The 114206-nt window shown below is 64.3% G+C and carries 103 protein-coding genes and 2 pseudogenes (1 of these 105 running past the window's edge); 45 read left to right on the top strand and 60 right to left on the bottom strand.

The window, feature by feature from the left end; translation table 11 throughout:
• The 3 genes from GGD61_RS33850 to GGD61_RS33840 all read left to right on the top strand — a co-directional run.
• Nucleotides 1-486 carry the end of a Zn-dependent hydrolase gene (locus GGD61_RS33850; RefSeq protein ID WP_018315614.1) on the top strand. 765 nt of this gene lie to the left of the window's left edge, so 486 of the gene's 1251 nt are visible here — the last part of the coding sequence; its start codon lies off the left edge, out of view; the stop codon is at nucleotides 484-486.
• 12 nt (nucleotides 487-498) lie between these two features.
• Complete coding sequence (locus GGD61_RS33845) at nucleotides 499-1410, top strand: NAD(P)-dependent oxidoreductase (RefSeq protein ID WP_092259509.1); 912 nt, start codon at nucleotides 499-501, stop codon at nucleotides 1408-1410.
• A 148-nt stretch (nucleotides 1411-1558) separates the two neighbouring features.
• Nucleotides 1559-2632 carry a malate/lactate/ureidoglycolate dehydrogenase gene (locus GGD61_RS33840; RefSeq protein ID WP_092259512.1) on the top strand — a complete coding sequence of 358 codons (1074 nt, stop codon included), beginning with the start codon at nucleotides 1559-1561 and terminating at the stop codon, nucleotides 2630-2632.
• Between the two features lie 186 nt (nucleotides 2633-2818).
• Here GGD61_RS33840 and GGD61_RS33835 read toward each other — a convergent pair whose 3' ends face one another.
• Nucleotides 2819-3892 carry a tartrate dehydrogenase gene (locus GGD61_RS33835; RefSeq protein ID WP_092259516.1) on the bottom strand — a complete coding sequence of 358 codons (1074 nt, stop codon included), beginning with the start codon at nucleotides 3890-3892 and terminating at the stop codon, nucleotides 2819-2821.
• 154 nt (nucleotides 3893-4046) lie between these two features.
• On the opposite strand from GGD61_RS33835, the gene GGD61_RS33830 reads away from it, so the two are divergent.
• Complete coding sequence (locus GGD61_RS33830) at nucleotides 4047-4823, top strand: SDR family oxidoreductase (protein ID WP_038972756.1); 777 nt, start codon at nucleotides 4047-4049, stop codon at nucleotides 4821-4823.
• 122 nt (nucleotides 4824-4945) lie between these two features.
• Nucleotides 4946-6364, top strand: coding sequence for an amidase (locus GGD61_RS33825; protein ID WP_183231918.1), 1419 nt, complete (start codon nucleotides 4946-4948; stop codon nucleotides 6362-6364).
• Nucleotides 6365-6547: 183 nt separating this feature from the next.
• On the opposite strand, the gene GGD61_RS33820 is transcribed toward GGD61_RS33825, so the two are convergent.
• Nucleotides 6548-7654: an amino acid ABC transporter permease gene (locus GGD61_RS33820; RefSeq protein WP_092259522.1), complete on the bottom strand. Its 1107-nt coding sequence runs from the start codon at nucleotides 7652-7654 to the stop codon at nucleotides 6548-6550.
• 2 nt (nucleotides 7655-7656) lie between these two features.
• The gene (locus tag GGD61_RS33815; protein ID WP_092259957.1) at nucleotides 7657-8844 is read right to left on the bottom strand and encodes an amino acid ABC transporter permease; all 1188 of its coding nucleotides are present in this window, start codon (nucleotides 8842-8844) and stop codon (nucleotides 7657-7659) included.
• Between the two features lie 88 nt (nucleotides 8845-8932).
• Here GGD61_RS33815 and GGD61_RS33810 point away from each other — a divergent pair, with 88 nt between their 5' ends.
• The 4 genes from GGD61_RS33810 to GGD61_RS33795 all read left to right on the top strand — a co-directional run bounded on the left by GGD61_RS33810 (nucleotide 8933) and on the right by GGD61_RS33795 (nucleotide 12981).
• Entirely contained in the window at nucleotides 8933-9805 is an 873-nt protein-coding gene (locus GGD61_RS33810; RefSeq protein WP_092259525.1) for a MurR/RpiR family transcriptional regulator, read from the top strand.
• A gap of 3 nt (nucleotides 9806-9808) precedes the next feature.
• Complete coding sequence (locus GGD61_RS33805) at nucleotides 9809-11158, top strand: aspartate aminotransferase family protein (protein ID WP_092259528.1); 1350 nt, start codon at nucleotides 9809-9811, stop codon at nucleotides 11156-11158.
• Between the two features lie 10 nt (nucleotides 11159-11168).
• The gene (locus GGD61_RS33800) at nucleotides 11169-12182 is read left to right on the top strand and encodes an amino acid ABC transporter substrate-binding protein (protein WP_018315604.1); all 1014 of its coding nucleotides are present in this window, start codon (nucleotides 11169-11171) and stop codon (nucleotides 12180-12182) included.
• Nucleotides 12183-12330: 148 nt separating this feature from the next.
• On the top strand, nucleotides 12331-12981 hold the full coding sequence (locus GGD61_RS33795) for an aspartate/glutamate racemase family protein (RefSeq protein ID WP_092259532.1): 651 nt from the start codon (nucleotides 12331-12333) through the stop codon (nucleotides 12979-12981).
• On the opposite strand, the gene GGD61_RS33790 is transcribed toward GGD61_RS33795, so the two are convergent.
• The gene (locus GGD61_RS33790) at nucleotides 12978-13625 is read right to left on the bottom strand and encodes a TetR/AcrR family transcriptional regulator (protein WP_092259535.1); all 648 of its coding nucleotides are present in this window, start codon (nucleotides 13623-13625) and stop codon (nucleotides 12978-12980) included. The two genes, GGD61_RS33795 and GGD61_RS33790, sit on opposite strands and share 4 nt — an antisense overlap.
• Before the next feature lie 155 nt (nucleotides 13626-13780).
• Between GGD61_RS33790 and GGD61_RS33785 the strand changes: the two genes are divergently transcribed.
• Genes GGD61_RS33785 through GGD61_RS33765 form a run of 5 tightly spaced genes read left to right on the top strand, consistent with a single transcriptional unit; the run spans nucleotide 13781 to nucleotide 18528 of the window.
• On the top strand, nucleotides 13781-13990 hold the full coding sequence (locus tag GGD61_RS33785; RefSeq protein WP_007607931.1) for a ferredoxin: 210 nt from the start codon (nucleotides 13781-13783) through the stop codon (nucleotides 13988-13990).
• 52 nt (nucleotides 13991-14042) lie between these two features.
• Nucleotides 14043-15263: a cytochrome P450 gene (locus tag GGD61_RS33780; protein WP_018315601.1), complete on the top strand. Its 1221-nt coding sequence runs from the start codon at nucleotides 14043-14045 to the stop codon at nucleotides 15261-15263.
• A gap of 28 nt (nucleotides 15264-15291) precedes the next feature.
• Complete coding sequence (locus GGD61_RS33775) at nucleotides 15292-16614, top strand: MFS transporter (protein ID WP_092259538.1); 1323 nt, start codon at nucleotides 15292-15294, stop codon at nucleotides 16612-16614.
• A 3-nt stretch (nucleotides 16615-16617) separates the two neighbouring features.
• Nucleotides 16618-17277: a sulfite oxidase-like oxidoreductase gene (locus GGD61_RS33770; RefSeq protein ID WP_018315599.1), complete on the top strand. Its 660-nt coding sequence runs from the start codon at nucleotides 16618-16620 to the stop codon at nucleotides 17275-17277.
• 27 nt (nucleotides 17278-17304) lie between these two features.
• The gene (locus GGD61_RS33765) at nucleotides 17305-18528 is read left to right on the top strand and encodes a bifunctional alpha/beta hydrolase/OsmC family protein (protein ID WP_092259540.1); all 1224 of its coding nucleotides are present in this window, start codon (nucleotides 17305-17307) and stop codon (nucleotides 18526-18528) included.
• Between the two features lie 10 nt (nucleotides 18529-18538).
• On the opposite strand, the gene GGD61_RS33760 is transcribed toward GGD61_RS33765, so the two are convergent.
• Nucleotides 18539-19969, bottom strand: a complete 1431-nt coding sequence (locus GGD61_RS33760; RefSeq protein ID WP_177237245.1) for a PLP-dependent aminotransferase family protein — start codon at nucleotides 19967-19969, stop codon at nucleotides 18539-18541.
• 97 nt (nucleotides 19970-20066) lie between these two features.
• On the opposite strand from GGD61_RS33760, the pseudogene GGD61_RS41515 reads away from it, so the two are divergent.
• Nucleotides 20067-20980: pseudogene (locus tag GGD61_RS41515) on the top strand (DMT family transporter).
• On the opposite strand, the gene GGD61_RS33750 reads toward GGD61_RS41515, so the two are convergent.
• The 16 genes from GGD61_RS33750 to GGD61_RS33675 form a co-directional block, all read right to left on the bottom strand.
• On the bottom strand, nucleotides 20959-22017 hold the full coding sequence (locus GGD61_RS33750; RefSeq protein WP_092259544.1) for a YeeE/YedE family protein: 1059 nt from the start codon (nucleotides 22015-22017) through the stop codon (nucleotides 20959-20961). The pseudogene GGD61_RS41515 and the gene GGD61_RS33750 sit on opposite strands and share 22 nt — an antisense overlap.
• A 2-nt stretch (nucleotides 22018-22019) precedes the next feature.
• The gene (locus GGD61_RS33745) at nucleotides 22020-23024 is read right to left on the bottom strand and encodes a zinc-binding alcohol dehydrogenase family protein (protein ID WP_092259546.1); all 1005 of its coding nucleotides are present in this window, start codon (nucleotides 23022-23024) and stop codon (nucleotides 22020-22022) included.
• A 76-nt stretch (nucleotides 23025-23100) separates the two neighbouring features.
• Entirely contained in the window at nucleotides 23101-24432 is a 1332-nt protein-coding gene (gene paaK / locus GGD61_RS33740; RefSeq protein ID WP_092259547.1) for a phenylacetate--CoA ligase PaaK, read from the bottom strand.
• Nucleotides 24433-24460: 28 nt separating this feature from the next.
• A complete protein-coding gene (paaI, locus tag GGD61_RS33735; RefSeq protein WP_092259549.1) occupies nucleotides 24461-24910 on the bottom strand; it encodes a hydroxyphenylacetyl-CoA thioesterase PaaI in 450 nt (149 codons plus the stop codon).
• A 101-nt stretch (nucleotides 24911-25011) separates the two neighbouring features.
• On the bottom strand, nucleotides 25012-26094 hold the full coding sequence (gene paaE / locus GGD61_RS33730) for a 1,2-phenylacetyl-CoA epoxidase subunit PaaE (RefSeq protein ID WP_092259551.1): 1083 nt from the start codon (nucleotides 26092-26094) through the stop codon (nucleotides 25012-25014).
• A gap of 2 nt (nucleotides 26095-26096) precedes the next feature.
• Nucleotides 26097-26600 (bottom strand): 1,2-phenylacetyl-CoA epoxidase subunit PaaD, encoded by a 504-nt coding sequence (gene paaD / locus GGD61_RS33725; protein ID WP_092259553.1) that lies wholly within the window; start codon nucleotides 26598-26600, stop codon nucleotides 26097-26099.
• On the bottom strand, nucleotides 26594-27370 hold the full coding sequence (gene paaC, locus GGD61_RS33720; RefSeq protein ID WP_177237246.1) for a 1,2-phenylacetyl-CoA epoxidase subunit PaaC: 777 nt from the start codon (nucleotides 27368-27370) through the stop codon (nucleotides 26594-26596). The genes paaD and paaC overlap by 7 nt, the downstream gene beginning before the upstream one ends.
• Nucleotides 27370-27657, bottom strand: a complete 288-nt coding sequence (gene paaB / locus GGD61_RS33715) for a 1,2-phenylacetyl-CoA epoxidase subunit PaaB (RefSeq protein ID WP_092259557.1) — start codon at nucleotides 27655-27657, stop codon at nucleotides 27370-27372. Before paaB ends, paaC begins: the two co-directional genes overlap by 1 nt.
• A 10-nt stretch (nucleotides 27658-27667) precedes the next feature.
• Entirely contained in the window at nucleotides 27668-28660 is a 993-nt protein-coding gene (gene paaA / locus GGD61_RS33710) for a 1,2-phenylacetyl-CoA epoxidase subunit PaaA (protein ID WP_177237247.1), read from the bottom strand.
• A 76-nt stretch (nucleotides 28661-28736) separates the two neighbouring features.
• A complete protein-coding gene (gene paaX, locus GGD61_RS33705) occupies nucleotides 28737-29603 on the bottom strand; it encodes a phenylacetic acid degradation operon negative regulatory protein PaaX (RefSeq protein ID WP_018315586.1) in 867 nt (288 codons plus the stop codon).
• A gap of 211 nt (nucleotides 29604-29814) precedes the next feature.
• Complete coding sequence (locus tag GGD61_RS33700; protein ID WP_177237248.1) at nucleotides 29815-30585, bottom strand: triacylglycerol lipase; 771 nt, start codon at nucleotides 30583-30585, stop codon at nucleotides 29815-29817.
• Between the two features lie 188 nt (nucleotides 30586-30773).
• Nucleotides 30774-32060, bottom strand: coding sequence for a DUF445 domain-containing protein (locus GGD61_RS33695; protein WP_092259562.1), 1287 nt, complete (start codon nucleotides 32058-32060; stop codon nucleotides 30774-30776).
• A gap of 220 nt (nucleotides 32061-32280) precedes the next feature.
• Nucleotides 32281-32736 (bottom strand): phasin, encoded by a 456-nt coding sequence (locus GGD61_RS33690; protein WP_092259565.1) that lies wholly within the window; start codon nucleotides 32734-32736, stop codon nucleotides 32281-32283.
• Nucleotides 32737-32954: 218 nt separating this feature from the next.
• The gene (locus GGD61_RS33685; protein ID WP_177237249.1) at nucleotides 32955-33548 is read right to left on the bottom strand and encodes a GNAT family N-acetyltransferase; all 594 of its coding nucleotides are present in this window, start codon (nucleotides 33546-33548) and stop codon (nucleotides 32955-32957) included.
• Nucleotides 33545-34627 carry an alpha/beta hydrolase gene (locus GGD61_RS33680; protein WP_183231917.1) on the bottom strand — a complete coding sequence of 361 codons (1083 nt, stop codon included), beginning with the start codon at nucleotides 34625-34627 and terminating at the stop codon, nucleotides 33545-33547. The genes GGD61_RS33685 and GGD61_RS33680 overlap by 4 nt, the downstream gene beginning before the upstream one ends.
• Nucleotides 34624-35007 carry a hypothetical protein gene (locus GGD61_RS33675; RefSeq protein WP_026201523.1) on the bottom strand — a complete coding sequence of 128 codons (384 nt, stop codon included), beginning with the start codon at nucleotides 35005-35007 and terminating at the stop codon, nucleotides 34624-34626. The genes GGD61_RS33680 and GGD61_RS33675 overlap by 4 nt, the downstream gene beginning before the upstream one ends.
• Before the next feature lie 167 nt (nucleotides 35008-35174).
• Between GGD61_RS33675 and GGD61_RS33670 the strand changes: the two genes are divergently transcribed.
• Nucleotides 35175-36089: an alpha/beta fold hydrolase gene (locus tag GGD61_RS33670; protein WP_183231916.1), complete on the top strand. Its 915-nt coding sequence runs from the start codon at nucleotides 35175-35177 to the stop codon at nucleotides 36087-36089.
• On the opposite strand, the gene GGD61_RS33665 is transcribed toward GGD61_RS33670, so the two are convergent.
• The 6 genes from GGD61_RS33665 to GGD61_RS33640 all read right to left on the bottom strand — a co-directional run bounded on the left by GGD61_RS33665 (nucleotide 36086) and on the right by GGD61_RS33640 (nucleotide 43804).
• Complete coding sequence (locus tag GGD61_RS33665; RefSeq protein ID WP_092259571.1) at nucleotides 36086-36760, bottom strand: spermidine synthase; 675 nt, start codon at nucleotides 36758-36760, stop codon at nucleotides 36086-36088. The two genes, GGD61_RS33670 and GGD61_RS33665, sit on opposite strands and share 4 nt — an antisense overlap.
• A gap of 30 nt (nucleotides 36761-36790) precedes the next feature.
• Nucleotides 36791-40027, bottom strand: coding sequence for a bifunctional cytochrome P450/NADPH--P450 reductase (locus GGD61_RS33660; RefSeq protein ID WP_092259573.1), 3237 nt, complete (start codon nucleotides 40025-40027; stop codon nucleotides 36791-36793).
• 115 nt (nucleotides 40028-40142) lie between these two features.
• On the bottom strand, nucleotides 40143-41138 hold the full coding sequence (locus tag GGD61_RS33655; RefSeq protein WP_092259575.1) for an alpha/beta fold hydrolase: 996 nt from the start codon (nucleotides 41136-41138) through the stop codon (nucleotides 40143-40145).
• A 10-nt stretch (nucleotides 41139-41148) separates the two neighbouring features.
• Nucleotides 41149-42699, bottom strand: a complete 1551-nt coding sequence (locus GGD61_RS33650; protein WP_092259577.1) for a wax ester/triacylglycerol synthase family O-acyltransferase — start codon at nucleotides 42697-42699, stop codon at nucleotides 41149-41151.
• A 47-nt stretch (nucleotides 42700-42746) separates the two neighbouring features.
• Entirely contained in the window at nucleotides 42747-43547 is an 801-nt protein-coding gene (locus GGD61_RS33645; RefSeq protein WP_092259579.1) for a triacylglycerol lipase, read from the bottom strand.
• Entirely contained in the window at nucleotides 43547-43804 is a 258-nt protein-coding gene (locus GGD61_RS33640; RefSeq protein WP_028135213.1) for a DUF6489 family protein, read from the bottom strand. Before GGD61_RS33640 ends, GGD61_RS33645 begins: the two co-directional genes overlap by 1 nt.
• Before the next feature lie 305 nt (nucleotides 43805-44109).
• Between GGD61_RS33640 and GGD61_RS33635 the strand changes: the two genes are divergently transcribed.
• The 12 genes and pseudogenes from GGD61_RS33635 (at nucleotide 44110) to GGD61_RS33580 (ending at nucleotide 57845) form a co-directional block, all read left to right on the top strand.
• The gene (locus tag GGD61_RS33635) at nucleotides 44110-45705 is read left to right on the top strand and encodes an ABC transporter substrate-binding protein (RefSeq protein WP_018315572.1); all 1596 of its coding nucleotides are present in this window, start codon (nucleotides 44110-44112) and stop codon (nucleotides 45703-45705) included.
• A gap of 104 nt (nucleotides 45706-45809) precedes the next feature.
• Nucleotides 45810-46790 (top strand): ABC transporter permease, encoded by a 981-nt coding sequence (locus GGD61_RS33630; RefSeq protein WP_092259581.1) that lies wholly within the window; start codon nucleotides 45810-45812, stop codon nucleotides 46788-46790.
• A 9-nt stretch (nucleotides 46791-46799) separates the two neighbouring features.
• On the top strand, nucleotides 46800-47771 hold the full coding sequence (locus GGD61_RS33625; protein WP_028143436.1) for an ABC transporter permease: 972 nt from the start codon (nucleotides 46800-46802) through the stop codon (nucleotides 47769-47771).
• Nucleotides 47772-47799: 28 nt separating this feature from the next.
• On the top strand, nucleotides 47800-48786 hold the full coding sequence (locus GGD61_RS33620) for an ABC transporter ATP-binding protein (protein WP_092259959.1): 987 nt from the start codon (nucleotides 47800-47802) through the stop codon (nucleotides 48784-48786).
• Complete coding sequence (locus tag GGD61_RS33615) at nucleotides 48783-49772, top strand: ABC transporter ATP-binding protein (RefSeq protein ID WP_091953652.1); 990 nt, start codon at nucleotides 48783-48785, stop codon at nucleotides 49770-49772. Before GGD61_RS33620 ends, GGD61_RS33615 begins: the two co-directional genes overlap by 4 nt.
• A gap of 81 nt (nucleotides 49773-49853) precedes the next feature.
• Nucleotides 49854-51664 (top strand): annotated as a pseudogene (locus GGD61_RS33610) (gamma-glutamyltransferase family protein).
• Nucleotides 51665-51673: 9 nt separating this feature from the next.
• Nucleotides 51674-52384, top strand: a complete 711-nt coding sequence (locus GGD61_RS33605) for a DUF1028 domain-containing protein (protein ID WP_092259587.1) — start codon at nucleotides 51674-51676, stop codon at nucleotides 52382-52384.
• The gene (locus tag GGD61_RS33600) at nucleotides 52381-53370 is read left to right on the top strand and encodes an ABC transporter ATP-binding protein (RefSeq protein WP_018315565.1); all 990 of its coding nucleotides are present in this window, start codon (nucleotides 52381-52383) and stop codon (nucleotides 53368-53370) included. Before GGD61_RS33605 ends, GGD61_RS33600 begins: the two co-directional genes overlap by 4 nt.
• Nucleotides 53370-54476: an ABC transporter ATP-binding protein gene (locus GGD61_RS33595; RefSeq protein WP_092259589.1), complete on the top strand. Its 1107-nt coding sequence runs from the start codon at nucleotides 53370-53372 to the stop codon at nucleotides 54474-54476. The genes GGD61_RS33600 and GGD61_RS33595 overlap by 1 nt, the downstream gene beginning before the upstream one ends.
• A 22-nt stretch (nucleotides 54477-54498) precedes the next feature.
• Nucleotides 54499-56007 (top strand): ABC transporter substrate-binding protein, encoded by a 1509-nt coding sequence (locus GGD61_RS33590; RefSeq protein WP_092259591.1) that lies wholly within the window; start codon nucleotides 54499-54501, stop codon nucleotides 56005-56007.
• 10 nt (nucleotides 56008-56017) lie between these two features.
• On the top strand, nucleotides 56018-56959 hold the full coding sequence (locus GGD61_RS33585; RefSeq protein ID WP_092259593.1) for an ABC transporter permease: 942 nt from the start codon (nucleotides 56018-56020) through the stop codon (nucleotides 56957-56959).
• A gap of 1 nt (nucleotide 56960) precedes the next feature.
• On the top strand, nucleotides 56961-57845 hold the full coding sequence (locus tag GGD61_RS33580) for an ABC transporter permease (protein ID WP_092259595.1): 885 nt from the start codon (nucleotides 56961-56963) through the stop codon (nucleotides 57843-57845).
• Between the two features lie 216 nt (nucleotides 57846-58061).
• On the opposite strand, the gene GGD61_RS33575 is transcribed toward GGD61_RS33580, so the two are convergent.
• The 9 genes from GGD61_RS33575 to GGD61_RS33535 form a co-directional block, all read right to left on the bottom strand.
• The gene (locus GGD61_RS33575) at nucleotides 58062-58808 is read right to left on the bottom strand and encodes a hypothetical protein (protein WP_092259597.1); all 747 of its coding nucleotides are present in this window, start codon (nucleotides 58806-58808) and stop codon (nucleotides 58062-58064) included.
• A 9-nt stretch (nucleotides 58809-58817) separates the two neighbouring features.
• Nucleotides 58818-60068, bottom strand: a complete 1251-nt coding sequence (locus GGD61_RS33570) for an adenylate/guanylate cyclase domain-containing protein (protein WP_092259598.1) — start codon at nucleotides 60066-60068, stop codon at nucleotides 58818-58820.
• Nucleotides 60065-60454, bottom strand: a complete 390-nt coding sequence (locus GGD61_RS33565) for a response regulator (protein ID WP_018315558.1) — start codon at nucleotides 60452-60454, stop codon at nucleotides 60065-60067. The genes GGD61_RS33570 and GGD61_RS33565 overlap by 4 nt, the downstream gene beginning before the upstream one ends.
• Nucleotides 60451-63048 carry an ATP-binding protein gene (locus GGD61_RS33560; RefSeq protein ID WP_092259600.1) on the bottom strand — a complete coding sequence of 866 codons (2598 nt, stop codon included), beginning with the start codon at nucleotides 63046-63048 and terminating at the stop codon, nucleotides 60451-60453. The genes GGD61_RS33565 and GGD61_RS33560 overlap by 4 nt, the downstream gene beginning before the upstream one ends.
• Before the next feature lie 146 nt (nucleotides 63049-63194).
• On the bottom strand, nucleotides 63195-66290 hold the full coding sequence (locus GGD61_RS33555) for a MexW/MexI family multidrug efflux RND transporter permease subunit (RefSeq protein ID WP_038972774.1): 3096 nt from the start codon (nucleotides 66288-66290) through the stop codon (nucleotides 63195-63197).
• 70 nt (nucleotides 66291-66360) lie between these two features.
• The gene (locus GGD61_RS33550) at nucleotides 66361-67554 is read right to left on the bottom strand and encodes an efflux RND transporter periplasmic adaptor subunit (RefSeq protein ID WP_177237250.1); all 1194 of its coding nucleotides are present in this window, start codon (nucleotides 67552-67554) and stop codon (nucleotides 66361-66363) included.
• 1 nt (nucleotide 67555) lies between these two features.
• Complete coding sequence (locus GGD61_RS33545) at nucleotides 67556-68242, bottom strand: TetR/AcrR family transcriptional regulator (RefSeq protein ID WP_177237251.1); 687 nt, start codon at nucleotides 68240-68242, stop codon at nucleotides 67556-67558.
• Between the two features lie 161 nt (nucleotides 68243-68403).
• Nucleotides 68404-68994, bottom strand: coding sequence for a thiamine pyrophosphate-dependent enzyme (locus GGD61_RS33540; protein WP_092259606.1), 591 nt, complete (start codon nucleotides 68992-68994; stop codon nucleotides 68404-68406).
• Nucleotides 68991-69533: a phosphonopyruvate decarboxylase gene (locus tag GGD61_RS33535; RefSeq protein ID WP_026201519.1), complete on the bottom strand. Its 543-nt coding sequence runs from the start codon at nucleotides 69531-69533 to the stop codon at nucleotides 68991-68993. The genes GGD61_RS33540 and GGD61_RS33535 overlap by 4 nt, the downstream gene beginning before the upstream one ends.
• 105 nt (nucleotides 69534-69638) lie before the next feature.
• Between GGD61_RS33535 and GGD61_RS33530 the strand changes: the two genes are divergently transcribed.
• The 3 genes from GGD61_RS33530 to GGD61_RS33520 all read left to right on the top strand — a co-directional run bounded on the left by GGD61_RS33530 (nucleotide 69639) and on the right by GGD61_RS33520 (nucleotide 74264).
• The gene (locus GGD61_RS33530) at nucleotides 69639-70859 is read left to right on the top strand and encodes a cytochrome P450 (protein WP_092259608.1); all 1221 of its coding nucleotides are present in this window, start codon (nucleotides 69639-69641) and stop codon (nucleotides 70857-70859) included.
• A gap of 194 nt (nucleotides 70860-71053) precedes the next feature.
• A complete protein-coding gene (gene rocD, locus GGD61_RS33525) occupies nucleotides 71054-72268 on the top strand; it encodes an ornithine--oxo-acid transaminase (RefSeq protein WP_092259610.1) in 1215 nt (404 codons plus the stop codon).
• Nucleotides 72269-72890: 622 nt separating this feature from the next.
• Entirely contained in the window at nucleotides 72891-74264 is a 1374-nt protein-coding gene (locus GGD61_RS33520) for a Spy/CpxP family protein refolding chaperone (RefSeq protein ID WP_244550716.1), read from the top strand.
• Nucleotides 74265-74428: 164 nt separating this feature from the next.
• Here GGD61_RS33520 and GGD61_RS33515 read toward each other — a convergent pair whose 3' ends face one another.
• The 10 genes from GGD61_RS33515 to GGD61_RS33470 form a co-directional block, all read right to left on the bottom strand.
• Nucleotides 74429-74620, bottom strand: a complete 192-nt coding sequence (locus tag GGD61_RS33515) for a hypothetical protein (protein WP_092259961.1) — start codon at nucleotides 74618-74620, stop codon at nucleotides 74429-74431.
• 604 nt (nucleotides 74621-75224) lie between these two features.
• The gene (locus GGD61_RS33510; RefSeq protein WP_092259613.1) at nucleotides 75225-76088 is read right to left on the bottom strand and encodes a sugar phosphate isomerase/epimerase; all 864 of its coding nucleotides are present in this window, start codon (nucleotides 76086-76088) and stop codon (nucleotides 75225-75227) included.
• Nucleotides 76088-77278: a dihydrodipicolinate synthase family protein gene (locus GGD61_RS33505; protein WP_092259615.1), complete on the bottom strand. Its 1191-nt coding sequence runs from the start codon at nucleotides 77276-77278 to the stop codon at nucleotides 76088-76090. Before GGD61_RS33505 ends, GGD61_RS33510 begins: the two co-directional genes overlap by 1 nt.
• 136 nt (nucleotides 77279-77414) lie before the next feature.
• Entirely contained in the window at nucleotides 77415-78566 is a 1152-nt protein-coding gene (locus GGD61_RS33500) for a Gfo/Idh/MocA family protein (protein ID WP_092259617.1), read from the bottom strand.
• Nucleotides 78563-79960 carry a hypothetical protein gene (locus GGD61_RS33495; RefSeq protein WP_092259619.1) on the bottom strand — a complete coding sequence of 466 codons (1398 nt, stop codon included), beginning with the start codon at nucleotides 79958-79960 and terminating at the stop codon, nucleotides 78563-78565. The genes GGD61_RS33500 and GGD61_RS33495 overlap by 4 nt, the downstream gene beginning before the upstream one ends.
• A 203-nt stretch (nucleotides 79961-80163) precedes the next feature.
• A complete protein-coding gene (locus tag GGD61_RS33490; protein ID WP_018322821.1) occupies nucleotides 80164-81009 on the bottom strand; it encodes an ABC transporter ATP-binding protein in 846 nt (281 codons plus the stop codon).
• A 151-nt stretch (nucleotides 81010-81160) separates the two neighbouring features.
• Nucleotides 81161-82153, bottom strand: coding sequence for an ABC transporter substrate-binding protein (locus GGD61_RS33485; protein ID WP_183231915.1), 993 nt, complete (start codon nucleotides 82151-82153; stop codon nucleotides 81161-81163).
• A gap of 55 nt (nucleotides 82154-82208) precedes the next feature.
• The gene (locus GGD61_RS33480) at nucleotides 82209-83018 is read right to left on the bottom strand and encodes an ABC transporter permease (protein ID WP_018322819.1); all 810 of its coding nucleotides are present in this window, start codon (nucleotides 83016-83018) and stop codon (nucleotides 82209-82211) included.
• A 308-nt stretch (nucleotides 83019-83326) separates the two neighbouring features.
• The gene (locus GGD61_RS33475) at nucleotides 83327-84034 is read right to left on the bottom strand and encodes a TetR/AcrR family transcriptional regulator (RefSeq protein ID WP_177237255.1); all 708 of its coding nucleotides are present in this window, start codon (nucleotides 84032-84034) and stop codon (nucleotides 83327-83329) included.
• 210 nt (nucleotides 84035-84244) lie between these two features.
• Nucleotides 84245-85093, bottom strand: a complete 849-nt coding sequence (locus tag GGD61_RS33470) for a VOC family protein (protein WP_018322817.1) — start codon at nucleotides 85091-85093, stop codon at nucleotides 84245-84247.
• Between the two features lie 224 nt (nucleotides 85094-85317).
• On the opposite strand from GGD61_RS33470, the gene GGD61_RS33465 reads away from it, so the two are divergent.
• Complete coding sequence (locus tag GGD61_RS33465) at nucleotides 85318-86211, top strand: sugar kinase (protein WP_018322816.1); 894 nt, start codon at nucleotides 85318-85320, stop codon at nucleotides 86209-86211.
• A gap of 6 nt (nucleotides 86212-86217) precedes the next feature.
• Complete coding sequence (locus GGD61_RS33460; protein ID WP_183231914.1) at nucleotides 86218-87132, top strand: ribokinase; 915 nt, start codon at nucleotides 86218-86220, stop codon at nucleotides 87130-87132.
• Here GGD61_RS33460 and GGD61_RS33455 read toward each other — a convergent pair whose 3' ends face one another.
• Nucleotides 87133-88353, bottom strand: coding sequence for an NAD(P)/FAD-dependent oxidoreductase (locus GGD61_RS33455; protein WP_092259627.1), 1221 nt, complete (start codon nucleotides 88351-88353; stop codon nucleotides 87133-87135).
• Nucleotides 88354-88581: 228 nt separating this feature from the next.
• Between GGD61_RS33455 and GGD61_RS33450 the strand changes: the two genes are divergently transcribed.
• Together GGD61_RS33450 and GGD61_RS33445 are read left to right on the top strand one after the other, a co-directional pair.
• Nucleotides 88582-89376, top strand: a complete 795-nt coding sequence (locus GGD61_RS33450) for an enoyl-CoA hydratase/isomerase family protein (protein ID WP_092259629.1) — start codon at nucleotides 88582-88584, stop codon at nucleotides 89374-89376.
• Nucleotides 89373-89981: a histidine phosphatase family protein gene (locus GGD61_RS33445; protein ID WP_092259631.1), complete on the top strand. Its 609-nt coding sequence runs from the start codon at nucleotides 89373-89375 to the stop codon at nucleotides 89979-89981. The genes GGD61_RS33450 and GGD61_RS33445 overlap by 4 nt, the downstream gene beginning before the upstream one ends.
• Here GGD61_RS33445 and GGD61_RS33440 read toward each other — a convergent pair.
• The 4 genes from GGD61_RS33440 to GGD61_RS33425 all read right to left on the bottom strand — a co-directional run bounded on the left by GGD61_RS33440 (nucleotide 89941) and on the right by GGD61_RS33425 (nucleotide 94821).
• Nucleotides 89941-91281, bottom strand: coding sequence for a TRAP transporter large permease (locus GGD61_RS33440; protein ID WP_092259633.1), 1341 nt, complete (start codon nucleotides 91279-91281; stop codon nucleotides 89941-89943). The two genes, GGD61_RS33445 and GGD61_RS33440, sit on opposite strands and share 41 nt — an antisense overlap.
• Nucleotides 91278-91856: a TRAP transporter small permease gene (locus GGD61_RS33435; RefSeq protein WP_018322810.1), complete on the bottom strand. Its 579-nt coding sequence runs from the start codon at nucleotides 91854-91856 to the stop codon at nucleotides 91278-91280. Before GGD61_RS33435 ends, GGD61_RS33440 begins: the two co-directional genes overlap by 4 nt.
• A gap of 186 nt (nucleotides 91857-92042) precedes the next feature.
• Nucleotides 92043-93050, bottom strand: a complete 1008-nt coding sequence (locus GGD61_RS33430; RefSeq protein ID WP_018322809.1) for a TRAP transporter substrate-binding protein — start codon at nucleotides 93048-93050, stop codon at nucleotides 92043-92045.
• A gap of 55 nt (nucleotides 93051-93105) precedes the next feature.
• The gene (locus GGD61_RS33425) at nucleotides 93106-94821 is read right to left on the bottom strand and encodes an IlvD/Edd family dehydratase (protein ID WP_177237256.1); all 1716 of its coding nucleotides are present in this window, start codon (nucleotides 94819-94821) and stop codon (nucleotides 93106-93108) included.
• Nucleotides 94822-94995: 174 nt separating this feature from the next.
• Here GGD61_RS33425 and GGD61_RS33420 point away from each other — a divergent pair, with 174 nt between their 5' ends.
• From GGD61_RS33420 to GGD61_RS33410, 3 genes are all read left to right on the top strand, one after another.
• Entirely contained in the window at nucleotides 94996-95679 is a 684-nt protein-coding gene (locus tag GGD61_RS33420) for a GntR family transcriptional regulator (RefSeq protein ID WP_092259637.1), read from the top strand.
• A gap of 175 nt (nucleotides 95680-95854) precedes the next feature.
• A complete protein-coding gene (locus tag GGD61_RS33415; protein ID WP_092259639.1) occupies nucleotides 95855-97030 on the top strand; it encodes a TAXI family TRAP transporter solute-binding subunit in 1176 nt (391 codons plus the stop codon).
• A gap of 34 nt (nucleotides 97031-97064) precedes the next feature.
• A complete protein-coding gene (locus GGD61_RS33410; RefSeq protein WP_092259641.1) occupies nucleotides 97065-97622 on the top strand; it encodes a hypothetical protein in 558 nt (185 codons plus the stop codon).
• Nucleotides 97623-97658: 36 nt separating this feature from the next.
• Here GGD61_RS33410 and GGD61_RS33405 read toward each other — a convergent pair whose 3' ends face one another.
• Nucleotides 97659-98069 carry a hypothetical protein gene (locus GGD61_RS33405; protein WP_092259643.1) on the bottom strand — a complete coding sequence of 137 codons (411 nt, stop codon included), beginning with the start codon at nucleotides 98067-98069 and terminating at the stop codon, nucleotides 97659-97661.
• Between the two features lie 203 nt (nucleotides 98070-98272).
• A complete protein-coding gene (locus GGD61_RS33400) occupies nucleotides 98273-100066 on the bottom strand; it encodes a transcriptional regulator (RefSeq protein ID WP_183231913.1) in 1794 nt (597 codons plus the stop codon).
• A 162-nt stretch (nucleotides 100067-100228) separates the two neighbouring features.
• On the opposite strand from GGD61_RS33400, the gene GGD61_RS33395 reads away from it, so the two are divergent.
• Genes GGD61_RS33395 through mddA form a run of 4 tightly spaced genes read left to right on the top strand, consistent with a single transcriptional unit; the run spans nucleotide 100229 to nucleotide 101927 of the window.
• Nucleotides 100229-100534, top strand: a complete 306-nt coding sequence (locus GGD61_RS33395) for a nickel-binding protein (protein WP_092259646.1) — start codon at nucleotides 100229-100231, stop codon at nucleotides 100532-100534.
• Nucleotides 100535-100587: 53 nt separating this feature from the next.
• Nucleotides 100588-100842 (top strand): hypothetical protein, encoded by a 255-nt coding sequence (locus GGD61_RS33390; protein ID WP_092259648.1) that lies wholly within the window; start codon nucleotides 100588-100590, stop codon nucleotides 100840-100842.
• Nucleotides 100800-101111, top strand: a complete 312-nt coding sequence (locus tag GGD61_RS33385; RefSeq protein ID WP_143109072.1) for a hypothetical protein — start codon at nucleotides 100800-100802, stop codon at nucleotides 101109-101111. Before GGD61_RS33390 ends, GGD61_RS33385 begins: the two co-directional genes overlap by 43 nt.
• Before the next feature lie 42 nt (nucleotides 101112-101153).
• Nucleotides 101154-101927: a methanethiol S-methyltransferase gene (mddA, locus tag GGD61_RS33380; RefSeq protein WP_246786107.1), complete on the top strand. Its 774-nt coding sequence runs from the start codon at nucleotides 101154-101156 to the stop codon at nucleotides 101925-101927.
• Nucleotides 101928-101994: 67 nt separating this feature from the next.
• On the opposite strand, the gene GGD61_RS33375 is transcribed toward mddA, so the two are convergent.
• On the bottom strand, nucleotides 101995-102819 hold the full coding sequence (locus GGD61_RS33375) for an NAD(P)-dependent oxidoreductase (RefSeq protein WP_092259654.1): 825 nt from the start codon (nucleotides 102817-102819) through the stop codon (nucleotides 101995-101997).
• An 89-nt stretch (nucleotides 102820-102908) separates the two neighbouring features.
• Between GGD61_RS33375 and GGD61_RS33370 the strand changes: the two genes are divergently transcribed.
• Nucleotides 102909-103886 carry an SMP-30/gluconolactonase/LRE family protein gene (locus tag GGD61_RS33370; protein WP_092259656.1) on the top strand — a complete coding sequence of 326 codons (978 nt, stop codon included), beginning with the start codon at nucleotides 102909-102911 and terminating at the stop codon, nucleotides 103884-103886.
• A 199-nt stretch (nucleotides 103887-104085) separates the two neighbouring features.
• On the opposite strand, the gene GGD61_RS33365 is transcribed toward GGD61_RS33370, so the two are convergent.
• Nucleotides 104086-105516: an aldehyde dehydrogenase family protein gene (locus GGD61_RS33365; protein ID WP_092259658.1), complete on the bottom strand. Its 1431-nt coding sequence runs from the start codon at nucleotides 105514-105516 to the stop codon at nucleotides 104086-104088.
• Between the two features lie 249 nt (nucleotides 105517-105765).
• On the bottom strand, nucleotides 105766-108129 hold the full coding sequence (locus GGD61_RS33360; RefSeq protein WP_092259660.1) for a transketolase: 2364 nt from the start codon (nucleotides 108127-108129) through the stop codon (nucleotides 105766-105768).
• A 134-nt stretch (nucleotides 108130-108263) separates the two neighbouring features.
• Here GGD61_RS33360 and GGD61_RS33355 point away from each other — a divergent pair, with 134 nt between their 5' ends.
• Nucleotides 108264-108725, top strand: coding sequence for an Lrp/AsnC family transcriptional regulator (locus GGD61_RS33355; protein ID WP_028144303.1), 462 nt, complete (start codon nucleotides 108264-108266; stop codon nucleotides 108723-108725).
• Between the two features lie 96 nt (nucleotides 108726-108821).
• Nucleotides 108822-109742 (top strand): polyphosphate kinase 2, encoded by a 921-nt coding sequence (ppk2, locus tag GGD61_RS33350; protein ID WP_092259662.1) that lies wholly within the window; start codon nucleotides 108822-108824, stop codon nucleotides 109740-109742.
• A 142-nt stretch (nucleotides 109743-109884) separates the two neighbouring features.
• Here the strand turns inward: ppk2 and GGD61_RS33345 are convergent, their stop codons facing one another.
• From GGD61_RS33345 to GGD61_RS33330, 4 genes are all read right to left on the bottom strand, one after another.
• Nucleotides 109885-110964: a zinc-binding dehydrogenase gene (locus GGD61_RS33345; RefSeq protein WP_092259664.1), complete on the bottom strand. Its 1080-nt coding sequence runs from the start codon at nucleotides 110962-110964 to the stop codon at nucleotides 109885-109887.
• A 60-nt stretch (nucleotides 110965-111024) separates the two neighbouring features.
• Entirely contained in the window at nucleotides 111025-111966 is a 942-nt protein-coding gene (locus GGD61_RS33340) for a DMT family transporter (RefSeq protein WP_183231925.1), read from the bottom strand.
• 187 nt (nucleotides 111967-112153) lie between these two features.
• Nucleotides 112154-112993 carry an aldo/keto reductase gene (locus GGD61_RS33335; RefSeq protein ID WP_092259668.1) on the bottom strand — a complete coding sequence of 280 codons (840 nt, stop codon included), beginning with the start codon at nucleotides 112991-112993 and terminating at the stop codon, nucleotides 112154-112156.
• A 46-nt stretch (nucleotides 112994-113039) separates the two neighbouring features.
• Nucleotides 113040-113942 carry an SMP-30/gluconolactonase/LRE family protein gene (locus GGD61_RS33330; protein WP_092259670.1) on the bottom strand — a complete coding sequence of 301 codons (903 nt, stop codon included), beginning with the start codon at nucleotides 113940-113942 and terminating at the stop codon, nucleotides 113040-113042.
• Nucleotides 113943-114206: the final 264 nt, after the last annotated feature.

The raw sequence follows: 114206 nt of genomic DNA, 5'->3' as shown, positions 1-114206 counted from the left end.
ATCGCGAAGAAGCACGGCCCGAACGCGGTCGGCACCATCGGCGAAGCCGTGATCGCAAATCCCTCGCGCAACGTCATTCCCGGCGAGATCGCCTTCACCATGGATTGCCGCAGCGCGGACGGCGCCATCATGGACGCGCTCGATCGCGATCTGCGCGCCGCGATTGCGGAGATCGCCGCGCGCCGCAAGGTCGAGGTCAAGATCGACCTGGTCTGGCGCAAGCCGCCGACGCATTTCGATCCCAAGCTGATCTCGGCAGTCGAGAACGCGGCAAAGACGCTCGGTTATTCCTCGCGCCGCATCACCTCCGGCGCCGGCCACGACGCCTGCAACCTCAACACGATCATGCCGGCGGCGATGGTGTTCGTGCCCTGCAAGGACGGCATCAGCCACAACGAGCTGGAGGATGCCACGCAGGGCGACTGCACTGCCGGCACCAACGTTCTCATGCATACCGTGCTGGCGATCGCCGGCGTCGCGTCCTGACCGGAGAGAGCCATGCGCGGAGTTTTCATCGACGCCAATGAAGCGCTTGCCGTGATCATGGAACGGCTGGAGAAGCCCGGGGATCCCAAGGTGCGGATCCACAGGGATCCAGATATCAAGCCCGAGCAATACCCTGAAATCCTCGACGGCGCCGAGATCGCCATCGTCGATCACACCGCACTGCCGACCGAGGTGGCGAAGAAATGTGCGGGGCTGAAGCACGTCGTGTTCCTCGGCACCGGCGCGCGCAGCTACATGAATCCGGAGGAGCTGGCAGAACTCGGCATCTCCGTGCACCTGATCAAGGGCTATGGCGACACCGCGGTCGCTGAATCCGCAATCGCGCTGATGTGGGCCTCGGCCCGCGTCATCGCGATGATGGATCGCGAGATGCGCGGCGGCAACTGGCTGCGCGAAGACGGTATGCAGCTCACCGGCAAGACGCTCGGCCTAATCGGCTTCGGCGGCATCGCCGCCGAGGTCGCGCGCATTGCGTCCGGCAGCGGCATGAAGGTGATCGCCTGGAATCGCTCTCCGAAGAGCCATCCGGGCGTGGAATTCACCGATCTCGACAGCCTGCTGGCAAGGAGCGACGTCGTGTCGCTGCACCTGCTGCTCAACGACGAGACGCGCGGCATGATCACGCGCGAGAAGATCGCAAAGATGAAGCCGGGCGTCATCTTCGTGAACACCGCCCGCGCCGCGATCGTCGACGAGCAGGCGATGATCGACGCGCTGAAATCGGGCCACATGCGCCATGCCGGCCTCGACGTCTTCAACACCGAGCCTCTGCCCGGCGATCATCCGCTGACAAAAATTCCGAACGTGACGCTGTCGGCGCATTCCGCCTTCCGCACGCCGGAGGCGAGCGAGAACCTAATTGAAGCCGCATTGGTTCATTGCCGCCGCATCGTGAATTCGTAAGGTGGGTTAGCCTTGCAGGTGCGTGAAGCGCATCTGCGAGGCGTAACCCACCTCTTTAGTTTCCGCGGAGACAGAAGTGGTGGGTTACGCCTTCGGCTAACCCACCCTACGCTCCCCGCCAAATTGTGAAAGGATAAGAGCAATAACAATGGCCGACTATCGCACCATCAAGGCAGAGCCGCTCACCAACGCCATTCGTGCCATCGTCAAGGCCGGCGGGTCTTCGGACCGCGAAGCCGAGCTCGTGGCCACCAATCTGGTCGAGGCCAACCTCAAGGGCCATGACTCCCACGGCGTCGGCATGATCCCGCGCTATGTCCAGAGCGTCACCAATGGTGGCCTCGCCGTGAACGCGCACGTCAAGATCGTGCTAGACACGGGGCCGCTCCTCACCCTCGACGGCCTCACCGGCTACGGCCAGGTGATCGGTCATGAAGCCATGGAGCTGGCAGCCGAACGCGCCAAGCGAAACGGCGTGTGCCTCGTCGGCCTCTCCAATTCGCATCACATCGGTCGCATCGGCCACTGGGCTGAGCAGTGCATCGACCACGGATTGGTCTCGATCCACTTCGTCAACGTCATTTCCCGCCCGATCGTGGCGCCCTGGGGCGGCAGCGATGCGCGCCACGGCACCAACCCGTTCTGCGTCGGCATCCCGCGCGCCGGCAAGGACCCGATCGTGCTCGACTTCGCCACCAGCCGGATCGCGCAGGGCAAAACCCGCGTCGCCCACAACAAGGGCGTCGCGCTGGAGCCAGGCACCATCATCGACAATGAAGGCAAGCCCACCACCAACCCGCGCTACACCGTGATCCCGCCGCATGGCGCGATCCTGCCGTTCGGCGAGCACAAGGGCTCGGGGCTCGCGCTCGTGTGCGAAATCCTCGGCGGCGCGCTCTCCGGCGGGCAGGTGGTCAAGGGCCCCTCCGACGGCAAGTACAACGTCCTCAACGGCATGCTCTCGATCGTCATCGATCCCGGCAAGCTCGGCACCGGCGAAAACCTCGCGCGCGAAGTCGAGAGTTTTGTTGCCTGGCAAACCGGCTCGCCGCCTGCCCCCGGCGTCGACAAGGTCAGAATCGCCGGCGAGCCCGAGCGCGAGACCAAGGAGAAGCGCCTTGCCGAAGGCATTCCGGTCGATCCGACCACCTGGCAGGAGATCATCGAGGCCGGGAAGAAGTTCGGGCTGGATCAGGCCGCGATCGAGAACATCGCTGGCTGAAAGGCGCGGGGCACGCCTCTCTTCCCTTCTCCCCTTGTTGTGGGAGAAGGTGGCGCGAAGCGCCGGATGAGGGGTTCGTGCCGCGAAAAATTTTTGAGAGGTTTAACTCCGCGGAGAGATACCCCTCACCCGTCTCGCCGCTACGCGGCGAGCCACCCTCTCCCACAAGGGAGAGGGTAGAGAGCCTCAATCCACCATATCCGCGACAGCCTTGCCGCAGGCCGTGGTGTCGGCGTTGCCGCCGAGGTCCTTGGTGCGGAGCGTGCGTTCGGCCAGCGTGCGCTCGATCGCCTCGACGATCGATTGGCCGGCTTCCTTCTCGCCGAGATGCTCGAGCATCATGGCGCCCGACCAGATCGCGCCGATCGGGTTGGCGACGCCTTGGCCGGCGATATCAGGCGCCGAGCCGTGCACCGGCTCGAACACCGAGGGGAAATCGCCCTCGGGGTTGATATTGCCTGACGGCGCGATGCCGATCGTCCCGGTGCAGGCCGGGCCGAGGTCGGAGAGGATGTCGCCGAACAAATTGGAGCCGACCACGACGTCGAACCAATCCGGATGCAGCACGAAGTTCGCGGTGAGAATGTCGATGTGGTACTTGTCCCACTTCACGCCCGGAAACTTCTTCGCCATCGCCTCCACGCGCTCGTCCCAATAGGGCATGGTGATGGAGATGCCGTTGGACTTGGTCGCCGAGGTCAAATGCTTCTTCGGCCGCGACTGCGCGAGCTCGAAGGCGAACTTCAGGATGCGGTCGACGCCGGTGCGGGTCATCACCGTCTGCTGGGTGACGAACTCGCGGTCGGTGTCGGGGAACATGCGGCCACCAACGGAGGAATATTCACCTTCGGTGTTCTCGCGCACCACCCAGAAATCGATGTCGCCGGGCTTGCGGCCCGCCAGCGGCGACGGCACGCCGGGCATCAGCCGCACCGGGCGCAAATTCACATACTGGTCGAACTCCCTGCGGAACTTGATCAGCGAGCCCCACAGCGAGACGTGGTCCGGAATCTTGGCCGGCCAGCCGACCGCACCGAAATAGATCGCATCGTGCTTGCCGATCTTCTCCTTCCAGTCATCGGGCATCATCTGGCCGTGCTTCTCGTAATAGTCCCAGGACGAGAAGTCGAAATGGTCGAAATGCAGGGAGACCCCATGCTTCTTCGCCGCGGCCTCCACGACGCGCAGGCCCTCGGGCATCACTTCCTTGCCGATGCCGTCGCCGGGAATGACCGCGATCCGGTATTGTTTCTTGCTCATCGAGAACGTCCTTGGTTGGTCCGGCAGTCGCCGCCTTTTGACCGCATTGCAATGGACCAAACGCAGCGGCAGTGCAACGCTGCACTGCAATGTTGACCATGGCGCGGCCAAGCGCCTACTGATTTCATCCTGTTCCTATCCTGCGAGTACCCTCATGGATCTGCATCTGCGCGGCAAGCGCGTCCTGATCACCGGCGCGTCCAAGGGCATTGGCGCCGCCGCCGCCGAAGCGTTTGCCGAGGAAGGCGCGCACCTCCTGCTCGCCGCCCGCAACGGCGACCAGCTCAAGGCGCTGGCCGAGCGCCTGCGTTCCGCCCACCAGATCGATGCCGCAACGAGCATCGTCGATCTTCGCAAGGCCGAGGATCTGGCGCGGCTTGCGAAGGAAGCCGCCGACATCGACGTGCTCGTGAACAATGCGGGCGACATCCCCGGCGGCTCGATCGACAAGATCGACGAAGCGACCTGGCGTCACGCCTGGGAATTGAAAGTGTTCGGCTATATCAACCTGACGCGGCAGATCTACGCGCAGATGAAGGCGAAGGGTGGCGGCGTCATCGTCAACGATATCGGCGCAGCCGGCGAAAAGTTCGACGCCAATTACATCTGCGGCAGCGCCGGCAATGCCGCGTTGATGGCCTTCACCCGCGCGCTCGGCGGAAAAAGTCTCGCCGACAACATCCGCGTGGTCGGCATCAATCCCGGCCCCGTCGGCACCGATCGCCACGTCACCCTGCTCAAGACGCGGGCCAAGCACCAGTTCGGCGACGAGAACCGCTACAAGGAATTCCAGAAGAGCCTGCCGCTCGGCCGTCCCGCGCATGCGCGCGAGATCGGCGATCTCATGGCGTTCCTGGCGTCGGACCGCGCCGGCTATACGTCGGGCGTGATCTACACGGTGGACGGCGGCATCAGCGCTGGCTGGGGCTAACTCTATCCGCATCATTGCGAGCGAAGCGAAGCAATCCAGATTGTTGCCGCGGACGGACTCTGGATTGCATCGTCGCTTCGCTCCTCGCAATGACGAACAGAATAAGCACAGGAGTAAAGTAATTGTCTCAAGACCTGATCCGTGAAACCGCCTGCGCCGTCGTCGACAAGCTGCGGTCCGGCGATGTCTCGCCGCTCGAGCTGCTCGATGTCGTGGAGAAGCGCATCAGTGAGGTCGACGGCAAGGTGAACGCGCTGCCGATCCTGTGTTTCGAGCGCGCGCGGGACAGCGCCAAGGCCCTGATGCGGAAACCCGCCGGCGCGCGGGGGCTGCTCGCGGGCCTGCCGGTGCCGATCAAGGACCTGACCGACGTTGCGGGCGTGTTGAACACGCAGGGCTCGCCGATCTTCAAGGACAATATCCCCGCCAAGTCCGACCTCATGGTCGAGAACCTCGAGGCCAACGGCGCGGTGGTCTACGCCAAATCCAACACGCCGGAATTCGGCGCCGGCGCCAACACTTTCAATGAAGTGTTCGGCGCAACCCTCAATCCCTGGGATACTTCAAAATCCGCGGCGGGCTCTTCCGGCGGCGCGGCCGTGGCGCTGGCCACCGGCATGGCCTGGCTGGCGCAAGGCTCCGACATGGGCGGCAGCTTGCGCAGCCCCGCGGCTTTCTGCGGCGTCGTCGGCATGCGCCCGAGCATCGGCCGCGTCGCACATACTCCCAAATCCGGCATCGATCGCAATCTCGGCGTGGTCGGCCCGATGGCGCGCAGCGTCGAGGATCTCGCGCTGCTGCTGGATGCGATGAGCGGCGATTACGCGGACGATCCGCTGTCACTGCCGGCGCCCACGACCTCGTTCCAGTCGGCGGCTCAGTCCGGCAAGAAGCCGAAGCGCATCGCCTATTCGCCCGATCTCGGCATCACGCCTGTCGATCCCGAGGTGAAGGCGATCACGCGCAAGGCGGCGGAACGCTTTGCCGAGGCTGGCGCCATCGTCGAGGAGGCGCATCCGGACTGGCGCGAGGCGCATGAATGCTTCCACGTTCTGCGCGCCTTCGATTTCGCGATCACCAAAGCCAATCTGCTGCGCACCAAGCGCGACCTGCTCAAGCCCGAGGTGATCTGGAACATCGAGGAAGGCCTCAAGCTGACGGTCGAGCAGCTCGAACGCGCCGAGGCCCAGCGCGTCGGCATGACGGCGCGGGCGGTCGAGTTCTTCAAGACCTATAATTTGCTGCTGACGCCGACCACGATCGTGCCGCCCTTCCCGATCGAACACCGCTATGTCGCCGAATGCGCCGGCAAAAGGTTCGACAATTACGTCGAGTGGCTCGGCATCGTCTACGCCATCACGCTCGCCTGCTGCCCCTCGCTGTCGCTGCCATGCGGCTTCACGGCGTCGGGCCTGCCGGTCGGGGTGCAGGTGGTCGGTGCACCAAGGGGCGATGCGCAGGTGCTCGCGGGCGCGAAGGTGCTGGAGGATATTTTGGGTCTGCGCGGCACCACGCCAATCGATCCGAAGGTGAGGAAGTAATTCCACTCTACACCGCGCGCTCCGTAGCACCCTCTCCCTTGTGGGAGAGGGTGGCTCGCCGCATAGCGGCGAGACCGGTGAGGGGTATCTCTCCACAAGGGACTCCCTCGCCGTCTGAATTCGACGATAGAACCCCTCATCCGGCGCTTCGCGCCACCTTCTCCCACAAGGGGAGAAGGAAGATCACCTCCCGCCCGTCGCTTCCAGGCTACGGCTGTACCGCGACATGGCGAAGCAGAACACAAAGTAGATCGCAGCGACGAAGATATAGACCTCGACCGAAAACTGTTGCCACGCAGGATCGATGATCGCCGTCTTCGCCGTCGTGAGCAGATCGAAAATGCCGATGATGAGGACGAGGCTGGTGTCCTTGAAGAAAGCGATGAAGGTGTTGACTAGCGGCGGGATGACATGGCGGATCGCCTGCGGCAGGACGATCAGCCGGTTCTTGCGCCAGTAGGACAGCCCGAGCGCATCGGCAGCCTCGTATTGCCCGCGCGGCACGGCCTGAAGGCCGCCGCGGATGACTTCGGCGAGATAGGCGCCCGCGAACAGGATGATCGCGATTTGCGCGCGGAGCAGCTTGTCGATGTTGAATCCGCTGGGCATGAACAGCGGAAACATCACGCTCGCCATGAACAATAGGCTCACCAGCGGCACGCCACGGATCAGCTCGACATAGAGCACGCTGAGCGAGCGGATCGCCGGCAGCTTCGAACGCCGGCCGAGCGCGACGAGAATGCCGAGCGGGAAGCCGAAGGCCAATCCAAACGTCGCCAGTATCAGCGTCACCGGCAGACCACCCCAGCGATCCTGCGAGACGAAGGAAAGGCCGAGCACGCCGCCCCACATCAGCACGCTGATAAGCGCGAGCGCGCCGATCCAGAGATAGATGAGTTCGCGCCGCCACAAAACGCGACGGGTCGAGAGAAAGTACAGTGCGATGAACAGTACGACCGACAGCGCCGGCCGCCACTGCTCGTCGAACGGATAGGTGCCGAACAGGATGAAGCGGTACTTTTCGGGAATGATCGCCCAGCAGGCGCCGAGGCCGCGCACCGCGCGGCAGCCGCTGGAATCGTTTGCCGGGGTCAGCCACACGGCATTGGCGATGCCCCACTGGACGAAACTGAAGATGCCCTTGGCGAGGATCGCCAGCAGCACGACGGTGAGGATGCCGTTCGGGATCGACGAGAACAGATTGGTGCGCAGCCAGCGCAACGCCGGATTCCCCATCTGCGGGCGGCGGGCGGCGCGCGGCACTTCCGGCATGTCGGTGATCGCGGTCATGCTCAGCGCTCCACCAGCGCAATGCGCGCATTGTACCAGTTCATGAAGAAGCTGATGGAAAGGCTGATGGTCAGGAACACCGCCATGATCAGCGCGATCGCCTCGATCGCCTGCCCGGTCTGGTTCAACGTGGTGTTGGCGATCGAGACCACGTCCTGGTAGCCGATCGCGACCGCCAGCGAGGAATTCTTGGTCAAATTGAGATACTGGCTCGTCATCGGCGGCACGATGACGCGCAGCGCCTGGGGCAGGATGATCTGCCGCAGCATGAAGCTGCGGCGCAGGCCAAGCGCGTTGGCGGCATCCCACTGCCCGCGCGGCACCGACTGGATGCCGCTGCGCACGATCTCGGCAATGAAGGCCGACGTGTAGGTGACGAGCGCGATCAGCAGCGCGAAATATTCTGGGGCGAGCGTCAGCCCACCGACGAAATTGAAGCCGCGCAGCTCCGGCCATTCGATCTTCCAGGACACGCGAAGCAGTACGGACACCAGCACGGGCAAAGCGATGATGAAGCTCACCGCAAAGGGCCATACCGGCCGCGGCTTGCCGTCGCGCATCTGCTGCGCGATCAGCCATCGCCGGATGAGATAGACCACGGCAAGGCCGAACACCGCCGTGCCGAGCACCCAAAGCTGGGGCGGGCCAAGCGGAATGGCCGGCAGGATCAAGCCGCGATTGGACAGGAACACGCCCTCGACCGGCCGCCATGCCGCGCGCGCGGCCGGCAGCGCCTGCATCAGCACATACCAGAACAGGAGTTGAAGCAGCAGCGGGATGTCGCGGAGCGTTTCGACATAGACGGCGGCAAGTCGTGACAGCAGCCAGTTGGCCGACAGTCGCGAGATGCCGATCAGGGTGCCCAGGATGGTCGCGAGCACGATGCCGATCACGGCGACGCGCAAGGTGTTGCCGATGCCGACGACGAAGGCCCAGAGATACGTGTCTCTCGGATTATAGGCGAGCAAGCTGTCGGCGATGGGCATGCCGGCCTCGCGTCCGAGGAAGGCAAAACCGGTCGTGATGCGGCGCGCCGAAAGGTTGGTGACGGTGTTGGACCAGAGAAAGCCGATGACCGCGAGCGCGATCCCGACCACCAGCACCTGCCAGAACAGGCCCTGCAGCTCGCGGCGTCCCCATGCGCCGAACAGGCGGCGGCGCGGTGGCGGTCTCGGCGTGTCCGATGTCACGGCACAAAAACCCTTCTCGAGAGGCAGCGATTTCCGGCGGCGCACGTCAACTGTTGCACCAATCTATATTTCGTGCAACAAATGTTTCATGGCCGAGCCCGCGAAATCCTCGCCGCTGAGCGAACTGCGCATTGCATTGCCATCGCTGCCGATGCGGCTGCAGGAAGTCGGGCGCTTCGTCGCCGCCAACGATTATGACGCCACCACCCGTTCGATGCGCGACCTCGCGGCGGAAGCAGGCGCCGATCCCGCCGCGTTCACGCGGCTCGCCAAGGCGATCGGCTATTCGGGCTGGGACGAATTGCGCGCGGCGCTGACCGAGGCGCGGCGGCCATCGCAGACCTCGCCCTTCTCCGGCCGCGCCAGAAGCCGCCGGCCCGGCCCGAATGCCGATGTCGCGCTCGTCACCGACAAGCTCGAGGCCGAGGCCGCCGGCCTTCCGCGCATTCCCGCGCAACCGATCGCGGAGGCCGCGCGCTCCCTGCATGAGGCCAAGCGGATCTGGATTGCCGGCTATCGCAGCTGCCGCAGCGTTGCCGAGCTCCTGAACTACGAGCTTCGGCTGTTCCGCCCCGAGCAGGTGCAACTCGTCGGCGTGTCCGGCCCCGACGATCTCGACCTCGGCGCCTTCCGGCCGGGCGAAGCCGTCATCGTCATCGGCTTCCTGCCGTACACCCATGCGAGCGTCCGCGTCGCGCAAGCCGCTCATCACAGCGGCGCGACGCTGATTGCCATCGCGGACAGCCTCTCGGCACCGATGGCCGAGGGCGCCGACCACGTGCTGCTGTTCGAGGCGGCCTCCTCTCCCGGCTTCTTCCCGAGTCTCACCGGCGCGATCGCGATCGCGCAGTCGCTGGCTGCCGTGACGTTCTCGCTCGGCGGCGCCGCCGCGAAGAAGCGCCTGGAGACTACCGAGGCGCGGCTCACCGCTGCCTCCATCTACGTCTCAGAGAAAGGTTGACCCATGGCCGCTCGCACCAGCCGTGTGCTGCACCGCTCACTCCGCGAGACGCCGCCCAAGGCGATCGGCGGCGAAGGCATCTATCTCTTTGCCGAGGACGGGCGGCGCATCATCGACGCCTCCGGCGGTGCGGCAGTCTCCTGCCTCGGCCATCAGCATCCACGCGTGATCGCGGCGATGGCAAAGCAGGCCTCGACGCTGGCCTACGCGCATACCGCTTTCTTCTCCTCCGAGCCCGCCGAGGCTCTCGCCGAGACGCTGGTCGGCCATGAGCCGGGCGGTCTTGCCTACGCCTATTTCGTCAGCGGCGGGTCCGAGGCGATCGAAGCGAGCATCAAGCTCGCGCGGCAATATTTCATCGAGCGCGGCGAGCCGCAGCGGCAACATTTCATCGCGCGGCGACAGAGCTACCACGGCAACACGCTGGGCGCCCTCGCCGCCGGCGGCAACGCCTGGCGGCGCGCGCCCTATGCGCCGCTGCTCTCGGCCGCCTTCAGCCACGTGACGCCGGCCTTCAACTATCACGAGAAGCGCGACGGCGAATCCGATGCGCAGTTCGTGGCGCGGCTGGCGGCGGAGCTCGAAGCGGAATTTCAGCGGCTCGGTCCCAACACGGTCGCGGCGTTCCTCGCCGAGCCGGTCGTCGGCGCCACCGCCGGCGCGGTGACGGCACCGGACGGCTACTTCAGGGCGGTGCGTGAGATCTGCGACCGGCACGGTGCACTGCTCATCCTCGACGAGGTCATGTGCGGCATGGGCCGCACCGGCACCACGCATGCCTGGGAGCAGGAAGGCGTCGCGCCGGACATCCAGGCGATCGCAAAAGGGCTCGGCGGCGGCTACCAGCCGATTGGGGCGATGCTCGCGAGCGGCAAGATCATCGACACCATCCGCGCCGGCTCGGGCGCCTTTCAGCACGGCCACACTTATCTGGCACATCCCCTCGCCTGCGCCGCCGCACTGGCGGTGCAGGAGGTGATCCGCGAGGACGGCCTGCTCGACCGCGTCAAGGAGCGCGGCAAGCAGCTCGAACAGCGCCTGACCGAGCGCTTCGGCAATCACCGCCATGTCGGCGACATCAGGGGCCGTGGCCTGTTCTGGGCGATCGAGCTGGTCGCTGATCGCGCCAGCCGCACCTCGTTCGATCCTGCGCTCAAGCTCAATCAGAAGATCAAGGCGGAGGCCTTCGCCAATGGGCTCGGCTGCTATCCCGGCGGCGGCACCGTGGATGGCGTTCGCGGCGACCACGTGTTGCTGGCGCCGCCCTATATCGCCTCCGCAGAGGAGATCGACCTGATCGTCGACAAGCTCGGCACGGCCGTCGACAACGTGTTGCGTAGTGTCAATCACTGAGGGGAGTAGCATGATGAGGAAAGTGGTTATCGCAGCGAGCGTGCTCGCTGCATCGACAATTGTCGCATCCGCCGCGACGCTCGACACGGTGAAGAGCCGCGGCACGCTGGTGTGCGGCGTCAGCGCCGGCTTTGCCGGTTTCTCCGCGCCCGACTCGCAGGGCAATTACAAAGGTCTCGACGTCGATTATTGCCGCGCGCTCGCGGCCGGCGTGCTGGGCGATGCCAGCAAGGTGCGCTACGTCTCTCTGACCGCGCAGAACCGCTTCACCGCCCTGCAGTCGGGCGAGATCGACGTGCTCTACCGCAACTCGACGCAGACCTATCTGCGCGGCGTGACGCTGGGCTTGCGGCAAGGCCCGATCAACTTCTACGACGGCCAGGGCTTTGTCGTGAAGAAGGATCTGGGCGTCAAGGACATCAAGGACCTCAAGGGCGCCACCGTCTGCGTCGCGCAGGGCACCACGCATGAGGTGACGCTCGGCGATTACGGCCGCGCCAACGGCATCGACTGGAAGCCGCTGGTGTTCGACCGCGTCGACACCATGTACCAGACATTCTTCGGCGGCCGCTGCGATGCCATGACCCAGGACGCCTCCGCACTCGCCGGCGCCGTGACCACCGCCGCGCCGAACCCGGCCGATTACGTCGTGCTGCCGCAGACCATCAGCAAGGAGCCGCTCGGGCCCTTCACCCGCAACGGCGACGAGGTCTGGAGCGACATCATCACCTGGCTGCATTACGGCCTGATCGAGGCCGAGGAGCTCGGCGTCACACAAGGCAATGTCGAGGAGATGGCGAAGTCGCAGACGCCCGCGATCCAGCGGCTGCTCGGCGCATCCGGCGATCTCGGCTCCCGGCTTGGGCTCGACAACAAATGGCTGGTCACCGCGATCAAGGCCACCGGCAATTACGGCGAGATCTACGAGCGCAATGTCGGCAAGGCGAGCCCGCTCAAGCTCGATCGCGGCCTCAACGGCCTCTGGAGCAAGGGCGGCTTGATGTACGCGGTGCCGTTCAAGTAAACCGTGATCGTGTCCCGGACGCGCTGCGGCGTGCAACGCCGCTGCGCAGAGCCGGGACCCAGCGGCCACAATGGGCCCCGGCTCTGCAGCGCAATACTGCGCATTGCGCTGCGTCCGAGGCACGAGACCCATGGATAAGCCACTTTAGATGACGACGTCCCCTCGCATCGCCCTGATCCACGCCCTCAAGCATTCCATCGCCCCGATCGAGGCGGCGTTCGCCAAGGCTTGGCCAGAGGCGCGGCTGATGAACCTTCTCGACGACAGCCTGTCGGCGGATCTGGCCCGCGACGGCGCGCTCAACGATGCCATGACCGAGCGCTTCCTCGCGCTCGGCGACTATGCGGCGGCGACCGGAGCGAACGGGATCCTGTTCACCTGCTCGGCCTTCGGCCCCTGTATCGAGGCGGTCGCGCGCGCGCATGCGCCGATGCCGGTGCTCAAGCCCAACGAAGCCATGATCGAACGGGCGGTGACGATGGGCAAGCGGATCGGCCTGCTGTCCACCTTCCCGCCGACCCTGGCCTCGATGCCGCCGGAGTTTCCGGCCTCCGTCCAAATCGTGCCGAAGCTTGCCGAGGGCGCGCTGGCGGCGCTCGACCGCGGCGACCGCGCCACCCACGACCGGCTGATCGTCGAAGCGTCAAAGGATCTGCGCGATTGCGACGTCATCGCGCTGGCGCAGTTCAGCATCGCCGCGACGGCGCCTCTGGTGACGGAAGCCACCGGCCATCCCGTCGTGACCACGCCTGAGAGCGCGGTCGACAAGCTGATGAAGCTGCTGAAAGCGAAGGCTTAGGTACCTGTCGCTTTTCGACGCCGCGCGCCCTTGATGGCAGCGGCGAGCGCGGCCTTCGTTTCGCTGACGAAATCCTCGACCAGCTCCTCGCGCGTGGCGTGCGCGGCCTCGCCGGTGAACAGGCCCTGCTCGGCCAGCATCACCACGCCGTGCAACGCCGCCCAGATCTTGAGCGCCTGACGTTCGCGCAAATAGCCGACGGCGGGCGCTTCCAGGGCTTCGATCACGAGCGAGAAGGTCTCGCGCGTGGCCTCGTGCAGCTCGCTGCCCTTGTCGGCGCATGCCACGGTGCGGGACGCGAACATCAAGCGGTAGATGCCGTTGCGCCGCAGGCCGAACTCGAGCGTCGCCTGCGCCAGCCGCGACAGCTTTGATTGCTTCGACGTCCCAGCCATGGCCTCTCGCAAGATCGCGCTGAGCTGCCTGAACGCCTCCGCCGTCACCGCTGCAAGCAGCGCCTCGCGGTCGGCGAAATGCCGGTACGGCGCCGGCTGCGACACGCCGAGCTGCTTTGCCAGCGCCTTGATGCTGATGGCCTCGGCACCGCCCTGCTCCGCCTCGCGCAAAGCGGCCTTGACCAAGGCATCGCGAAGATCGCCATGATGGTAGGTGTTCGCGGGCTTGCGGGCGAGTTGTGAGCGCATGGTGTGGCGAACCTATAAGTTTGCGCTTGACAGGGAAAGCCTGTCGCGAATGTAATAGCATATAACTTAAAGCCGGCGGCGAATGCCGCGGATAAAATTGACATGAGGAACGCGCCGCCATCGGGCCACGCGCGGATACGACCGAGGATGCCGCCATGACAGAGCGACTGAGGGTTCACGTCGATCCCGACAAATGCCAGGGCCACGCGCGCTGCAAGGCCCTCGCGCCGGAACTTTTCGAGCTGGACGAATACGGCAACGCCCACGAAGCCGGCGACGGCACGGTCCCGCCGGGGCTCGAGGACAAGGCGTGGCTTGCCAAATCCAACTGCCCGGAAATCGCGATCGATGTGATCGAGGAGTAGCGCGGCCGCCCCCGCGTCCTTCCAGCGAACACGAGCCAAGGGATTCCCTGCCATGTCCGACGCCAGTCCGCCTGCCGCCCATCCGCCCGTCACCGACTGGGTCCATGATTTCGACCATACCGATCCGCAATGGACGGAGGATCCTTTCCCGATCTGGGACGAGCTGCGCGCAGCGAGCCCGGTCGTGCACACCGAGCGTTTCCTCGGCTGCTACATGCCGACGACCTATGAAGCGGTGCGCGAGATCGCCAACGACACCGAGCATTTTTCCTCGCGCCGCATCATCGTGCGCGACGTCCGTCCCGAGATCGCGAGGAACGCCGCACCGCCGATCACCTCAGATCCGCCCGTGCACAAGCCGGCCAAGCAGCTGTTGCTGCCGCCCTTCACGCCGGACGCGATGAAGAAGCTGGAACCGCGGATGCGCGCGATCTGCAACGAGCTGATCGACGGCTTCATCGCCGATGGCAAGGTCGACGCCGCCGCACGCTACGCCAAATATATCCCGGTTCGGGCCATCGCCCACATGCTCGGCATCCCCGAGAGCGACAGCGATCTCTTCATTAACTGGATCCACATGATCCTCGAGCTCGGCATCAAGGACGAGAGCAAGCTGCTGCAGGCCGTGCAGGAGATGAGCGCCTATTTCAGCGCGCATATCGAGGCGCGCAAGGACAAGCCGACCGACGATCTCATCTCCTACCTGATGAACGCCAAGGACAAGGAGGGCAACCCGCTCGAAGACTCGCACGTTCTTGGCTCGCTGCGCCTGCTCCTGATCGCCGGCATCGACACCACCTGGAGCGCGATCGGCTCCTCGCTCTGGCACCTCGCGAAGACGCCGGGGGACCGCGAGCGACTGATCGCCGAGCCAGGACTGATCCCGACCGCAGTTGAGGAACTGCTGCGCGCCTATTCTCCGGTAACGATGGCCCGCGAGGTGGTCAAGGAGACCACGATCTCGGGCTGCCCGGTCAAGGCGGGCAACATGGTGCTGCTGTCGTTCCCGGCCGCCAACCGCGATCCAAAGATGTTTCCGGACGCTGACAAAGTCGTGATCGACCGCCGCGAAAACCGGCACGCCGCCTTCGGCCTCGGCATTCACCGGTGTGTCGGTTCCAACCTGGCACGCATGGAGATGCAGGTTGCGCTGGAGGAATGGCTGAAACGCATTCCAGATTTCCGGCTCGATCCGGCAGGCGCGGTGACCTGGTCACAGGGCACGGTGCGCGGCCCCCGCCAGTTGCCATTCTTGCTCGGAAAGGCGATGTAGGCCTTTCCAGACAAGGGAGAGGCCGGACGTGACTGAACAAGCAATCAAGCCGGCCTCCGACCACATCGATATCGCCGACGCCAAGCGGCGGATCAAGGCGATCTTCATCGGCTCCATCGGCAATCTGGTCGAGTGGTACGATTTCTACGCCTACACCGCGTTCGCACTCTATTTCGCTCCCGCCTTCTTCCCGGGCAACGACCCCGTCGTGCAGCAATTGAACGTCGCCGTCGTCTTCGCGGCGACGTTCCTGATGCGGCCCCTGGGCGGCTGGTTCTTCGGCTATCTCGCCGACCATTTCGGACGGCGCATCTCGCTCACGCTCTCGGTGGTCTTCATGTGCTTTGGTTCGCTGATCATCGCGCTGACGCCGACCTATGCCACGATCGGGTTCGCCGCGCCGGTGATCCTGGCGCTCGCACGCGTCATCGAGGGCCTGAGCCTCGGCGGCGAATATGGCGCCAGTGCCACCTATCTCAGCGAGGTCGCCGACCCCAAGCACCGCGGCTTCTATTCGAGCTTTCAATACGTCACCCTGATCGGTGGCCAGCTCACCGCGATCATCGTGCTGCTGCTCCTGCAAAAGGTCTTCCTCACCCCACAGGAGCTGAAGGACTGGGGGTGGCGTATCCCCTTCGCGATCGGTGCAGCGCTCGCGGTCTTCGCCGCGGTGATGCGGCGCGGCCTGCACGAGACGGAGGCGTTCGAGGAAGCCAAGAAGGTGGTGAAGCCGACCGGCTCGATCACAAATTTGCTGCGTTATCCGCGCGAGCTGTTGCTGGTGGTCGGCCTCACCGCCGGCGGCACCGCGGCGTTCTACACCTTCACCACCTACATGCAGACCTTCGTCAAGCTTTCGGTCGGGCTGACCGAGGACCAGACCACTTTCGTGATCTTCGGCACGTTGGTTTTCGCGACCATCCTCCAGCCGATCTACGGCGCAATCTCCGACAAGATCGGACGCAAGCCGCTCTTGATCTTCTTCGGTGTCGCCGGCACGCTCGCGACCGTGCCGCTGTTGATGACGCTGAAGGAGACCAAGTCGCCCTTCGTCGCGTTCGTCCTGATCTGCTGTGCCTGGCTGTTCGTCGCCGGTTACACCTCGATCAACGCGGTGGTGAAGGCCGAACTGTTCCCGACCAATGTCCGCGCGCTCGGCGTCGGCCTGCCCTATGCCATCACGGTGTCGGTCTTCGGTGGCACCGCGCCGGCGATCGCGCTCTATTTCAAGAGCATCGGGCACGAGGAATGGTTCTACTTCTACCTCAGCGGCATCATCTGCCTGTCCCTGGTGATCTATGCTACCATGCGCGACACCAAGCACACTTCGGCAATGCATCGGCACGAGTAGACCATGGCTGACGAGACGCCATCCGACAGCAAGCTGACGCGCACCAAGGAGAAATGGGCGCGCGAGGGCCGCTTTCTCACGGGGAAGATCACGCGGCCGGAAGACCAACGGCTGCCGCCCGGCCAGCACCTCACCAAGGACTGGCCTGTGCTCGATCTCGGAGTCGTGCCGCCGGTGTCACGCGAGCGCTGGCGGCTCGACGTCTATGGCGCGATCGAGAGCCCCGTGTTCTGGACATTCGCCGAATTCATCGCGCAGAAGCAGGCCCGGTTCACCTCCGACATCCATTGCGTCACCACCTGGTCGCGCTACGACAATGAGTGGGAAGGGCTTGCCACGCGCGAGCTGCTCGCGGCCTGCCAGCCGCGCGAGGACGCACGCTTTGTGACGCTGCATTCCCATGACGGCTACACCACCAACCTCGCGCTGGAGGACTTTGCCGCCGAGGATGCGCTGCTCGCCCATAGCTGGTCCGGCCAGCCGCTGACGGAGGAGCATGGTGGCCCGGTACGGTTGGTCGTGCCGCATCTCTATTTCTGGAAGAGCGCGAAATGGCTCCAGGCCATCGAATTCCTGACCGAGGACGCACCGGGCTTCTGGGAAGTCCGCGGCTATCATAACCGCGGCGACCCCTGGGCCGAGCAACGCTATTCCGACGATTAGAATTCAAGCAGGAACGAGGGGAAGCCCATGCCGACGGAACGCTTTCAATTCACGGGCGAAGGCGGACATCAGCTTGCGGCCGCACTGGAGTTGCCGGACGGCGAGCCCGCGGCCTACGCGCTGTTTGCGCACTGCTTCACTTGCGACAAGGACACGCTCGCCGCCAAGCGCATCTCGGTCGCGCTGGCAGCCAAGGGCATCGCGGTCCTGCGCTTCGACTTCACCGGGCTCGGTTCGAGCGAAGGCGATTTCGCCAATTCGACGTTTTCTTCCAACGTCGCCGATCTGGTCCGCGCGGCCGACCATCTGCGCAGTGCCCGCAAGGCGCCGTCGATCCTGATTGGCCACAGCCTCGGCGGCGCGGCGATCCTCGCGGCAGCCGGACGTATCCCAGAAGCCAGGGCAGTTGTGACCATCGCGGCGCCATCCGATCCGGCGCACGTGACCGGCCTCTTCAGGGAGCATCTCGACAACATCCGCGCGCAGGGCGAGGTCGAGGTCTCGCTCGCAGGACGCCCGTTCCGGATCAAGCGCGAGTTCCTCGAGGACATCGCCGAGCACGAGCTGATGAAGGACATCACAGGGCTGCACAAGGCGCTGCTGGTGATGCACTCGCCGGTCGACGACACCGTCGGCATCGACAATGCGACCAAGATCTTCGTTGCGGCCAGGCACCCCAAGAGCTTCGTCTCGCTCGACCATGCCGACCATCTGCTTGCCAAGCCCGCCGACGCCCTCTACGCAGCCGACGTGATTACGGCCTGGGCCAGCCGCTACATCGACAGCGCAAAGCCCGCGAAGGCGATGGATCTTCCCGAGGCGCCGCGTCAGGTCGTGGTGCAGGAGACGCGCAAGAGCAAGTTCAACCAGCTCGTCACGGTCGGACCACATCGTCTGGTGGCGGACGAACCCGTCGCCGCCGGCGGCGAGGATGCCGGTCCTGGGCCCTATGATTTCCTACTCGCTGGCTTAGGGGCCTGCACCTCCATGACCATGCGTCTTTATGCCGACCGCAAATCGCTGCCGCTCGACCGCGTCACCGTCAGATTGAAGCATTCCAAGATCTACGCCAAAGACTGCGCGGAGTGCGAGACACGCGAAGGCATGCTCGACCAGATCGAACGAGACATTGCGATGGATGGCGCGCTCGATGCCGAGCAGCGCAAGAAATTGATGGAGATCGCCGACAAGTGCCCGGTACACCGGACATTGACGTCGGAGATCCGCATCGTGACGAAGGCCGTGGACTAGCTCGACTGCACTAGAAGCACGATGCCATCGTCCGCAATGCCGCACTGATCTCGTTCTCGCGCCAGGCCGCAAAGCCGAGCAGCAGGCCGTGATCCCGCGGCCGGTCCAGCGCCAGGCTGGACAGCGCCCGCGTTTCAACGCCCGCGGCAGCCAGTCGCTTGACCGCCGCCCGATCGGCGCTACCGTGTTTGAGGCGAGCGACGAGCTGGATGCCGCCCGCCGGCACTTCGACCGAGAGCATCTCGCCCAGATGGCGCTCCAGTCCTGCAACGATGTGGTCGCGGCGCGCGTGATAGAGCCGGCGCATCCGGCGCAGATGCGCAAGGAAATGCCCGTCGGCAATGAACTCGGCCAGCGCTTCCTGGATGTGGCTGGATGCGATCAGCCCGATGTGCCGCTGTGCGATCTCGAAGGTGCTGACCAGCGCCGGCGGCACAACGAGATAGCCGAGCCGGATGTCCGACGTCATCACCTTCGAGAAGGTACCGACATAGAACACGCGGCCATGGGCATCGAGCCCTTGCAAGGCCGGCACCGGCCGGCTGTCATAGTGGAATTCGCCGTCGTAATCGTCCTCCACGATCCAGCTCTTGCCGGGCCTGCACACACCAAGAAATTCGGTGCGACGCGTCAGCGACATCAGCCGTCCGGTGGGATGCTGGTGCGATGGCGTCATGAAGATCAATTTCGGGGCCGCGAGACCCGGCATCCGCTGCATGCCCTGCGTGTCAAGCCTCATGCCGGTCACGCGCGCGCCGGAGGCACAGAAAGCGGCGGCCGCGCCGGGATAGCCGGGGTCCTCGACCCAGACCTCGTCGCCGGGGGAGATGAGAACAGCCGCGATCAAGGTCAGCGCGGCCTGCGCGCTCGGCAGGATCATGATCTGCTCTGGCGTGGCGCGAACGCCTCTGCTCGCGGCCAGGTAATGCGCGAGCGCCTCGCGCAGGCGCGCTCGGTTGACCGGTCCGAGCTCGCGTTTGGCCGCATGCACGGCGCTACGGCGCAGGCAGCGAGCCCAGATCTCGTTCGGAAACTCCCGCGCATCTCCAAGCCCTGGCCGCAACGGTCTGAGCGGCACCTGATAGGACATCGGCCAGTCGGTCTGCTTGAGCTGCGAGGCCCAGGGTGAAAGCCGCGGCTTGCCGGAGCGCACGCGCGCCGCAACTGCATCTGCTCCTTGACGTCGTTCGCCGCCGTCGACGGTGACCACCGGACGGCGGCCGTGCGAGGCCTTGAGGTATCCTTTCGCGGCGAGCTGCTCGAACGCATAGGTGACGGTGTTGCGGGAAACGCCGAGATCGCTCGCGAGCCGGCGGCTCGACGGCAGCGCGCGACCTTTGCCGAGGCGGCCGGTCGCGATCAAGCCACGGAGCTGACTCGTCAGTTGAGCCACCAGCCCGTCGTCGCCGGCCCGCTTCAGGTCGATCATAGACGAGATCATATCCGAAACTGGCACCTTGTTCCTTTCTGATCTGGCGCTTTTGTGGGTACCAGAGCGGATGCTATCTGTCGGGCCGGACTGGTTCAAGGATCTTGCGATGAACTCCCTGTCACCCCGCGCGGCCGTCGGCCTGTTCCTCATCGTCGTGCTGGCCTGGGGCGTGAACTGATCGGTGACGAAGCAATTGGTGCAGCTCGTCCCGCCGCTGTGGAGCTCGGCGATCCGGAGCTGGATCGCGCTGGCAGGATTGTTTGTGATCCTCGGGCTGAGCAACAATCTCGTGATTCCGGAGCGGCGCGACGTGCCGGTGGTCCTCAGCGTCGCGCTGCTGCACATGACGCTCTTCTCCATTCTGGTCGCGGCCGGCCTGCGCTTCCTGCCCGCGAGCAAGGGCATCGTGCTCGGCTACACCACGCCGCTCTGGGTCGCGATTGCGGCACCCCTGCTCGGAAAGGACACCCTGACCGCACCCAAGCTTGCCGGCGCCCTGCTCGGACTGATCGGCCTTGCCGTGATCCTGAATCCGTCATCAATCGACTGGGGCAATGCAAACGTCGTGCTCGGCGCCGGCATGGTCATCCTGGCCGCGATCTCCTGGGCTGCGAACATCATCTATATCCGCGCGCATCGCTGGATCGCCTCTCCGCTCCAGCTCCTGTTCTGACAGCTGCTCGTGGCCACGGGCGTGCTCTCGACCCTTGCGATGGTCATCGACGGGCTGCCGCACGTGGAATGGTCGTGGCGGCTGGCTATGCTGTTCCTGTACTCTGGCCTGATCGGAAGCGCGCTGGCCTATTGGGCGATGTCGATGGTCAACAAAAGCATCTCGGCGCTGACGACGTCGCTTGGCACCACGGAACACCGCTCGTCGGTATCGCCAGTGCTGCGATCCTGCTGGACGAGCCCCTCGACTTGAGCCTCGCTGTCGCCGCCGGATTGATCGTCACCGGCATCGGACTTGCGACGCTCGGCGACCGGCTGTTGCGCGGTCAGGCCACCGCGAGCGGTTGAACCCGCAGCACGCCACGCAAACCTGCGGTCGTGCCGAGCAGGATGCCGGCGAGTGCAACGAACGAGCCCAGCGCCAGTGTCGACACGCCCGTGAGCCCCTGCCCGATCGAGCAGCCGAACGCCATCACGCCGCCGATGCCCATCAGCGCGGCGCCGCTGCCCGATCGCAGCATGTGGCGCGGCGAGGAATAGCCTTCGAGCTTGAAGCGGCCTGTGGCGAGTGCGGTGATCAGGCTGCCGGCGAAGACGCCAGCGACCGTCGCAATACCGAAATTGAGCGTCAGGCCGGTCGAGAGCATGGCGTATTGCAGCGCGTCCGCGATCGGCGCGATGAAGGTGAGCGAGGTCACCGGCACCGGATTGAAGTCGTCGGCACCGAGATAGCCGGTGACAAGCCAGCCGGCGGCGACGAGCAGGCCGACGACGACGCCCGCCGCGATCTGGCCCGGTGAGCGCCGGAACATCGGATGCGCGAAGGCAAACAGGATCAGCGCGACGACGATCACGGCCGCCGCCAGCGCACGCGAGAGCACTTCACCGGGGCCAAGCGATGCCAGCAACGAAGGCAGCGAATTGACATTGACGGTGGTTTGCGAGGCCTGAACCAGCGCGATGCGAGCCGGCGCTACCAGCCCCTTGAGCGTCATCTGCGCAGCGATGGCGAGCACGATCACGACGACGAAGGAGCGGAGATTGCCGCGGCCGAGCAGCACCAGGGCGCGCGAGCCGCAGCCGTTCGACAGCACCATGCCGTAACCAAACAGCACTCCGCCGAGGAACAGCACCGGCACCGAGAACGTCTGCTGCAGGTAGATCGACTTGCTCAAATCAGCAATGCCGTTGCCGGCAAGGAACTGGCTGGCGGCGATCGCGACGGCGATCGCCAGCGCATAGGTCCGCACCAGCCGTCCGTCTCCCTCCGCAAGCCAGCCGCGCATGCTGCTCATCAGGCAGAAGCCGCTGAGCAGACCGACGGCGCCGTAGACAAGGCCGATGGCGAGGCCGGCGAAGATGACGATTGCTGCGGACGAGTCCATGATTACGGTTTCAGGACCACGCGATCCCGCGAGGAGCCGGCAACCGCGACATACGCCTCCTTGGCGCGCTCCAGCGGATAGACGGCATTCGCCTTGATCGAGAACGGCTTCAGCTGGCCGCTCGCAAAGCCCGGGCCGAGATCGCGCAGCACTGCGCCTGTCGCGGCCGACGACAGGCCGAGTGTATCGATGCCGACATAGGTGTGCTGGCCCCGGTAGAATTCGAGGATGTTGAACTGCACGATGCGGTCGATCGCGGCGATCAGGATCTGACGGCCACGCAATGCGAGCGACTTGTGCGCGGCCTGGAAATAGGGATCGCCGACCGTGTTGAAGACGACATCGACCCCCTTGCCGCCGGTCAATTCGCGCGCGCGCGTGGCAACGTCGGTCGCGGAGGCGTCGACCACCTCGATGGGGGCGTTGGTGTGGCCTTCGTAAGCTTCCGCTTTGCGCACCACGCCGATGACGCGCGCGCCCTGCCATGTCGCGATCTGCACCGCGGCCTGGCCGACCTTGCCATTGACGCCGAACACCAAAACGGTCTCCCCGCTCTTCGGCACGCCGGCGCGGCGAAAGCCTTCCATCGCGGTGACGAAGGGCACGCCGATGCCCGCTGCCTCCTCCCACGACACCGTGCTCGGCTTCTCCACCACCGCATCAGCCTCGACGACGAGATGGGTTGCGTGGGTACCGTCGCGGCGGATGCCGAGATCGCCGGAGGATCCGAACACCTCGCGGCCGACCGTGCCGGCCGGCCCGTCGGTCACCACGCCGGAATAGTCGCGGCCCGGCGTGCGCGGGAACACAGCATAGGGCATCAAGCCGGTCGCGGCCTTGACGTCGGAGGGATTGACGGCGGCGGCCTTGACCTCGATCAGGAGATCGTTCGGACCGCGCGCCAGCTTGTGATGCTCGACCACGGGCGCAACCGCGGCAGCATTCTCGGCCTTGGCATTGAGGCGCACGCAGCGCGCTTCGACGGTTTTGGTATCGGCTGGCAACATGAAAGACCCGCGATTTCTCGCGGGCCTTGTCGCCTCTGGGGCCGGTCAAGTCAATCCGTCAAGTCAATCCGTAAAGTCAAGCCTTGGGCCGCTTGTCGTAGAGCCGCTTGGCCTTGCCGAGCGAGCGCTCCAGCGTGGCGGGCGCGACCACCTGAACCCTGGAGCTAATGCCGATGGTGTTCTTGATGTGGGTCGCAATCCGGTCGGCATGGTCGAGGAGACCGCGGCCGTCCCAGCTTTCGGACCGCGCCTCCGCGATGATTGTCAGCTCGTCCATACGGCCTTCGCGGGTCAGTTCCAGGATGAAGTGGCCGCCGCACCAGTCGGTCGCGAGCAGCACCTCCTCGATCTGGGTCGGGAACAGGTTGACACCGCGCAGGATGATCATGTCGTCCGAGCGGCCCGTCACTTTCTCCATCCGCCGCATGCCCGGCCGCGCCGTGCCCGGCAACAGCCGCGTCAGGTCGCGGGTGCGATAGCGGATCACGGGAAAAGCTTCCTTGGTGAGCGAGGTGAAGACCAGTTCGCCCTTCTCACCGTCCGGCAGCACCGCACCCGTTTCAGGATCGATCACTTCGGGATAAAAATGATCCTCCCAGATGTGCAGGCCATCCTTGGTCTCGATGCATTCCTGGGCGACGCCGGGGCCGATCACCTCGGACAGACCATAGATGTCGGTCGCATCCATATCGAAGGCGTCCTCGATCTCGCCGCGCATCGCATTGGTCCAGGGCTCGGCGCCGAAGATGCCGACCTTGAGCGAGCACTGGCGCGGGTCGAGCTTCTGACGCTTGAACTCGTCGAGGATTGCCAGCATGTAGCTCGGCGTCACCGTGATGATGTCGGGCCGGAAGTCGTTGATCAGCTGCACCTGCCGCTCGGTCATGCCGCCCGAGATCGGCACCACGGTGCAGCCGAGCTTTTCGGCGCCGTAGTGCACGCCGAGGCCGCCGGTGAAGAGGCCATAGCCATAGGCATTGTGGATGATCATGCCCGTACGCCCGCCGGCGGCGCGGATCGAGCGCGCCATCACGTCCGACCAGGTGTCGATGTCTCCTTGCGTATACCCCACCACGATCGGCTTGCCGGTCGTGCCGGAGGACGCATGCACGCGCACCAGCTTTTCGCGCGGCACGGCGAACATGTTGAAGGGATAATTGTCGCGCAGATCCGTTTTCACCGTGAACGGGAATTTCGCGAGATCGGAGAGCTCGCGAAAATCGGACGGATGCACGCCGGCCCCGTCGAAGGCCTTGCGATAATGCGCGACGTTGTCATAGGCGTGCTTCAGCGACCAGGCCAGCCGCTGCTTCTGCAGCGCCATGATCTCGTCGCGCGAGGCACGCTCATGCGCGTCCATCTCGGCGCTATAGGCGCTGCCGCCTTCCTTCAGCTTCGTCGAAGCCATCCTCGTTTCCCCACATTGATTGGTTCTTTTATTTGTCTTGCGTCGGCAGCCACGTGCCGGGAATGACGCGCGAATGCCCGCGGAATTCGGCGACGACGACGTCACCGGCGGTAACTCGCACGTCATAGATGCCGGAGCGGCCGCCGCGGGTGATCTCGCGCGCCTTTGCAACGAGGCGGTCGCCGAGCCTGCCCGGCTTGATGAAGGTGATCTGCCCCTGCGCTGCGACCACGCGTTCGTTGTGCGAGTTGCAGGCAAAGGCGAAGGCGGAATCGGCGAGCGTGAAGATGAAGCCGCCATGGGCAATGCGCTGGCCATTGACCATGTCCGGCCGCACCGTCATTGCGAGCGTCGCGAAGCCGGGGCCAATCTCGACGATCTCCATGCCGAGCCCTTTGGAGGCATCGTCCTCCGTCCACATCGCCTCAGCGCAGGCGCGGGCAATATCCTCAGGCGACAGGGCGGCTTTGACGTTCACGCGCTTCTCCCGGCCAGATGTTTGCCCATGATGTTCTGCTGGTTGGCCAAAACTGTCAAATAATGCGACGCATTTGCATCGTCAGCGTCTGAAGCACCGGCTCAGACATGGTCATAATCGACCACGACCCGCTCTGACGACGGCTTGGCCTGGCAGGTCAGGACGAACCCAGCCTTCAGCTCCCAGGGCTCCAGCGAATAGTTGATGTCCATCGGCGCGTCGCCCTCGACCAGCTTGGCGCGGCAGGTCGAGCACATGCCGCCCTTGCAGGCGAAGGGTAGATCGACGCCGGCGCGCAGCGCGGCATCGAGGATCGCCTCGTCCTCCGCGACCGGCACGTCGCGGCGCTTGCCGTCGATGATCAGCGAGGCGATCGCCTTCGGCGGCGCGTCGGGCGCGACCACCTTCTTCGGCCGCGGCTTGCCGCCGAACTCGGAGACGAAGCGCTCGACGTGGATACGCTCTTCGGCGATGCCGAGCTCGCGGCAGGTCGCCTCGATATCCTCGCTCATGCCAAGGGGCCCGCAAATGTAGACGTGATCGACGCTGGCCGCAGGCACCAGCGAGCGCAGCAGCACCCTCACCTTGTCGCCGTCGAGCCGGCCGTGCAGGATCGGGATGTCCTGCTCCTCGCCGGAGATGACGTGGAAGATGGACAGGCGATCGATGAAGCGGTCCTTCAGTTCCTCGAGCGCTTCAAGGAACATGATGTTGTCGGTGGTGCGGTTGCCGTAGAACAGGAAGAAGCGGCTGTCCGGCTCACGCGCGAGCGTGCCCTTGACGATCGACAGGATCGGCGTGATGCCGGAGCCTGCGGCGAACCCGACATGGATGCGCCCGGCATCCGCTTGAGGAATCGCACCGAAGCGGCCCGTCGGCGTCATCACATCGAGTTCGTCGCCGCATTTGAGATCTTCGGCTGCCCAGTTCGAAAACGCACCGCCGTCGACCTTCTTCACGGCGATACGAATCTCGCCATCATCAGGGCCGGAACAGATCGAATAGGAGCGCCGTACCTCCTCTCCGTCCAGCGTGGTGCGGAGCGTGAGGTATTGGCCAGGCGTGAAAGCGTAATCGCCGGCGAGTTCGCCGGGGATGGTGAAGGTCATCGAGATGGCGTCGGACGCCTCGCGGCGGAGATCGTTGACGGCCAGGCGATGGAAGCGCGGTGCGGTGGCTGACATGGTCAATGACACTTGAAGTAATCGAACGGTTCGCGGCAGGACTTGCAGCGCCACAGCGCTTTGCAGGAGGTCGAGCCGAATTCAGACAGCACCTCGGTGTTTTCCGAGCCACATTGCGGGCAGGCCACCGCCTGTTCACCGAACAGTGCCCGGCGCGAGCTTGAAGCCTGCGGCGGCGCGATGCCGTAGGCGCGCAGCTTGTGGCGACCCTCCTCGCTCATCCAGTCGGTGGTCCAGGCCGGCGACAGCACGGTGCGGACTTTCGACCGGCGAAAACCGGCGCGCTCCAGCGCGACCTCGATTTCCAGCGCGATCATGTTCATCGCCGGACAGCCGGAATAGGTCGGGGTGATCGCCACCTCGACGTGATCGCCGTCGAGCGCAACCTCGCGCAGCACGCCGAGGTCGGCGATGGTCAGCACTGGAATTTCGGGATCGACCACGCTCGCCGCAGCGTCCCAGGCGCGCCGGCGCAGTTCGCTGTCACGGTCGAGCACGCTCACCATGTCAGCCCCGGAAAGGTGCGCTGCATCGATTGCAGCTCGGACAGGAGATGGCCGAGATGTTCGCTGTGCCGGCCCACGCGGCCGCCCTGCTGCATCCAGTCGTTCTGCGGCAAGACCAGCGTGGCTTCACTGGCGACATCGGAAAGCGTTTGCAACCAGCGACCACGCAACGTGCCGGGATCAATCGCGATACCGGCGTGGATCAGCGCGCGCTCGCCATCATCGACGGCAAACATCTCGCCGGTGAAGGCCCAGAGCTGGTCGATCGCGGCCTGCGCGCGGGCGTGGCTCTCATCGGTGCCGTCGCCGAGCCGGATGAGCCACTCCGAGGCGTGGCGCAAATGATAGGCGCTCTCCTTCTCAGATTTGGCGGCAATCGCGGCCAGCGTCGTGTCGCGCGAATTCATCATCGCGCGCCAGTAGAGGTCGGCGAACGCGGAATAGAAGAACTGTCGCACCAGCGTCTGGGCAAAATCGCCGTTCGGCTGCTCGACCAGCAGCAGGTTGCGATACTGCCTGACGTCGCGCAGATAAGCGAGCTTGTCCTCGTCGTTGTCCTTGCCTTCGGCCTTGGCTGCGTAGCTGTAGAGCTCGCGCGCCTGACCGATGAGATCGAGCGCGATGTTGGAGAGCGCCATGTCCTCTTCCAGCATCGGTGCGTGCCCGCACCATTCCGACAGCCGATGGCCGAGGATCAGCGCATCGTCGGCGCGGCGCAGCGCGTAGAGCACCAGCGGCGTTTCGGAGACCTCGATGTTGGCGACGGACATCACATATGCCCTACTTCTTCCGGAACCTCGTAGAACGTCGGATGCCGGTAGATCTTCGATTCCGCCGGCTCGAACATCATGCCTTTTTTGGCGGGATCGCTCGCGGTGATCGCGGTCGACGGCACGACCCAGATCGACAGGCCTTCACCGCGGCGGGTGTAGATGTCGCGGGCGGCCTGCAGAGCCATCGTCGCGTCGCTCGCATGCAGCGATCCCACATGCTTGTGCGCGAGCCCGTTGCGGCTGCGAATGAAGACTTCCCACAGCGGTGTGTTCGGCGTGGCCATATTGGTCTCCCTATTCCGCGGCTTGCGCGGTCTGGCGATGCGCACGTTTGGCCGCATAGGCGGCGGCGGCTTCGCGCACCCAGGCGCCGTCTTCGTGCGCCTTGCGGCGCGCAGCCATGCGATCGCGATTGCACGGGCCGTTGCCGGCAAGGACCTGCTTGAACTCGGTCCAGTCGATCTCGCTGTAACGCCAGTGCCCGTCGGCATCCTGAATCATGCCGGGATCGGGAATGGTGAGGCCGAGATATTGCGCCTGCGGCACGGTGGCATCGACGAACTTCTGGCGCAGCTCGTCGTTGGAGAAACGCTTGATCTTCCACTTCGTCGAAGTGTCGCTGTGCTGGCTCGTGCTATCTGGCGGGCCGAACATCATCAGCACCGGCCACCACCAGCGGTTCAGCGCATCCTGCGCCATCGCTTTCTGCTCGTCCGAGCCGCGGCACAGCGTCAGCATGATCTCGTAGCCCTGGCGCTGATGGAAGGATTCTTCCTTGCAGACGCGGATCATCGCGCGCGCATAGGGTCCATAGGAGCAGCGGCACAGAGGGATCTGGTTCATGATCGCGGCGCCGTCGACCAGCCAACCAATGGTGCCGATGTCGGCCCAGGTCAGCGTCGGATAGTTGAAGATCGAGGAATACTTGGCTTTGCCCGCGAGCATGGCGTCGACCAGCTCTTCGCGCGAGGTGCCGAGCGTCTCGGCCGCGGCGTAGAGATAGAGGCCGTGGCCGCACTCGTCCTGCACCTTGGCGAGGAGCGCGGCCTTGCGGCGCAGGGTCGGCGCGCGGGTGATCCAGTTGCCTTCGGGCAGCATGCCGACGATTTCGGAATGGGCGTGCTGGGAAATCTGGCGTGTGAGCGTCTTGCGATAGGCCGCTGGCATCCAGTCGTTCGGCTCGATGCGCTCCTCGGCATCGATGCGGGCCTGGAACTGCGCAGCTTGGCCTGCGTCCTCAAGACTGCGGTCGTTGGTCTCGGCCGTATTCAGCGCCTGGGTATACATGCGCATCCTCCCGATTTATTGGGAGGGAATATATAACAATAATTACGTCATGCAAGATATTTCTGTAACATAAAACTCAGGCCTCGAACCTCCTTTCCAGCAGCTTCCGCGCTGGCGGCAATGGTCCCTTTTCGTTGGTTCCATGTCCATCAAGCCATTGTTCGGAGGGGGCAAGCAGCGCACGATAGATTTCGCCGCACAGGTCCCGTGCGGCCCTGCCCGGCCAGTTCGTCGGCAGCAGGCTTTCGGGCAACAGCGGATCGCGCAGCACGACGCGGCGGTAGTGGTGGATCAAGAGGATGCGCGCGGTGAAGGCGTCGGCCTCGGACAGATCCGTGCCGCGGCCGATCGCGGCGCGCAGCGGCTCGAACGTCTTCATGAATTTCAGATAGGCATCCGCGGTGCGATCCAGCGGCCAACTTGCGCTGAGCAGTCGACGCCCGCTGTCGTCCTCCGCCGAGACCTCGAGACGGATCGCGCCCGAAGCTTCATCCGGGACTGGCACCCCCGACGGCGCGACCCAGACGCCCGGCAGCGGACTGCCGAAGCCGGCATTGCGCAGCGCGTCGCGCGAGGCGTCGCGGTCCTCACCATTGCCGATCAGCAGCAGCTCGAAGCGTCCGGTCCAGTCGGATGGCGGCGGATCGTAGATGTGGCGCGTCGCGGCCTCGAACGTCTGGCGCCCCTTGTCGGCCAGCCGATAGAAGCTGTTGCGGCCAACCTTCTCGCGCGTCAGCCAGCCGTCAGCGGCGAGCCGCGACATCGCGGTGCGCACCACGCCGCTGTCGATGTCGAGCCCTTGAAAGAATTCCAGCAGCGTGCCGAGCCACACTGAGCTGCCGCGCGGCACGATGGCATCGCCGAACACGGTGATGACGATGGAGCCGGTGCGCGACGGTTCACGCTTGAGCTGGTCGATGATGCGGGACAACGGATGCGCCATGCCCGAGGCATAGCGCGTTTGATGCGGGCGCGACAATGGAGGGGAGCGACGCCACTTCTCCTTCTCCCCGCTTGCGGGGAGAAGGTCGGGATGAGGGGGAGCCTCCGCCCATTCGGTGAGAGTGGGAGTCGCGGAGACTCCCCCTCACCCGGATCGCATCTCCGATGCGATCCGACCTCTCCCCGCAAGCGGGGCGAGGTGAAGAAGCGCACTACCGATGCGGATCGGGATAGGCCAGGCTACGCCAGCCGCTACGATCGAACGGCCGCCACTGGCCTTCCTTCTGCGCGAGCCGGTCGGCCACCGCATAGACCACGGCGGGATGATGGCCCATGCCGCAATGGCTGCTCTCGACCTCGATGCTCTCGGTCTGGGTGCCCGTCTTTTCCATGCAGCCCTGCCAGGCGCAGACGCCGTCGGTGCGGCTGAAGATGGCGGTGGTCGGCACCGGCGGCGGAGCGGCAAGCTCGCCGCCGAACCGCGGATCGACCTCGTCGGACTTCCGACCGCTCGCCCATTCATAGACGCGCCAGGCATTGGTCGAACGGGGATTGCCGGCGAAGGGACTGCCGAGCGTGATCACCTGGCGCACGCGGTCGGGCATCATCTTGGCGAGCTGGCGGGCATAGAGGCCGCCGAGGCTCCAGCCGACCAGGCTGATCTTGCGGCCATGGGTGTCGCTGAGCTCCTCGACCAGATCTACCATGGCATGCTGCACGCCCTCGCGCAGACCATAGTTGCGGCCCTGGCGCCAACCGCTCACCGCATAACCCTTGCTGGTCAGAAACGTCCGCAACGCACGCGTGGATGCATCCGAGGCCACGAGGCCCGGCAGCACCAGCACCGGATGCCCATCGCCGCGCGGCGCAAGGCTCAGCAGCGGCAGCGCGCCGAGGAACGCGCCGAACTCGTGGATCGCGCGCCCTTCCAGAAACATCAGTGTTCTCGACGGCGGACGCAGCGTCTGGGCAGTAGCGGTCATCAATGTTTCCCCTGAGAAGACGCCGGGCGCGATGCCGGCAAATGGGCATGAATTCCAATACGCCGGCTTCTTGATCGTTCCGCAGTGCAGCATGAATCAGCTAGGCGGCCGGTTCCCGACATTCAAGCGGGAGAGTCGCGGGGCGACAATAGGCCCGCGCGTTAATGCTAACGTCCGTGACGCAAAAGTCACAGCAATCGGAGCAGGTATTCTACGGAGTAGAGCACCAGCCCGGCGAGCCCACCGATCAGCGAACCGTTGAAGCGGATGTATTGCAGGTCGCGCCCGATGTTGATTTCGATCAGCGAAATCAACTGCGCCATGTCCCACGCCTTGACCTGGTCGGAGATGAAGATGGAGACGCCGCTTTTCTGGTCGGCGACGAAGCTGCGCAGCACCGTTACCAGCCCCTTGTTGATCTCGCCGCGCAGCTCGGCATCGCCCGCGAGCGCTTCTCCTGCGGCGACGAACATGCCGGCGAGATGATGCTGCAGCACCTGCGTCTCGCCGCTCGCGCTGCGCTCGATGAAAGAGCGCGTGTTGGCCCAGACGGTGCGGGCGAGATCGGCAAGCTCGGGCCGCGCAAGCAGATCGCGCTTCAGCCCGTCGATCCGGTCGATATAGGCCTGATCGGTGCCGAGCCGGTCGACGAAGCTCAGCACCATGCGATCGAACTCGCCGCGGAACGGATGTTTGGGATCGCTGCGCACTTCATTGAAGAAGGCGGTGGCGGACGCCACGATCTTGTTCACCAGAAACTTGTCCGCGCGATAGAGCCGCAGCAGGGTTGGCAATTCCGCGCGCACTTTCTCCCGGATCATCCCCATCGTCTCTTTCTGGTTCAGCGTCTCGTGCATCACGCGCAGGAGATCGTCGAACAGGATCTGATGGCGTCCCTCCGCCACGAAGCCGCGCAACGTGCCGGCCGCGAGCGGGGCGAGGTCGATGGCCTGGAGCTGCGAAGACATGCGGCGGATGATGAAGGTCATCAGGCCCGAGCTCTCCGTCGCCGAGACGGCTTCCGGCAACAGGCGGAGCGCGAAGCGCGCGAGATCGTCGCTGCGCTTGCGGTCGCGCAGCCAGTCGGCGACGAAGGAGCCGAAATCGATCTCCTTCAGCTTGGCCTCGACCGGACCGGCCTCGAGGAAATGCACCTGGATGAATTCGCCGAGCTTGTCGGCGATCCGGGCCTGGTTGCTCTGGATGATCGCGGTATGCGGGATCGGCAGGCCGAGCGGCCGCTTGAACAGCGCGACCACGGCATACCAGTCGGCAAGCCCGCCGATGGTCGCGGCTTCCGCGAAGGCGGCGATGAAGCCGAACACGGGATGCACCGGCAGCAGCCATTTCGCGACGATGAAGAGCAGAAGCGTCGCGGCCAAGACCAGCGTCGCCAGCGCCTTCACGCGGCGCAGCTCGGCCGCGCGTTCGGCATCGCCGGGAGTGTCGAAGGAGAAGGTGGCGGGTGCATTCATGACGGATGGGAGATTACGTCATTCCGGGGCGATGCGAAGCATCGAACTATGGTGCGCTCTTGCGCACCTGAGAAGCTCGAGATTCTCTGGTGCGCAATTGCGCACCAGAGTTCGCCCTTCGGGCGCCCCGGAATGACGGTCAGTCACAATGACGACAGCGCAGAAACAAAAGGCCCGCCGAAGCGGGCCTCAAATTTCAGTTTTCACTCAGGGCGCCGGATCAGGCGGTCTTGTTGTAGACCTTGGCAAAATTGTCCTGAGCGGACTTCGCACCGTTGGCGGCGAGCTGGCCGAAATAGTCGGCGGTCGCCTTGGCACGCGAGACGAACACTTCGCCGCGGGCGCGGAGCAGGCTCGACTGGATCTCGACGGCTTCGCTGACCGACTTGGCGGAAGCAAGCTTGTCGATGCCGGCGAAGAACGCCTGGGCGTCGTCATAGATCGCCTGCTGGATGTTGCGGCTGATCTTGCCGGCCTCAGCGACGGATTCGGTCACCGCGTTCTCGACGGCGGCGGTCACGCGCTCGGAGCCTGCGAAGGCCTCGGCAGCACGATCCTTGGCGGTGTTGGCGGTCTTCTTGACGAACTCGCGGGCGGCCTCGGGAACTTCCAGATTCTGGATGTTCTTGAAAGCGTCCTTGAAGCCCTCGAAAGCGGTGTTGGTTTCAGTGGTCATGGGGTTCTCTCCATCCTCATTGGTTTGAGCTATGGGCTCACCCCGTCCGCATTGGCCCGGGGCACGGCTTATATGGCATAGTTAATTGTGCGATGCAATATTCATATTGCACTGCGATATCACGAAACTGTGAACAGCCTTAACGGGCGGCAATCTGATGCCTCCCTGGCCAAGCGGGTTCCCTAGAGTGGTCGGACCGCGGTGGCTGGACGGCGGTCCTAGTGCTGGACGGCGCCTGGCAGCCCGTAGGCCTCCATCTGGGCCTGGACCTGCGCGATGTTGTGGCCGAGCACGACGATGTCGTGGGTCTTGCCGTTGACGTCCCGGACATGGTCGCGCAGCAGCGCTTCGGCCTTGAAACCGAGGCTCTCGAACACGGCGATCGCAGCCTGCTGGTCGACCGTCATCTGAACCGAAAGTTTCTCCAGGCCCGCGCCGAGCGCGAGCGCGAAGGTCTCCTGCGACAGCGCCCGCCCTACCCCCTTCCCGCGAACGTCGAGCGAGACGACCATGCGGATCTCGCCGACATGGGGTGACCAGGAGTGCGGATCGCGCACCAGCGTGCCGCAGCCGACGACCTTACCGTCCCTAACCGCAAGCAGGCTCGTAATCGCGCCACGCTCGATCTCCTTGACCCAGGCCGACAGCACCTTCGGTTCGCTGATATTGCGCGGCAAAAACAGCAAATCGTGGGTCGGCAGGCCTTTGCCGAAGGCGAGCACCGCGGCTTCATCCGCGGGCGACATCAGGCGAATCTCGATATCGCCGGCGTCGGTCTTGACGTGGCGCGGATACGAACGCTGCTCGCTCATGTCGATCTCTTCCCTAGCCAGGAATCCAGTTTCGGCCATAGCCGCTTGACGGCGTTGGCTCCTGCGACGAGCGAGACGTGACCGCCCTTCAGCATCACCTCTTCCTTGTCCGCAGAACCAATCTTCGCGATCAGGTGCTTGGCGGCCTCATACGGCATGATGTGATCGTGCTCGGCCACCGCATGCAGGATCGGCACCTTGATATTGTCGAGCTTCGCAGGCCGGCCGCCGACCGACATGGTGTCGTTGAACAGCTTGTTGTCCCACATCAGGTCCTTGGTGATGGCGCGGAAATACTCGCCAGCCAGCGGCAGTGTGTCGGTCGCCCAGCGGTCGAACATGCGGTACGACTTGACGAATTCGTCGTTCCAGATGTTTTCCCAGAGCTGGATCTGGCTGACCGTGCGCGAGGCCGGACGCAACATCTCGAACGAGGACAGGATCATCTCCGGCGGCACGTTGCCGACACTGTCGACGAGATGGTCGACGTCGAAATAGCGACGGTCGGAGAAGTTCGAGAACAGCTTCATCTCTCGGAAGTCGATCGGCGTGGTGAAGCAGATCAAATTCTTCATCGGCCCGTCCTTGTGGATCGCGCCGTAGAGCAGCGACAGCACGCCGCCGAAGCAATAGCCGATGACCGAGACGTCCTGCTCGCCGGAATCGGCTTGCACCCGGCGGACGCAATCCGGGATGAAGTCGAGGACATAGTCCTCCATCCGCAGGCTCTTCTCCTCCGGCCGTGGCGCGCTCCAGTCGAGCATATAGACGTCGTAACCGCGCTTGAGCAGGAATTCGATAAAGCTCTGGCCGGGCACGAGGTCGAGGATGTAGCCGCGGTTGGTGGTCGCCATCACGATCAGCACCGGCACACGGTAGATCTCGTCCGACATCGGCCGATAGTGATAGAGGCTCATCGTGCCGCGCGAATGCAGCACATCCTTAGGCGTCGATCCAAGTGACGGCCCCGAGGTCGAGAAATATTCGACGCCCTTGATGCTGCGCTGGATGGCGCGCTGCACCTCGGATTGGATGCGTTCCGGGATAGATGCGAAATCAAGTCCGGGAGCTGCATTCATGCCTGCTCTCCGCCCTCAGACGGCGGACGCTTGGTGCGTGGCGGCCGCAATGCGGAATCGGCCCCCTGAGACACGCCGGCACTTGCAGCCATCTGACTCAGCAGCGACTTGATCTCACCGATCTGGCCTTCGATAGCTTGCAGCCTTTCGGCAAGGCCTGTGACCTGCTCCCGGCTCGGCAGGTTCATGGAGACCAGATACTTCTCCATGAGTTCGCCGAGTTGCTTCTGAGCACCTGCAGCAACTCCCCCCGCACGGTTCATCGCCTGCGAAAACTCGGGTGACGACATGGCCTGGTTGGCGAAGGAGTTGAACCCCTTCTCCATCTCACCGACCATCTTTTGCCACATGGCGACCGGGTCATTGGTCTTGTCGGTCATCGGCGTCCTCCAGATGTCGAGAGCTTCGATGCCCTTCTTTTTCCGCCATACCACACCGTTGCGCCGTGCCGGTCAACCGGCAAGCAGCGGCTCGGTGCCGCGTGCGGCTTTCATTGCAACGGGAAACCGTGCGATACAGCATCAGTCAAACGCTTGAGGGAACGCCTGTGACGACCCATCAGCCGCCCCAGACCGTCCGCGCCAACAGCATCGACATCTGCTACGAGATTTTTGGCAACGACAATGCCGAGCCGCTGCTGCTGATCATGGGATTAGGCGCCCAGATGATCCATTGGGACGATGCGTTCTGCGAGCAGCTTGCCGCACGCGGCTTCCGCGTGATCCGCTTCGACAATCGCGACATCGGCAAGTCGAGCCATCTGACGGGCGGCAAGCGGTTGACGCCACTCGAGCTGCTCAAGCTACGCTTCTTCAGGATTCCCGTCGCCGCGACTTACAAGCTGATCGACATGGCGAAAGACACGGTCGGGCTGATGGACGCGCTCGGCATCAAGTCGGCGCATCTTGTCGGTGCGTCCATGGGCGGAATGATCGCGCAGGAGGTGACGCTGTCGTTCCCGCAGCGCGTGCGCTCGCTGACCTCGATCATGTCGACGACAGGCAATCCGCGCGTGCCGCCGCCGACGCGCGAGGCCGCCGCAATGCTGATGGCTCCGCCGCCGCGCAGCAAGGAAGAGTTCATCGTCCGCTACGGCCAAACCTGGAAGGTGCTGCGCGCCGGACATTTTCCGGAGGAGGAAGCGCTCGATCCTGAACGCGCCGAGCGCGTGTTCGCGCGCGGGCTCAATCCAGCCGGCGTCGGCCGCCAGCTCCGCGCCGTGCTGGCGTCCGGCAGTCGCAAGGAAAGGCTGCACGCCGTGCAGGCGCCGACGCTGGTCATTCACGGCACCGTCGACCCGCTGGTGCGGCCCGAGGGCGGCAAGGACACGGCGGCGTCAATCCCGAACGCAAAACTGTTGATGATCGAGGGCATGGGCCACGCGCTGCCGATGCGGTTCTGGCCCGAGATCATTGGCGCCATCGACAAGCACGCGCATGGCGCGGCCGCGCAGGCGGCTTAACTCTTCCTCGCCATCCAGATTACGTGGCGCGCGCCGCCGCCTCTGCCGGTGGCGCGGACGGCGACTTCATTGACGTCGAAGCCCGCGCGCTTAAGGCGCTTGGTGAAGGCGGGATTGGGTCCCGACGACCAGACGGCGAGCACGCCGCCCGGCCGCAGTGCTGTCTTCGCCGCCGCCAGCCCGCTTGCGCTGTAGAGCGCATCATTGCCTTTGCGGGTCAGCCCCTCGGGGCCGTTGTCGACGTCAAGCAGGATAGCGTCGAAGGCCGCGCTCTTGGCACGGATGACTTCGCCGACATCGGTTTCCCGGATGCTGACCCTGGCATCATCGAGGCTATCGCCGAAGACCTCCGCCATCGGTCCACGTGCCCAGGTGACCACCGCAGGCACGAGCTCGGAGACCACGATTTTCGCCTTGGCGCCAAGCACCGCCAGCGCTGCACGCAGCGTAAAGCCCATGCCGAGGCCGCCGATCAGGACGACGGGTTTTGCGACCGTCTCGATCTGCTTCGCCGCGAGCGTTGCGAGCGCGGCCTCCGAGCCCGACAGGCGGTTGTTCATCAGCTCGTTGGTGCCGAGCTTGATGGAAAACTCCTTGCCCCGCCGCATCAAGCGGAGCTCCTCGTCGGAGCCGGGGATCTTGGCGGTATCGATTTTTTCCCAAGGAATCATGAGGGACGTTTAGCATGATCGGGCGAACAATCACCCACCCGCCCAGACGTCCAGCACATACCGGTTCTTCGTCCCCATCTCCTCGATCCAGCGCGCAGCTGCGGCCGCGTCGCTGCCGCTGTTCTCGCGATGGATCGCGACCAGTGCCGCCTTCACGTCCGGCTCCATCTTGCCGCCGTCGCCGCAGACATAGATGATCGCGCCCTGCCCGATCAGCGGCCAGACCTTGTCCTTCTGCGCGGCGAGCAGGTGCTGCACATAGGTCTTCGGTCCGTCCGCGCGCGAGAACGCCGTGAAGAGTTCCGTGATGCCGCTCGCCGCCAGCGCCTTCAGCTCGTCCGCGTAGAGAAAATCCTGATCGGGATGGCGGCAGCCGAAAAACAGCATCGCGGGTCCGAGGGTGGCGCCTTTCGCCTTGCGCGCCGCCCGCTCCTGAAGGAAGCCGCGGAACGGCGCGAGGCCCGTGCCGGGGCCGATCATGATGATGGGCACCGAGGGATCGTCGGGAAGCCGGAAGCCGGCCTTGGTCTCGCGTACGGTGGCGTAGATCGCATCGCCCGCGCGACGGTTGGCGAGGTAGTTCGAGCAGATGCCCTTGTAGGTGCCGCGGCCGGAGGCGGCCGGCCCTTCGACGACGCCGACCGTGACGCTGCAGCGCGCCGGGTCGACCGACGGCGAGGACGAGATCGAGTAATAACGCGGCGCCAGCAGCGAAAGCATTTCCAGATAGACATGGAACGGCAATTCGCAGGCGGGATATTCGAGCAGCAGATCGAACACCGATTTGCGACTGGTTAGAATCTCGCTGCGGTAACGCTCGAGCGGCTCAGGCTCCTCGCCGACGAAGGCGAGCAGCTTCGGCTTGGTGACCGGGCACCGGGTGTGCTCGGCCATGATCTGGATCTGCTTGCGCGTCGCGACCTGCTGCAGCTCGACGAACTCGCTGAGCAGGCGGCCGACCGACACGGCATCCCCTACCGGCAATTGCGCACGGCGGCCCTCGGCGACCTGAAGCCTGATCTGGTCGGCGGGCAGAAAGCCGAAGCGGCGGGCGACCGAATCCACCAGGGTCGGATCGTTGCGTGGCACGACACTCAAATGATCGCCGACGCGGTAGGCGACGTTGGACGGCAGCTGCACCTCGATGTGGCGCGTCGAACGCTCGGATGGATTGGATCCGCCCTTGTTCTGAAGCTCGTCGTTGGCGAGCACCTTCATTGCGACAGCACCGCCCTGGGCGACGATGGTGTTGACGGCTGTGACCGCTACCGGCTCGATCGCATAGAGCGGATCATCTTCGGCAGTGCGGGTGAAATTCCAGTCGATGCCGAACTCCTTCGTCGCGACCTGGGCCGCCGCCGGGAACCATTTCTGGAACTGGCCGTCGAGATCGCTGCGCGCATCGCCCTCGCCGCGCGGATAAACCGCGCGCGCACCATGCGACGACAATTGCTCGTCAATCAGGCGCGGCACCGATTGATAGGTCGCAGCCCAGTCGCTGTTGCCGCAGCCGAACACGGCGTAGCGCACGCCGGCGAAGGCATCTTTCGGCAGATCGCCGCCGAGCCATTTGACGAACTGCGTCGCGTTGTCAGGCGGCGCGCCGTTGTAGGACGCGCAGATGATCAGAACGCCGCCCTCCTGCGGCAGCTTTCCGACGTAATCGTCGAGCGGGCCGAGATGCACGGCAAAGCCGTTGATCTCGGCGAGATCAGCCATGCGCGTCGCGAGTTCCTCGGCGGTGCCGAGATTGGAGCCGTAAAGCACCAGCATCGGCGTGTTATGGCCGGGCCGGGCCGTCGGCTGGCGCGCCGCCTTCGGCGCCGAGGACATAGCCGCGATGGGCCCGCCATAGGCGCCACGCTCGCGATCGGCGCGCGGACGCACCTTGATCTTGAAGCCTTCCGGCTTCATCGTCAGAGTTTCCTTCAGATGCATCTGATAGCGCTGGTGATCGATCAGCTTGAAGCGCTGCAGGATCATGCCGAGCGCGAGCGCGGCCTCGTGCATGGCAAAGCCGCGGCCGATGCAGGCGCGCTGGCCGTTGCCGAACGGTTTCCAGGCATTGACCGGCCGCTTGGCCTCCGCCTCACGGCTGAAATTCTCGGGATCGAAGGCGTCCGGATTCGGTCCCCAGACGCTGGGATCGCGATGCAGCGCCGTCACCAGGATGGTGGTGAAGGTGCCCTTCCGGAGCTTGTACTTGCCGCCGCCGAGCGTCTCGTCCTTCAGCGGCGAGATGCCATAGGCCGGCGCCGGCGGCCACAGCCGCAGCGCCTCTTTCAGAATCTGCGTGATGTAGGTGAGCTGCGTCACCTGCTGGTAGGTCGGCTTCGCGTTGACGTCGGGGCCGAAGACACGATCGACCTCGTCATAGGCCTTCTTGAGGATGTCCGCGTGCTTGAGCAGCGCATAGAGCGTGTAGGACAACAGGCCGCTGGTGGTCTCATGGCCCGCGATCAGGAACGTGTTGATCTGGTAGCGGATGTTGACATCGTCGAGCTGCTCGCCGGTCGAACGGTCGACGCCAGTCATCATCGCGGCGAGCATGTCCTTCTTGTCGTCGATCCCCTCCGCGCTCTTGCGCCGCTCGGCGATGATCTCGTCGACCATCTTGTTCATGAAGGCGACGTCTTCGGCGAGCGTCTTGCGCCGCTTCTGCATCCAGAGCTGCTCGAACGGCAGGCCGCGGGTCATCATGATGGTTTCGAGCGAGCGCACCAGCGACTCGACGAAGGGATGGTAGTCGCGCCGGTAGAACGAATTGAAGCGATACTCGAAACCGCACAGGCCGATGGTGTCCAGCGTCAGCGCCGTCATGTCGTGGACGACGTCGATCTCGTCGTCGGCATTCAGCCGCTCCCACTTCTGGACAAGCTGCTCCGCGATATCGACCATGCTCGGGTGGTAGGACTGCATGGCGCGGTTGCCGAACGGCTGGAGCAGGATGTTGTGCGCCTTGCTCCAGTTCGGCTCGCGGGTGTCGGCCGTGAACAGGCCGTCGCCGCCAACCGCGCGCACGCGCCGCAGCGCGCCGCGCACCGTCTTGTCGAAACGCTTCTCATCAGACAGTTCATCGACGAGATCGTGGCCTGAGACGACCACGATCGGCGAGCCCATCATGTCGAGCCAGAAGATCGGACCGAGTTCCTTGGCGAGCCGCGTCAAATGCTGCACGGGGGCGGCCGAGTCCAGCGACAGCATGTTGCCGACCACAGGCTTGGTCGGCGGATGCGGGATTGGGTCCAGACGGTTGTTGGATGACATTGACGTGCGTTTCCCCCTGCCTTGCGTCATTCCGGGATGGTCCGAAGGACCAGACCCGGAATCTCGAGATCCCGGGTTCGATGCTATGCATCGCCCCGGGATGACGTCTGCGTCCTCACCCAAACCGCCTTCTACGCCATTCGATCAGCTTGGCGCTGACCTCTTCCGGCTTCTCCTGCTGCGTCCAATGGCCGCTGTCCTTCACCAGATACTTCTCGAGATCGGAAATCAGCTTGTCCATGCCATCGGCGGAGGACGGCGGCAGCACCGCGTCGTTCTCGGCCATGATCATCAGCGACGGCACCCGCACCGTATGATCGAGCCCTTCGGCACGCGTCCAGTTGCGCGACATGTTGCGGTACCAGTTGATGCCGCCGGTAAAGCCGGTCCGGGTGAAATTGTCGACGAACACCTTCTTCTCTTCCGGTGACAGGATGGGCGTGCGCGGATCGTGCTTCGCATCATAGGCAGCAATCATTTGCGGAAACGCCAGATTGACCCGCGGCGAAGCGCCGACGCCGGCAACCACCTCCTCTGCCGGCGCGTCGGGCGGGCGCGGCACCGGCTTGCGCATGAAAGCATCGAAGGTTTGCTCGACGCGACTGCCAAAGATCTTGTCGGGCTCACGCGCCGGATCCTGGAACTGCACGATGTACATCTTGTCGCCGAAGCGCGCGCGCAGGAGCTCAATCGGATCGGCCCAGGCGCGGTTGGTATGAGGCGTGTTGATGCCGACCACCCCCGCAACCCGCTCAATGTGGCGCAACGGCATCTGCCAGACAATGAAGCCACCCCAGTCGTGACCGACGAAGATTGCCTTGTCGATATTCAAATGATCGAGGAGCCCGACGAGGTCGCCGGTCAGGTGCTCGATGTCGTAAGCCTCGACCGGCTCGGGCCGGTCGGTCGCGCCATAACCGCGTTGGTCGGGCGCGATCACGCGGATGCCGGCCTCGCTCAGCGCCTTGATCTGGTGACGCCAGGAGAAGGCGAGCTCGGGCCAGCCGTGGCACAGCACCATCGGCGGCATGTCGGTGTTCGGGCCAGCTTCGTAATAGCCCATGCGGATTCCGTTCGTCTGCACGAACTTGAGCGGTGGCATTTCAATCATCGAACCATTCCTACTCAGCGGCACCCTTGATGTCGGTCGCCGGCGGCGCGTAGGCCGCCTCCAGCGCGGCGAACTCCTCCGGCAGCATGTCGCACATCACCTGCACATGCGGAATGATGTTGGCGCCGACGATGAAGCCGAAATCGAGCTGGTCGCGATAGCTCTGCACGGTGATGTTGAGCGCCTGCCCGTGCGTCGAGATCGACACCGGGAAAATGTGCAACAGCTCCGCGCCGGCAGCGTAGAGCGTCTGCCGCGGCCCCGGCACGTTGGACACCGTGATGTTCGCGGCCGGCGGCAGCACGTCCGACAGGTTCGAGCGGCTGTAGAGCAGCGCCAGGATCTGCACCATGATCGGCGCGCCGAGCATCGAGATGTTGGAGACCTGGGGCATCAGCGCGCGCAAGGGGTGCGACATCTCCTTGGACTTGCTCGATTGCGCGATGATGGCTTCGAGCCGCGCCTTGGGATCGTCGATGTTGGTCGCGATCGCGCAGATCATGCCGAACACCTGGTTGTTGGCCTCGGTGTTGCCCTCCTCGCGCAGCGAGATCGGCACCGCCGCGGTCAGCGATTTCGCCGGCAGCGTGCTGTACTCCTTCAGGTAACGCCGGACCACGCCGGAGGCGAGCGCCAACACGACGTCGTTGAGCTTGCCGCCGGCCTGCTTGGCCAGCGCCTTTGCCCGCGACAGCGGGATCGAGACGCCGGCGAAGCTTCGCTCCGAGGAGATGGTCTTGTTGAGCATGGTCGGCGGCGACACCATGCTGGCGAGACTCTCGCGCGACTTCGGATCGGCGACCTTGCCAAGCACCTCGGAGACGCTCTTGACCATGGTCGGGATATTGCCGGCAAAGCGCACCGCGCTCTCGATCTGGTACATCGCATTGTCGAACAGGATCGAGCCGATGTCGCTCTTGCCGGTGCGCGGCAATTGCAGATTCTGGGCGGCCTTGCCCGCGTCGAGTGGCTGGTTGAACAGCTGCTGATAGGAATCGAGCAGGTTGGCGGCGATGTCACGCGGCTCCTGTCCAGGCTTGGATCCCGCGGCCGGCGGATCGACCTTCCGCGGGATCGGCGAGATGTCGTAGATCATGTTGGTCAGGGCGGCACCGGCACCGCCGTCGATCGCGGCATGGTGCATCTTCGAATAGAGCCCGACCTCGTTGTCCTTCATGCCCTCGAACACGTAGAACTCCCAGAGCGGGCGAGCCCGGTTCAAGAGCTTGGCGTGCATCCAGCCGACGATGCGCTCCAGCGTGGCGCGGTCGCGCGGCTGCGGCAGGCTGGCGCGGAAGATGTGGCGGTCGATGTCGAACTGATCGTCCTCGACCCAGGAGGGATGATCGATGTCGAGCGGCGCCTTTTCCAGCCGCGCCTTGAGGATCGGCGCGATGTGCAGGCGCGACACGATCATCGCCTTGAAGTCTTCGAAGAAGTCGCCCTTGTAGTCGTCGGGCAGGCGAAAGATCGCCATGCTCCCGACATGCATCGGCATCTCCGGCGTTTCCAGATAGAGAAACGACGCGTCCAGCGACGACAGCTTCTTACCGTCAGCCATAGTTCCCTCCCGCAAGATTTGACGGGCGCCTTGGCCGGCGCTTCTCGTCAGGCCGATACTGCCTGTTCCGGCGGGGCATATGCAATGGCAAACGGCCCGGCCCGGTCAAATGGCGAGAATTCCCCTTCCGGCTGCGCCAGGCGGTCGGCCACGGCCCACAGCGCCGCAGGGTTCACCCCGAGCCCGATATGGCTCGCCAGATGCACCTCGATGTTCTCGGCACGGTCGGAGGGACGCAGCAAGCAGGTTCGCCAGTTCACGACACCGTCGGCCCGCGAATAGATCGACGTCGCCGGCACCGGAAGATCGCCGGCGATCGCCTCGCGCAATTCGGCGAAATCCTCGACCCGCTCGCCTGACAGCGCCTCGTAGAGCCGCGTGGCGTTGGTCGCCCGCACGTCATTGGCAAAAGGGCTACCGAGCGTCACGACATAGCGGACCATGTCGGGCGCCTGGAGCGCGAGATCGCGAGCATAGACGCCGCCGAGGCTCCATCCGACCAGGCTGACCTTGCGTCCGCTCGCAGCATGGATTTCGGCCAGACGGGTGCGCAGCGACTGGCGCATCCGCCCCAGCCCGCCGAGATTGCGGCCCATCCGCCAGGCATGTGCCTCATAGCCGAGCTCGGCGAGATAGCGCCGCATCGGGGCCATCGAGAGGTCGCTGGCCAGAAAGCCCGGCAGCGCCAGCACCGGATGACCGTCACCCCTGGGCGCGCGCATCAGGACTGGCGACAGCAGCAGGCTCGCATTGAATTCGAACAGGCCGCGCGCTTCTGCAAGCAGCAGGGCAAGGCCCGGCGGACGGAGCCCGCCCGGCGCCTGCCGCCCGTCCGGCCCGGACGGCATTATTTCTTCTTGTCGCTGCTGCGCGTGCCGCCGAGGCCCGCCATCGTGACGAACATGTCCTGAAACCGCTCGGCGATCTTGGGATCGAAGGTGAACCAGCTCTGGATCAGCGATTCCGGCGAGACCTTCTCGATGTTGCTGAGCACCTGCTGCTGCAGCTTGTCCATCACCGCCGTCTGCATCGGCCCCACGTCAGGCAAACCGAAGAACTGGCGGGCCTCGAGGGGGGTGCAGTCGATTTCGATATTAACTTTCATGTCCCCTCCGGATGAGATTCGAGCGGCCTGTCGGCAGTATCGCCGCGAGTTGTGGTGCGACGCAAGCGACCTGATGCAGGCGCGACATGCCCCGTCCCGCAATCGGCCGATATAGTCAACCAAAGTCGAAAGACGCGGTCCTCCATGCCAGGCGGCACGGTCAGCATTGCTGCACAGCGGTGCAACTTGGCGCGTTCCTTGCTGGAATGGCGCTTGCACCGGTCGAGAACTCTGGGCAACATGGATCAATCAGCCCTGCCGAACAATCAAAAATCATCGGCACGGTAGAGTGGAGAGGGTCAAGAATGTCAGTCGGTCGAAGTCTGTTTGCGGCGACGCTCGCCGGTACGCTTGCGTTGACGGTCGCGCCGGCGTCGAGCCAGACGCTGCGTTATGCCAACCAGGGTGACCTGAAATCCCTTGATCCCTATACGCTCAACGAAAGCACCACCCACGCCCATCTCGGTCACGTCTATCAAGGCCTCACCGCGCGCGACAAGGACCTCAAGATCATTCCGGCGCTGGCGGAAAGCTGGGAAACCCCGGAGCCGACCCGCTGGCGCTTCCATTTGCGCAAAGGCGTGAAATTCCACAACGGTGACCCCTTCACCGCCGACGACGTGGTGTTCTCCGCCGATCGCGTCCGCAAGAAAGGGTCCAATATGCAGACCCGCCTTGCGCCCGACGTCAAGGTCGTCAAGGTCGACGACTACACCGTCGACTTCGTGCTGCCATCGCCCAATCCCATCCTGCATAATTCGTGGGATGTCTGGTACATCATGGACAAGAAATGGGCCGAGGAGAACAACGTCGTCGATCCGACGCCGGTGGCGGCGACCACGCCGAGCTATGCCTCTCTCCACGAGAACGGCACCGGTCCGTTCACCATCGAAAGCCATCAGCCCGGCGTGAAGACGGTTTTCAAGGCCAACCCCAATTACTGGGGCAAGGTCGAGGGTAACCTGAAGGAGATCGTCTTCACCCCGATCGCTTCGGACGCAACCCGCGTCGCTGCGCTGCTCTCAGGCGAAGTCGACGTCATCGAGCCGGTGCCGATCCAGGACATCTCCCGCGTCGATTCCAGCCCGAACGCCCAGGTGCTGAAGGGGCCAGAGCTGCGCACCATCTTCATCGGCTTCGATCAGATGCGCGATGAGCTGCTCTACTCCAACATCAAGGGCAAGAACCCGTTCAAGGACGTCCGCGTCCGCGAGGCCTTCTACAAGGCGATCGACATCGAGCTGATCAAGAAGCGCGTGATGCGCGAGCTGTCGACGCCGTCGGCGCTGATGATCGCTCCGGAGTTGTTCGCACTGTCCAAGGAGTTCACGCGGCCGAAATTCGACCCTGATGGAGCCAAGAAGCTCCTGACCGAAGCCGGCTATCCCGATGGCTTCGAGGTCACGATGGATTGTCCGAACGACCGTTACGTCAACGATGCCGCGATCTGCCAGGCCGTCGTCGGCATGCTGGCCCGCATCGGCGTCAAGATCAACCTGCTGGCGCAGCCGAAGGCGCAGTACTTCGCCAAGGTGTTGAAGCAGGGCGGCTACCAGACCTCGTTCTACCTCCTGGGCTGGACCCCGAGCACGATGGACTCCCACAACGTGCTCTACGACATCATGGGCTGCCGCGACGATGCGAAATCCTCACGCGGCGAGGCCAATCTCGGCGGCTACTGCAACAAGGAGTTCGACGCCATCACCGACAAGGTGCTGGTCGAAACCGATACTGCCAAGCGCAACCAGCTGATCAAGCAGGCCTACGAAATCGGCAACAAGGACTGGTCCTACATCCCGCTGCACCAGCAGGCGCTGGCCTGGGGCGTGTCGAAGAAGGTCAACCTGCCGCAGCGCGCCGACAATCTGGTCATGTTCCATTGGGCGACCAAGAAGGAATAGCGCCAGTTGAACACGAGGTCCCGGCGGCGTCAGGCATCCGGGACCTTTCCTTTTCCGGCTGACAAAGACGTCGACCGCACGCACACCCAAGGATAGTGGAAGGCATGCTCGCTTTCACTCTTCGCCGCGCCGTTCAGGCCATCGGCGTCATGTTCGCCGTCGGCATAATCGCCTTCTCGATGTTCCGTTTCGCAGGCGACCCCGTCAACCAGATCGTCTCGATCGACACGTCGGCGGCCGAACGCGAAGCCGTGCGCAAGTCGCTCGGGCTGGACGATCCCGTGCCCGTGCAGTTCGTGCGTTATTTCGCCGACGCCGCGCAATTCAAGTTCGGCGTCTCCTACCAGTTCCGCCAGCCGGTCTCGACCCTGTTGATGGAACGTATGCCGGCCACGCTGGAACTTGCGATCTGCGCCACCGTGTTTGCAATGGTGTTCGGCATTCTGATGGGCGTCTATTCGGCGCTGAGGCGCGACACCATGCTCGCCAAATTATTCCAGGCGGTTTCGCTGATCGGCATCTCATTGCCGACTTTCCTGATCGGAATTCTCCTGATCTATCTGTTCGCGGTGACATTGGGCTGGTTGCCCTCGTTCGGCCGCGGCGAGGTGGTCAAGCTCGGCTGGTGGAGCACGGGTCTGCTCACGCTGTCGGGATTGAAGGCATTGATCATGCCCTCGATCACGCTCGGCCTGTTCCAGATGACCCTGATCATGCGGCTGGTGCGTGCGGAAATGCTTGAAGTGCTGCGAACCGACTATATCCGTTTCGCCCGCGCCCGCGGGCTGACTACCCGCGCCATCCATTTCGGCCACGCGCTGAAGAACACGCTCATCCCCGTCATCACCGTCGCCGGCCTTCAGTTTGGCTCGGTTATTGCATTTTCGATCATCACCGAAACCGTGTTCCAATGGCCGGGCATGGGACTCCTGTTCGTGCAGGCCGTGCAAAACGTCGATATCCCGATCATGGCCGCCTACCTGCTGATGGTCTCGCTGATCTTCGTCACCATCAATCTGGTGGTTGACATTCTCTACACCGTGGTCGATCCGCGCCTGCGCGCGACCGTCGGCCGCGCTACATAAGGCCCCTGCATGTCCGACGCCGTCGCCTCCAATTCCGACAAGCAGAGCGCGCCGCCCGCGCATGCCGGTCGCAGCTGGCTCAGCCGCGCCCTCGACAGCGACATCTTCTATTCGTTCCGCCGCTCCAAGCTGACCATGGTGGCAGCGGCCATTACCGTGCTGCTTTTCCTGCTCGCGATCTTTGCATCCGCGCTCGCGGTGCAGAACCCGTTCGATCCTGCGCAGCTCCAGTTGATGAACTCGCGCATCTCGCCGCTCTGGACCGCCGATGGCCAAAGCCCGTTCCTGCTCGGGACCGACGAGCAGGGTCGCGACGTGTTCTCCGCCATTCTCTACGGGATGCGCATCTCGCTCGCCGTCGGCGTGGCCGGTGTGATCTTCGCCGGCGCGCTCGGCATCGCACTCGGCCTGATCGCCGGCTATTTCGGCGGCGCGGTCGATGGCGTGATCATGCGGATCGCCGACGTGCAACTGACCTTTCCCGCCATTCTGATCGCGCTGCTGGTCAATGGCATCGCGAAATCCATCCTCGGCAACCGCCTGGATGCCACCAGCATGCTGGTGGTGCTGGTGATCTCGATCGGCCTGAGTTTCTGGGTCGGGTATGCAAGGACGGTGCGCGGCTCCGTGATGGTCGAGAAAAACAAGGATTACGTGGCCGCCGCGCAGCTGATCGGCCTGCCCGCGCCCAAGATCATGCTGCGGCACGTGCTGCCGAACACGATGGGCCCGATCCTGGTCATCGCCACCATCAACCTCGCGCTGGCCATCATCACCGAGGCGACGCTGTCCTTCCTCGGTGTCGGCCTGCCCGACACCATGCCCTCGCTGGGCACGCTGATCCGCATCGGCAACAATTATCTGTTCGCGGGCGAATGGTGGATCGTTGCATTCCCCGGCCTCGCCCTGGCCGGGCTGATCCTGTCGATCAACCTGCTCGGCGACTGGCTGCGCGATGCGCTCAACCCGAAGCTCCGATGAGCAAAACCTCGACAAGAGCGCCTCACTCATGACCGAGCCCATCCTCTCCGTCCGCAACCTTCAGGTGGAGTTCGCCTCCCGCCGCGGCACGCTGCGCGCCATCGACGGCGTCTCCTTCGACATCGCCAAGGGCGAAGTGCTGGGCGTTGTCGGCGAATCCGGCGCCGGCAAATCCGTCACCGGCCTCGCCGTGATCGGCCTGATCGACCCGCCGGGCCGCATCGCCGGCGGCGAGATTCATCTCGCCGGCCTGCGCATCGACAATCTGCCGCCCGAGGAGATGCGCCGCATCCGTGGCAAACGGATCGGCATGATTTTCCAGGACCCCCTCACCTCGCTCAATCCGCTCTATCGGGTCGGCGACCAGATCATCGAGACGATCCGAACCCACCTGAATCTCTCCGAGACGGCCGCCCGCCGCCGCGCCATCGACCTGCTTGCCGAGGTCGGCATTCCCGCGCCGGAAAAGCGCATCGACGGCTACCCGCACGAATTCTCCGGCGGCATGCGCCAGCGCGTCGTGATTGCGCTCGCAATCTGCGCCGAGCCCGAGCTGATCATCGCGGACGAGCCGACCACCGCGCTCGACGTTTCCGTGCAGGCGCAGATCATCTCGCTGATCAAGCGGCTCGGCCGCGACCACGGCACCGCCGTGATGCTGGTGACGCACGACATGGGCGTGATCGCGGAGACCTCCGACCGCGTCGCCGTGATGTATGCCGGCCGTGTCGCCGAGATCGGTCCGGTGCAGGATGTCGTGAAGAATCCGCTGCATCCCTATGCCAAGGGCTTGATGGGCGCGATCCCGACGCTGGCCGGCGACGACAAGCGTCTCATGCAGATTCCTGGCTCGATGCCGCGGCTGTCGGCGATCCCGCGCGGCTGCTCGTTCAACCCGCGCTGCGCGTTCGTGTTCGATCGCTGTCGTGTCGATCGACCCGAGCCGCTGCCGCGCGGTGCGCAATCGGTCGCCTGCCATCTCTATGACAGCGTGCCGGCGGAGAGCGCGGCATGAGCGCTTCCTTCGTCCAGGCTACAAATCTGCGCCGGGTGTTCGACGTCTCGAAACCCTGGCTCAACCGCGTGCTCGAAGGCGGCCATCTCGAATATCTCAAGGCGGTCGATCACGTCACCTTCGATATCAGGAAGGGCGAGACCTTTGCGCTGGTCGGCGAGTCCGGCTCGGGCAAGACCACGGTGGCGCGGATGGTCGTCGGCCTGCTGCCGCCGAGCTCCGGCGATGTCTTGATCGACGGCGTCTCGATGACCGATCCGCGGCAGGCGCCGGCGCGCCGAAAGCTGCGCCGCCGCATCCAGATGATCTTCCAGGATCCCTATGCGAGCCTGAACCCGCGCTTCCGCGTCGATGCCATCATCTCCGAGCCGATCCGCGCCTTCGACCTGATCCAGGGTGAGCGCGACATCCAGGCGCGCGTCGGCGAGCTGCTCAGCCTGGTCGGCCTGCATCCCGACGATCGGTTGAAATTTCCGCACGAATTCTCCGGCGGCCAGCGCCAGCGCATCGCGATCGCCCGGGCGCTCGCATCGGATGCCGAGTTCATCGTCTGCGACGAGCCGACTTCGGCGCTCGACGTCTCCGTGCAGGCGCAGATCCTGAACCTGATGCGCGACCTGCAGGACAAGTTCGGTCTGACCTACATGTTCATCAGCCACAACCTTGCCGTGGTCCGCCACATGGCGAGCCGCGTCGGCGTGATGTATCTCGGCCGCATCGTCGAGATCGCGGAAGGACGCGAGCTGTTCGCCCGTCCGCGTATGCCCTACACCAAGATGCTGCTGGGTGCCGTGCCCGACCTCGCCATGAGCGGCCGCCAACGCATTCCGGTGAAGGGCGAGATCCCGAACCCGATCAATCCGCCGCCCGGCTGCGCCTTCAATCCGCGCTGCCCGCTGGCGTTCGATCTCTGCCGCAAGGAGACGCCGGAACTGATTGACGGCGTCGCCTGCCACGCCGTCAACACCGCGCCGGTCCCGGCGTGACGCGCGCGTGCCATGCTGGCAGCGCATTGGCGGCGCGGCATCGCCTGTGATCAATTGCGCGCGCCGCAAATGAGGTAATCCATGGCCAGCAATGTCAATCCCGATCCCTTCACGACCCGCCCCGAGATCGAGGGCACGTTCGGGGTCGTCGCCACAACCCACTGGATCGCGACCGCCGTCGGCATGGCCATCCTGGAAAAGGGCGGCAATGCCTTCGACGCCGGCGTTGCCACCGCCTTCACGCTGCAGGTGGTCGAGCCGCATCTCAACGGCCCCGGCGGCGACGTGCCTGTCATCGTGCACGACGTGAAGCGCGGCCGCACCGAGGTGATCTGCGGCCAGGGCCCCGCCCCGGCGCGCGCCACCATCGCGCATTACAAGAGCGAAGGCCTCGACATGGTGCCCGGCACCGGCCTGCTCGCGGCCTGCGTCCCCGGCACGTTCGAATCCTGGATGATGCTGCTGCGCGACTACGGTACGATGCGCGTGCGCGACGTGCTGGAGCCCGCAATCTCCTATGCGCGCGACGGCTACCCGCTGGTGGAGCGCGCCTGCGCCACGATCCAGACCGTCGAACAATTATTCCGCAAGCATTGGCCAACGTCGGCCGCCGTCTACCTGCCGAACGGCGAGGTGCCGAAGCCCGGCACGCTCTTTACCAACAAAACGCTGGCCGCGACCTACGCACGAATTCTCAGCGAAGCCGAGAGCGGCGGCGGTGGCCGTGATGCCGAAATCGAGCGCGCGCGCAAAGCCTGGTCGCAAGGCTTCGTCGCGTCGCGGAAGCCATCGACAAATTCTGCCGGACGCAAGAGGTGATGGATGTCAGCGGTTCGCCGCATCGCGGCGTGCTCTCTGCCGACGACATGGCGCGCTGGCAACCGACGATCGAAGCGCCGCTCACCTACGACTATGGCCGCTATACCGTCTGCAAGGCCGGAGTCTGGAGCCAGGGTCCGGTGACGCTGCAACAGCTCGCGCTGCTGAAGGGCTTTGCCCTCGACGGGCTCGATCCCACCGGGCCGGAGTTCATCCATCTCCAGATCGAATGCGCAAAACTTGCCTTTGCCGATCGCGAAAAATTCTACGGCGACCCCAAGTTCAGCGAGATCCCGATCGCGACGCTGCTATCGGACGCCTATAACGACGAACGCCGCAAGCTGGTTACCGAGAAGGCTTCGCTCGATCTCCGGCCCGGCGCAATCGAGGGCTTTGGCGGCGTCGTCAAGCTGCGCCGCGCTGAAGGCCAACGCGAGGCCGTTGGCGCGCTCGGCGCCGGTGAACCAACCGTGGGGCGCTTCGGCGAGGTGCACGGCGACACCGTGCATTTCGACATCATCGACAAAGCCGGCAACATGGTATCCTCGACGCCTTCAGGGGGCTGGCTGCAATCCTCGCCTGTCATTCCCGAGCTGGGTTTCTGCCTCGGCAGCCGCGCGCAGATGTTCGATTTGGAGGAGAACCAACCGGGTTCGCTCGCGCCGGGCAAGCGGCCGCGCACGACACTGTCGCCGACCATGGCACTGCGCGACGGCGAGCCGTACCTCGCCTGGGGTTCGCCCGGCGGCGACCAGCAGGACCAGTGGATCACGCAGTTCTTCCTGCGCCATGTCCATTGCAATCTCAATCTCCAGGAGGCGATCGACGCGCCGGCTTGGCACTCCGAGCATTTCCCGATCTCGTTCTGGCCGCGTACAGCCCGCCCCGGCGTGCTCGTGGTCGAGAACCGCGTGTCCAAGGCGACGATCGAGAACCTTCGTGAGCGCGGACACATCGTGGAAGTTGGTCCCGACTGGTCCGAAGGCCGCCTCACCGCGGCCTCGCGCGTCGGCGTGCGGCGGCGCGCCGCCGCCAATCCGCGCGGCATGCAAGGTTACGCCGCGGGACGCTGAAGGCAGCACATGACCTGGTCGATCATCGCGCGAGACCCTGCTACCGGCCAGCTCGGCATCGCGGTTGCCACCCGGTTCTTCGCCGTCGGCGCGCGCGTGCCCTATATCGCGGCTGGCCTCGGCGCGATCGCGACGCAGGCCTTCGTCAACCCCTATTACGGCATCGACGGCCTCAAGCTGCTGCGGCAGGGCCTCAATGCGCACGACGTGCTGGCCGCGCTGCTCGCGACCGACGATGGCCGCGAGAGCCGTCAGATCCACATCATGGATGCGAGCGGCGAGATCGCCGCCCATACCGGGCGCGACTGCGTCGACTGGTGCGGGCACATCGCAGGCAGCGGGTTCTCCATCGCCGGCAACATGCTGGCTGGCGCCGACGTGCTCGACGAGACCGCGAAGACCTATATCGCCAACGACAGCCTGTCCTTCCCGCGCCGCCTGCTCGCCGCGATGCGAGCAGGGGAAGCTGCCGGCGGCGACAAGCGCGGCAAGCAGTCCGCCGCGCTCTTGATCCATGGCGAGGAGGAATGGCCGGCACTGGACATTCGCGCCGACGACCATCCCGATCCGATCAGTGAGCTCGAACGGCTCGAGCAGGTCAGCCACGAGCTATGGGTGCATTTTCGCACATCCATGCCGACGCGGCAGAACCCGGCCGGCAATACCGATCGCAGCGTCATCGACGCCAGCATCCAAGCAGCGCGTGCAAGGCAATCATGAGCGCGAGCCCCCTCATCGAGATCAGGGACCTCCGCATCCGTTTCCACGGCGACGACGGCCGCATCACCCACGCGGTCGACAGTGTCGACCTCAGTGTCGCCAACGGCGCGACGCTCGGCCTCGTCGGCGAATCCGGTTGCGGCAAGAGCGTGACGTCGCTGGCGATCATGGGCCTGTTGCCGAAGCAAAGTGCGGAGATATCGGGCGCGATCCGCTTCGACGGCCTCGACCTCCTGCGGACGCCGGACCAGACCCTGCGCAATCTGCGCGGCAACCGGCTCGCGATGATCTTCCAGGAGCCGATGACCTCGCTCAATCCGAGCTTCACCATCGGCGACCAGATCATCGAGACCATTTTGCGCCACCGCGGCGGCTCGCGGAAAAGCGCGCGCGAGCGGGCGATCGAGCTGCTGCGCCGCGTCCACATCCCCTCGCCCGAGCGGCGGATCGACGAATATCCGCACAAGCTCTCCGGCGGCATGCGCCAGCGCGTGATGATCGCGATGGCGCTGGCCTGCGATCCGCGCCTGCTGATCGCGGACGAGCCGACGACCGCGCTCGACGTCACCTTGCAGGCGCAAATCCTGGAGCTGATGCGGGAGTTGAAAGCGGCAAGCGGCGCCGCGATCATCCTGATCACGCACGATCTCGGCGTGGTCGCCGAGGTCTGCGACGAGGTCGCTGTGATGTATGCCGGCGAGATCGTCGAGCGCGCGCCGGTGGACGACTTGTTCTCGGCGCCGCAGCATCCCTACACCGTCGGCCTGCTCGGCTCGATCCCGCGGCTCGACCATCGCGCCGAACAGCTTGCGACGATCGAGGGCATGGTGCCGAACATGGCGCAGCCGCCGGCAGGCTGCCGCTTCGCCGCGCGCTGCCCGTTCGTGCTGGACGCCTGCACCAAGGCACCGCCGCCATTGATCGAAGTCAGCCCCGGCCACCTCTCGCGCTGCATCCGCGCGCCGCTCGAACGTCTGGTGTCGTGATGGCGCTGCTCGAGGTCACGGGCCTGGTCAAGCATTTCGTCGCCGAGCGCTCGCTGTTCGGCCGGGCGCTGGCGCACGTCAAGGCGGTCGATGGCGTCTCCTTCTCGCTCGAAGCCGGCAAGACGCTGGCGCTCGTCGGCGAATCCGGTTGCGGCAAATCCACCGTAAGCCGCCTGGTGCTGCGGCTGATCGAGCCGGACGCGGGTATGGTCCGGTTCGACGGCCGCGATCTCCTCTCGCTTGATCCCAATGCGCTGCGCGCCTTCCGCCGCGAAGCGCAGATCATCTTTCAGGACCCCTACGCCTCGCTCAATCCGCGCATGACCGTCGGGCAGATCCTGACCGAGCCGCTGGCGCTGCACGATCTCGTGCCGCCGGCAGAGCGGCGCGCGCGCGTCGCGGAAATCTTGCGGCTGGTCGGGCTGGAGCCGAGGCTGGCACGGCGCTATCCGCACGAATTCTCCGGCGGCCAGCGCCAGCGCATCGCCATCGCCCGCGCGCTCGCGGTCGAGCCGAAGCTGATCATCTGCGACGAGCCGGTCTCGGCGCTCGACGTCTCGATCCGCTCGCAGATCCTCAATCTGCTGCGCGAGCTGCAGGACCGGCTCGGCCTCGCCTACATTTTCGTCTCGCACGACCTCGCCGTGGTCAAGCACATCGCCGACCACGTCGCGGTGATGAATCTCGGCCAGATCGTCGAGACGGCGGAGGCGGATGCGCTGTTCGCCTCACCCCGACATCCCTATAGCCGAGCGCTGCTGTCCGCGATCCCGCTGCCACAGCCGAAGGCGAAGCGCGCGACCGTCCTGCTGGAGGGCGAGATCCCGAGCGCGCTCAATCCGCCCGCTGGCTGCCGCTTCCACACCCGCTGCCCGTTCGTGATCGAGCGCTGCCGCAACGAGGCGCCGGCGCTTCTAGCTGACGGCTCGGGCCACGCCACCGCCTGTCACCGCACGGCGGAGCTGCCGTCTGCCGACGCCATCCTGCCGGCAGCCGGCGGGTTTTCGCCGGCGCTTGCTAAATTGGTCGCGGCCTTCAGCCGAAAGACGGAAGGCGGGAGCCCTGCCGGGGTTGGTATACAAGGCGCCGCGCCCACAACGACGTAGCCGAAGCAATGGGGATTGTCCGATGAAGATGTTTCGCCTGGCCGCAACGGCCGCCGCTGTCCTGCTGTCGCTTGGAGCCGCGCAGGCCCAGACCACGCTGCGCATCGGCCTCGCCGAGGATCCTGATATCCTCGATCCCACGATGGCGCGCACCTATGTCGGCCGCATCGTGTTCTCCGCCTTCTGCGACAAGCTGTTCGACATCGACGAGAAGCTCAACATCGTGCCGCAGCTCGCCCTGTCGAGCGAGACCGCCGACGACGGCAAGGCGCTGGTCATCAAGCTCCGGCCGGGCGTGAAATTCCACGACGGCGAGCCATTCGACGCCGAAGCCGCAAAGTTCTCGCTGGAGCGGCATCTGACGTTCCCCGGCTCGTTCCGCAAGCCCGAGCTCGCCTCGGTCGATCATATCGAAATCGTCGATCCCCTCACGGTCAAGCTGGTGCTGAAGTCGCCGTTCTCGCCGCTGCTGGCCCAGCTCACCGACCGCGCCGGGATGATGGTGTCGCCGAAGGCGGCGAAAGAAGCCGGCGACAAGTTCGGCCTGCGTCCGGTCTGCGCCGGCCCTTATAAATTCGTCGAGCGCGTGCAGCAGGACCGCATCGTGTTCGAGAAATTCGCGGACTATTGGAACAAGGACAACGTCTTCATCGACAAGATCGTGTTCCAGCCGATCGTCGATGCCACGGTGCGGCTTGCGAACTTGAAATCCGGCGGCCTCGATTTGATCGAGCGCGTGCTCGCCACCGACCTGAAGGAAGTCCGCGCGGATTCACGGCTGAAGGTCGCGACCGCGATCGAGCTTGGCTATCAGGGCGTCACGCTCAACATCGGCAAGGACAAGGCCAAGGGGCCGCTCAGCCAGTCCGCCAAGGTGCGGCAGGCGCTCGACCTCGCGATCGACCGCGAGGCGATTAATCAGGTCGTGTTCAATGGCGAGTTTCAGGTCGGCAATCAATGGGTCAATCCTGATCATCCCTACTATCAGAAATCCCTTCCGGTCCGTCCCCGCAACGTCGAGAAGGCCAAGGCATTGCTGAAGGAGGCCGGCGTGACACCGCCGGTCAGCGTCGATTTCCTGGTGCCGAAGGGCGCGGAGACCGAGACGCCGGCGCAGGTCATCCAGTCGATGGCGGCCGAGGCCGGGTTCGACATGAAGATCCGCCTCACCGAATTCGCGACCGGGCTGAAGCAGGCGGAGTCTGGCGATTACCAGGCCTATATGCTGGCCTGGAGCGGGCGCGTCGATCCCGACGGCAACACCTTTGTATTCCTGCACAGCGGTGCGCCGCAGAATTACGGCGCGTGGAACAACCCGCAGGCCGACAAGGCACTGGAGGACGCCCGATCGGTCACCGATCCCGCCAAGCGCAAGGCCAGCTATGAGACCCTGGCCAAGCTGGTCCAGGACGAGGAGCCGCTGCTGTACCTCTACCACCGCCGCATCATCATCGCGCACACGACCAAGCTCGAAGGCTACAAGCAGATGCCCGACGGCCTCGTGCGCGTGATCGGGCTCAAGCTGAAGTGACGCCGCCAGAATGCTGAACTTCCTCGCCCGCCGCCTCGCGCAGATCGTGCCGACGCTGTTCTTCGTCTCAGTACTGATCTTCTCGCTGCAGCAATTGCTGCCGGGCGATCCCGCGCTGGTGATGGCGGGCGAAGAGCGCGACCCGGCCGTGATCGAACAGATCCGCCACCAGTACCGGCTCGATCAGCCGGTCCCGGTGCAGTACGCCTACTGGATCAAGGGCGTACTCTCTGGCGATTTCGGCGAGTCGCTGCGCAACAAGATGCCGGTGCGCGAGCTAATCGCTCAGAAGCTACCGGTGACGCTGCAGCTTGGCGCGATGGCGATCGTGATCGCGTTCCTGATCGGCATCCCCGCCGGCATCGTCGCAGCCGTGAAGAAAGGCTCGGCCTGGGATTACGGCGCGAACCTGTTTGCGCTATGGGGCATCTCCACGCCGAACTTCTGGCTCGGGATCATGCTGATCTTCCTGTTCTCGATCGAGCTCGGCTGGCTGCCGGCTTCCGGCTACGTGCCGCTCACCGAGAACTGGCGCGCGAGCCTGGCGGCCACCATCATGCCGGCTTTCGTGCTCGGCAACGCGATTGCCGCGGTCCTGATGCGGCATACCCGCAGCGCCATGCTGCAGGTGCTGGAAAGCGACTACGTCCGAACTGCCCGGGCCAAGGGACTGTTGGAGCGCTCGGTGATCCTGAAGCACGCGATGCGCAATGCGCTGACGCCCGTCATCACGCTCGGCGCACTCGAGCTCGGCACGCTATTGTCAGGCGCAGTCCTGACCGAGCAGATCTTCTCCATCCCCGGCTTCGGTAAGCTGATCGTGGACGCCGTCTTCAACCGCGACTACGCCGTCGTGCAAGGCGTCGTGCTGGTGACGGCCACGATCTACATCACGCTGAATCTCGTTGCCGACATCGCCTATATCCTCGTCAATCCGCGGCTGCGGGGCTAGCATGACCGACGCCGCGCTGCCGGGCCCTCTCACGCAAGCCGACGAGCTGGATAGCCCGGCCCACCGCGCGCGCCGGCGGCTGTTCAAGCGCAAGGCGGCGATATTCGGGCTCACCGTGCTCACGATGTTCATCGTGCTCGCCGTGCTGGCCCCGCTCATCGTGCCCTATGATCCCATCGCGACGAGCTGGAGCCTGGTGCGCAAGCCGCCCACCGCGGCGCATTGGTTCGGCACCGACGAGCTCGGCCGCGACATCTTCAGCCGGATCGTCTACGGCGCGCGCGCCTCGCTGCTTGCGGGCCTCATCTCGGTTGCGATTGCGCTCGGCATCGGCGTGCCGCTCGGCCTGCTCGCCGGCTATCGCGGCGGCTTCGTCGACGCGCTGATCAGCCGGATCACGGATGCGATGCTGGCCTGCCCGTTCCTGATCCTGGCGATCGCGCTGGCGGCGTTCCTCGGGCCGAGCCTCGGCAATGCCATGATCGCGATCGGCATCTCCGCAACCCCGATCTTCATCCGCCTGACCCGCGGCCAGGTGCTCGTCGTCAAGGCCGAGGACTATGTCGAGGCCGCGCGCGCGCTCGGCAACCCGCCGTGGCGGATCGCGCTGTCGCATATCCTGCCGAACATCCTGCCCGCGCTGCTGGTGCAGGCGACGCTCTCGATCGCCGCCGCCATCATCGCCGAAGCCGCGCTATCGTTTCTCGGCCTCGGCCAGCAGCCGCCGGCGCCGTCCTGGGGCAGCATGCTCAATGCCGCGCAACGCTTCCTGACCCAGGCGCCGTGGATGGCGATCTGGCCGGGCCTTGCGATCTTTCTCGTGGTGCTGTCGCTGAACCTGCTCGGCGACGGCCTGCGCGACGCGCTCGATCCGCGGCAGCGCTGAGGTCCGATCAGAGGAAACTCAGCTAGCACCTCCAGCGGAGGTGCGTTCCCTCCCCCCTTGTGGGGGAGGGCTAGGGAGAGGGGTAACCAGGAAAAGGTGCCGGTTGATTGCGCGCGGAGAACGGCTGCGCCACGGAGGGAATCCCCGTGTGGCCCCCCTCCCTGCCCCTCCCCCACAAGGGGGGAGGGAACGGAGAGAGCGTTGCCGTCAGAAACTCTAGATCACCACTTCCCGCAATACCCGACGGCAATCCATCTCGTATTCGAGATCGACTACCGGAGGGCGGGCGAAATACCAGGTCAGGCCGGAGCGCAGCGCGCCGCGGCGGACCAGTTCGTCGGCGAGTGCGTGGTGGAAGTCGTGCACGGAGTAGGCCTGCACCGCGGTGGTGTCGCTCCAGCCGAAGCCGAAGGCCGCCATGCGGTTTTCCATCTGCGACGTCGTCGTGAAGCGCACCTTCTCCCGCAGCCCCTCCGGGCTGAGGTCGCGATAGCGCACGGTGCGCTCGACATAGGTGCCGCTGCCCTCGCGCGCCTCAGCGCCGCCTGATATCACGAAGGACGGCGCTTTCGAGCGGGTCGGACGCGTGAACGAGAACGCGTAGAACGACGGCTCTGACGGCGGATCGATCTCGGGACAGACATTGCTGCGCGCCACCGGATTGGTGGTGCCGTCGAAGATGCTCCATTCGGACAGCGTCTTCACATAGTGCAGGTTGAACGCGCGAAAGCCCTCTTCGCTGAAGGCTGCCGGTGAACGCAGCTCGCAGGCGCAGAATGCCGTCAGCGGCCGTCCTGCCTCCTGAATGAATCTTGCCGCCAGTGCAAACCCTTCCGCGAGCGGGACCAGACGATCGAAGCGGACGCGTTCGATTTCATAGCCGTCGTCCGCGGCGACCCCCGCCGAATACTGGAACACGGACGGAATGAAGCGGTAATTGCCGGCAGAGAACTCACGAACCATGGCGAACTCCTATTCCAGTTGCATGCGAATGCCCTTGGCGCCGTTGAGCAGGCGCCTCAGGTGAAAGCCGGCCAGGGAATCGTCGGCGTGCATGCCGACCAGCGCGGCAAAGGCCGGCATGGCCGCGGCATCACCGGCCTCCATCTTGGCGAAAGCCTCCGAATACAGCGCCGTTTCCGGCGCTTCGAACTTGCCCGGTGGCAGCGGCTCGAACGCGCGCAACGGCTCGCTGCGTCCGCGCAGCATCAGCTCCCCCACGGGGCGGCCTTGAAAATTCTCCGCCGCCTCGGCGACGCTGGCGCTGACGCAAATGCGGGTGCCCAGATGCTTGTTGGCGGCCTCCAGCCGCGCCGCGATGTTGATGGAGTCCCCATACGCGGTGTAATCGAAGAAGCGGTTGCCGCCGAAATTGCCGACCAGCGCGGGACCGGCGTGAATGCCGATGCGGGTGGCACCGAAGGTCACGCCCATGGCGCTCTGGCGCGCGCGAAAGTCCTGCGCCCAGGCATCGAGCTCATGGGCGCAGGCGACCGCACGCGTGGCATAATCCGGCTGATCGCCGGGCGCGTTGAAGAGCACCTGGATCGCATCGCCGATGATCTTTGCGACCGTGCCCTCATGGGCGAAGACGATTTCGGTCATGCCGCCGACATACTCGTTAAGCAACTTGCCCAACGTCTCGGGCGGCGCGCTCTCGACCAATGAGGTGAAGCCGGTAATATCGGTGAAGATGGTGGCGACATCGCGCCACTGCACTTCGATGCCCTCGCCGTCGCCGCTGGCGGCCAGACGCTTGGCAAGCTCGGGCGAGAAATGACGCGATAGCGCGGCATGGGCGCGCTCGGCTTCCATCTGGCGCCGCCGCACCTCGCGCAGCATCTCGATATGGCGGATGGTCTTCTCGATGGTGGCTTCCAGATCGGCGAAGTCGATCGGCTTGGTCAGGAAGTCGAACGCGCCGCGGTTCATTGCGGTGCGGATATTGCTCATGTCGCCATAGGCCGAGACGATGATGGTCGACTTCTTGTCCTCGGCCTCCTGGAGTTTCGCGAGCAGCGAGAGGCCATCCATCCTGGGCATGTTGATATCGGAGACCACCATGTCGACCTGCGGGTTCTGCTCGAGCGAGGCCAGCGCCTCGATACCGTCGCGGGCGAATATGATGGCGACCTGTCCGTCGCGGATCTGCCTGCGAAACTTTTGCAGGACCAGCGCTTCGAGATCCGGCTCGTCGTCGACGAAGAGGATGGTCGCGCTCATGCGGCTTGCTCGAGCCTCGTGTCGATCTCCTGTCGCAGCAAGGCAAAGTCGATCGGCTTGGTGAGAAGCCCGACGGCGCCGCGCTCGATCGCCTTTCGCCGCGTCTCGGCGTCGCCATAGGCCGTGATCATGATGACGGGGACGTCCGGATGCGCGGCACGCACCTTCGGCAGCATGTCGAGCCCGCTCATGCCGGGCATGTTGATGTCGGACAGGATCAGGATCAGCGAGGGATCGCGAACCTCGGCGGCCCGCTTGAGCGCATCGGGCGCCGAGGAGGCGAACTCCATCTGGAAGCGGCCGGCGCGCAGCTCGCGCCGGAATTGCTGCCGGAACAGCGCCTCGACGTCGGGCTCGTCGTCGACGACCAGGATGTAAACGTTCACGACTTGCCTCCGGAAGTGCCGTCCGCCGCCATCGTGCGCGGCAGGGTGATGATGAACTCGGTGAATACACCTTGTGTGGTGTTCACGTCGATGGTGCCACCGTGCTGCTTCACGACGATGTCATGGCTCATGGAGAGGCCGAGCCCAGTGCCCTCGCCGGCCGGCTTGGTGGTGAAGAAGGGATTGAACATCTTCTCCTTCACCTCGGGCGGAATTCCCGTGCCATTGTCACGAATCCGGATCTCGACCCTGCCACCAAGGTCTTTTGTTGCTGCGCTCAAACTCGGCTCGAAGGTCTCACCCGCGCTCTCCTTGCGCTTGGCCGTGGCATAGAAGCCGTTCGAGATCAGGTTGAGCAAGACGCGCGTGATCTCCTGCGGATAGATGTCGACCATACCGGCAGCGGGATCGAACGTGCGCTGGAGCGTAACGTTGAAGGACGGCCGTTCGGCGCGCGCGCCATGATAGGCGAGATTGAGGCTCTCCTCGACGATCGCATTGATGTCGACGGCCCGATGCTCGCCGGAACCCTCGCGCGAATGCAGCAGCATGTTCCTGACGATGGAATCGGCGCGCTTGCCGTGCTGCACCACCTTCTCGAGATTGCTCCTCAGCATGCGGGTCAGCTCGTCGACCTCCTCCCTGGTCTTGCCGTCGAGCGCAGCCGATTGCAGCGCCTCGTTGAGCTCATCGATCAGCTCCGTCGAGAGAGCGGAGAAATTGTTGACGAAGTTGAGCGGGTTCTTGATCTCGTGGGCGATGCCGGCGGTGAGCTGGCCGAGCGAGGCAAGCTTCTCGGTCTGGATCAGGCGATCCTGGGCGGCGCGCAGCTCGCTCAGGGATTGGGACAGTGCCTCGGTGCGCTCACGCAACTCTCGAAGCAGCCGCGTGTTCTCGATGGCGATGACCGCTTGCCTGGTGAAGTTTTCGACCAGCGCGATCTGCTTGTCCGTGAAGAGCCGTACCTCCTTTCGAAAGATCGTAATCGCGCCGATCAATTGATCTTCCTTAAGCATGGGAACGACCATGAGCGTGCGGGCTCCGGCAACCTCCACCATCGGAATGACATTGGGAACGCGAGCCAGGTAAGCCGGGCTCTCCCTAAGATCGGGAACCTGCGAAGACTTGCGTGTCTTGACGACAGTTTCAAGCGAGGTGCCGGGATAAGGACGCATCGGTGTGCGTCGCCTGAAATCAGAGAACTCGGATGGAAGGTTGTAGTCCGCAGCCAGATTGAACTCTTCGCCGTCCCAAAAATTCATCGTTCCAAAGGATGCGCCGCACACGCGCGTGGCATTCTCCAGCATTTTGCGAAACACCGGCTCCAGCTCGCCCGGCGAGGAGCTGATCACTTCCAACACTTCGGACGTTGCGGTCTGCTGTTCCAGCGATTCCCGCAGTTCCGCAGTGCGCTGCTCGACCTTGTTTTCGAGGTCGGCATAGGATTCCTGCAAGCGCGCGCCCATGTCGTTGAACTGGTCGGCGAGCCCTTCGAGCTCGTCGCCCGTCCGGATCGAGATGCGCTGGGAGAAGTCGCCACCGCCGATCCGTTCCGCACCGCTGCGCAGGGCCTGGATCGGCCCGACCATGCGGCGCGCAAGGAATACCCCCGCAAGCACCGCGAAGATCGACGCCCCGAGCAGCACGATCGCAAGCCGCTGCAGCGAGGCGTAGAGCGACGCATAGGCCTCCTCGACCGGCAGCTCGACGAACATGGTCCAGTGCAACGGCTCGATTGGTGCCGATGCGGTCAGGACCTTCTGGCCCTGGATGTTGCGCGCTTCCTCGAGCGCGTCCGGCATGGTGCCGCCGGCCGCCTGCGCGGCGCGCACCTGTGCGAGGCCGGACATGTCGGTGTTGCGCAGCACGAGACTGATATCGGGGTGCGCGATCAGGCGCCCTTCCGGGCCGACGACATAGGCATGCCCGTGCTGGCCGACCTTGATCTGCGAGACCACGTCCCAGATCAGCTTGAGATTGACCTCGGCAATACTGACACCTGCATCCCTGCGCGCGCCGGCCAGCGCCAGCGTCATGTAGGGCTCAGACTCCCGGCGGAAATAGACCGGACCGTAATAGACCTTGTGCGCTACCGCCTCGGTGAACTTCGGATCATTGGACAGGTCGATCCCGCTCTCGATCGCATCCATCGCCAGCCGCGAGACCCGCAACCGTTCCTTGCCGGTCGAATCCACCTGGGCAAGCTCGGTGATCCCGGGCACCTGGCGCAGCAGCCGCAGCGCGTCGAACCGGCGCTGCTCGGTCGAGCCCGCCGACCACGGCAGTTGCGTCGTCCATCCGAGCTGGTTCTCGATTTCCTTGACGAATTGGCCGATCTTGGCTGCGGCCGCCTCGGCCTGCTCATGCTGGACCCGGATCAGCGAAGCCTTGTGCTCGCGATAATAGAAGAAGACCTCGAACAGGCCGTTGGCCAGCAGCGCGATGGCGACGACAGCCACGAACAGCGCGACATATTTGGTGAACAGCCGGGTCCTGATCCCCCGCCCCGCACCCGCGCCGGCAGCGACGCCATCCGAGGCCGCGCTCGGCAGCGTCCTGGCTTGCGGGGTGTCGGGATGGAGAGAAAGGCTCATCACCCGGAACCTAGCAAGAAGACGGGACCTTGTCTTTCGCAAGCGCGGGATAAGGCCCCATCCAGTGAGCCCGGCGCCCGGACGCAACAAAAAGGGCGGCAGCGGACCCGCCGCTGCCGCCCTCGTTCGCTTGCTAGCTTGCGGCGTCAGGTCGGCCGCAGGGCCTTGGAGCCAAGGTCGAGCTCATTGACCTGCTTGTTCCGCTCGGAATCGGCGGCCGCGCGATGGTCGGTTGCCAGCACCACATAGACCGCGGGCAGCACGAACAGCGTGAACAGCGTGCCGATCGACATGCCGGCCACGACGACCAGGCCGATCGAGAAGCGGCTGGCCGCGCCCGCGCCGGTCGCAGTCAGGAGCGGGATCAGTCCGGTCACCATCGCGGCCGTCGTCATCAGGATCGGCCGCAGGCGGATGCGGGCCGACATTTCGATGGCCGAGCGGCGGTCGAGCCGCTCGTTGACCTGGAGCTCGTTGGCGAACTCCACCATCAGGATGCCGTGCTTGGTGATCAGGCCGACCAAGGTGAGCAGACCGACCTGGGTGTAGATGTTCATGGTCGCCACGCCGAAGAACAGCGGAATCAGCGCACCGACGATCGCCATCGGCACCGAGATCATGATCACCAACGGGTCACGCAAGCTCTCGAACTGCGCGGCCAGCACCAGGAAGATGATGATGAGCGCGAAGCCGAAGGTGATCGCAAGCTGATTGCCTTCCTGCACGTACTGCCTGGAGTCCGCGAGATAGTCGTGGCTGAAGCCTTGCGGCAGCTTCTTGGCCTCGCTTTCGAGGAAGTCGACCGCCGCACCGACGGTCACGCCGGGCATCGGCACGGCCGAGAACGTCGCCGAATTGAGCTGATTGTAGTGCGTCAGCGAGTTTGGATCGGTCTTGGTCTCGATCGACACCACCGTCGACAGCGGAAGCTGCTGGCCGGTGTTGGTCGTCACATAGAAGCCACCGAGCGATTCCGGCGACAGCCGCTTGGCGCGCGGAACCTGCGGGATCACCTGGTAGGACCGGCCCTCCAGATTGAAGCGATTGACGTAGTTGCCACCCAGCAGGACCGCGAGCGTGGCGCCGAGGTTCTGCATATTGACGCCGAGATCCTGCGCCTTGGTGCGGTCGATCGTGACCTTCACGTTCGGCTGGTTGTAGGCAAGATCGCTGTCGGAGACGATGAACATGCCGCTCTTGCGCGCAGCGTCCTTCAGCTTCTCCATCTGCTCATAGACCGTCTGGAACCCGGCGGTGGAATTGATCACCATCTGCACCGGAAGACCGCCCGGCCCGCCCGGCAGCGGCGGCAGGTTGAATGCGAAGGCCTGCACGCCCTCGATCTTGGAGAGCTCGGCCTGCACCAGCGGCTTCAACTGGATCGACGAGCGCTTGCGCTCCTCCCAGGGCTTGAGCAGCATGCCGGCGATGCCGCCCTGCGGGCCGTTGATGCCGTTCAGCACGAAACGCAGATCGGTCTCGGGGAATTTCGAAAATTCGTGGTCGAGCTTGTCGCCGTAGAAATCGACATAGTCGATGTTGGCGTATTTCGGCGCTTTGGTCACCGCGAACACGATGCCCTGGTCTTCCTCAGGCGCCAGCTCCTTCGACGTGTGCATGTAGAGGAAGCCGACGAGTCCGAGGATCGTCACCGCGAACAGGCCCGTGATCGCCTTGTAGTCGAGCGAGCGGTCGAGCCTGCGGCCGTACCAGCGCGTCAGCGCACCGAACACCTTGTTGACGGCCTTGGCGAAGCGGCCCTCTTCGGTGTTCTTCAGCAGCACCGAGCACATCATCGGCGACAATGTCAGCGCGATCACGCCCGACACGATCACCGAGCCCGCCAGCGTGAAGGCGAATTCGCGGAACAGCGATCCGGTGAGGCCGCCAAGGAAGCCGATCGGCGCGTACACCGCGGCGAGCGTGATGGTCATCGAGATGACCGGGCCGACGATTTCACGCGCGCCTTGCAGCGAGGCCTGGACCGGCGTCTTGCCCTCCTCCAGATGGCGATGGATGTTCTCCACCACGACGATAGCGTCGTCGACCACGAGGCCGATCGCCAGCACCATCGCGAGCAGCGTCAGAAGGTTGAAGCTGAATCCCAGCGCCAGCATCAGGGTGCAGACGCCGATCATCGACAAGGGAATCGTGACGACGGGAATGATGACCGACCGCAGCGACGCCAGGAACAGGAAGATCACCACGATCACGATGATCACGGCTTCGCCGAGCGTCTTCTCCACCTCGTCGATCGAGGATTGGATGAACTTGGTCGAGTCGTAGGCGACCTTCATCTTCATCGATGGCGGCAGATTGCGCTCGAGCTCGGGGAACAGCGCGCGCACGCCCTTGACCAGCGTCAGCGGGTTGCCCTGCGGGGTTGCCTGCACGCCGATGAAGATCGCGTGCTCGCCGTTGAAGGCGACGCTTGCATCCGTGCTTTGGGCGGCAAGCTCGACGGTGCCGATGTCCTCCATCCGCACGAAGCCGCCGTCCTTGGCCTTGACGATCATCTTCTTGAACTGGTTGACGTCGGTCAGGCCCGTGTTCGTCGAGACGTTCGAGACGATGAGATAGCCCTTGGTCTGGCCCGCCGCGGACTGAAAGTTGTTGGCGGTGATCGCCGCAGCGACGTCAGCCGGCGACACGTTGCGGCCGGCCATCTTCTCGGGATCGAGCCACAGCCGCATCGCGAAGGTCTGGCCGCCGAGAATGTCGGCGGAAGCCACGCCGTCGACGGTCGACAGCACCGGCTGCACCACGCGCGTCAGATAATCCGAGATCGCCGAGCCCGAGAGCTCCTCGGACGAGAAGCCGAGATACATCACGGCCGTAGTCTGGCCCGTGGTCTTGGTGACGATCGGGTCGTTGGATTCCTTCGGGATCAGGTATTTGACCGAATTCGTCTTCGCCAGCACCTCGGTGAGAGCCTGGTTCGGATCGAAGTTCAGCTTGATGTAGACCTGGATCGTCGAGGTGCCGAGCACCGAGGACGAGGTGATGTAGTCGACGCCCTCGGCGGACGCGACCGCCTGCTCGATCGGCGTGGTGATGAAACCCTGGATCAGATCCGCGGACGCGCCCGGATAGACGGTCGTGATGTTGATGACCGTGTTCGACAGCTTCGGATATTGCCGGATCGGCAGCACCATCGCCGCGCGCAGCCCGATCAGCAGGATCAGCAGACTGACAACGACCGACAGAACCGGGCGTTTGATGAAAATATCGGTAAAGCGCATCGCGGCGATCTCGATTTATATGTCTCAAGAAAAGTGATCCGGCCGAGCCGGATCACTTGAATGCAGAGGGTCAGTAGCGCGGCGGCTGCGCCGGGATCTGCGGAGCCGGGTCGGTCGAAATCGACACCGCCGCGCCCGATTGCAGCTTGAGCTGGCCGACGGCAACGACCTTGTCGCCCGCCTTCACGCCCTTGATGATTTCGACGCGACCTTCGACCCGGTTGCCGGTCTGCACAAAGGTGCGCACCGCGGACAGGCTGGTCTTGCCGTCTTCTTCCTTCTTCTCGGTGATCACGAACACCGAGTCGCCGTACAGCGTGTAGTCGACCGCCGTCTCCGGAACGGTGATCACGGCCGGCTTGTCCGGCAGCACCACCGTGGTGGTCACGAACATGCCGGGCTTCAGGATCTTCTCCGGATTGGCGATCGTCGCCTGCACGCGGATGTTGCGGGTGTCGGTCGAGATTTGCGGTTCGATCGTGGTGATCTTGCCTTCGAAGATACGGCCCGGATAGGCATCGACCTTCAACTTGACAGTCTGGCCGACCTTGAGGCTGCCGGAATCCTTTTCCGTCACGGTGAAGTTGGCCCACAGCTCCGACAGATCGGTCAACGACACGATCGCCGTACCCGCCGTCAGATACTGACCGACCTCGACCTTGCGGACGCCGAGATCGCCGGAGAACGGTGCGCGCACCAGCTTCTGCGAGATCAGCGCCTCGGTCTTGGCGATGCCGGCCTGCGCCTGGTCGTAGGCGGCCTGCGCGGTATCGACGGTCGCCTGCGGACCGAACTGGCGCGCGGCCAGCTGCTTGGCACGATCAAGCGACAGCTGCGCGACGGTCGCCTGGGCCTTGTAATTGGCAAGGTCGCCCTGCTCCGGCGCGTCGAACAGCTGGACCAGCGGCGTGCCGGCTTCGACGCGCGTGCCCGGCGCGAACTTGATCTCGGTGACGCGGCCGTTGACGTCGGCACTGACGTCGACCTGGTGCACGGCGACGAGGCCGCCGACCGCGGTGAGCAGGTTCGGCACCACCTCGGACTTGGCCTCCGCCGCGCTGACCGCGGTCGGCGGCGGCTTGTTGTTGGCGAAGAACTGCTTGATCATCTGGCCGCGGAAATAATTGAACCAGACGAGGCCGCCGACCAGCACCGCCAGGAGCGTGCCGACGATGATGAACCAGAGCACCGGCCGGACCGGACGCTTGGGAGCCTTGCTGTCGATCGGTTCGCCCGAAATCTTGTGTTCGGTTACGATGTTCATGTCATGCACTCTCTGCAATCGCCGCCTTGCCGGCATCCGCGGCCTGATTGTGGCCCAGATGCGAAGCAATTGCGGCGTCGTTAAGTCCGATACCCCTCAGGAGAAACTCACACAGCTGCCGCTCGAGGTCTTCAGCCTTGCCGTAAGCGAGGCAAGGCGTGGCCGGCAGCCTGGTCAGCGCCGCAGTCATCACCGAGTGATGCGCAAACCAGAACAGGTTGAGTGGATTGCCGCTGCATGGCCGTGCGTCCCCGGCGGCAACGGCACGTTCGAGCGAGGAGACGAAGATCGCCCCGATCAGCGTCTCGATCTTGGCATACAGCAAACGGGCGAATTCGCCATCATCCAAATGGCTCGTGGCCATCAGTCGCAGGCGCTGGGCCTCTTCCTGATCGGGACCATCAGCGATGTGCAGGAAATGCTCGACCATGCCGCGGATCACTTCGACCAGCGTGGCGGTCGAAGGCTCCCGCTCGAGAAGCTCGGTGAGCGCCGGGTCGGCCTCGCATTCGTCGCTGAGGATTTCGGCGTAGAGCGCCGCCTTGGACGGGAAATGCTTGAACAGCAACGCCTCGGAAATGGCAGCGGCGGCCGCCACGCTCTTGGTCGTGGTGCCGGTATAACCATGTCGGGCAAAGCAGCGTTTCGCGGCTCCGAGGATCAATTGACGCCTCAGGTCGCTCGTCATACGCAATGAGCTCATGCTAGTGAGTAAGCACTCACCCACGCAAAAAGTCAAGCACTATGTTGCATCGCAACCTGAGTGCGTCGTTAATTCAGTGGAAATTGGCCCTGCCTGCACGGCTTCCGTGCAGGACCTGGGCGCCGGTGGGAATGGACAGGCCCGCCCTAGATTGGCTGGAAGCCGAGGTCGCCGCGGATCCGGTTGAGGATGTAAGTCCCGTCCCGGCTTGGCAAAATCCGCTCAAGGCTGGCGCTGTCGATCTTCATATTGGCAAAGCGCGGCCCCGCAGAGACGTCGTGGACGGCTTTGGCAAAGGCCTCGACCTCGGCCATGGTCGTGATGGCCCGGCTATCCCCGATGCCGCAGGCCTTGGCGACGCCAACGAGATCGGCGGCAGCGGAGGTGTGGCTGGTCTGGCCGCCCGTTTCGCCATAGGCCTCGTTGTCGAGCACTGCGATCGAGAGGTTGGACGGCTTCTGCAGCCCGATGGTGGCCAGGCTGCCCATGCCCATCAGCATCTCGCCGTCGCCGGTGATGACCAATACCGGCAGTTTTGGCTGCGCCAGGGCGAGCCCCAGCCCGATCATCGCGGCGCCGCCCATGCCGCCCCAGAGGTAGAAATTGCGGGGGTGGTCGCCGGCCGCGCACATGTCGTTGGTGGAGGCCCCAAGGCCGCCGATCGCGACGACGTCCTTGCGGTCCGCGAGCAGCGTGGACACCACCTGGCGGCGATCGAGGAGATTAGCCTTGCTCATTTGGTGAAAACCTTGGCGCCGATCAGGCGCTGCGACAGAAGGACAGCGGTGGGGGTGAGCGCGTTGTAGGCTTGCGACGCAGCGGCTTCGAGCACGGCCGGCACCTCGGCCGCGCTGGAGGCCCGCAGCACCTGGACACCCGACAGCTCGAACACGCCCTGCGTGGTCGAGCCCATCGGCACCTGCCACGGATTGAACTCGCCCCACTCGCCGCGCATGGTCACCAGCGTCAGGAACGGGAAGCGCAGGATCGGGATCAGCGACAGCATGTTGATGCAATTGCCGACGCCGCTCGACTGCATCAGCAGGACGCCGCGCTGTCCGCCGGCCCAGGCGCCGGCGAGAAGCGCCACGCCCTCCTCTTCCGTCGTGAGCGGAATGCCGCGCATCGTGGACGATGCCAGCACGCGCTGGATCAACTTGGAATGGCCGGCATCCGGCACGTAAGGTACCTGCCTGACATCGAAGCGTTGCAAGGTCGCGAAAATATCATCGGGCCAATTCGGCGCCGTGTCGGCAGCGTCAGCGCGTGCGTGCATTTTCCTGTCCGGTCGGCTAGCAAGGTGGGCAGACTGTAGACGCATGCGTGCGCCGACCAGAACAACAAAAACGGCATAACGGCTTTAACCGGCGAGTATAACGGGATGAACGCAGATGCGAAGGCGCTGGCGGCAAGCTTCGACCTCGAGAAGCTGACGCCGGAATTCTACGACGACCCCTACCCGACCTATCGTGCACTGCGGGAGAACGAGCCGGTCAAGCGCCTGCGCAGCGGCACCGTGTTCCTGACCCGCTATGACGATCTCGTCACCACCTACAAGAACACCAAGTCGTTCAGCTCGGACAAGAAGCGCGAGTTCGCGCCGAAATACGGCGACACCCCGCTCTACGAGCATCACACCACCAGCCTCGTCTTCAACGATCCGCCCGCGCATACCCGCGTGCGTCGCCTGATCATGGGCGCGTTGTCGCCGCGGGCGATCGCCGGCATGGAGCCTGACATCGTCAAGCTGGTGGACGGTCTGCTCGATGCCATCGCGGCCAAAGGGGCTTGCGAGCTGATCGAGGATTTCGCCGCGTCCATCCCGATCGAGGTGATTGGCAATCTGCTCGACGTGCCTCACGAGGAACGCGGGCCACTGCGCGACTGGTCGCTGGCGATCCTGGGTGCGCTCGAACCCGTGGTGTTGCCCGAGGTCGCCGCGCGCGGCAACAAGGCGGTGACGGATTTTCTCAGCTATCTCCAGACGCTGGTGGCACGCCGGCGCGACAAGCCGGGCAATCCCGAGCGCGATGTGCTGACACGCCTGATCCAGGGTGAGGAGAATGGCGAGCGGCTGACCGAGAAGGAGCTGCTGCACAATTGCATCTTCCTGCTCAATGCCGGGCACGAGACCACCACCAATTTGATCGGCAACGGCCTCGTCGCGCTGGATCGCAATCGCGACCAGAAGCAGCGGCTGATCGGCAATCCCGACATGATCAAGACCGCCGTCGAGGAGATGCTGCGCTATGAGAGCTCGAACCAGCTCGGCAACCGCATGACCACGGAAAAGATCGAACTCGGCGGCGTCATGCTCGATGCCGGCACGTCGGTGACGCTGTGCATTGGCGCCGCCAACCGCGATCCCGCACAGTTTCCGGACCCCGAGAGCTTCGACATCGCGCGCACACCGAACCGGCATCTCGCCTTCGCCACCGGCGCGCATCAATGCGCCGGCATGGCGCTGGCGCGGCTGGAGGGCGCGATTGCGATCTCGCGGTTCCTGGCGCGCTTCCCGAACTATGCCGTCAGTGGCCAGCCGGTGCGGGGCGGACGGGTGCGGTTTCGCGGCTTTTTGAGCGTGCCCTGTACGATCGGCTGAGGGCTCGACACCAAAAACTGCGAAAACAACCCCATGCACAGTAGAGAACCCTCTGATACTTTTGGCAAATCAGATCGGGCTACGCCACCGGAGGGATGAAGACTTCCAAGGCGGCAAGTTGATACCCAGATCAAGCTGAGGGCCGGCGGTGCAGTCGGTTGGCACCGCCGCGCGCAGCCATGGAGTGACGACAGATGAGCGCGTCGGTCATTGATTTCGTCGCAACGGAAGCACGCTTTGGGGCCCATAATTACGAGCCGATCGGGGTCGTCTTGTCCCGCGGCGAAGGTGTCTGGGTCTGGGATACCGAGGGCAACCGCTATCTCGATTGCCTCTCGGCCTATTCGGCGGTCAGCCAGGGCCACTGCCACCCCAAGATCCTGGCGGCGATGGTGGAACAGGCGCACAGGCTGACGCTCACTTCGCGCGCCTTCCACAACGACCAGCTCGCCCCCTTCTACGAAGAGATCGCGGCACTGACCGGCTCCCACAAGGTGCTGCCGATGAACAGCGGCGCCGAGGCGGTCGAAAGCGCGATCAAGTCGGTGCGCAAATGGGGCTATGAGGTGAAGGGCGTGCCGGACGGCCAGGCCGAGATTATCGTCTGCGCCAATAATTTCCACGGACGCACGCTGGGCATCGTCGGCTTTTCAACCGACCCCGACACTCGCACACATTTCGGCCCGTTCGCGCCGGGCTTCAAGATCATCCCGTTCGGCGACGCCACGGCGCTGGCGGAGGCAATCACCCCAAACACGGTCGCCTTTCTGGTCGAGCCGATCCAGGGCGAAGCCGGTGTCATCCTTCCTCCAGCCGGTTATTTCGCTGAGGTGCGGGAGCTCTGCACCACCAACAACGTGATGCTGGTACTCGACGAGATCCAGACCGGGCTCGGCCGCACCGGCAAGCTTCTCGCCGAACAGCACGAGGGAATCGAGGCGGACGTGACGCTGCTCGGCAAGGCCTTGTCCGGCGGCTTCTATCCGGTATCGGCCGTGCTCTCGAACAACGACGTGCTCGGGACATTGAGGCCCGGCCAGCATGGTTCGACGTTTGGGGGCAATCCGCTTGCCTGCGCGGTGGCGCGCGCGGCGCTGCGCGTGCTGACCGAGGAAGGCATGATCGAGAACGCGGCCAGGCAGGGCGCGCGCTTTCTGGAAGGCTTGAAAGACATTCGCGCCAACACGATCCGCGAGGTGCGCGGGCGCGGCTTGATGCTGGCGGTTGAGCTGCATCCCGAGGCCGGCCGCGCCCGCCGCTACTGCGAGGCGCTTCAGAGCAAGGGCATCTTGGCCAAGGATACCCACGAGCAGACGATCCGCATCGCTCCGCCGCTGGTAATCACAAGCGACCAGGTCGACTGGGCGTTAGAGCGGCTCGCCACCACCCTGACGCAGGATTTCTCTTGAGGCGGCCTGCGTCGGAAGATCGCAATGCCGGCCGCGGCCGGCAACGAACGATTCCGCCAGCTGCGCGTTGAACGTCGTGGGCGATTACGAGCTGGGAGCGACAATCATGCTTCCGCATGGCGCTTGCCTTACGGCTGCTTTCATTGGTGTCTCGATGCTGGCGACGAGCGTCGGCGCGCTCGCCCAAGGACCCGGCCAGGGACATGGAAGGGGCGGACCTGCCGGTCCGGCCGCAGCGCCGGCAGCACGGCCAGCAGCACCGCCGGCCATGGCCCGTCCGGCGGCGCCGCCAGCGATGGCACGTCCCGCCGCCCCGGCGTTCCATCCACCGGCCATGCCGCAGCGACCGGCCATGGCGCCGCGCCCGGCGCCCCACATCGCCGCACCGCCGCCGCGTCCGGGCCCCCGTTTTGCAGCACCGCCGCCGCGTCCGGGCCCCCGTTTTGCAGCACCACCGCCGCGAGCCGCCCCGCACGTGGCAGCGCCGCGACCTGAAATCCACCGGGCGCAGGCAGCACCACAACGTCCGGCCATGGCCCCGCGGCCGACGCCGCATATCGCCGCCCCCTCGCGTCCAAGCGGGCCATCGGCTGTGACCGCGCGGCCGCCGCGACAGGAGGGGATGGAGCAGCGCGCGCAGCAGCATCAGCAGCAGATCCAGCAGCGACAGCAAATCGTGCAGCAGCGGCAGCGCGAGATGCTCACGCGTCAGAGCTCGGAACGGCAGAGCCGCATCGATCGGATGCAACAGCGCGTGCAGCAATTGCAGTCGCAGAAGCCGGAAGGCGTGCGGGCGCAACGTGCACAGGAGCGGACGCTGCAGACGCAGAACCGCCTGCTCCAGCGCGAACAGAGCATGCAGCAGCGCGATCAGGCGCGCCTGCAGCGGTTGGGCCCCGAGCCCGCCACAGTTGGGCGAGCCGCCGCTGCCGTCGCCGCCGTGCAGGCGGCCGAGCGCGGGCGATTTGCCGAGCGCTTCCGCGAGCAGGCCCCTGCGCAAGCCCAGGCGGCGCTCACCACCCGCCAGAGCGGCTGGGCTCCCCGGCAGGCCTGGCGACACCGCCATCCCGCGGTGTTCGTGGCGTGGCTTGGGCCGGTGTTCTGGCCTTACGCTTATTCCGACATTTTCAACTACACGTTCTGGTCCTATGGCTACGAGCCCGGTTATTGGGCATATGCCTATGACGACTTCGTCGACACCGTGTTCTGGGGTGGTGACGGCCCCTACTCCGCCTATGCCAGCACCAACCCGTATGATTATCCGCAAGCCGGCGGCAGCAGTCGCGCCCGTCCGCGCGCGAGCGTGAGCCCGCAAACGCTACAGCAACTGTGCGGCACACCGGACAAGGGCGTCACCGCCTGGCCGCTTGCCGATATCGCGAAAGCGGTGCGGCCGACGCCGGAGCAACGCGCGCTGCTCGATGAATTGAAGACCGCGGCGGCCAACGCTGCCGGCGTGTTCAAGGACTCCTGCGCGGAGACCTATGCACTGACTCCCCCCGGCCGCCTGCGCGCGATGATGAACCGCATCAGCGCGACGCTGGAAGCCGTCAAGATCGTTCGACCGGCCCTGGAGAATTTCTACAACTCGCTCAGTGACGAGCAGAAGGCCAGCTTCAATGCGCTCGGCCCGAATGTCGGCGAGCGCTCGCCGCAGCAACAAGCCAACGTCGAGGGCTGCGGCGATCCGAAATCCAGCCTGACCCAGCTGCCGATCCAAAGGATCGAGGCTGTGCTCCACCCAGCCGGCAAGCAGAAGGAGGCGCTCGACCGCCTCAGCGAAGCGACAGCCAAAGGCGTTGAAGGCCTGCAAGCGGCTTGCCCGAACGATGTGCCGCTGACGCCGGTCGGACGGCTGGAGGCGATGCAGCACCGGCTCGAGGCGATGCTGACGGCCGCCAAGCTGGTAGAGCCTGCGCTGGACGAGTTCTATGCCACGCTGAGCAGCGAGCAGAAGGCGCGCTTCAACACGCTGCAACAGGTCGCGGGGCCGTGAGGACGGCATCGCGTTCTCTCGTTGCAATTTGCGTCGCGGTCGAACGAAGCGGGGTCACGTAATCGTCCTGCTTCAAAGCTCGACGAGACCATGTATGTCGCTGCCGCGCACTCTCTGTGAGGGTGCGGCGGCACGTAACGCAAGCGACAGCCTCGTTTCCGACCTCACGAGGACTGCCCAGCCTCATTCGTGTTTGTGATCGCGTTGCATTGCTGGAAGTGAGAAGACAACTCGAGATTAGCCAGATGATCCCAGTATTCCGCTTCTGCGAGCAGCTTCCATTTGTTCATGCTGTTGTACGCGGCCTGTTGGCGGCATAGTGAGCTCATCGCACGCAAACGCTGCACCTTATCCACTGCGAACCTCTCTTCACGCTTGCTTGTTTGCAAGCGCATTCTGTTGTCACAGCTTCGCAGATCGAATTGACAGGTGATAGTCCGGTGTTTGACGGTGAATCAATGATAGCGCAATCGTCCGACTTTTCGGCGAACGGCCGTGGCCGACAAATTCGATCGCAAAACCAGTTTGGCACGGCGCATTGAATTGCAGATCGTCCTTGGCGGTCCTTCGCCGCGCCAAAGCACGCCAGTGCCTTCGGCAAAGCTCGCCAGCCATGTCACGCCGGACACGGCAATGGCCCCGACGGTTGCACGTCGGGGCCATTCAAGGTCAACAGGCATGGGTACATCCGCCGTCCCTGCTGATCGTTGATGCCACTGATTACCGCATCCGATCTGGCACAGACTGTGGCGAGGCTGCGGCATCGGCATGATGACATTCTGCCTGAAAGCTGATGGCAGTCCACCACATCTTTGGTGGTACTCCGACCAGCTCGCCGCCTCGCCAGCGGGGCGAACTTGCGCTGGACCAGTTCTATCGACGCCGAACAGCGGGCAGAACGTCCGCTTCAACACGCTGCAACAGCTCGCCAGCCCGTAGGGGCCGCCACTCGTGGTAACTTTACACCGCCGCCTTATGCCGCGCGATGCAGGTCCGCAGCACCTCCTCCATCGGCTTGCCCCACCAATCGTGGGAGAAGATCTCGATCTCGGAATAGCCTTCAAAGCCCTCCGCTTCGACCGCCGCCCGCACGGATTTGATGTCGATGACGCCGTCGCCCATCATGCCGCGGTCGTTGAGGATGTCCTTTGTCGGCACCAGCCAGTCGCAGACATGGAACGCGAGCAGGCGATCCTTGCCGGCGCGCGCGATCTGGCTCATCAGCTCCGGATCCCACCAGATGTGATAGACGTCGAGCGCGACGCCGAGCATGCCGCTGCGAGCAGGATCGAGCCGGTCGCAGATGTCGAGCGCCTGCTTCGTCGTATTCACGCAGGCGCGGTCGGCCGCGTAAGCCGGATGCAGGGGCTCGATCGCCAGCGGCAGTTTGGCCTGCCTCGCGTAGTCGAGCATGTCGGCGAGAGCCTCCTCGACCTGCCCGCGTGCCGTCACGATGTCCTTCGAGGCCTCGCTGCCCGGCCGCGAATATTGCGGCAGGCCGCCGACGACCAGGACGATGCAGGGCGCGCCCAGCGCTTTGGCCTCGTCGACGCAGCGCCTGTTGTCGTCGCGCACTTCACTCCGGCGCGATGCGTCCGAGGTGAACATGCCGCCGCGGCAATAGCCTGAGAGCTCGAGGCCGGCATCGCGCACTGCGCGCGCGGCGCGGTCGAGGCCGACGGATGCCACCTGGTCGCGCCAGGGATCGATGGCGCGGATGCCTTGCTTTGCACAGGCATTGATGATCTCGACCAGGTCACCCTGCTTGCGGACGGTTGCCGTGTTCAGCGACAACCAGCGATGGTCGGACGAAAATTCGCGCATCAGGATTCGATACCGTGGGTGGCGAGCACGGTCTTCATCCGCTGCGTCGCGAGTTCAGGGTTGGCGAGCAGGCCGGCCTTGTCGGCCAGACGGAACAGCTCGGCCAGATGCAACGTAGAGCGCGTGCTCTCCTGTCCCCCGACCATGGTGAAATGGTCCTGGTGGCCGTTGAGATACGCCATGAACACCACGCCGGTCTTGTAGAACCGCGTCGGCGCCTTGAAGATGTGACGCGACAGCGGCACCGTCGGCCCCAGCACGTCGTGGAATCCGGCTTCGTCGCCGGCCGCCAGCCGCGACAGTGCGTAGGATGCCGCCGGCGCAATGGCGTCAAAAATACCAAGCAGCGCATGCGAAAAGCCCTGCTCGTCGCCGGCGATCAGCTCCGCGTAATTGAAGTCATCGCCGGTGTACATCTTGATGCGCTTGTCGAGGCGCCGGCGCATGTCGATCTCGCGCTGCTTGTCGAGCAGAGAGACTTTTACGCCATCGACCTTGGCGGCGTTGCCGTTGATGATGGCCACGGCCGTGTCCATCGCCTTGTCGAGATCCCCGGTGCCCCAATATCCCGCCAGCGCCGGATCGAACATGTCGCCGAGCCAGTGAATGATCACGGGCTCACGGACCTGCGACAGCACGCGGTCATAGACCTTGGCGTAATCGTCAGCGTTGCGACCAAGCTTGGCCAGCGCGCGCGATGCCATGAGGATGATGCGGCCACCGACCTTCTCCACCGCCGAGATCTGCTCCTCATAGGCGCGGATCACGTCGTCGAGGCTCCTGGCATCCTCGACCACGAGATGGTCCGTGCCGGCGCCGGAGAACACCAGCGCGTTGCGGCGCTTGGCGGCGGCGACCGAGCGCGTGATCAGCTCCAGCGAGGTCGGCCAGTCCAGCCCCATACCGCGCTGAGCGGTGTCCATGGCTTCGGCAACGCCAAGACCGAGGTCCCAGACGTGCTCGCGGAAGGCGATGGTCTTGTCCCAGTCGACGGCAGCCGACAGCCAGGGATCGTTGTCCGCGAAGGGATCGACGACCGTGTGCACGGCCGAGAAGGCTATGCGGTTCAGCGGTCCTTCGAGCTTTGCGGGAAACGTACGGGAGGCTGCGAGCCGGTAGGTCTCGATCGACCGGTCGGCCTTGGGCAGCTTGAGCGACAATGACGACATCGGCAGAACGGGCTTGTTCATGACTTCAGACCTCTCCCCGTCATTGCGAGGAGCGAAGCGACGAAGCAATCCAGACTGCCTCTGCAGAAAGACTCTGGAATGCTTCGCTTCGCTCGCAGTGACGGCTTAACAGACATCGAGACTTATCCAATCGATCTCACGCCTTGATCGGCGCGACGTCGATCCAGCGCCGCTCCTTCCAGCTCTTGAGCGCGCATTCGGCGAGCTGCACGCCCTTGACGCCTTCGAGCAGCGTGAACTTGTAGGGCGCATCCTCGTAGACGTGACGGATGAACATCTCCCACTGCTCCTTAAAACCGTTGTCGTAGCTGACGTTGTCAGGCAGCTTCTGCCAGTCGCCGTAGAAATCGTGCAGCCGCTTCTCGTCGGGATTCCACACTGGCCTCGGGGTGGCCTGCCGCGCCTGGATCATGCAGTCGCTGAGCCCCGCGACCGCCGAGCCATGGGTGCCGTCGACCTGGAAGGTGACGAGGTCGTCGCGATAGACGCGCGTCACCCAAGACATATTGATGTGGGCGATGACGCCGCCTTCGAGCTGGAACGTCGCATAGGCGGAATCATCCGCGGTCGCCTTGTACTTCTTGCCCTGCTCGTCGAAACGCTCGGGGATGTCGGTGTTGCCGATGCAGCTCACGCTCTGGACATTGCCGAAGAGGTTGTCGAGCACGTAGCGCCAGTGGCAAACCATGTCCAGAATGATGCCGCCGCCGTCTTCGTCGCGATAGTTCCAGGACGGCCGCTGCGCTTCCTGCCAACCACCTTCAAAGACCCAATAGCCGAACTCGCCGCGCACCGAGAGGATGCGGCCGAAGAAGCCGCTATCGCGCAGGAACGCGATCTTCTTCAGGCCGGGCAGGAACAGCTTGTCCTGCACCGTGCCGTGCTTGACGCCCTTGGCATTGGCGAGCTTGACGACTTCAAGCGCCTCCTCAAAATTCGTCGCGATCGGCTTCTCGCAATAGACGTGCTTGCCGGCATTGATCGCCTGGGTCAGCAAACCCGGGCGCGCCTGCGTGGTCGCGGCATCAAAGAACATGGTGTCGTTCTTGTCGGCGAGCGCCGCATCGAGATCGGTGGTCCAGCGTGTGATGTTGTAGCGCTTGGCGAGCGCCTCGACCTTCTCGGCGCTGCGGCCGACCAGGATCGGATCGGGCATCACGCGGTCGCCGTTCTTCAGCCGTACACCGCCCTGCTCGCGGATCGCGACGATCGAGCGGATCAGATGCTGGTTGAGCCCCATGCGGCCGGTGACGCCGTTCATGATGAGGCCGAGGCGTTGGGTGGTCATGTCAAATGCTCCTGAAGTGATCTCGGCTGTTCGAGCGGGCGGAGCGCCGACCAGTCCGGATGAACCGACGTCGCAAAGCCCGTTGCGTGGAGCGATCCCGTCAGGAGATCGCCGTTGTGAATGGAGAGGCGAATGCCCTGCCCGGTATCGGCATAGAGATCGGGATGCGCGGCGGCGAACGCCCGCGCTTCGGCGAGAGGCGTGTCGCCAAAGCCGTCGACATAGTGATGGCCGTTGCGTTCGGCATGGGTGACGCCGATGAAGGCGCCGAGCGCGAGGTCCTGCTGCACGGCGAGGCCGGCCTGGCAGGTCAGATCCTCGCCTGTGATGAAAAACGTTTCAGCGCCGGTAGTCCATTGCGCGGCGCGGACCGCGTTAAGGATCGATTTGTAGAGACCCTTGCAGGATTTCGAGGAGATGCCGCGATAGCCGAGCGGCCTCATCGCCAGAAACGTTCCGTAGGAATCATCGGCTTCGTCGATGATGAAGTCACGCGTGGCGAGCGACCCGAGAGCAGTCTGGAATGTAATATCGCGCGGCATTGGCTGCTCGATGTAAAGAAGCCGGGTCGAGATTCCGTGCAGGGCTGCGTCGCCATCAAGGCGATCGATCAATGCACGCAATGCAGCAAGGTCGGCGTATTGTTCGTTGGCGTCGAGGGAGACCTTGTAGTCACGATCCAGGTTTCCGAGTTCTTTGCCGATGCGCGCCAGCCGTGCCACATCTGCTTCCGGATCGCCCGACAATTTGAGCTTGAAATAGCGAGCGCCAGCGTTTTCGCGTACGTCCGCTACCCCACCCTCGCCCTCGATCTTGTCATCGAGGCCAACCGTGTGCCGTATAGCAACCCGCGGCAGAGGCGTTCGGCCCTTCAGAAACCCTGCGATCTCGGCGCCGGTCAGATCGAGTGACATCCGCCCGTCGATCCCCGCGATGTTGTCAGCCATTCCCTCGAAAAAGCTCGCACCGACCGCGCGCAGGAGCGCGTCGAGGATCGCCTTGTCGATTTCCGCCGGACCATAGCCCGCTGCAAGCGGCGGAATATCCTCTTCCGCACACGCCTTGACTTGGGCGGCAATACACGACGCATGCAATCCAAACGCTGGACGAAACCCGGTCTCCGCAAGATAAAGCCCGCGCGCAATCTCGAGCGACCGCCGCAAGCCATCCACCGTCTGCGCCGGGGACAGCTCCGGCCGCTTGTCGAACCATTTTGGCACGAGCAGCTCGGCACTGGCGCCGACCGCGCTCCCCCTGCCCTCCACCTCGATCTCGACTCGCACGAACAATTGCGGCGTCGCGTTGATCGTGATCGCACCGAAGCGGAATGGCCGCGCGAACTGCACGGGACGTTCGAAGAAGGCGATGTCTCGCAGCTTCAGGCGGGGTGACATAGTGCTAGTTGGTCCCGACGATTTCGCCACGGCGGCGGTGCACCTCTCCCGCTTGCGGGAGAGGTCGGCGCAACGCGCCGGGTGAGGGTTTTCTCCTCTTAGGGGTCCTCGCGAGCGGAGACACCCCCTCCCCGACCCTCCCCCGCAAGCGGGAGAGGGAGCGCATCGCCGTCGTGGTTGCAGCCGAGATTAGTCGCATTGCCTTAGTCCAATGCCCCTTGCGAGAAGAAATGCTTGCGGATGCGCTGCACAAGCTCGGTGAAAACCGGGTCGGCCATGACGTCGAGCGAGCGCGGGCGCGGCAGCGGTACGTCGTAGATCGCGGCGATTGCGCCGGGGCGCTCGGTCATGACCAGCACGCGGTCGGCCAGGAACACGGCCTCCGGAATCGAATGCGTGATCAGCAGCACCGTCTTCCTGGTCTCGCGCTGGATCCGCATCAGCTCGACATTCATGCGCTCCCGCGTCAGCGCATCGAGCGCGCCAAACGGCTCGTCCATCAGCATGATTTTTGGATCGTGCACCAGTGCGCGACAGATCGAGGCGCGCTGCTGCATGCCGCCGGAGAGCTGCCACGGCAGCTTCTTCTCGAAGCCTTCGAGGCCGACCAGCTTCAGCAGCGCCTTGGCGCGGGGAAGATATTTGTCCCGCGGCAGCCGCTTCATGTCGATCGGCAGCATGACGTTGGACAGAATGTTGCGCCAGGGCAGCAGTAACGCGTTCTGGAAGACGATGCCGACATTGCCGTGCGGCGTCGTCACCTTCTCGCCCTCGACCAGAATCTCGCCTGATGTCGGCGGCAGCAAGCCGGAGATCAGCTTGAGCAGCGTGGACTTGCCGCAGCCGGATGGCCCGACCACGACGAAGAACTCGCCGTCGTTGATGTGGAAGTCGAGCGGACGCAGCGACGGCACATCGCCGTCGCGCGTCCGGTAGGTCTTCGACACGCCGGACAGTTTGATGCCCGAGGCATCGCCCGCGGCCCGGTCGCTCACCAGTCTCAGATGGGCGGCCGGCTGGACATCGATTGGTTTGGTCGCAGGGTTCATCGCAGCGCCCTCCCCCCGTCGTCCCTGCGAATGCAGGGACCCATACGCCGTGCCGGTACGTTCAGGCACGCGGGGAAAGACCTTCCGCAACAATCAAGGCCGGTGGTTATGGGTCCCTGCGTTCGCAGGGACGACGGCGGATATTGATCGCTCACGAGCCACTCTTCGGCAGATAGTCGTTGGTGTAGAAGGCTTTCGGGTTGTCCTTGGCCTTGGCATCCAGTCCGCCATATTCGACCATCAGGTTGACGGAGTCCGTCATGTTCTGGTCCGTGACCTGGAACGGCCGCTTGCTCTTGGTCTCCGCGGTCCGGTACAGCGGAATGGTCAGCTCAAAACCCTGCGTCAGCGTGTCGATCTTGCCGCCCTTGGGGTTGGCATCGAGGATCGACTGCGCGGCGGCCTTCGGCTCCTTCTCGGCGGCTTCCACCGCCTTGGTCGTCGCCGACATGAAGCGGCGGACGAGATCGGCATTGGCCTTCACATAGTCGGCATTGGCGATGATGCCGGAGGAGACCATGTTGATGCCGTAGTCGGCAAACTTGATCGGGTAGACGTCTTTGCCGGTGGCGTCCTTGATCTTCATCGACTGGTCCATGACATAGCCGAGCAGCAGATCAGCCTGGCCGTTGATGACCGCATTGAGCTTGGTCTGGCCATCGCCGGCAACGGTCTGGAAGTCGCTCTCCTTCAGGCCCGTCTTCTTCAGGAACAGCGGCCAGATCTGGGTCATGGAATCGGCCGGCGTGATCGCCACCGTCTTGCCCTTGATGTCTTCGGGCTTCCTGATGTTCTTGTCGGCGAAGCCCATGGCGGACATCGGTGAGGTCTGGAGCAGCACGCCGGTCGCGACCACGGGCGCGCCCTTGATCGCGGCGCGCATCATGGTGGGGACGTCGACATAGCCGAAATCGGCAGTCTTGGCGGCGACGGCCTGCGTGGTCGCAGCCGAGCCGCGGCCTTCCTGGATCTCGAGCTCGATGGCCTCGGCGGCATAGATGCCCTTGGCCTTGCCGTAATAAAACGGCGCGTGCTCGCCATAGACGTACCAGTTCAGCATCAGCACGACCTTGTCGGCCGCCTGCGCCGGCATGGCCGCAAACACCATCAGCACCGCTGAGACAGCCCCAATCAACCGCTTCATCGTCACTCTCCCTTGCCGTTGTTGTTTCGGCCGTTGGTGGCCGTTTGTGTTCTAGTTAAGAAGCGAAAATCACGTCCTCGCGCTGGCTGACATGCCAGGGAATGACCAGCTTCTCGATCCGGTCGACGATCCAGAACAGGATCACGCCGAGCAGCGCGAGGATCACCAGGGCTGCGAACATCGTCGGCAGGTCGAACGTGCCGATCGAGCGCTGCATCACGTAGCCGATGCCGGAATTGGACCCCACGAACTCGCCGACGACGGCGCCGACCACGGCGAGCGTCACCGACACTTTGAGACCCGAGAAGATCGCCGGCAGCGCGTGCGGCAGATTCACCGCACAAAACACCTGGAAGCGGCTGCCCTGCATGGCGCGGGCGAGATCGACCATGTCAGGATCGACCGATTTGAAGCCCTGCACCGCCGAGACCACCACCGGAAAGAAGCCGAGCAGGAACGCCGAGATCACCTTTGGAATGATGCCGAAGCCGAACCAGACCACGAACAGCGGCGCGATCGCGATCTTGGGCACGGATTGCGAGAACACCAGCAGCGGATAGATGTAGCTCTCCACCGTCTTCGAGCCCGCGATCAGCATGGCGACGGGAATGCCGAACAGAGCGGACAGCGCGAAACCGCAGACCGTCGCATAGGTCGTCGGCCAGGACTGGCGCAGCAATTCCGGCCAGTCGGTACGCAGCACCGCGACGACGTCGAGGGGCGACGGGATCTGATAGGCGGGGATCCTGAACAGCCGGATGGCGAGATCCCAGGCGACGACGATGAAGACGAGGAACAAGAACGGCCGAACCCAGGCCGCATTCAGCAGCTTGGAGATCGCATTCTGCGGCTTCAGCTCGGCCAATTTTCACTCCCGGCAGTCTTCTTCGTTGTGGGGAGAAATTAACCCGTTGGATAAATACTGTCCAGACCTTTCCCTGTGACGTTTTGCGGCGGCGGTTCCGCGGTGCTTTGGAAATGGGACGTTGCTGCGCTGCGTCCGGGGCATGAGACCGCCCCACTCTCGGTGCCATTCTCCGCGAAAGCAGGGAATCCAGTACGCGGCGCCCTCTCCTCTTCCCTTCGCTGTCTCTGGAATACTGGATCGCCCGGGCGAGGACAGCGGAGAAACTTGGCATCAGCAGCCGATCGTCGACCAGCGACGAGCGAGCACTACACCGTCTGCGCCACCACGCTGCGCGACTTCGGCGCTTTCGCGATCTCGAACAAGGCCACGGACTGCCCCGTCAGCGCCGCCAGCACCAGGCCGACCATATGGGCCAACCGCTCATCCTTGGCCTTTTTGTCCAGGAGATCGCGGCCGAAGATCACGCTGAGCGTCGCCGAGTTCGAGAGGTAGAAGAAGCAGAGGCCTGCGATCGAGATGTAGAGCTGCACCGGATCGACCGCGACCTGGAAGTCGCCGCTGTCGACGCCGCGTCGCACCACGGTGCGGATCATCTCGACGAAGGGCGAATGCATCGACTTGACCTTGGTCGATTTCTTCAGGTGCTTGGCGCGCGCGAGGTTCTCGGTCTGCAGCAGCGACAGGAATTCGGGATTGCGCAGGAAGTAGTTCCAGGTGAACTCGATCAGGCGCCGGATGGCCTCGGGCGGATCGAGATGCTCGAGATCGAGCCCCCGCTCCTCGCTGCGAATCTTGTCATAGGCGCCTTCGAGCACCGCGAGGTAGAGCTCGTCCTTGTTGCCGACGTGGTAGTAGAGCATGCGCTTGTTGGCGCCGGCCTTGGCCGCGATACGGTCGACGCGTGCGCCGGCGAGCCCGTGAGCGGAAAACTCCTGCTTGGCGGCTTCGAGAATGCGCAGCCGCATGCCCTCGGGATCACGCTGCCATTTCAGAGTTCGCTTTGCCTTCGCCAAGTGGAGTGCTCGCTGGGTGCTGTCGGTACGCATGTAACACGCGGGCAGCCCGCCGCATAGTTTCGCGACAGTGAAAGCCAAGCAAGCCGGTGTCGTAGGGTGGGCAAAGGCGCCCTTGCGCCTTGCCCACGTCTTCTCATCGAGCAGCCAAGACGTGGGCACGCTGCGCTTTGCCCACCCTACGAGAGTCTTCGAGTGGAAAGACCGCTTTCACCCCACCGGCTTGGGCGAGCGCTCCAGCAGAACGGTCTGAATGCCGCACGTCCCGTTCCGCACCGTCATGATTCGCGTGCCGGGCTTGCGGCCGTTGCGGACCTCGGTGACGTCGAGGCCGGCGGCGATCAGGCGGGCGCGCGTGGCGTCAATGTCGGCGACCCGCCAGCTCAGGCCCCAGAGCCGGTCACGCGCGTGGTCACCGCCGGCGACCGGCCGGCGGACCACCTCGACGATGAGATCGCCGCAGCGGAAGAACATCAGCTGGCCCCAATCCTGGTGCGAGCGATCGAGCGCCAAATCGAGCCCGAGCCGTGCGCCATAGAGCGCGGCGGCGCGTTCGGAATCCTCGGTGGTGACGACGACATGGTCGAGTGCGTCGATCGGCGCGACGTCGGTCGCCGGGGAGAGCGGACGCTCGTCGGCCAGTTCGAGGAAGAACATGCGCACGCCGCGCGTGAGTTCCGTGGCGGCGCGCGTGCGCTTCCAGTGCAGGACGGCGCCCGACTCGTCGTCGCTGCTTTCGACCTCGGCGACCGGATCCGGGCTCAGGGCCACCCGCTGCAGCCGCCGGTGCATCCTGCTCATGTCTGCGACACGAAAGCACAGGCTGGCGAGCACGCCCTCCTGGTCGTCGAGCAGCGCACGCATCCGATCGGCCGTCACGCTGAAACCGCTCGGCGCCATCAATTCGATCGTCATGTTCTCGAGGGTGAACAGCACGCGGTCGGCGCCCTCGCCGGAGTTCTGCCAGGCCGGCGCGCGGGCGAGCAGCGTCTGGTAGGCCGCCTTGGCTGCACCGATATCCCTGACCAGAGCGACGACGTGATCGAGGCCGGTGATCATATGTCCCCCTTTTGATCGACCCTTTTATTGACCTGGAACCAATGCGCAGAAAACACGGCGTTTGTCCGGGCTTGGCATTGCCCGGTGATGGTCGTATTCCGGCCTCATGCTGACCTCAAGCGCTTGGGGCGGCAGATTTGCGAATAATTTCAGCGATCCCTGAGCGGAACCGGTGCTACAGTAAGCGCGCCGGCCTGGACCACAAAGCGCATGACGGACAAGCAATGCAGGCTCTCTTCATCGGACAGACCTATATCGACGTCGTCTTCATTACCGACCACATGCCGACCGGAGACGAAAAGCACGTGGCCTCGGACTACGCGGTCTCCTTCGGCGGCAACGCGGTGACGGCGGCGTTCTGCTGCGCCAAGCTCGGTATCGTGCCTGACCTGATCGCCACCGCGGCCAATGACTGGCTGGGACGCATGTTCCAGGACATGTGCGCGAAATACGCGATCTCGCTGCACGGGCGGAAGGTCAACCAGTCCTCGCTCTCCTTCATCATGCCCAAGGACGGCAAGCGCGCCATCGTCCGCTGCCGCGACGACGAGCACATCCACCCCTTTCCGATGCTCAATCTCGGCGGCTGCCGCGCGCTGCACGTGGATGGTCATCAGCCCGATGCCGCGATTCACTACGCCAAGGTCTGCCGCGAGGCCGGCATTCTGACCTCACTCGACGGCGGCGGCCTGCGCACCAACACCCATGAGCTGCTGGAATATATCGACGTCGCCATCGTCGCCGAACGCCTGTGCGAGCAGATGGACCTGACGCCGGAGAAGATGCTCGACTATCTCAAGAGCCGCGGCTGCAAGATCGGCGGCATCACCATGGGCGAGAAGGGCCTGCTCTGGTACGACGAAACAGGGACGGTGCAGGTGATGCCGGCGATGCCGATTCCGCGCGAGCGCGTGATCGACACCAACGGCGCCGGCGACGTGTTCCACGGCGCCTATGTCTATTCCTACCTCGCCCATCCCGGCAAAAGCTGGCGCGAGCACTTTGATTTTGCCCGAGCCGCCTCGACCTTCAAGATCCAGCGCCTCGGCAACGAGGCCGGCTTGCCGACGCTCGTCGACATCGCCAAGGTCAGGCACGAGTTCGAGGTCAGGGTCTAGATCCAGATGGGGCGCGTTTTCGTCGCCGGCAGCATCAACATGGATGTGGTGGCGACCGCCGATCGCCACCCGCGCGTCGGCGAGACCGTCGCCGGCCGCGAGGTGCTGTATTTTCCAGGCGGCAAGGGCGCGAACCAGGCGGTGGCGGCGTCACGGCTCGGCGCGAAGACCATGCTGATCGGGCGACTGGGGAAGGATTCGTTCGGGGCTGAGCTGAAGACGTTCCTCGGCGCGCAAGGCATCGATCTCGGCTCGGTGCGCGACGCCGACACCCACACCGGCACTGCGATCATCACGGTCGCGGCCTCCGATAACACCATCGTCGTCATTCCCGGCAGCAATGCGCAGGTCGGCGCGGATGATGTCGCGGACGTGCCGCTGGCGAAGGGCGATGTCGCCGTCAGCCAGTTCGAGATCCCGCTGACGACGATTGCCGCGTTCTTTGGGCGCGCACGCGAGGCCGGGGCCGTAACCTTGCTGAACCCGGCGCCAGCGCAAAAGATGTCCGGTGAACTGCTCGCGCTCGTCGACATCCTCGTGCTGAACGAGACCGAGCTCGGCTTCCTCGCCGGTGAGGAATTATCCGACGGCGACGAGGCCGCGAAGATCTTCGATGTTGCGCGAATACTTCAGGCGCGCGCGGACCAGACCATCTGCATCACGCTCGGCAAGCGCGGCGTGCTTGCGCTTGCGGGGCGCGAAGAGGCCGCCGTGCCCGGGCGTGCCGTGAAGGCGGTCGATACCACCGGCGCCGGTGATTGTTTTGTCGGCGCGCTCGCCCCGCAACTGGCTGACGGTGTGCCCTTGCGCGCCGCCCTCGCCTTCGCCAACGCGGCCGCCTCGATCAGCGTGCAGCGCATGGGCGCGGGGCCGTCGATGCCGACGGCCGCGGAAGTGGCGGCTGTGCTCCGCGCTGGTTGATCACGCCAGCGCGCTTTTCAGATCGAAGCTTTCATCCGCGGCCTGCGCCGGCGTGATCGAGCGATTCATGCCCTGCAACCGTCGGCCGAACATGTGATCGCCGGCGCGGTTGATCGATTCGATGCCGAGCAGCGTCTCACCCTTGTAGCAGAACGCGGAAAACGCCTTGTTCGCGGCGCTGCCACGCAGCACGACGCGGTCGTAGCCGGTGGTGAGGCCGGAGATCTGGAGCTTATCGTCGCCCTGGTCGCTCCAGAACCAGGGATGGCTGTCGTAAGGTTTGCGGTCGCCGGTCAGTCGCGCGGCGAGGCAGCGGGCGTGGTCGGTGGCGTTCTGCACCGATTCCAGCCGCAGCGATCCGCCGAAGCGCGGGCTTGCGAACAGCGCGCAATCGCCGATCGCGGAGATGTCAGGGTCAGCCGTCGAAAGATATTCGTCGACAATGATCCCGGCGGCGACCGGCAGCCCGGCTTCCGCGGCAAGCTCGATGTTGGGCAGCACACCGACGCCGACCACGACGAGGTCGGCGGGCAGATGCCGACCGTCGCTCAGGGAGACCCCGGTGACCTTGCCGCCTTCTGCCTCGATCGAGGTCGCCTGCACGCCGAGATGGACGCGGATACCGGCCTCGCGATGGCGTTCCTGAAAATACTCCGACACCTCCGCCGTCACCGCCCGCGCCATCACGCGCGGGGCGAGCTCGAGCACGTCGACCTCGAGGCCCTTGATCCGCGCGGTGGCGGCGAATTCCAGGCCGATGAAGCCGGCGCCGATCACCACGACCCGTGACTTCGAGGGCATGATCGCACGCAGCGCCTCGCTCTCGTCGAGGATGCGCAAATACTTCACGTCGGGCAGATTCGCATTCGGCAGATCAAGCAGCCGGTTGCGCGCGCCCGTCGCCAGCACGAGATGACCGTAGGCCAGCGTCTCGCCCGAGGCGAGCAGCACCTTGTGGCCGGCGCGGTCGATCGACACTGCACGGCCCGCGATCAGCTCGATCTTCTGGTCCTGATAAAATTTCTCCGGCCGGAACATCAGGCTCTCCGGCCCGGCCGAGCCCTTGATATAGGCCTTGGACAAAGGCGGCCGCTGATAGGGCAGATGCGCCTCGTCATTGATCAGGCAAATGCGCTGCGAAAAGCCCGCCTGGCGCAGCGATGCCGCGACCTGATAGCCGCCATGGCCGGCACCGACGATGATCACCGGACCGTCGCTCATTGGACAGCCCATTTCCGGAAGACACGAGCGTGACCCATGCCGTCTCCTCTCTCGCTGATTTTGGTTGCTGGCCTTACGAGGAGCCGGCGCTCGTGTCCGTCCCTTGGCAAAGGCAGCCCCATTTGAGCCTATCGTTTCGCCCCGCGCAAGGGCGGCGGTCGGGGATTGTCACCCCTGCCCTTCTGCGATTTAGTTGCAGCAACCACCTCCTGCCGGAGACTCTCTCAGATGCCAGCTCCCATCTCCCAGCCCGATGATCCCGCCCTGCTGCGGATCGACGGCCCGATCGCGACCATCACGCTCAACCGTCCCGCCGCGTTCAACTCCATCAATCTCGCCATCGCGCAGAAGCTAGAGCAGCTTGCGGCCTATCTCGAAGGCGACGACGACCTCAAGGTCGTCGTGCTCGAAGGCGAAGGCCGTGCGTTCTCGGCCGGCGGCGATCTGCAGACGATTGGTGCCGCCGCCGAAGCGGGCACGGTGACGCCTGTTGTCGGCGAGCTCTTGAAGTACTATCACGCCTTCATCGAAATCATCCGGCGCATGCCGAAAATCTCGTTGTCCAGCGTTCACGGCTCGGCCGCCGGTGCCGGCATGGGCCTCGCCTTCGTCACCGATCTCTGCATCGCCGCGGACGACGCCAAATTCACGCCGGCTTATGCCAAGATCGGGGTGTCGCCGGACGGCGGCTCGACGGTCGGCATCGTCGGCACGGTCGGCTCCCGCCGGGCGCTGCAGATCTTTCTCGCCGAGGACAATTTTACCGCGCAGCAGGCCTATGAATGGGGCCTCGTCGCCAAGACGGTTCCGGCCGCCGAACTGAAAGCGGCCACCCGAAAACTCGCGGAGCGTCTGGCGCAGAACCCGCCGGCGGCGATATCAGGCACCAAATCGCTGGTCTATCAGGCCGCCACCACGCCGGTGAAGCAGCAGCTCGATGCCGAGGAGCACAAGATCATCATGGCGATGAACACGGAGGAATTTCGCAGCGCCGTGAAAAAATTCACGAGCAAGTCGAAGTGACGACACCAGCGCGTACGTTCTACGGCCTTCGTCACGGCGCGACCGACTGGAATCGCGAGGGACGATTCCAGGGGCGGACCGACAATCCGCTGAACGAGGACGGTCTGCGGCAGGCGCACGAGGCCGTGGACATGCTGCGCGGCGCAGGCATCAGCCGCATCGTCGCAAGTCCCTTGGCCCGCGCGGCGCGAACGGCCGAGATCATCGCGGCCGCGATCTCGGTGCCGCTGGCGATTGACGACGGCATCATCGAATTCGACTTCGGGAGCTTTGAAGGCCTGCCAGTTCGCGACCTCATGATCAAGCACGGGGTCAAGTCGGCGACGGGCCTCGTCTCGATCCTGCCAGCCGACGGCGAGAGCTGGGACACCATGACGAAACGGTCGCTGGCTTGCGTCTCGGCGTGGCTCGACCGTCATCCCGGCGACGATCTCCTGTTCGTCTGCCATGACGCGGTGATGCAGGGGATGGCCAACGCGCTGTGCGGCAGCTACTTCAAGAATAGCCATGGCACGCCGTTCCGTTACGTGCGCGAGCAGGCGCAATGGCGCGTCGAGCAAGTCGTTACTTCGGACAGATATAGCCCGTCCCCGCCGGCGACTTGAAGCAGCCGACCGATTCCGGCAGCACTTTCTGCGGCAGCCACAGCACCACGCTCGGGAAGTAGATCGCGAATGCGATCGTCCCCAGGAACACCAGATAGATCGGCAACGCAGCGCGTAGCGCTTTCGCGAAACTTATGCCGACGAATTTCGAGGCCATCAGCAGCACCAGCCCGTAAGGCGGCGTGATCAGGCCGAAGGCCAGCGTGGCGATCAGCACCACGCCCATATGGACGCTATTGATGTCACCCGCCTCCGTCAGTGTGTTGACCAGCGGCATGAAGATGATGATGGTCGGCACCGGTTCGATGAAATCGCCGACCACGGTGAAGAGCAGCACCATCAGCAGCATGATCAGATGCGGATCGTTACCTGCCATCGAGGTGATGATTTCGGCGATGTAGCTCGCCCCACGCAGATAAGCGAGCATCCAGCCGAAGGCATTGGCCGCGCCGATGGTGACCAGCGGCAGCGAGAAGATCAGTCCGGCAATGCAAAAATCGTAAGGGATACTCTTGATGTGCCCGCGATTGAGCGCGGGGATCACGACCAGCACGATCCAGACCACGGCGACCACGCCGGCTTCCGTCGGTGTGAACCAGCCGGTCAGGATGCCACCGAGCAGGATCACCGGGATCATCAGCGGCAGCGCCGCATCGCCGGCAGCGAACACCACCTGCCGAAGCGGCGCGCGCGGCTTGCGCAGGCCGGAGGGGCCGAAGAAGTAGCAATAAAGCATCAGACCGAAGCCGATCATCAGGCCGGGCACCACGCCCGCCATGAACAGGCCCGCGATCGAGACGTTGCCGACCGCGCCATAGACCACGGCGGTGATGCTCGGCGGCACCAGCGCGGCGATTGTGGAGGCCGAGGCAATGATGGCGGCGATGAAGGCCGGCTCGTAACCCTCTCGCTTCATCGGCCCGCCAAGCGCGCGGCTCATCACGGCGACGTCGGCGGTGGTCGAGCCCGACATCTCCGAGAAGAACATGCTGAAGACGACGACGACCTGCGACAGCCCGCCCCTGATATGCCCGACCAGCGACACCGAGAGGTTCGCGATCCGCACCACCACATTCGCCGAGCTCATGAGCTCGCCGACCAGCAGAAAGAACGGGATCGCCAGCAGCGCCTCGGAATCGACGCCGTCAAAGATCTTCTGGATGATGGCCGCGAGCGAAACGTCGGAGAGGATCGCGCCGATGAAAACGCCGGCCATCAGCGAGAACGGCACGGGCACGCCGAGATAGCCGAACGACAGGAAGCAGATCGTCATCAACGCCAGAACAACAGGTGCGCTCATAGCTGCGCCCTCGCCTGCGCGTCGGTGACGATGGGCGTTCCATCCTCCTCGGGCGGCTCGGGATGGTCGAAGCCGTTGCGCAGGCCGTTGACCAGCTGCTCGATGGTGAACAGGCCGATCAGCACGCCCGACAGCGGGATAATCGCATAGAGCGAGGCGATCGGCGTACCCGACGGCAGGCGAAAGCTGCCGAAGCCGCGCAGATAATTCTGGTAGCCGTACCAGATCAGGCAGAAGGCGACACCGAGCACGACGAGACGGATGATCAGCTCGACGATCAGCCGCGAGGTGCCGTGCAAGGCCTCGGAGATCGCGGTGAGATAGAGGTGGTCGTTGCGGCGCGTCGCAGCGGCCGTGCCGATGAAGATCGCGTAGATGAACAGCGTCGAGGTGACCTCCTGCAGCCACAGCCAGGGATGACCGATGGTCCGGGTGACGATGTCCGCGGTGACCGACAGCGAGAAGCCGAAGCAGAGCACGCCGCAGAGGATCATCAGCGCGAGCTCAAGCCAGTCGAGCCAGCGCCATTTCAGGTGGCGTTGGCGATGCACGAGCAGTTTATCGGCGATGGCCATTAGTCCCCGTCCCAAAGCTATCGGATGTGACAGCTGGGAAGCTGCCGATCACACTCGGCCTGCATGGTTCGAGACGCCCGCTTCACGGGCTCCTCACCATGAGGGTCTAAAATCTCGCCGCGAAACTAGACCTCATCCTGAGAGCCCGCCGCAAGGCGGGCGTCTCGAAGGATGGCCGCAAGCGACCTAATTGATTGACCGGATCAAGTCCTTGATCTTCTCGGCGTGCGGCCCGAGCTCCTTGGCGAGCTTGTCGAGATAGGGATCGGCGACCGCAACAAAGCTCTTCTTGTCGACGTTATCGACGACCTTCACGCCCATCTTCTTCAGCTTTTCGGCGGCGGTGCGCTCCAGCTCGAACGCCTTCGCCGGCTCCTTGGTGCTGATCTCGTTGGCCGCCGTCTGTACCCAGCCCTTCTGCTCGGCCGACAGGCTCTGCCAGAGCTTGTCGGAGATGAACACCAGCGCGTTGTTGGCCTCGTGCTCGGTGATGTTGAGGACCGGCGCCACCTCGTAATGCTTGTTGACGAGGTAGACGTTGATGCTGTTCTCGGCGACGTCGACGACCCCGGTCTGCAAGCTGGTGTAAACGCTGCCGAACGGCATGTGCACGGTCTGGGCGCCATAGGCCGGGAACATGGTGTCCTCGGTCGCGGTCGCCTGCACGCGGACCTTTGCGCCCTTGATGTCGCCGACGTTGTGGATCTCCTTCCTGGCGTACATGTGGCGCACGCCCTGCGATCCGGTCGCGATCACGTGCAGCCCCTGCGTGGTCTCGTCGATCATCGTCTTGAGCGCTTCAAACACGCGGGGATCGGCCAGCCCCTTGACCACGTGCTTCTCGTCACGGAACAAATAGTGCAGCGACATCACGCCGGCCTGCGGCGAGATCGTCGCGGTGTTGGCGGAGGAGATGATCGAGAATTCGACGTCTCCGGCTTTCACGAGCTGGAGCACCTGCGGCTCCTGCCCGAGCTGCGCGCCCGGATACTGGTCGATGATCATGGTGCCTTTGCTCAACTCCTTGAGCTTTTCGGCAAAGATGTCGCCCGCGATGGAATAGCCGGTGTTGCGCGGCTGGTCATAGGCGAAGCGATAATGCTTCACCTCCTGCGCCCCCGCCCCGGTCACGAACAGCACGGCGGCCGCAGCCGCCAACCCATGTAAGAATCCTGGCATGGATCGTGCAATCATCGTTTCCCCCTATGTTATCGCCCGCCGCTTGTGCGGTCTGAGCGCTCGTCGTTCGTCAGCTTGTCTCGGTCTTCCCAGTCCTCTGCATGAAGTCGAAGTCGCAGCCCTCGTCGGCCTGCATGATGGTTTCGTTGAACAGCCAGGCATAGCCGCGCCGCGCCTCATCGGGCGCAGCCGCCGGCTTCAAGGCAGCGCGCCGGCGCTCCAGCTCGGCCGCATCGACCAAGAGCTCGATGCTGCGCTTGGCTACATCCAGGCTGATCTTGTCGCCGTTCTTCACCAGCGCCAGCGGCCCGCCGACGGCGGATTCCGGGGTGATGTGCAGAACGATGGTGCCGAACGCGGTGCCGCTCATGCGCGCATCCGAAATGCGCACCATGTCCTTGGTGCCGCCGCGCGCGAGCTTCTTCGGAATCGGAAGATAGCCGGCCTCCGGCATGCCCGGCGCGCCTTTCGGGCCGGCATTGCGCAGCACCAGCACGTCGTCGGCGGTCACGTCGAGATCGGGATCGTCGACGCGCAAGGTCATGTCCTCGACGGATTCGAACACCACCGCGCGCCCAGTGTGCTTCAACAGCTTCGGACTTGCCGCGGATTGCTTGATGACCGCGCCGCGGGGCGCAAGATTGCCGTGCAACACGGCAAGGCCGCCCTCTTTCTTAATCGGATTGTCACGCGAGCGAATGGCGTCCTGACCGGGCACGTCCTCGGCATTGGCGACGACATTGCGCAGGGTCTGGCCCGAGATGGTCTTGGCGTCGAGATCGACGAGGTCGCCGAGTTGCGCCAGCAGCTTCGGCACGCCGCCGGCGTGATGGAAATGCTCCATATAGTGCTCGCCCGACGGCTTGAGGTCGACCAGCACCGGCACCTCCCGGCCGATCTGGTCGAACACTTCGAGATCGAGCCGATGCGGCGAGCGATGCGCCATCGCGGTCAGATGGATCAGGCCGTTGGTGGAGCCGCCAATCGCCTGGAGCACGACCTGCGCGTTCTTGAAAGACGCGGGTGTCAAAAGCTCGCTCGGCTTCGGCCCCTTGGTCTTGGCCATCTCGGCGGCGACCTTGCCGCTCGCCTCGGCAAGGCGGAATCGTTCGGCATGCGGCGCCGGGATCGTCGCGCTCATCGGCAGCGACAGGCCCATGGCTTCGATCATACAGGCCATGGTCGAGGCCGTACCCATCACCATGCAGGTGCCGACCGACGGCGCGAGACGGCCGTTCACTGCTTCGATTTCGACATCGTCGATTTCGCCGGCGCGATACTTGCCCCATAGACGGCGGCAATCGGTGCAGGCGCCCAGCACCTCGCCCTTGTGATGGCCGACCACCATGGGACCGACCGGAATGACCACGGTCGGCAAATCGGCGCTGATCGCCGCCATCACCTGCGCCGGAAGGGTCTTGTCGCAGCCGCCGATCACGATCACCGAATCCATCGGCTGGGCCCGGATCATCTCCTCGGTATCCATCGCCATCAGGTTGCGCAGATACATCGAGGTCGGATGGGCAAAGCTCTCGGCGATCGAGATGGTCGGGAACACGAACGGCATCGCGCCCGACAGCATCACGCCGCGCTTGGCGGCTTCGATGATCTGCGGAACGTTGCCGTGGCAGGGATTGTAGTCGCTATAGGTATTGGTGATCCCGACGATCGGACGCTCCAGCGCGTCGTCGGAATAGCCCATGGCCTTGATGAATGCCTTGCGCAGGAACAGCGAGAAGCCGGCATCGCCATAGCTCGTCAGACCCTTGCGCAACCCACTCGTCATCATGCCACTCCTTCAGTTGCCATTGTGGTACAGCCCGCACCTCGATTGTCAATAAGCTTGGCCCATATTGTCGCATTTTCCGCCCAAAGGCTCGATCTTCGGCACGAATTATTGACAATCTGTCCCTTCCCTGCTCCACAGGGCGAGCCGGCCAGACGCCGGGAGGCCGAGGGCATGTCCGACATTCGCACCGCAGATAGCATGCCGATCCGGCACGACGATCCGGACGACGTCGTCGCGCGGCTGGAGGAGGACATCATCTTCGGCCGCCTGCCGCCCGGCGCGCGCCTCACCGAGGACGCGCTGATGTCGCGCTACGGCACCTCGCGCCACTTCGTGCGCCAAGCCTTGGTGGATGCCGAGCGCCGCGGCATCGTCCGCCGCGAGAAGAACGTCGGCGCCACCGTCCGGTTCTACTCGGCCGAGGAGGTCCGGCAGATCTACGAGGTCCGGGAGATGCTGACGCGGCAGGCGGCACTGATGATCCCTCTGCCCGCGCCGCAAGCCCTGATCGACGAGCTCTCCGCGCTGCAACGACAATATTGCGCGAGAGCCGATGCGCAGGATCTGCGCGGCATCCACGAAGCCAACGACGCTTTCCACCTCGCGCTGTTCTCGGCCTGCGGCAATCCCTACCTGGTGGGCTCGCTCCAGGACTACATGAACCTGACCCTGCCGATGCGCGCCAAGAACCTCGCCGACCGCGACGGCCTCGCGCAATCGCGGCGGCAGCATGAGATGATGATCGAGCTACTCAGGGGACGCGACAGCTGGGCGCTGGCGCAGCTGTGTGTCGATCATATGCAGTTCAGCAAGAGGGATTATCTGGCGAGGATTGCGGACGAGGCCAGGCGCTAATCGGCAAACTTCTGCTGCAGGCATCCATCACGGAACGGCGCTGCCCCGGGCGCGTTGGAAGGCCAAGCATAAGGCTCGGTCTTGGTTCGGAGGCCGCGGGTGGCAGTTTCTCGCAGCATGTCGCGCCCAAGGGAGGACTGACCGAGCAGGTTGAATAATGAGGGTCTGCGGAGCGATGCGGACCGGTTTGTTCATCGCATTGATTGCGGCGGCCTGGCTCGGCGGACAGGTCCAGGATTCTTTCGCGCAAAAGCGGCCGTCGGCTTCTCCGAGCGAATCCACGAAGGTGTCTCCGAGAAAGGAAGGCACCCCGAAGAAGGAAACGGGACGACCTGCGGACCCGTTTACGGTGGGATTTGTAACCGGTTCGCCGCAATGCACTGAATTCGCGATCGCTCAGGACATTGCGACCACGCTCGCCGGCGGTCAGGAGACCGGTCCTCATGGCCAAGTCGCATTGCGGGTCCTGCCCATCGTGGGAGACGGCGGTGTCCGCAACGTCCTTGATGTGCTCACCCTCGCAGGTGCCGACGTGGCGATTTCGCCCGTCGTCCTCGTCGACCGGCTCCGGGAGACAAGGACCTTCGGGGATATTTCTGACAGGCTGACCTACATTGCCCCGCTCTATATCGAAGAGTTCCATCTTCTCGCACGGGCGGAAATCGGAAGCCTGACGGAGCTTTCGGGAAAGAGGGTCAATCTCGGGGACGACGGCAGTGCCGGCGCCATTCTCGGCCGCGAAGTGTTGAACCGTCTGGGCGTCGAGATCATGGAGTCGAACCTGGGACCGGAGGCCGCGCTGGATGGTCTGAGGAAGGGAGATCTCTCCGCCGCTCTGCTGGTCTCAGGAAAACCGCTCAGCTTCCTGACGCAGGTCTCGCAACTCGATGGTATTCACCTCCTGCCGATCCCCTACTTCAACGAGCTGCTGCAACAAGATTATCTGCCATCGACGTTCCGCCACAAGGATTACCCGAATCTGATCGCCGCCGAAGCGAGCGTTGACACGATCGCGATCAAATCCGCCCTCTTCGCCTACAACTGGCCGAGCGGCAACGAGCGATTTCGGTTGCTGGAGTTCTTCGTCCAGACATTGTTCACGCGCTTTCCCGAATTTCTCGGGGACGCCCATCATCCTAAGTGGCGCGAAGTAAACCTGGCCGCACAACTCCCTGGATGGCGACGATTCCGACCGGCAGAGCGCTGGCTCCAGCAGCAATCGGGAGGGGAAGCCGCGCTTCGCAAGGCGTTCGGCCGGTTCATCGAGGGAAAGCCAACTGCCGATCTACCTGATCGCGAAGAACTGTTTCGGGATTTCCTGCGCTGGAGAGAACGCAATCCGGCCAAGTGAGCAGACTTGGGCAAACAAACCTCGGGAGGTATCGATGCGCAAAACCGTGGTGGGCGCAGCCCTTGTTGCGTTGCTCGCCTTGATCGCCGATGTGAGGCGTCCCGCCGCCCAATTTGCTCCCTTCTGGCCACAAGCTCCGCAGCTGCTCCCGGGCACAGCGCCACCGGCCGACGAGGTCGACAAAACCAGGACAGCCCCTCACCGAAAGAAGGCACATAGAAAGCACAAAGTCGTTCGTCCACCACCAAACCAGCGGGAGGTCGCGGAAAAAAACGGATACCAGCGGGTCAGCGATCTCGTGAACTTTCCGAAGTTCTTTCCGGGCCTCGGCACTATATTCGTCAAGCCCGACACCTTGCCGCTGGGGCCGTTCCTGACCTTCGATCGCAGGGACCGTCTGGTCGCGACCGTCTACATGGTCCCGAACAAGGACATCGACGATCACAAAACGTTGGAGGGGGCGGGGTCAGCAGGACCAGTTGACCACGTCAGCTTCTACTTCAACCCAGGTCACCCCGGCGTGGATGTGCCGCATTACCATGTGGTGCTCTGGCACGTGACCAAGAAACAGGAAGCGCGCGTTGCCAAATGACGTACGACAGGTCATGCGATCACGTCACTAACGATGTCAGTACCGCCTCAGCAGGCCACGCTCCACGCTGGTCTCGCCATAATCGGCGCAGGCCCTTTTCGGGTTTTGGATCAGGTCCGTTCGGACCCGTCTGAACGTTTTGCGGGCCGCGTCGGACACCTCGGGACGGAATTTGCGGGGATCGTAGCTCTCGCCGTCGCGGGCCTTGATGGCCGCAGCATAGGCGTCGATCATGGCCATCGCGACGTCGGGACTGCCGAGCAGCCGGGCGCCGAGCTGAACGCTGCCGCTGCCATCGACCTCGTAACCGTCGCATCGCTGTTCGAGCACCACGGATGCCGTGACGAGCTGGTCCAGGAATGCCGCCTCGGCCTCGGTGAGAGGTACGGCTAGCGCCGGTCCGGAAACGATCATCGCGAATATCGCGACTGACAATTTGATTTTCATTGTCGTGGCTTTCGCTGCAGCTTTTGCGGCGTCATCAACGCAACCGTTGCTGAATTCCGATCGCACAGATCGAAAGCCGAAACGCTGGAGCACCGTTGATCCACATCAAGGGGCGAGAAACCAAAGCATTTGGCGGCACCGGCTGACCCGAACGAAAAATCACGTGCCGCTTGACAAGACAGGGTAGGTATCGCGGACGATCGCTAGGCAGCGCGTCCCGTCGCACGCATATCGGCCCCGCGTCGCAAAGCCGCACACTCAGCCTCGAACTTCCGCGAGCCCAATTCGCCAGCCACGAGCTGCGCCGCATGAATTTCCGCCGAGGCGCCTCGAACGTCATCATGCGCCAATTGCAGCTTCGCGATCCGCAGCCTCAACCTGACGGCCTGCACTCGTCCGTCGATGCTCGACCACAATTGCCGGGCCAGATGCAGATGTCGCAGCGCTGCCTCATAGTCGTCGCGCGCATGCGCGAGGACCGACTGCGCTTCGTTCGTCAATGCGCGGATCGACGGCATCGGCCACCGGTCCGGACTTCCGGAGAGCTCCTCGATCAGTTCAAGCGCCTGCTCACGACGGCCCGTGTACGCGGCCGCGAGTGCCAGATGTGCGAACAGGATCCCACGCCGCTGCAGGGTCCACCAGGACTTTCCGATCAGACTGCGCTCGAGGCTGGCGTAAGCCGCCTCCGCTTCGCCTCGCTCCAGCAACAGCATGGCGCGACCGGGTTCCGGGCACCAGCCGAGCGCGTAGGCCTTTTCATAGGCTTCGAGCGCGTCGTCTTCATTGCCGATCGCTGCGTAAACGTCGCCAAGCACGCGATTGGCATCGCCGATCGCCCAAGGCGCGTCACCGGTAAGCCGTGCCAACGAGTCCTGAATTCGGAGCAAAGCTTCGCCGAGCGAGCCCCTGACACCGAGAACTTCTGACCGATGAAGCTGGCAGGAGCCGGACAATTCCATCCCGCTCTCGGTGCAATATTTCTGATAACCCAGCGTCCACTGGTCGGCCCTGGCCCAATCTCCGAACATCCGCGCCGCCCACAGAATGTTGCAGTAGAGGATGCCTCCGACGATCGGATCGATATCGCCGCTGGAGAGCGCCATCGCAGCGGCGAGGTCCTGATCCGCTAGGCCAGCGCGTGTATCGCCCAGACACAGCCGGTAGAACCCGCGATAAGCAAGACTCAGCGCCTCGATGCCAACAGCGTTCTTGTGCCGGACCATGCTGTACGCGATATCGGCAAGCGAAAGCGCCTGTTCAGGCTCGCCGTCGAACGCGGCGACCTTCGACTTCATCCAGAGAATGAGCGCAGTCGTGGCGGGATCCTCGACTTCGGAGGCCCAGTCCTCCGCCTGTGCCAGCCAGCCCTTGGCAATCGCCGCCTGGCCGCGCTCGAAGTGCAAGCCGGCGAGTGTGACGGCATCGATGACGGCCAGCGGCACGTTGCTCGCCTTGGTATGGGCAGCAACCGCACGAGCCAAAAGAGGCAGGGCCGCATCGGCCTTGCCGGTGCACTGCAAGGCCAGCGCCCATCGGTGCAAGTCGGCGCCATCGAGCGGTCCGACGGTATCGGCCGCCTCGAACAACGCTGCGGCTTCGTCCCAGGCTTGCACGTCAGCGGCGCGCTGAGCTTGCGCCCGCACGTCCGGAACTTGCCCGCCCGTCGTCTGGGGAGCGGCGAGCTGCATCTCCGATACGCCGTCGATGCAGAAACGATATCCCCTGCCCGGCATGTTCCGGATGGCACTATCCATGCCACCCTTGCGCAGCACGCCACGCAGCATGCTCACCGCCCGCTGCAACGAATTGTCGGTGACGGTTACATCAGGCCAGAGGGTATCGAGCAGTTCTTCCTTGGTGACGACCCGATCCCGGTTGCGCGTCAGGTAGACCAGCAGATCGAACACACGTGGTTGCAACGCGACTTCCCGCTGCGCGTGGATGAGCGCACGGCCCTCTTCATCGAGCTCGAAGGGTCCAAACCTGAGGGTCATATCGTTAAGTCCAGGCAATGCGGAAAAGGTTCAGACAAGGTTCAGACAAGGATCAGGCAATGATCAGCCCGCGGTAAGGACGGTCAGCACCGGTCGCCCCTATAGCTCCTCACGGCCCGGGTCGCTTCCGACCGCCGGCAACAACCCCCGAGGAGATGTCTGATGGAACTCTATGTCATCCGCCGCCCGAGCGCCTGGGCAAATTTGAGCGAACTGGAAGCCGCCGGCGCGAAGTCCGCTCGGATCGGCAACGAGCAGATGTCCGACCGCGTCCGTTGGATCCGCAGCTATGTGGTCCATGAGGCCGACGGCCGCATCGGTACCTTCTGCATCTATGAAGCGCGCGATGGGGAGTCGATCCGCGAGCATGCACGGCGCGTCGGCATGCCGGGCGAGGAGTTCTACAAGGTCGCCACGACAGTGGTCGTCCGCGGCGATCCCACACCGCAGACGGTCGCCGCCGAATAGCAAATCAGCGCGGGCGCCGTCATCGACTCGGGATTCCATGAAAGGATAAGAAAATGTCCGTTCAGTCTCAGGCGCCGCCCGCACCGAGCCCCTCGCAGCGATATCTCGCCGGCATCCTGTTGCGGCTTCGCCGGCTCATCAACCAGTCCGTCGCCAGCATGCTGGCGAACCGCGAGAAGGCCGCAATGCAGTTCGCGAAGGGTTGCGGCGGCACCACGGCCAGCGGTGATGGCACGGTTCGAGACACGCTTCATCATGAGAGGATTTGCATTTCCAGCAACAGCTTCAATTCGAGGAAATTGTCATGAGTTCTTTCATCCAATCCGACGCTTCCGAAGCCAAGATCTCCTGTTTCAAGAATTTCAAATCCAGAATCGTCGCGGTGGCGATCGGGACGTTCGGGGCCGTCCTGATGTCGCTTGCTCTGGCTTCGGCTGCAACGACGTTCGGCGACCATCGCACCGAAGGCGTGAGCGGCGGCGCAGTGGTCCAGAAAAGCCCTGGCAAGTGCGCAAGGGCGCGACGGTTCCGACAGCCTTTTCAACCTGACGAAGGCGGCGGTGACACCGCCCGCTGAAACAGCCGTTCAAGCCCTCACCACTGAACTGGAAACTCCATCATGTCCATCACCATGCAAAACGGACCTACTCAGACCGCAAGCTCGCTCTTGGCACGAAGCTTCGTGCTCAGCTATGGCCTCCTTGCCTATCTCATCTTCTTCGGGACCTTTCTCTACGCCGTCGGCTTCATTTCGCAATTCATCATGCCCAAGACGATCGACAGCGGCGTGGCGGGTTCGACCGCACAGGCCCTCTTGATTGATCTCGCGCTGATGTCCCTGTTTGCCGTCCAGCACAGCGGCATGGCTCGCCAGGGCTTCAAGAAGCTGTTCGCCGCCTTCGCCTCACCCGCGCTCGAGCGCAGCACCTATGTGCTGCTGGCAAGCCTGAGCCTGATCCTGCTGTTCTGGCAATGGCGTCCCATCACCGCCGCGGTTTGGGAGATAGAGACGCCGATGGCAGCCTACGCCGCGGTCGCCGGCAGCTTCGCCGGCTGGCTCATCGTGCTGTACAGCACGTTTCTGATCAGCCATTTCGAATTGTTCGGACTGACGCAAGTCGTCAGCCACTTTGCGGGGCGGCTCGCCGAGCCGATGAAGTTCAGGACGCCGGGCCTCTACCGCCTGATCCGGCATCCTATCTATCTCGGCTTCATTATCGCGTTCTGGTCGACGCCTACCATGACGCTCGGGCACATGCTGTTCGCGATGGTGACGACGGCCTACATCTTCGTCGGCATCTGGTTGGAGGAGCGCGACCTGATCACTCTTTTCGGAGATCAGTACCGACACTACAGGGAGAAGGTGGCGATGTTGATCCCGGGCCTGTTCTGATCCGGCGAACCTACGATTTGAGCGGCCAAGCAGAACTCGGCCGCTCTCACGATGTCGAGCGCGCTCCCTAGCGCTTCTTCCAGTCGATGATCCGGTCCGGATCCGCATCGAACTCCATGCTGCAGAACGTGCCGCCCTGGAAATAATCGCCGACCGGATCCGGCTTCAGCTTGGCCTGCTCGGCCATCGCGTGCTCGCGGAAATCCTCGGCGCGCCCCGTGGGGCGGTAGCCGAATTCGTAGGCGCGGCTGTTGTCCCACCAGGCGCGCTCGTTGAGGGATGCACCGTAGAAGATTTCGAAATGGATGTCGGGATGCTCGAGCCCGATGCGGCAGAGCTGCACGAGGTCGTCGGGCTTGAGCCAGATCGAGAGCCGGCGCTGATCGAGCGGCATGTCGCCGAAATTGCCGATGCGCAGGCACGTCACCTTCAGCCCGTGCTTGTCGGCATAGAGCGCGCCGACGGCTTCGCCGAACACCTTGCTGACGCCATAGCGACCGTCTGGGCGCGGGGTCACGTCGGTGCCGATCTTGTGGTGGCGCGGATAGAAGCCGACGGCGTGGTTCGACGAGGCGAACACCACGCGCTTGACGCCCTTGCGGTAGGCCGCCTCGAACAGATTATAGCCGCCGATGATGTTGGCCTGGAGGATCTGATCCCAGTTACCTTCGACCGAATAGCCGCCGAAATGAATGATGCCGTCGACGCCCTCGCAGATCGCCTCGCACTGCGCGAGATCGGCGAGGTCCGCTGCCTTGAACTTCTCGTTCGCGCCGAGATCGGCCGGCGGCTTGATGTCGGACAGCAGGAGATCCGAATAGATCGGCGGCAGCAGTCTTCGCAGGCTCGTGCCGATTCCGCCCGAAGCTCCCGTCATCAAAATACGCGGCATGTCTTCCCTCGCCGTTGGTGACCGATTTGCGGTCACGTGTCTCTAATGATAGCAGCATTGTCCAGAGGGAACGAAACGAGAGAACCGACATGAATGAGGCATCGTCCCACACCCAGGAGCGGCCAGGCTGGCGGCCGGCGACGTATTACCCCGACCCGGCCATTCGTGCACTCGATCCCCGTTTCGAAAAATACTGGCTGAAATTGTCCGCAGTGGAGCGGCTGGCGACCGGCCTGCGCTGGGCCGAGGGTCCCGTGTGGTTCGGCGACGGGCGCTATCTCTTGTGCAGCGACATCCCGAACCAGCGCATCGTCAAATGGGAGGAGGAGACCGGCGCGGTCTCCGTGTTCCGCAAGCCCTCGAACTTCGCCAACGGCAACACGCGCGACCGGCAGGGCCGGCTCGTCACCTGCGAGCATGGCGGGCGGCGCGTGACGCGCACTGAGTATGACGGCAGCGTCGCCGTGCTGATGGATCAATTCAACGGCAAGCGGTTGAACTCGCCGAACGATGTCGTTGTTAAATCGGACGGCTCGATCTGGTTCACCGATCCGACCTTCGGCCTGCTCGGCAATTACGAGGGCTACAAGGCCGAGCCCGAGATCGAGCCGAATGTCTACCGGCTCGATCCCGAGACGCGCAAGGCGACCATTGTCGCCGAGGGGGTGCTCGGGCCGAACGGGCTGTGCTTCTCGCCGGATGAAAAGATCCTCTATGTCGTGGAATCCCGCGGCGTGCCAAACCGAAAAATCCTCGCCTATGACGTCTCGGCTGACGGCACCGAGATTTCCAACAAGCGCGTCCACATCGATGCAGGTCCTGGCACGCCGGACGGCATGCGCTGCGACATCGACGGCAATCTCTGGTGCGGCTGGGGCATGGGAGATCCCGAGCTCGACGGCGTCGTGGTGTTCGCGCCCGACGGCGTCATGATCGGCCGCATTGCCCTGCCCGAGCGCTGCGCGAACGTCTGCTTCGGCGGCGTCAAGCGCAACCGCCTGTTCATGGCAGCGAGCCAGTCGATCTACGCGCTGTATGTGAACACGCAGGGGGCGATGGGGGGATAGGCGCTCCACAAATGACGGTCTCGTAGGGTGGGCAAAGGAGCGTAAGCGACGTGCCCACCACCGCGCCGTCGCGGGCGCGAAGACGTGGGCACGCTTCGCTTTGCCCACCCTACGGCACCTCGCCTTCGCGACACGCCGCCCAAAACAAAAACGCCGGAGCGGTTGCCCGCTCCGGCGTCATTCGTTCACGCGCTAAAACTTACGCCGCGTTGAAACCGGCGACGGCCTTCACTTCGAGGAAGTCCTCGAGGCCGTACTTGCCCCACTCGCGTCCGTTGCCCGACTGCTTGTAGCCGCCGAACGGCGCGGTGCGGTCGTTGGGCACGCCCTGGAGGTTGACGTTGCCGGCGCGGATCTGGCGGCCGACGCGCTTGGCGTCTTCGACCGAGGCACCCGTGACGTAGCCGGCAAGGCCATACGGCGTGTCGTTGGCGATCTGCACGGCTTCGGCTTCGTCCTTGGCGCCGATGATGGTCAGCACCGGCCCGAAGATTTCTTCGCGAGCGATCGTCATGTCAGGAGTGACGTCGGCGAAGATGGTGGGGCGGACATAGAAGCCCTTGTTGACGCCTTCGGGCAAGCCCGGGCCGCCGGCGACGAGCGTTGCGCCCTCGTCGATGCCCTTCTTGATCAGGCCCTGGATCTTGTCCCACTGGCCGCGGTTGACGACGGGGCCGATGGTGGTGCCTTCAGCGCGGGGATCGCCGGCCTTGGTCTTGTCGGCGACGGCCTTCGCGATCGCGGCGACGTCCTTCATCTTGGACAGCGGCACGATCATGCGCGAGGGCGCGTTGCAGGACTGGCCGGAGTTGTTGAACATGTGCATCACGCCGCCGGTCACCGCCTTCATGAGGTCGGCGCCTTCGAGGATGACGTTCGGCGACTTGCCGCCGAGCTCCTGGCTGACGCGCTTCACGGTCGGCGCGGCGCGCTTGGCCACGTCGATGCCGGCGCGGGTCGAGCCGGTGAAGGAGATCATGTCGATATCGGGGTGCTCGCTCATGGCGGCGCCGACCTCGGGGCCGAGGCCGTTGACGAGGTTGAACACGCCCTTGGGCACGCCAGCTTCATGGAGGATTTCCGCGAAGATCAGCGCCGAGGTCGGCGTGAACTCCGACGGCTTCAGGATCATGGTGCAGCCGGCGGCGAGCGCGGGCGCGACCTTGCAGGCGATCTGATTGAGCGGCCAGTTCCAGGGCGTGATCATGCCGACCACACCGATCGGCTCGCGCAGCACCATGGCGGTGCCGACCGGCTCTTCGAAATGGTAGTTCTTGAGCACGTCGAGCGTGGTCATAAGATGGCCGAGGCCGGCACCGGCCTGGAGCTTCTCCGCCATCGGCAGCGGCGCGCCCATCTCGTCGGAGACGGCGGCGCCGATCTCCTTGAGGCGGCCCTTGTAGACCTCGATGACCTTGGTGAGCAGCGCGACGCGCTCCTCGCGGCTGGTCTGGGAGAAGGTTGCGAAGGCGCGCTTGGCGGCGGCAACCGCCTTGTCCACGTCGGCCTTGGAGCCCAGCGCAACCTCGTACATCGCCTCTTCCGTCGCGGGATTGACCACGGCGGTGGACTTCTTGACGGCGGGATCGACCCAGGCGCCGTCGATGTAGAATTGCATGCGATTGACCATCGTTAACCTCTTCTTGGGGGCATGTGGGGGCGTTTCGGCAGGCATCCTTGCACGAAAGCGCCGGCAATTGAACCCGCCATATGCGGGGCCAGCGTTGCGGCGGACGGAGGTTATATGAGCCGATGGCGGGAACGTGGCAAGGTTCTCTCAGCCGTCATTCCGGGGCGATGCGAAGCATCGAACCCGGAATCTCGAGATTCCGGGTTCGGCTCTTCGAGCCGCCCCGGAATGACACCTCGATTACTTCCACTACACCGCCATCTTCCGATGCAGCACCGGCGCGCCGGTGGTGAGGCTTTCGGCCGCATCGATGATGGCGTTGGCATCAATGCCGTAGTGCCGATAGAGGTCGGCGATCGTGCCGGTCTGGCCGAACTGCTCGACACCGAGCGCCTCGACGCGGTGGCCGCGGACGCTGCCGAGCCAGCCGAGCGCGGAGGGATGGCCGTCGATCACGGTCACGATGCCGCAGTCGCGCGGCAGCGGCGCCAGCAGCTTTTCGATGTGGCTGAGATGCTGCACGCCGCGGCGATCCCGCCGCAATTTCCGCGCGGCGGTCCAGCCCGCATGGAGGCGGTCCGCCGAGGTGATCGCGAGCAGGCCGATGTCGCGCCGGCTCTCGCCGATGAAGCCGGTCGCCTCGATCGCCTCAGGTGCCACCGCGCCGGTATAGGCGATCACGACTTCGGCATTCGGGCCCGGCTTGCGCAGCCAATAAGCGCCGTCGGTGATGCCCTGCTGCAGCTCCGGCGTCATGATCCGCTGCGCCTGCTCGATGCTGCGCGTCGACAGCCGCAGGTACACCGAGCCGCCCTCGCCCGCTTCGCGCTGCATGTGCTCAAACCCGAAGGCCATGATCACGGCGAGCTCGTCGACGAAGGCCGGCTCGAACGAGGCGAGCCCATCCTGCGCCATGCCGATCAGGGGCGTTGCGATCGACTGGTGCGCGCCGCCCTCGGGCGCGAGCGTGATGCCTGATGGCGTCGCCGCCACCATGAAGCGCGCGTCCTGGTAGCAGGCGTAGTTCAGCGCATCGAGCCCGCGCTCGATGAAGGGATCATAGAGCGTGCCGACCGGCAGCAGCCGCTCGCCGTTGATCTGGTGCGACAGCCCAAGCGCCGAGAGCATGATGAACAGGTTCATCTCGGCAATTCCAAGCTCGAGATGCTGGCCCTTGGGCGAAAAGTCCCAGTTGAACGTGGAGGGAATTTTCTCGCTGCGGAATAAGTCCGCCTTCTCGGCGCGCGCGAACAGGCCGCGCCGGTTGACCCACGGACCGAGATTGGTCGACACCGTGACGTCGGGCGAGGTCGTGACGATGCGCCTTGCCAGCTCACTGTCGCTGCGCGCGATCTCGTTCAACACGAGGCCAAAGCCCTGCTGGGTCGACATCTGCGGTGACGGCTTGAACGCGAGCTGCTGGGGCACCTCGACGACGGGCGCGGTCAGCCGGCGGCCATCCTGGTTGAACGGCACGCGCGCGAGGAACGCGTCGAGTTCGGCGGCGGATTGCGCGAGCCCTTCGTACTTCTCCCATTCGTGACCGGGCCGGATGTTCTGGCTGTCGCGATATTTCTCCATCTGCGCGACCGTCATCAGGCCGGCGTGATTGTCCTTGTGACCCTGGAACGGCAAGCCGACACCCTTGATGGTGTAGGCGATGAAGCAGACCGGACGGTCGTGATCGATGGACTCGAACGCCTCCAGCATGCTCGCCATGTCGTGGCCGCCGAGATTCGACATCAGCGCCAGCAATTCGTCGTCGCTGCGCTTGTCGATCAATCTGGTGACCGGGCCCTGGTCGCCGATCTCGTCATGCAGATGCTTGCGGAACGCGGCGCCGCCCTGGAAGCAGAGCGCGGCGTAGAGCGCATTCGGGCAATTGTCGATCCAAGCTTTAAGCGCCTCGCCGCCGGGCTCGGCGAAGGCCTCGCGCATCAGGCGGCCGTATTTCACGATGACGACGTCCCAGCCGAAATTGCGGAACATGGTCTCGAACTTTTCCCAGAGCCCTTCGCGCACGACGGCATCGAGCGACTGGCGGTTATAGTCGACCACCCACCAGGTGTTGCGCAGGCCGTGCTTCCAGCCCTCGGCGAGCGCCTCGAAAATGTTGCCTTCGTCCATCTCGGCATCGCCGACGAGCGCAATCATCCGCCCTTCGCGGCGATCCTTCATCCAGCCATGCGCCTTGACGTAGTCCTGCACCACCGAAGCGAACAGCGTCTGCGCAACGCCGAGGCCGACCGAACCGGTGGAGAAATCGACGTCGTCGACGTCCTTGGTCCGCGAGGGATAGGACTGCGCGCCCTTGAAGCCGCGAAAGTTCTCCAGCTTCTCGCGGCTCTGCCGGCCGAACAGATACTGGATGGCGTGGAACACCGGGCTCGCATGCGGCTTCACCGCGACGCGGTCCTCAGGCCGCAGCACGTGGAAATACAGCGCCGACATGATGGTGGCGAGCGAGGCGGACGAGGCCTGATGTCCCCCGACCTTCAAGCCGTCGGCATTGGGGCGGATGTGGTTGGCATGGTGGATGGTCCAGGACGACAGCCACAGCGCCTTGCGGCTCAGCGCGGTCAAGGTGTCGAGGCGGGCGGTATCGACGGGCATGGCAAGGCTCCCGGGAACAGGTGCCACGATGATACGCCCGTGGGAGGCGCCAAACTTCTCAATTTTTCGCGCAATACCACCCGATATTGGGATACCATACTAATGATTACCCCGAATATACAGGTTTCATCCCAATGCCAGAGCTCGACGCCATCGACCGCAAAATCCTCGCGTTGCTTCAGGCCGACAGCCGGCTGACCATGCAGGAACTCGCCGACAAGGTCGGGCTCTCGGTCTCGCCCTGCCATCGCCGGGTCAAGCTGCTGGAGGAGCGCGGCGTCATCAGCCGCTACGTTGCGACCGTGGACCAGAAGGCGCTCGGCCTGCATGTCAGCGTCTTCATCTCGATCAAGCTGGCGCGGCAGAAGGAGGAGGATCTCAACCGCTTCGCGCGCGCGATCTCGAAATGGGATGAGGTGCTGGAGTGCTATCTGATGACCGGCAACCGCGACTACCTCCTGCGCGTCGTCGCGGCCGACCTCGCCTCCTACGAGACGTTTCTCAAGACCAAGCTGACCCGGCTCGACGGCATCGCCTCGATCGAGTCGAGCTTTGCGCTGAGCCAGGTGAAATATTCGATCGCGCTGCCGGTGTGACCTGCCTCAGCGTGACAGAGCGGCTGTCACATGGACGCAACAAACCCCGCCGATGGTCGTTGGTAACACTGGCACCCTAGCCGAGAGAAGAAGCCCATGACCGCATCCGACCGCACCTTCCAAACCGCCAAGCGCGAGCGCATCATTCAGGAGATGGCCGACGACCTCGACGAGGAGCTGGAGATGGAGCTCGATGACACGAGGCTCGACGAGCTCCTGGACGAAACCGACACACCGGGTCCGACGGTCGATCGCAAGCTCTATTTCCGGGAGCTGCTGCGGCTCCAGGGCGAGCTGGTCAAGCTGCAGGACTGGGTGCAAAGCGAGCGCAAGAAGGTTGTCGTGCTGTTCGAGGGGCGCGACTCCGCCGGCAAGGGCGGCGTCATCAAGCGTATTACCCAGCGCCTCAATCCGCGCATCTGCCGCGTCGCGGCGCTTCCCGCCCCGAGCGAGCGCGAGCGCACGCAATGGTACTTCCAGCGCTACGTGTCGCACCTGCCGGCCGGCGGCGAGATCGTGCTGTTCGACCGCAGCTGGTACAACCGCGCCGGCGTCGAGCGCGTGATGGGCTTCTGCTCGGAGGAGGAGTACCAGGAATTCTTCAAGACGGTGCCCGAGTTCGAGCGCATGCTGATTCGCTCCGGCATCATCCTGGTCAAATACTGGTTCTCGATCACCGACGACGAGCAGCAGTTCCGCTTCACCATGCGCATCAAGGATCCGCTCAAGCAGTGGAAGCTGAGCCCGATGGACGTCGAGGCGCGCAGCCGCTGGGAGGCATACACCAAGGCCAAGGAGACGATGCTCGAGCACACGCACCTGCCGGACTCACCATGGTGGATCGTCGATGCCGTCGACAAGAAGCGCGCGCGGCTCAACTGCATCGCGCATCTCCTCAGCCAGATCCCGTATCAGGAGGTCGCTCGCGCGCCGGTGATGCTGCCGCCGCGCGTCCGCCACCCCGACTATCAGCGCGGCCCGGTTCCGCCGGAGATGTACGTGCCGGCGAAATATTGACGGGGGCGAACAAATTCGGCCTGCATGGGTATGGACTCAGGTCTCGTAGGATGGGCAAAGCGAAGCGTGCCCACCATCTGCGTTTGAATCGGGAAAGATGGTGGGCACGGCGCTTTGCGCCTTTGCCCACCCTACGAGACCGTCACCGCCACGGCTGCACGATGATCTTGGTGTGGGCTTCAGGATTGGCGAGATCGGCGAACGCCTTGGCGACGCCGTCGATGCCGACCTCGGCCGTGACCATCGCCGCCGCATCCACCTGCCCTTCCGCGATCAGGCGCAGTGAGCCTGCGAATTCGTCCGGCGTGTAGCCGAGCACGTATTGGACGTTGAGCTCCTTCATGATGCCGAGCATGGGTTCGCTCTTGTCGGTCTCCATGCAGACACCGACCACCACGATGCGCGCGTCACGCGGTGCACCTTCGAACACCTGCTGCAGCAGGCCTGGCACACCCACGCATTCGAAGATGATCGCGGGCTTCAGCGCCGGCAGCATGGCCTGGAACGGCGGCCTCGCCGCCTTTTCGGCGTCCGACATCTGCGCGTGCTCGGCCCAGGTCGCATAGGGCTGCGACACCCTGGGATCGACGACGACGTCGGCGCCGAGCTTTGCCGCGAGCGTGCGCCGCGCTGGTGAATAGTCGGCGGCGACGATCGGGTGCAGCCCCTTGATCTTCAGCGCCGCGATCACCGCGAGCCCGACAGGGCCGCAACCGATGACGAGCGGCACTTCGCCGCCCCGGATATTGGCCTTTGCCACGGCGTGAATGCCGACTGCGAGCGGCTCGGTCAATGCTGCATGTTCCGGCACAAGACCGTTGGGCACTTCGAGCAGGAGCGGCTCGCTCAAAATCATCTGCTCCGCATAGCCGCCGACGAAGTCGTTGGAGTAGCCGATTCCCTTGATGCCATCCGGCGTCACCAGCGCGGGCAGCGAGCAGACATGCGTCCCCGGTTTGAACTTGCGTTCCGCGCCGGGGCCGTAATCGACGATCTCGCAGCAGAATTCGTGACCGAACACGACGTCACGCGACAGATCCATCGGCGTGCGACCGGTCTTCCTGGCCATCTCCACCATCCGCGACGCATGCTGGCGCGCATGCAGGTCGGAGCCGCAGATGCCGCAGGCGAGCGTCTTGACCAGCACCTGGCCGGGGCCCGGCTTCGGCTCGGCCATCCTGTCGACGACAATCTCACCGTTCCTGAAAATCGCAGCGCGCATCCGGCTCCTCCCGTATTGTTGGAGCCGTTGATAGCACGTAACGGGGCGCGCGAACTTGCGTCAGGGGTTCGGGGAACGCTCTTCCAGCACCAGCAGCTGGGCGCGGCGGATACGCTCGCGATGGGCGATGTAGAGACCGCTTGCGACAATGAAGGCGGCACCGACGACCGTCCAGAGGTCGGGGACCTCGCCGAAGATGAAGAAGCCGAGAATGCTGACCCACAGCAACTGGGTGTAGGAAAACGGCGCCAGCACCGAGGCATCGCCATAGCGATAGGCCAGCACGATGATCCACTGGCCGACGGTCGAGGCGACGCCGATCACGATGCCGAGGCCAATCGCGGTCCACGTCGGCGTGACCCAGACGAACGGCACCATCACGGAAAGGATCGCAACGCCCGTGAGCGCGGAATACGCCATCGTGGTGAGCACGGCTTCACGTCCGCTCATCATGCGCGTCAGGATCAGCGCCGCCGCCCAGCAGAACGCCGAGATGATCGGGAAGAACGCGGCGGCGTGGAACGCGCTGGTGCCCGGCCGCAGGATGATCAGCACGCCCGTCAGGCCGATCCCAGTCGCGATCCAGCGTCGCAGGCCCACCTTCTCGCTCAGGAAGACGATCGACAGCGCAGTGACGAACAGCGGCGAAACGAAGCCGGTGGCGGAAGCTTCCGCGATGGGCAGGAAACTCAGGCCGGTGATGAAGAACAGCGAGGAGCCGAGCAGCGCGGCGCCGCGCATCAGCTGCAGGCCGAGCCGCTCGGTGCGCATCGCATGCAGCGGCGAGCCCGGCAGCATCACCGGCGTGAACATCAGCGCGAACGTGACGAAGCGGATCCAGGTGATCTCGATCGACGGCAGGCTGGTCGAGAGATATTTCGCGGTGGTGTCGGAGCAGCCGAGGAAGATCGTCGACAGCAGCACCAGCGCAATGCCCTTGAAGGGATGGTCGACGCGCGCAGGCGCACGGCGAGCCGTCTGCTTCTTCTCCGGCACGGGCATGGGAATACTGTCGAGCCTTGCGGCTGCGGCGGGCGGCGGTGTCACGGCTGGAACCCGGGAAAATGCGAATCGAGAACGGTTGTAAAAAACGACAAATGCGGCGCGTTCACAACTTCCGAAAACAGGATGCCGATATGCGCGAGCCGCCGCGCGCGTCAATGCTCCGTTAATAATGGCCGTTTGTGCGTTACAGCATGGGCAGGCTGCGCGGCTTCGCCCCGCGCGGAAACGCCGCATCTAACGCCGAAATCTCGTCTTTCGTCAGCACGAGATCACCGGCCGCCGCATTCTCGCCGGCATGTTCGGCGGACGAGGCCTTCGGAATCGCGAACACCGTAGTCGCACGGGTGAGGAAGCTGAGCGCGACCTGACGCGGCGTCACGCGACGAGCCTCTGCGATGCGCGCCAGCACGGCACCGCCCTTGCTGCGTGCATCAGGGAAATCGTCATGACCGAACGGGGAATAGGCGACCACGGCGACACCATGCCGCTCGCACCACGGGATCACCGCGTGCTCGATCGCGCGTTCCTTCAGATGATAGAGCACCTGATTGCAGGCGATACGATCCTCGCTGGCGACATCGAGAATCTCGTCGAGATCGTCGGCGTCGAAATTGGAAACGCCCCAGGATTTGATCTTGCCTGATTTCACCAGTTCCTCGAACGCGGCGACGGTGTCTTCGAGCGGATAGGAACCGCGCCAGTGCAGGAGATAGCAATCGAGACGGTCGGTCTTCAGCCGCTTCAGCGACCGCTCGCAGGCGGTGATGGTTCCGCCGCGCGACGCGTTGCTCGGCAACACCTTGGAGACGAGAAACACTTCATCACGACGACCCGTGATCGCATCGGCAATGACGAGCTCGGCATCGCCATACATCTCGGCGGTGTCGATGTGGGTCATACCGAGATCAAGCCCGCGCTGAAGCGCGGCAATCGCGCGCTTGCGGTCGCCGTGGTCGAGATACCAGGTGCCTTGCCCGATGACGGAGACGTTGGCGCCGGTTTTGCCGAAGAGTTTTGCGTTCATGTTCGTCTCCGCTGTCGCTCCTCCGCTCGGGCAACTGCCACGAAGCTCAGGAGTTCAATCCGCTGATATCAGCAACCAGCACGCTGCCGGTCGATGACTCCGTGATATAGAGACGGTCCTTGCTTTCGCCACCGATCGCGACATTGGTGCAATTCGGCCCCGCACATGACCTGATCCGCGCGATCAGCTCGCCGTTCGGCGCGAACACGAAGACGTGGCCGAGCGAGGCATGACCGACGAACAGGCGGCCCTTGGCGTCAATGGTCAAGCCATCGGGACCGCTGGTGCCGAACAGCGAGCAGAAGCGGCCGACCTTGGACACACTGCCGTCCTTCATGAACGGCAACCGCCACACCGCGTTGTCGCGCGTCATCGCGACGAACAGCACGGTTTCTGTTGGGTCGAGCACCAGGCCATTCGGGCTGATACCGGTGTCGATCAGGCAATCGAGCCGGCCATTCGATGCGAGACGATAGACGCGACCGCTGGGGTCGTGCAGGCCGGTCTGGCCCTGATCGGTGAAATAGATGTCGCCGTTGGAAGCAAGATGCAGATCGTTGCAGCCGCGAAACGATTCCGAATTGCGCGCAGTCAGGATGGGCTTGATGCGGCCAGCCTTGGCGTCGAGCTCCATGATGCCGTGCCTGTAGTCGGCCACCAGGATGCGCCCGTCCGCGGCGATCTTCAGTCCGTTCGGCCAGCCCTCATATTCGACGACCTGCGACCACTCACCGTCAGGCGCGATGCGAAAGATGCGACCGAAGGGAATGTCGACGATGTAGAGATTGCCGTCCCTGTCGAAGGAAGGCCCCTCGATGAAGCTGTCGGTCGGCACATTCGGCCGGTTGGCATCGGCCCAATCGGTCCGCACGCCCTTGCGGCGGAACTTTTCGGGCATGGTGGAGAAGAGCTTGGTTTCGATCAGGCGCGGCGGCGTTTCCAGGTACATCATTGTTGTTTTGGACGTGTTGAGGGGGAGCGCGCAGCATAGGGCACAATCGACGGCGCGTCGATTGAGGCGGAGGCATGGCGCCTCGCCCTCACTGTCATTCCCCGCGAAAGCGGGGAATCCAGTACGCCGCGGCCTCACCGCTTCATCACAGATGTCTCGGCGTACTGGGCGGATTCAAACGGTCGTCGCAACACCGATTGTTTTCACTCATGACAGCAGTTCGTCAAGCGCTTCTGCCGGCGTTTTCCAGCCCAGCGTCTT

The sequence above is a fragment of the Bradyrhizobium sp. SBR1B genome (assembly GCF_014198205.1).
Lineage (GTDB): Bacteria > Pseudomonadota > Alphaproteobacteria > Rhizobiales > Xanthobacteraceae > Bradyrhizobium.
The sequence above is the reverse complement of the archived record's forward strand: the minus strand, read 5'-3'. Positions and strand labels throughout refer to the sequence as shown.

Coding starts and splice junctions, on each gene's coding strand:
- GGD61_RS33760 (WP_177237245.1), bottom strand. CDS start 19,969: ATGATCTCGTCTATGATCGACCTGAAGCGGGCCGGCGACGACGGGCTG.
- GGD61_RS33665 (WP_092259571.1), bottom strand. CDS start 36,760: ATGATTCCTTGGGAAAAAATCGATACCGCCAAGATCCCCGGCTCCGAC.
- GGD61_RS33675 (WP_026201523.1), bottom strand. CDS start 35,007: ATGACCGACAAGACCAATGACCCGGTCGCCATGTGGCAAAAGATGGTC.
- GGD61_RS33830 (WP_038972756.1), top strand. CDS start 4,047: ATGGATCTGCATCTGCGCGGCAAGCGCGTCCTGATCACCGGCGCGTCC.
- GGD61_RS33640 (WP_028135213.1), bottom strand. CDS start 43,804: ATGAAAGTTAATATCGAAATCGACTGCACCCCCCTCGAGGCCCGCCAG.
- GGD61_RS33395 (WP_092259646.1), top strand. CDS start 100,229: ATGGAACTCTATGTCATCCGCCGCCCGAGCGCCTGGGCAAATTTGAGC.
- paaK (WP_092259547.1), bottom strand. CDS start 24,432: ATGGCTTCGACGAAGCTGAAGGAAGGCGGCAGCGCCTATAGCGCCGAG.
- GGD61_RS33680 (WP_183231917.1), bottom strand. CDS start 34,627: ATGAATGCAGCTCCCGGACTTGATTTCGCATCTATCCCGGAACGCATC.
- GGD61_RS33580 (WP_092259595.1), top strand. CDS start 56,961: ATGACCGACGCCGCGCTGCCGGGCCCTCTCACGCAAGCCGACGAGCTG.
- GGD61_RS33390 (WP_092259648.1), top strand. CDS start 100,588: ATGTCCGTTCAGTCTCAGGCGCCGCCCGCACCGAGCCCCTCGCAGCGA.
- GGD61_RS33470 (WP_018322817.1), bottom strand. CDS start 85,093: ATGATCACCGGCCTCGATCACGTCGTCGCTCTGGTCAGGGATATCGGT.
- paaB (WP_092259557.1), bottom strand. CDS start 27,657: ATGGCCACGCCGAACACACCGCTGTGGGAAGTCTTCATTCGCAGCCGC.
- GGD61_RS33355 (WP_028144303.1), top strand. CDS start 108,264: ATGCCAGAGCTCGACGCCATCGACCGCAAAATCCTCGCGTTGCTTCAG.
- GGD61_RS33415 (WP_092259639.1), top strand. CDS start 95,855: ATGCGGACCGGTTTGTTCATCGCATTGATTGCGGCGGCCTGGCTCGGC.
- GGD61_RS33550 (WP_177237250.1), bottom strand. CDS start 67,554: ATGAACATCGTAACCGAACACAAGATTTCGGGCGAACCGATCGACAGC.
- paaX (WP_018315586.1), bottom strand. CDS start 29,603: ATGGCGCATCCGTTGTCCCGCATCATCGACCAGCTCAAGCGTGAACCG.
- GGD61_RS33330 (WP_092259670.1), bottom strand. CDS start 113,942: ATGTACCTGGAAACGCCGCCGCGCCTGATCGAAACCAAGCTCTTCTCC.
- paaD (WP_092259553.1), bottom strand. CDS start 26,600: ATGGTGAGCGTGCTCGACCGTGACAGCGAACTGCGCCGGCGCGCCTGG.
- GGD61_RS33520 (WP_244550716.1), top strand. CDS start 72,891: ATGGAGCAGCGCGCGCAGCAGCATCAGCAGCAGATCCAGCAGCGACAG.
- GGD61_RS33765 (WP_092259540.1), top strand. CDS start 17,305: ATGCCGACGGAACGCTTTCAATTCACGGGCGAAGGCGGACATCAGCTT.
- ppk2 (WP_092259662.1), top strand. CDS start 108,822: ATGACCGCATCCGACCGCACCTTCCAAACCGCCAAGCGCGAGCGCATC.
- GGD61_RS33785 (WP_007607931.1), top strand. CDS start 13,781: ATGACAGAGCGACTGAGGGTTCACGTCGATCCCGACAAATGCCAGGGC.
- GGD61_RS33780 (WP_018315601.1), top strand. CDS start 14,043: ATGTCCGACGCCAGTCCGCCTGCCGCCCATCCGCCCGTCACCGACTGG.
- GGD61_RS33650 (WP_092259577.1), bottom strand. CDS start 42,699: ATGGCTGACGGTAAGAAGCTGTCGTCGCTGGACGCGTCGTTTCTCTAT.
- GGD61_RS33840 (WP_092259512.1), top strand. CDS start 1,559: ATGGCCGACTATCGCACCATCAAGGCAGAGCCGCTCACCAACGCCATT.
- rocD (WP_092259610.1), top strand. CDS start 71,054: ATGAGCGCGTCGGTCATTGATTTCGTCGCAACGGAAGCACGCTTTGGG.
- GGD61_RS33605 (WP_092259587.1), top strand. CDS start 51,674: ATGACCTGGTCGATCATCGCGCGAGACCCTGCTACCGGCCAGCTCGGC.
- GGD61_RS33625 (WP_028143436.1), top strand. CDS start 46,800: ATGTCCGACGCCGTCGCCTCCAATTCCGACAAGCAGAGCGCGCCGCCC.
- GGD61_RS33685 (WP_177237249.1), bottom strand. CDS start 33,548: ATGAGCGAGCAGCGTTCGTATCCGCGCCACGTCAAGACCGACGCCGGC.
- GGD61_RS33805 (WP_092259528.1), top strand. CDS start 9,809: ATGGCCGCTCGCACCAGCCGTGTGCTGCACCGCTCACTCCGCGAGACG.
- GGD61_RS33635 (WP_018315572.1), top strand. CDS start 44,110: ATGTCAGTCGGTCGAAGTCTGTTTGCGGCGACGCTCGCCGGTACGCTT.
- GGD61_RS33465 (WP_018322816.1), top strand. CDS start 85,318: ATGCAGGCTCTCTTCATCGGACAGACCTATATCGACGTCGTCTTCATT.
- GGD61_RS33660 (WP_092259573.1), bottom strand. CDS start 40,027: ATGTCATCCAACAACCGTCTGGACCCAATCCCGCATCCGCCGACCAAG.
- GGD61_RS33505 (WP_092259615.1), bottom strand. CDS start 77,278: ATGAACAAGCCCGTTCTGCCGATGTCGTCATTGTCGCTCAAGCTGCCC.
- GGD61_RS33795 (WP_092259532.1), top strand. CDS start 12,331: ATGACGACGTCCCCTCGCATCGCCCTGATCCACGCCCTCAAGCATTCC.
- GGD61_RS33365 (WP_092259658.1), bottom strand. CDS start 105,516: ATGGTCAATCGCATGCAATTCTACATCGACGGCGCCTGGGTCGATCCC.
- GGD61_RS33750 (WP_092259544.1), bottom strand. CDS start 22,017: ATGGACTCGTCCGCAGCAATCGTCATCTTCGCCGGCCTCGCCATCGGC.
- GGD61_RS33770 (WP_018315599.1), top strand. CDS start 16,618: ATGGCTGACGAGACGCCATCCGACAGCAAGCTGACGCGCACCAAGGAG.
- GGD61_RS33500 (WP_092259617.1), bottom strand. CDS start 78,566: ATGACCACCCAACGCCTCGGCCTCATCATGAACGGCGTCACCGGCCGC.
- GGD61_RS33360 (WP_092259660.1), bottom strand. CDS start 108,129: ATGCCCGTCGATACCGCCCGCCTCGACACCTTGACCGCGCTGAGCCGC.
- GGD61_RS33400 (WP_183231913.1), bottom strand. CDS start 100,066: ATGACCCTCAGGTTTGGACCCTTCGAGCTCGATGAAGAGGGCCGTGCG.
- GGD61_RS33335 (WP_092259668.1), bottom strand. CDS start 112,993: ATGAACGCAAAACTCTTCGGCAAAACCGGCGCCAACGTCTCCGTCATC.
- GGD61_RS33810 (WP_092259525.1), top strand. CDS start 8,933: ATGGCCGAGCCCGCGAAATCCTCGCCGCTGAGCGAACTGCGCATTGCA.
- GGD61_RS33585 (WP_092259593.1), top strand. CDS start 56,018: ATGCTGAACTTCCTCGCCCGCCGCCTCGCGCAGATCGTGCCGACGCTG.
- GGD61_RS33375 (WP_092259654.1), bottom strand. CDS start 102,819: ATGCCGCGTATTTTGATGACGGGAGCTTCGGGCGGAATCGGCACGAGC.
- GGD61_RS33410 (WP_092259641.1), top strand. CDS start 97,065: ATGCGCAAAACCGTGGTGGGCGCAGCCCTTGTTGCGTTGCTCGCCTTG.
- GGD61_RS33535 (WP_026201519.1), bottom strand. CDS start 69,533: ATGCACGCACGCGCTGACGCTGCCGACACGGCGCCGAATTGGCCCGAT.
- GGD61_RS33615 (WP_091953652.1), top strand. CDS start 48,783: ATGAGCGCTTCCTTCGTCCAGGCTACAAATCTGCGCCGGGTGTTCGAC.
- GGD61_RS33495 (WP_092259619.1), bottom strand. CDS start 79,960: ATGTCACCCCGCCTGAAGCTGCGAGACATCGCCTTCTTCGAACGTCCC.
- GGD61_RS33845 (WP_092259509.1), top strand. CDS start 499: ATGCGCGGAGTTTTCATCGACGCCAATGAAGCGCTTGCCGTGATCATG.
- GGD61_RS33835 (WP_092259516.1), bottom strand. CDS start 3,892: ATGAGCAAGAAACAATACCGGATCGCGGTCATTCCCGGCGACGGCATC.
- GGD61_RS33790 (WP_092259535.1), bottom strand. CDS start 13,625: ATGCGCTCACAACTCGCCCGCAAGCCCGCGAACACCTACCATCATGGC.
- GGD61_RS33370 (WP_092259656.1), top strand. CDS start 102,909: ATGAATGAGGCATCGTCCCACACCCAGGAGCGGCCAGGCTGGCGGCCG.
- GGD61_RS33745 (WP_092259546.1), bottom strand. CDS start 23,024: ATGTTGCCAGCCGATACCAAAACCGTCGAAGCGCGCTGCGTGCGCCTC.
- GGD61_RS33555 (WP_038972774.1), bottom strand. CDS start 66,290: ATGCGCTTTACCGATATTTTCATCAAACGCCCGGTTCTGTCGGTCGTT.
- GGD61_RS33700 (WP_177237248.1), bottom strand. CDS start 30,585: ATGACCGCTACTGCCCAGACGCTGCGTCCGCCGTCGAGAACACTGATG.
- GGD61_RS33620 (WP_092259959.1), top strand. CDS start 47,800: ATGACCGAGCCCATCCTCTCCGTCCGCAACCTTCAGGTGGAGTTCGCC.
- GGD61_RS33560 (WP_092259600.1), bottom strand. CDS start 63,048: ATGAGCCTTTCTCTCCATCCCGACACCCCGCAAGCCAGGACGCTGCCG.
- GGD61_RS33645 (WP_092259579.1), bottom strand. CDS start 43,547: ATGCCGTCCGGGCCGGACGGGCGGCAGGCGCCGGGCGGGCTCCGTCCG.
- GGD61_RS33510 (WP_092259613.1), bottom strand. CDS start 76,088: ATGCGCGAATTTTCGTCCGACCATCGCTGGTTGTCGCTGAACACGGCA.
- GGD61_RS33430 (WP_018322809.1), bottom strand. CDS start 93,050: ATGATTGCACGATCCATGCCAGGATTCTTACATGGGTTGGCGGCTGCG.
- GGD61_RS33345 (WP_092259664.1), bottom strand. CDS start 110,964: ATGCGCGCTGCGATTTTCAGGAACGGTGAGATTGTCGTCGACAGGATG.
- GGD61_RS33545 (WP_177237251.1), bottom strand. CDS start 68,242: ATGACGAGCGACCTGAGGCGTCAATTGATCCTCGGAGCCGCGAAACGC.
- GGD61_RS33575 (WP_092259597.1), bottom strand. CDS start 58,808: ATGGTTCGTGAGTTCTCTGCCGGCAATTACCGCTTCATTCCGTCCGTG.
- GGD61_RS33695 (WP_092259562.1), bottom strand. CDS start 32,060: ATGAATGCACCCGCCACCTTCTCCTTCGACACTCCCGGCGATGCCGAA.
- GGD61_RS33595 (WP_092259589.1), top strand. CDS start 53,370: ATGGCGCTGCTCGAGGTCACGGGCCTGGTCAAGCATTTCGTCGCCGAG.
- GGD61_RS33340 (WP_183231925.1), bottom strand. CDS start 111,966: ATGCCCGTGCCGGAGAAGAAGCAGACGGCTCGCCGTGCGCCTGCGCGC.
- GGD61_RS33490 (WP_018322821.1), bottom strand. CDS start 81,009: ATGAACCCTGCGACCAAACCAATCGATGTCCAGCCGGCCGCCCATCTG.
- GGD61_RS33450 (WP_092259629.1), top strand. CDS start 88,582: ATGCCAGCTCCCATCTCCCAGCCCGATGATCCCGCCCTGCTGCGGATC.
- GGD61_RS33485 (WP_183231915.1), bottom strand. CDS start 82,153: ATGAAGCGGTTGATTGGGGCTGTCTCAGCGGTGCTGATGGTGTTTGCG.
- GGD61_RS33655 (WP_092259575.1), bottom strand. CDS start 41,138: ATGATTGAAATGCCACCGCTCAAGTTCGTGCAGACGAACGGAATCCGC.
- GGD61_RS33820 (WP_092259522.1), bottom strand. CDS start 7,654: ATGACCGCGATCACCGACATGCCGGAAGTGCCGCGCGCCGCCCGCCGC.
- GGD61_RS33690 (WP_092259565.1), bottom strand. CDS start 32,736: ATGACCACTGAAACCAACACCGCTTTCGAGGGCTTCAAGGACGCTTTC.
- GGD61_RS33590 (WP_092259591.1), top strand. CDS start 54,499: ATGAAGATGTTTCGCCTGGCCGCAACGGCCGCCGCTGTCCTGCTGTCG.
- GGD61_RS33800 (WP_018315604.1), top strand. CDS start 11,169: ATGATGAGGAAAGTGGTTATCGCAGCGAGCGTGCTCGCTGCATCGACA.
- GGD61_RS33455 (WP_092259627.1), bottom strand. CDS start 88,353: ATGAGCGACGGTCCGGTGATCATCGTCGGTGCCGGCCATGGCGGCTAT.
- paaA (WP_177237247.1), bottom strand. CDS start 28,660: ATGTATACCCAGGCGCTGAATACGGCCGAGACCAACGACCGCAGTCTT.
- mddA (WP_246786107.1), top strand. CDS start 101,154: ATGTCCATCACCATGCAAAACGGACCTACTCAGACCGCAAGCTCGCTC.
- GGD61_RS33630 (WP_092259581.1), top strand. CDS start 45,810: ATGCTCGCTTTCACTCTTCGCCGCGCCGTTCAGGCCATCGGCGTCATG.
- GGD61_RS33425 (WP_177237256.1), bottom strand. CDS start 94,821: ATGACGAGTGGGTTGCGCAAGGGTCTGACGAGCTATGGCGATGCCGGC.
- GGD61_RS33530 (WP_092259608.1), top strand. CDS start 69,639: ATGAACGCAGATGCGAAGGCGCTGGCGGCAAGCTTCGACCTCGAGAAG.
- paaC (WP_177237246.1), bottom strand. CDS start 27,370: ATGTCCGTCGCCAACATCGAGGTCTCCGAAACGCCGCTGGTGCTCTAC.
- GGD61_RS33600 (WP_018315565.1), top strand. CDS start 52,381: ATGAGCGCGAGCCCCCTCATCGAGATCAGGGACCTCCGCATCCGTTTC.
- GGD61_RS33405 (WP_092259643.1), bottom strand. CDS start 98,069: ATGAAAATCAAATTGTCAGTCGCGATATTCGCGATGATCGTTTCCGGA.
- GGD61_RS33460 (WP_183231914.1), top strand. CDS start 86,218: ATGGGGCGCGTTTTCGTCGCCGGCAGCATCAACATGGATGTGGTGGCG.
- GGD61_RS33420 (WP_092259637.1), top strand. CDS start 94,996: ATGTCCGACATTCGCACCGCAGATAGCATGCCGATCCGGCACGACGAT.
- GGD61_RS33540 (WP_092259606.1), bottom strand. CDS start 68,994: ATGAGCAAGGCTAATCTCCTCGATCGCCGCCAGGTGGTGTCCACGCTG.
- GGD61_RS33435 (WP_018322810.1), bottom strand. CDS start 91,856: ATGGCCATCGCCGATAAACTGCTCGTGCATCGCCAACGCCACCTGAAA.
- GGD61_RS33440 (WP_092259633.1), bottom strand. CDS start 91,281: ATGAGCGCACCTGTTGTTCTGGCGTTGATGACGATCTGCTTCCTGTCG.
- paaE (WP_092259551.1), bottom strand. CDS start 26,094: ATGTCAGCCACCGCACCGCGCTTCCATCGCCTGGCCGTCAACGATCTC.
- GGD61_RS33570 (WP_092259598.1), bottom strand. CDS start 60,068: ATGAGCGCGACCATCCTCTTCGTCGACGACGAGCCGGATCTCGAAGCG.